The sequence below is a fragment of the Pseudoalteromonas sp. SG45-3 genome, from assembly GCF_014164075.1.
Classification (GTDB): domain Bacteria; phylum Pseudomonadota; class Gammaproteobacteria; order Enterobacterales; family Alteromonadaceae; genus Pseudoalteromonas; species Pseudoalteromonas distincta.
Genome location: NZ_JACJEN010000004.1, coordinates 173,015 through 288,357, shown reverse-complemented (window position 1 = coordinate 288,357; position 115,343 = coordinate 173,015). Strand labels below are relative to the sequence as shown.

Genomic DNA, 115,343 nt, shown 5'->3' with positions numbered 1-115,343 from the left:
TCGCCTTGGTTAACGGTTAATTTAGGACCCAAAAATGGGTGTTCAATTAATCGTTGTGCTAAGTCTTTATCTAATTCAACAACCGTTAAATGGCCGCTTAAGTCGGCTACTGGCTCAGTAATTGCGCCAAGGCCGGGGCCAATTTCTACTAAGTTGTCTTCTGGTTTAGGATCAATCGCAGAGACTATTTTATCGATGATAGATTCATCAAATAAAAAGTTTTGCCCAAAACGCTTACGAGCGCGGTGTCCTAAATGTACTTTATCGGTCATTGATTTTGTGCTTTTTCTTGGGCGAGCTTAATTGCTTCGCGGATCGCTAATTCAAAACTGCCAACGTCAGCTGTACCAGTCCCTGCTAAATCGAGAGCAGTACCGTGGTCAACTGAGGTGCGGATAAATGGTAAGCCAAGGGTAATATTTACCGATTTACCAAATCCTTTGTATTTTAGCACAGGTAATCCCTGATCGTGATACATAGCAAGTACTGCATCTGCTTCAGATAGGTATTTATGTTGAAATAAGGTATCGGCCGGTAGTGGGCCAATTAAATTCATCCCTTCGCTTCTAAGTATTTCAAGCGTTGGGGTGATTGTTTCTATTTCTTCACGGCCTAAATGGCCATCTTCACCTGCATGTGGGTTTAAGCCACACACTAAAATACGTGGTTTTTCTATCCCAAACTTAGTTTGTAAATCGTGATTTAAAATACCCGCTACTTTAGTTAAGCGCTCAGGAGTAATGGCACGCGACACATACGCAAGTGGAATATGCGTGGTTACAAGTGCAACGCGTAAACCTTCAGTTGCAAGCATCATAACCACATCTGCAGTATTTGATTGCTGCGCAAAATACTCAGTGTGTCCGCTAAATGAAATGCCCGCTTTGTTAATAATGCCTTTGTGAACAGGGCCCGTAACAACCGCATCGAACGTGCCATCCATGTTTTTTTCGCTTGCTATACGCAAGGTATCTAACACGTATTGGCCGTTACCGTCGTTTAGTACGCCAAGCTCTACATCCGCACCTAAATCAACCTGATGAATATACAAACTGCCCGCAGGTGCTGCTATGGCGGGGGCATTATCATCAAATTCAATTAAATTTATTGTTAAGCCTAAATGCTTTGCACGCTTTTTTAATAGTTTGCCATCAGCAATCGCTATAAGTTGAGCGTCCCACGCTTGCTGAGCAAGCGTGAGTAGCAGATCTGGGCCAATACCGGCTGGTTCACCCGGTGTAATAGCAATTCTTAGAGTCATATTTATTGGTCTATAGGGAAAATTTCAACGTGAGCTTGCTCGCGCATTTCTTGCTGCCAGTTAAAACTTTCTTCCTTAAATTTACGGTTAAACAACATGCCATGAGCACGGTTACGTTTAGCTAGTTCAGTTTTATCAGCTACACGTTTGCCAAGTAACTGCACAATATGCCAACCAAACTGTGTTCTAAACGGTTCGCTTATTTCATTTTCTTTAAGAGAAAGTAATGTATCTTTAAACGCAGGTACGTAGGTAGTTGGATCTGTCCAATCGTACTCGCCACCTTTAAGTGCAGAGCCAGGATCTTCTGAGTACTCTTTAGCAAGTTCACCAAAGTCGGCTGTTCCTGCGCGTAAGTCTTTTGCAAAGCCTGCAAGCATTGAGCGTGCTTTTTCTTCACTTAAAATAATTGAAGGTTTAATAAGTATATGGCGTGAACGTACTTCAGTTGTTTCTACAACTTGTAGACCACGAACGTCTTGTACTTTAATGATATGAAAACCAGCACCAGAGCGAAGTGGGCCAACAATAGCGCCTTTCTTTTGGCCTTTTACTGCTTCAGCAAAAAGCGATGGCATTTCGTTAATGCCCATGTAACCAAGTTGCCCACCTTCAAGTGCTTTTGAGCCGCTTGATGATGAAATAGCAATACGCTTAAATTCTTGGCCATCGTTTAATAGCTCAATAACTTTATCTGCACGTGTTTTTGCATCAGCAATTTCGTCAGCTGTCGCATCGTTAGGGATATCTATTAAAATATGACCAATGTCGTACTCTTCAGCACTTTGACCTTGGGTTTCCATAATTTTTAGAAGGTTATCAACTTCTTGTTCGCTAATATAAATACGACGATCAACGCTTGCACGTGTTACTTGCTGCGTTGTGATTTCTTTACGAATTTCTTCACGGTAAGCTTGAAAGCTTTCGCCCGAACCTTCAATAGTGCGGCGTAAGTCGGCGATTGTTCCGCCTTGCTCTTTTGCCATGTTAGCGAGAGTTTGATCGAGTTGGCTGTCTGAGATTTGTAACCCCATACGCTCAGCCATTTGCATCATAAGCGCTTGATTAACTAAACGCTCTACAGCTTGTACACGAAGTGTTTCATCTTTTGGTAATTGCTGGCCTTGTTCTTGTGCTTGCTTTTTAACACGATCAATTATGGTGTCTACTTCGCTTTTTAAAATTACGCCTTGGTTTACAACGCCAATAACTTTATCTATTTCTACTGGTGCAGCCATTACACTTTGACAAAGGCTGGCACTTAAAACTGCTGATGTTAATAATTTTTTTAAATTCATATTCTTTTTACTACTCTTGCTGATAGTACTCTAGTTACTAAGAAAATACGGTCTACGATAGCCAAAAATACCTTGTTGTAATAATTTTTGTGCATCATAACGGCTTTTACTGCCAAGTCCTTTTAATACAAAATTCAAACTAATACCTGAATCAAAAGTTGCTTGTTCTTGTCCTATTGACTGATTTAAATCAGTTTCAATTTGGCGATGGCCAGTAATTTGGATAGCCCAACAGCATGATTCATACTGTAATCCGCTCAATACTTCGATACTTCTGTTGTTTTCAAGATCTCGATGATAGCTCGCAATAAATTGCCATTCGTCGCTAATAGGAATACTTGTAAATACACCTGCTTGCTCGATTGTATTTCCTGAGACATCATTTGCATAGCGATGGTTCAATTGTACTAGCTGATTATTATCACCTTTATAATCAAGCGTTACATTTGACTGTACCATTTGCTTGCCATCTGTATCATATTGAATACCTCCAGCGAGGTACCAACGGCGGTGCCAATGTAACATGGTTTGAGCTGCAAATAGTGCATTATAATTAGTGTCTGAGTTTAAGCCTTGCTCTGTTGGCTTAGCATCGTCACTTAAATAAAATATTTGGCCCGCACTAAAGTTAAACACTTCTTCTTGTTTTTTATCAAATAAGCGCGTTGTAGCACCTAAAGTAAACTGATTAGCAGCTGCTATACGGTCAACACCCGAAAAGCGCACGTCTCTAAATAAACCATAATAATCATCTTGCAGTTTGGTTGTATCAAACAAGCCAATATCTGACTGATCTTTATTAGGTGTATATAAATACTGAATTTGCGGTTCTAGTGTTTGTATACCATCTTCAAAAAAGTAAGATGCGTCACGCTCAAAATTAAGCTGAGAGTACAAACGTACTTTTGGGATAGTACGCGATACAGTATCGCTGTATTGCGTGCCGGTTAAGTTTCCGCTTTGCTTATAATTAGTTTGTAATAAGCTTACTTCAGACAAAAATGACCACGCATGCGTAGCGTAGTTGTAGCGTGCTTTTGGCTCTACGTGTACACGAGTTGCGCTGTCTATGGCCACTTCTGATGAATCATTAGTAAAATGACTAATCTCGCCCGACACACTAAAGTCAAAATTATCAAAACGCCAAGGGGCTGTTTGCGTAAAATTAACTTGTGGTATTGCAGTGTATGACTCTAAGTGATCGCCGAGTACTTCAAAGTTTTGCACTTTAATATCGGTGCGCCATGTATCACCTAAATGGGTAAGTGAACCAGTACGATACAATTGAGTATCGGTTTTACTTGCGTAGTTTGAAGTTAAGTCGGTGATGTAGTTATCATCGCTCACATTGGTTACATCAACGTTTGCGCGCCAGTTTTCACCTAGGTAGCTTTGCTGTTGCCAATGAAACATGTAGCGTTCATTCAAATCAGGCTCAGAATCATCACTATCTAAGTATTCAATCCCTACTAAGCCTTCGTGTTGCTCTGTTAGGTATCTAAACTCTGTCTGTAATTGCAGCCCTTTGTTAGACATATAACGAGGCGTAATTGTGGCATCAAAATTAGGTGCAATATTTAAATAATAAGGCGTAATTGTTTCAAGGCCGTATTTGTCAGAACTTGAAATAGTCGGAGTAAGTAAGCCCGATTTACGGCGTTCATCTAGCGGGAATGTAAAATAAGGTAAATATAGAACCGGTGTATCTAAAATACGCAATACGGCGTTATATGTTTCGCCCCAGCCTTCTTCGCGTGAAAGGTTTATTTCGTCAGCTTCAATTTCCCATGCAGGGGTGTCACTTGGGCAAGTAGTAAAGCTTGCATTCATGAGTAATAGGCCAGACTGATTAACAGTGAGCTTTTCAGCGCCGCCTTTACCTTGTTGTTCGGTTAGGCTGTAGTCGGCGCCTAACAAACTGACTTCTGAATTATTTAAATCGGCATTTAATCCGGTGCTGTTTACTTTACTTACGTAGTCTTGATAAGTAATTGGCCCCGTTGCATTTAATAAACCACGCTGTTTGTCTATCAACGCAGTTTGTGCGGACAAACTCATCTTAAGGGTGTTAATATCAACATTGCCGGTAAATTCAGCGCTTTGAGTGCCAAGTAGCTCAACATCATCAGCTTGGATATCAACTTCACCAAGGTTAAGGCCTTCAAGTGGTTGCCAAGCTCTGGTTTGCATTGAAATGCCACAAAGGTTGTGTGCCAGTTCAGTTTCGGCAAGCGATGGTGCGCTAACTACGCTTAGCATCAATATGCCCCAGGTTTTGCTCATTTATCGACCTTAATACTTTGTGTTTAATATAATATACACATAATAAAGGAAAATAATGGCAATTACAGTAATTGACCTATAAAAATAGATATCTAATAAAATGACACGCTTTGAGAATTTACAACAATTTATAAACACACACCTTAATGCCAAGTCGCATACTTTAAACGCGATCACGGGGGATGCTAGCTTTCGCCGTTATTATCGTTTAAATCACGATAATAAACATTTAATAGTGATGGACTCAGATCCAAAAAAAGTGAATAACGAACCTTACATTTTGCTAAACCAAGTGTTTGTTGAGCAAGGTTTTTTACTTCCCACTATTATTGCAAGCGATGAGAAACAGGGCTTTTTTATTCTCAGTGATTTAGGCAGTACGCACCTAGCTGACATGCTTGATGATGCAAACCGCACCGAGCATTATCAAGCATTAATTAATTTAAGTGCTCAGTGGGCAAAAACGCCCACAGCTTCTGCTATGCAAGCGTATAACGAAGATTTTATAAAGCTAGAGCTTGATATATTTAGCCAGTGGTTAGTAAGCGACTTTATTAATGAGCCACTCAGTGCAGAACAAAAAATAATGTGGCAAACAAGTTCAGAGCTATTAATAAAGGCGATGCTTGAGCAACCTACGGTTACCGTTCATCGTGATTACCATAGCCGTAACATTATGAACAGTAACGGCCAGTGGGCCATTATAGATTATCAAGATGCTGTACGCGGGCCGCTTTGCTACGATTTAGTATCGCTACTGCGCGATTGCTACTTTAAATTGCCAGAGCAAGAATTAACAAGTTTACTTGATTTTGCTTATCAAGAATTTACAGTTCAAAATTTACTGACTAACACTTCATTCGATGAGTTTAAATATTGGTTTGATTTAACCGGATTACAGCGCCACTTAAAAGCTGCGGGTATATTTTGTCGATTGTATTTACGCGATGGTAAAACAGGTTATTTAGATAATATTTTACCGACGCTTGATTACATTATTGAAGTAGCAGCAAATTACCCAGAGCTTAAAGCATTGAGTGAGTGGACAAAAAATACCATAGTGCCAAAAGTGACTGAAAAGTTAGCAAAGGAGCACTCATGAAAGCGATGATTTTAGCTGCAGGGCGCGGGCAAAGAATGATGCCGCTTACGCAAAATATGCCAAAGCCAATGTTAAAAGTGGCAGAAAAACCACTTATTGAGCATCATATAAATAACCTTAAAGCAGCCGGCATTACCGATATTGTAATAAACCTTGCGTGGCAGGGTGATAAAATAAAAGACTACTTTAAAGATGGCAGTCAATTTGGCGTAAATATACTTTATAGCCAAGAAGTTGAAGGTGGCCTTGAAACAGCCGGCGGTATTATTGAAGCGTTACCGTTGTTGGGCGACTCGTTCATTGTAATAAATGGCGATGTATACACCGACTATGATGTAAGTGCGCTAATGCAACTTCATTTGCAACCCGGTGAGGCGCACATAGTGCTTATAGAAAACCCGCCACACAACCCAGATGGCGACTTTGCATTGAGCTATTTGTCGGCCGAGAGTCAAAAATATACCTTTTCGGGGATTGGCCGCTATCAGGCTGATTTTTTTAAAGGATTAACGCAAGGTATTCGCCCTTTAGGGCCTATTTTACGTGAAAAGCTAAATGAACATTTAGTCTCTACTGAGCTCTATATAGGGCAATGGGATGACATTGGTACACCAGAGCGTTTAAACCAATTAAACACGCGCCTTGAGGCGTAACAACTCAATTTTTAAGAAGGCAGTATTATAGATGTGGGGAAAAATTCTCGGTTTTTGTTTTGGCTTTATGTTTGGCAAAATATTTGGTGCTATTTTAGGTTTATACCTAGGTCATTTATTTGATAAAAGCTTAAAAAATAACTTTGATAAAGCAGGCGGTTTTTCTAGCTTATTTAGTGGTGACGATGTTCACGAGCGCCAAGCTTTATTCTTTTCAAGTTGCTTTGCTGTCATGGGGCACATTGCAAAATCGAATGGCCGAGTGAGCGAAATACACATAAAAGCGGCTAACTTGTTCATGGACGAAATGGGCTTAAAGGGCGAAGAACGCCGCGAAGCACAACATGCATTTCAGTCAGGTAAAGAGGGCGACTTTTCACTTAAAGAAACCGTACACGATTTTAAAGAACGCTTTGCTAAACGAAACGATCTAATACAGTTGTTTTTAGAAATACAAATACAAATGGCGTTTTCTGACGGGGTATTAGCCGAACAAGAAAAGCAATTATTAGCAGAAGTAAGTAAACAGCTAGGCATTTCTAAAACACACTTTGCATTTGTATTAAAACGTTATCAAGCTGAGTTTAACTTTAGAAAGCAACAACAGCGCTTTAATCAGCAGCAACAAAGCCAAGGTCAAAGCAGTAGTTACCGTGAGGGTTCTGGCCACCATGTACCGCCAAATAATAATATGAACCGTGCGCAAGCATTGGCGTTATTAGGCTTAAATAGCGATGCAACGCAACGTGACATAAAAGTAGCGTACCGTAAACTTATGTCGCAACATCATCCAGATAAATTAGTATCGCAAGGTTTACCAAAGCACATGATGGAATTGGCTGTTAAAAAGAGCCAAGATATTCAAGCCGCTTATGAGTATTTAAAAAAGTCGGCGTAAAAAACCGTCTATTTCTTTTGTTAGGCGTGCGTGTTGACCAGGTTGATCGCGCAGGCCAAACAATTGGCGTTGGCGGTAATCAAATTTTGCATTTCGCTCAACCCAGCGCTGACGATTTTTAAGGCTCATTAAAATGTCTGTGCTGTCATTTGCATAGTAAATATCAAGCAAGGCGGGTGTAACAAGTGACGCTGTTTGGCTCAAATTTTCGTTACGTTTAGTATTAGGTAAGTAACTGCTTAAACTTATAAACGCATCTAGTCTCTCATCTGGAAAATCTGCATAGTACTCCAACAACACACCCGCACTTGTGCCTTGTGCAATAACCACTATATTACTCGAATCTTCCATAGCGGTTTGATACAGCGCATTAAACCGAGAAATGAGATTTATTTTATAGTCATCAAGTATGTCGTCAGTTACTTTTTCAATTGCATTAACGTAATGAGGCTCATCTTTGATTTTTGCAGGCTGTGATTGTGCGTTTGTTGCTGTGTCGGGCGATGCAGGCTCATCGGCTTTACTAGGCGCTGTTTCTGCTTCATTAGGCGTAGCTTTGGCCATTTTACTTGCTTGCCAATCAATGTCGGGCACTGTCATTGCGTAGGTGCTGTAACCTAAATTATTAAGCTCTTTGCGCAAGTAGTCCACACCTGAGTTATTGGTAGGTGAAGAATGCCAGTCGGGTATAAGTATTACGATACCTCTAAAATTACTACTCATATATTCGCTGTAAAGGCTTAAAAATTCCGTTTCACCCGCTAATATTGGCTTTATTTCATCACTTGGAAGTAGTCGCTCAATATCGCTATTTTCAATACTTGATAGACTAGGTGGGGCAATATGTTCAGCCGCGCTGATGAGGTTAGCTAAAAGTAGCGCACAGCTGAGCTGTATATAAAAAGCTGCCTTTAAAGACCGTGAAAATAGCATAACGCACCTAACTAATGACAATTAGTTAGGTATCGGCAAGGTTATCTAAAAGTTTAATAATTTACGAAGTATTTGCGCCGGTTAAAATTCTGGCTCAGCTTCAAAAGTAAGTACTTGCTCAGTTTTAGGGTGCTTTAATTGCAGCATTTGAGCATGTAACTGTAAGCGAGGAGCTGCAGCAAGTGCCTCTTTGTGGGCGTAAAGCCTGTCACCTAAAATAGGATGACCCAGGCTTAACATATGCACACGTAACTGATGCGAGCGACCAGTGATGGGGGTTAGCTCTACACGGGTTGCATTTTCTTTACGCTCAAGTATTTTAAAATGCGTAAGTGAAGGTTTACCTCTGTCGTGATCAACCATTTGTTTAGGGCGATTAGGCCAATCACAAATAAGGGGTAAATCTACTGATCCTGTTTCAGCTTCAAGTTGTCCGTATACACGTGCTATGTAACGTTTAGCTGTTTCGCGCTCTTGAAACTGCATACTTAAATGTCTGTGCGCTGCTTTATTCATGGCAAGGCACAGTATGCCAGAAGTCGCCATATCTAAGCGGTGCACTATTCTTGCTGTTGGAAAAACACGATTAACACGATTAATTAAGCTGTCGGCATGTTTAGGATCTTTACCTGGGACAGTTAATAACTCACTTGGTTTATTAACTATCAGTAAATCGTCATCCTGAAAAAGTATCGTTAAATACGGACTCATGGGGGGATTGTAGTTAACTAACACGGCCGACCTTAGTAATTTTGAAGGGCGCTATTTTAGTAGAGCAAGCCAACAGGCTCAAGTAAAAGTTTGGCTATATTGTTTTAGTTAGGGCGTGTTGAACGTTGGTGGTTGAATTTGCAGTAGTATGTTTGGTTTTTAGGCAAGGCAGAGCCTATGTAGTGTGGTTATTCCCCATAATTAGGCGATAACGCAGCATAAATGCCAAACATGCTCTGCCCTTTGGGTTCTTTCTAGGGGCGATTAACTCTTTGTTGCTCGATTTTTACTTAGCCCACTAGGTTACAAACCTCGCGCCGCGATTAAATCGCCCCTAGATTGAACAAATTTCAATCCACAAAGCTCAACACGCCCTAGTATATCCAAACTTAGGCTCCTTTAAAGCGCTTTTATAACTTAATTTCTTCGGGTGTTAATAATCGATATTCACCACTGGCCAAGTTTTCATCTAGGGTAATCCCCGCAATCTGCTCGCGATGTAACTCAACCACTTTGTTATCTACCGCGTAAAGCATACGCTTAACTTGATGATACTTTCCTTCACTTATTGATAAACGCAGTCCGTAATTAGCAAGTCGTTCGGCAATAGCTGGGCGGGTTAAATCTTTTTCGTTATGCAGCATGACGCCTGTACGTAATTGCTCAAGTGCTTCATCGGTAATAGGCTCTTGAGTTTCTACTAGGTAGGTTTTAAATTTATTGCTTTTAGGCGACGTAATTTTATGTGACCAATCGCCATCATTAGTAATAATAACTAACCCGGTGGTATCTATATCAAGGCGACCTGCTACGTGAAAGTCGCTCATATTTGGCTCATCAAGTAAGTCAAAAACAGTTTCATGAAGCTCGTCACTGTTGGCACATACATAGCCAACAGGTTTATTTAGCATGTAATAGCGCTTACCTAAAAATACCAAAGGCGTACCTTGGTGCAGTACTTCATCTTGCTGGGCTAGCTGAAAATTATGTGATGTGATTATTTCGCCATTCACGCTTACTTCTTTTCGCTTAATACTAGCACGAGCTTGGGTGCGCGGTATTTCAGCTAAGTGGCTAATAAATTTATCTAAGCGGCAAGGGAATTTCATTTTGGTTCACATTTTTAGTCGGCTACAATGGGCGCGATTATAGCCGATAGTGAAATACCATGACAGTGCACAGCACACAAATTTTAAGCCTTTACCAAGCAAAAATAGACACGGGTGAACTGTGTTTTGATGCAGCGCAGCAAAATGCAGTGGAAGCTTTAAATACGCTAAGCGAGCAACTTCAAGCTCACACATCATGGTGGCAAAAAGCGCCCTTAATAAAAGGCATTTATTTATATGGACCCGTAGGGCGCGGTAAATCCATGTTAATGGATTTATTTTATAAAAACCTACCTACTGAGCAAAAGCAGCGGCTGCATTTTCATCATTTTATAGCGCAAGTGCATGCCCAACTTACGCAGCTACAAGGTCAAAAAAATCCATTAACTCTGATTGCAAAACAGTGGGCTAAAAATATTCGAGTACTGTGTTTTGACGAGTTTTTTGTGAGCGACATTGGCGATGCTATGATCATGGCGAGATTGTTCAATGCGTTGTTTGAACAAGGTGTTGTGCTGGTGGCCACATCGAACGCAAAGCCAGAGCAGCTTTATTACAACGGCCTACAACGAGCGCGGTTTTTACCTACTATTGATTTAATTAATAACCATTGTCATATAATTAACGTGGCAGGGGAGGACGATCACCGCTTTAGATATGGTAAAAACAGCCGTCACTATTTTATTAATTTATCAAATCACGATTATAAAAATGAGTTTTTAGCTTCGTATCCAGTAGTAACATGCAACAATACAATTACTGTGCATGGGCGCAATTTACCTTATTTATTAAGAGCCGATAATGCCTTGATGATTGATTTTATGGCGCTATGTTCAGGCCCACGCAGTGCTAACGACTATATGTTTTTAGCAACGCAATTTGATGTGTTATATGTATCGAACGTGCCGCAAATGGGAGCTAAAGCAACGGGTAAAGTTATTGTTCACGGTATAGAAGATAGTTACCAACGCGAAAAACAAACACTTGATGAGCACACATTTGACGACGAAGCACGGCGCTTCATTGCCTTAGTCGATGAATTTTACGATTGCCATAAATTGCTGGTAATAAATGCGCAAACCGACATTGAACATTTGTACAAAGGTAAAAAGTTGAGCTTTGAATATGCACGCACGCAATCACGCATAGTCGAAATGCAAAATTGGTAACGCTTTAATATATATTGTAAACGAGCTTGCTCACGCGAAAAGCGCAGCGCCTTCTCAACCTCTTTGTGAATAAATCACTTAAGATCTTATTGCACAAAGAGAAGCAAAAGAGGAGTAAATGAGAAGACATAAAACAATAGTAATTATGTATTTTTACTTCTCTAAAGCGCAGCGCCTTCTCAACCTCTTTGTGAATAAATCACTTAAGATCTTATTGCACAAAGAGAAGTAAAAGAGGAGTAAATGAGAAGACATTAAAACATAGTAATTATGTATTTTTACTTCTCTAAAGCGCAGCGCCTTCTCAACCTCTTTGTGAATAAATCACTTAAGATCTTATTGCACAAAGAGAAGTAAAAGAGGAGTAAATGAGAAGACATAAAACAATAGTAATTATGTATTTTTACTTCTCTAAAGCGAAGCGCCCTCTAAACCTCTTTGTGAATAAATTATCTAAAAACTTATCGCACAAAGAGAAGTAAAAGAGGAGTAAATGAGAAGACATAAAACAATAGTAATTATGTATTTTTACTTCTCTAAAGCGCAGCGCCCTCTAAACCTCTTTGTGAATAAATTACTTAAAACCTTATTGCACAAAGAGGGGTAAATGAGAAAACATCAAAGCATAGAAATTACGAGCTTTGCTCGTCACAGCCAGCAAGCTGTGCTTATACAAGTAAATTTAACCACGGTGTTAAACTTACCCTTCTTGGCGCACTATATTCTCAAGGGCGCGAATATTAGTAATTAAGTCCTGGCGTTGTGGGTTGGCTTGTAATGCTTTTCTAAGATGCTTTAGCGCACTCGGGTAGTCTTTAGAATCAATCGCTATTTGCGATAATCCAAGCCACGCCGATAGTTGGTAATCAGGCAGAGCTTGTGCACGAACATACATAAGTTTAGCTTGGGTGAGTTGGCCTTTACTACGATATATACTTGCTAAACTAAGTAGGGCATCACCTAAATTCGGGTTTATTTTAAGTGCATTATTTAAGCTTTTAAGAGCACGTTTAGTATTACCTTGTTGCATAGCAATTTGTGCGCTGTATACAGAAAACTGCGCTTGTTCATCACGGGGTAGCTGCTTAGTTAATCTTTTTGCGCTGCCTATTAGCTCTTTAGCTAAATCCCATTTTTGTTGAGATACAAGCCAGCCTAAAGTTTGCATCGTGGTATTAATAACCTCAACTTGCTGCTGTTTAGTGGCGTGTTTTAAACCTTGCTTTAATAAACTCACAGCGCGTTCAGTGCTGCCTTCACTTAAATGCAGTTGGGCTGCTAAAAGCTGGTTACTGGTATCTTTAGGGTTGAGTTTTAAGGCCACTTCAATAGCAGCAAGCGCTTGCTTTTTTTGATCAAGCTGTAATGCTATTTGTGCACGTTGCAGCCAAAGTTCAGCTTTATCAGGGCTTTTATTAAGTAATTCTTTTAGTAATGCACTTGCCTGACTTAAATCACCCGATTCAATTAACGCAAACAATAGACCTTGTTGATATTGGCTTGTTTCTGGCGCTAGCATAAGCGCTTGGCGGTAGGCCGCTACTGCGCTCCAAGGTTGGTTGTGCTGTACGTGTATATAAGCAAGTTGCGCATAACTTTGTGCATCAGCTTGGCCAAGTTCAATACTGTGAACTAGATGTGTTTGCGCTTTATCATACTTTGCTTGTTGCATGTATAAAAGGCTCAAACCTTGGTGAGCTTTTACTAAATCAGGTGATGCTTTTAAACATGCTAAATAAGCGGCTTCTGCTTTATCAAAATCTTTTGTTGAAAGCAGTACTTGTGCACGTAATAAGTTTAAAGCAGTGCTATCTTGGCTTATATCTCGGCCTTTAAATAGCGCCGCAACTTCACTGTAATTACCTGCTTGTAAAAGTGGTTGCACTTGGCGAGCAAAACCGCGCTCGGTCGGTTCAATAAGGACCTCTGTAGGGCCTAGTAATTTATTATTTATAGCCAACTGCCATGTTGGATCGCTAGGCGATAACGTTACTTTTAGTGGCGCACTTTTTAATGGCGTACTAGCAGCGCTTGCATGCACGCTACTTACACCTAATAAAGGGAGTGAGCACATTAAAGTAGTGATAACTGCGCGAGTTAATGGTTTTAGCGTTTTAAATATATTCATATTTTTCATTTTAATAGGCTTAAGGTTTAAATTCGATTGGCCAAATAAAGCGAGCGCGTACGGTTTCACCTTCTTTTTTAGGTGCACTAAAGCGGCTTTGTTTAATAATTTTGTCGATAGCTGGTTTAAGTTCAGGGTATGGGTTTTGTACTACCTCAATTAAACTTAACTTGCCACTTTCATCAATAAATACATCGAGTTTTACAGTAAATACATCAACACCTCGGCGGGTTAAGCTTTTTGGTAAAACGGCCTTGACGGGAGTAAGTAAAGTGGGGAGACCATCGAGTTGATTTAAGCTAAATGCATCCCAATTTACACTCATTGATTGCCATTGTGGCGCGCTTACTTTTACGTTGGGTGTATCGGGTTTTACAATACTTAAATCACTCTTTATCTTAATTTTTACGGCTTGAATTGACGCGCCTGCACCTTCTACCGCTAAGCTTTGCATTGGCTCACTTGTTTGCTGTTGTGATATTGATGGAGGTGGCGGAGGTGGCAGTGCCACCATGGCAATCTCACGTACAACCACTTTGTCTTGTATATGGTGTTCAGCAAGTTGCCCAAGCCATAAAAGCAGTAATGCAGCACTAAGCACAATGAGGCTAAGGCCAAATGCAAACAGCGGATGGCGATTGTTTTTTGTTTTTTGAAGCGAGTTAATCGTGTGCATACTATTGCTTGGTCGCTAAGTTAACTTGCGCCGCGCCTGCCAGCTTTGCTTCGTCAATTACTTGAACAAGTAACTCAGTAGGTACTGTTTTATCAGCTTGAATAACCACAGGACGTTGTTGCTGTTTTAACATTTGCTCGACACTACTACGCACACCAGCAACACCAATTTGGCTGCCATCAAAAAATACTTGTTGGTTGTCGGTTATTGCTAAAAATATAACTTGCTGCTCAAGACGACTAGCCGATACGGCTTGTGGTTTATCAACCTCAACGCCGCTTTCGCGTACAAATACGGTTGTAACAATAAAAAATATTAGCAATATAAATACCACATCAAGTAGCGGCGACATATCGATATGTTGCCCCGCTTCTTGCTCTAGCTTGTGCTTTAAACGTGATTGCATAGTGTTACCCTAACTGCTTACTTAACGTATGTAATTTAGGATTACGCTGTGAATACGCTAAATACGCTTGCATTAACCACGCAGGAATAGCGCACACAAGACCCAATTGAGTTGTTAGTAATGCGTCACCAATGGCGTCACTCATTAACTCGTTATGGCCCAGCGCCATTACTTTAAATGTATCAAGCAAACCAACAATGGTGCCTAATAAACCAAGTAGCGGAAGCGCTGCAGTTAAAATAGAGCTAACTTCTTGCCAATAACCTTTGCGCTGCGCTTGGTATTGTTTAAGGTGCAGTAAGTCATGAAAAATCAGCTGGTATACAAATAAAGCGAGTAAAAGAATACACCAGCAAATAGGGTTACTAACGATTTTCTCAAACATTGGTTTCTCCTTTCTCTAGTTGACTTAGCTGTAATGCAAAGCCTTCTAGTTGGCTGTAGTACGCTTTTGCTTTACGCGATAACAGTGCATTTAAAACGAGTGCTGGTATAGCAACAACTAAACCTAACTCGGTTGTTATAAGTGCCTGTGCAATACCGCCCGATACAACTTCTGGGTCGCCTGAGCCAAACAAAGTCATCATTTTAAATGTTTCGATCATGCCGCTAACAGTGCCTAACAAGCCAAGTAGTGGGGCTACTGCAGCCGTAACGGCAATAGCGCCAATAAAGTTATCGAGTTTATGCTTATCATGAATTAACTGATTAAATAATTGATCGTCTCGTACTTGGCCTTTTTCGCTTTGCAGCGTTAAGTTAAATAGCTGCTGCTGCATACCTGAAAATTCACTGCTATTTTCAGCTTTAAAAAGTTGCTGTAATTGCATTTGAGAGTGCATTTTAATTTTACTTAAACGCAGTAGCTGTGCGGCTTTTAATAGCGCAATGGTAAGTGCAAAGCAGGCAAATAAAATAATAGGGATAGCCCATAAACCTCCTTTTTCTAGGTGTTCAAGCGGACTTTCTTGTTGGGCTTGGCTAGTTACTAAGTGCGTTAAACTAGGATCAAAAGTAAGTAATGTAGAGCCTACACCGTTTTGCTTTAAAGTATTATCGAGTGGGTTGTCGTCACTTGTTGATTGTACTAACGCTACTTTTAATGCATTAGATTCATCATCTAAATTTAATAAACCCATAAGTTTAGGTGTTTGCGTACTAAACCATGCAACAGGCCCGACTTGAAGGGTATTAGCTTGGCTTAATTCGCCATTACTTAGCACAACCGATTGTTTTTTAAACTGTGGATAAAGTGCCTGCTCTTGATTATTAATTAGCGATACAACACGGCTTAATAACTCGTTTTGGCTATTAGCCGACTCGTTACTGCTAGCACTATTGCTGGTGTTTTGGCGTACAAAACGGCTAAGTAAGTTTAATTGATATTGCTGCTGCTGTTGCCAAGTGTCTAATCGGGTTTGTAACTGATCAAGACTTAATGTGTTTTCGTCAGCTAGGCGGCGATTAACAGCGGCTTGTTCGCGTAATTTACTGAGCGATTGCTGCTTGGTAAAAATTTGCTTTGCAAGGGTCGCTTGCTCTTTTGAAATGCTATTTTGAGTTTTACTTAGAGTACGCTGCGCTGTTTTAATATCACTTAAAATACTTTGCTTAGCATCATCACTGCTAGCTGCAAAAGATATGTTTGCACTAAAAAGTAAAACCGTGGCGCTAAATACTTTAATTATGCTGTTAGTAGCCATTATTTAGCCCCTTGCTGGTTTTTATTTACATAACTTAATATTGGGAGTGTTACCCAATCAGCAGCGCGCTTTTTTTGCTGTACAGCAATACCCAGTGCAACTTGTTCTGCATTAATGCTTGAATCAAACTCCCACTGCCAACCTAAGTCACTTGGAAAACCAATACCTACGTAACTTAAGTCTTCACTTACAAACCATGCTTGAGCTGCACCTAAATAAAGCTGCTTAACCCATACTTCTTGCCCGTCAGGATGCTTAATAGCCATTTCGTGAATAGAAATACGTTGTTGAAAATCATTAAGTAGAGTCAGCATTTTTAGTGCTGTTTGTAATTTGTCAGTTGTACTGAGTTTTGAATCGCTTAAATCACCAGCGTTTTTCCAACTACTCAAAAGTGGCGGGGGGAGTTGCACTTGTAATGAAAGTAATTGCCCAGAAATACGTGCTAGTTGATCATTTAATTGCTGTTGATCATTTTCAAGTTCTGATTGCTGAGTTACAAGCTGTTCGCGTTTTTGGGCAAGCTCACTGGTGCTTTTTTTTCTACGCTGATTAAGCTCGCTAAGTTGCTGCTGCTCGGCATTAAGAAGCGTTAAGGTTTGCTCCATACTGCTTTTTTGTTCAAGCCAATGAGTATTTAATTCTGTGTTTTGATTTTCTATTTGTAGCCATTTATTAACGAGTTGTTCTAGCTCACTAACAGTGTCGGCTTTTACTGCCATAGTGCTACAAAGCGCGATAACTACGCTAATTGGTTTAATTAAGCTTCGCATTACTTAACAACAATCCTGAAAGTTACGACAAGCAATTACAAGGACGTAATTACTGTTAATTTTTAAGTGTGTATACAATATAGGAATTCACATAACAATGCAATTGATAACAGTTATCGTTTACATTACTTTGTTTGAGTGGTAGGATTTCGCCGAAATTAAATATGTACCTTAAATTAACAATAGTTAAGTGCTTAATAAAAACTACGGAGTAACCATGAGTAAGCCATCGAATAAAGGAAATGCGTACGTGAAGCCAATTGCAGCGGTTGTTACAGCTACGCTTTCAACTTGGGCAAGTGCACAGGATGTTCAAGAACTATCGGTAACCAAAGCAGAAACTAAAACTGAGTCTAGTTATGTTGTAGAAAAATCAACGTCGCATAAATACACTCAACCGCTACTCGATACAGCTAAAACGGTAACAGTAATCAACCAAGCGGTAATGAAAGACAGAAACGTAGATAGCCTACGTGATGCTTTGCGTAATGTTTCAGGTATTTCTTTAGCAGCAGGTGAGGGTGGCTCACCTACTGGCGATAGCATGTCGATTCGTGGTTTTAGTGCAACAAATGATATTTTTGTTGATGGTATTCGCGATGTTGCAGGTTACACACGTGATATTTACAACATTGAAGCCGTTGAAGTTGCAAAAGGCCCAGGCTCTGCAGTTTCTGGTCGTGGCGCAACAGGTGGTAGTGTTAATTTAGAAAGTAAAAAGGCGAAGTTAGACAACTTTAACGACGTTTCGCTACGTTTAGGTACAGAAAACGATTACCGTGGTCGTTTTGATACTAACATTCAAGTAAACGACACAAGCGCACTACGTATTAATCTTCTTACTGATAAAGGTGATGTTGCAGGTCGCGACCATGTTGAAAACGAAACAAATGCTGTTGCGTTTGCATTTGCAACAGGGCTTGGTACAAACAGCCGTTTTGATTTAAACCTAGAGTATCAACGCCAAGACAATTTACCAGATTATGGTATTCCTTGGGTTTACAGTGATACGCCAGTAGCTGAACTTGCAGATAGTGCACGCTCACCTTCTCCTGTCGACTTTGATAACTTTTACGGTAATATTTACCGTGATTACGAAGATATTGAAGCCTACTCAACAACAGCTCGTTATGAGTATGATTTTTCTCAAAATACTACGTTACGTGTGCAAGGTCGTTTAGGTAAAGTTAAGCGTGAATCAGTAACAACTGCACCGCGTTATTTCTCGGTTACAACAGACACTGACATTACCTTTGCAGATGAAAAAACACGTGATACTGAAAATTCACTTGCTGCACTTCAAGTTGATTTAATTGGTAACTATGAATTTGCTGGCTTTACTCACGACGTAGTAGTGGGTGTTGAACTTGCAAATGAAACGTTTACACGCCATAACTTTGTTGCAACTACGCCTGATAACCTGATTGAAGATGGAATACGCAATGACTTATACAACCCTGATGCAACAATTGCATTTACGGGTGTGTACGGCCGTGACGGTACAAGCATTGAAGCTAAAGCTAAAAACCAAGCTATTTATGCATTTGATACAGTGACGCTTAACAAGCAATGGGAAGTTACAGGTGGAATTCGCTTTGATAGCTTCACTACGGATTATCACAACGATTACAATGATCCAAGCGCTTTAATTTCTACAAGTGACGATTTATTTAGCTGGAATGCAGCTGTAGTTTATAAACCTACAGAAAATGGCAGTGTGTATTTAGGCGCAGGTAATTCATTTAACCCATCGGCGGAAAGCCTAACGGTATCTACGCGTTCAAATGCAGCTGATTTAGACGCAGAAGAAAGCCGCAGTTATGAATTAGGAACTAAATGGAGCCTAATGGATGGTCGCCTGCAAACTAATGCTGCACTTTTCCGTACTGAAAAAACCAATGCCCGTACTGATGACCCATTTGCAGATAGCTCAAGTGACGAAATACTCGGTGGTGAGCAGCGCGTTCAAGGTTTAGAGCTTTCAGCAACGGGCCTAATTACTAAAGAGTGGACTGTAATTGCTTCATACACTTACCAAGATAGCGAAGTAACTGAAGCATTAGGCGACGACGCAACTCAAGTTGGTAACGAGCTTGCGCGTACGCCTAAAAATAGCGCAAGTGTTTGGACTACGTACGATATGTCGGATAAGTTATCGTTTGGTTTAGGTGCGCAGTATGTAGGTGAGCGTTACAACGGCACTACGTCAACACGCTCTCGTGCGCCAGGTTATACTATTTTTGACCTGATGGTTGCGTATGACATATCAAAAGATTTGAGCCTGCAGCTTAATGGTGAAAACCTAGGTGATAAAGATTACGTTGATCAGTTAGGTGGTGGACACTTTGTACCAGGTGATGGTCGTAAGTTTAGTTTAACAGCGAGCTACTCTTTTTAATTTTAAAACAAATTAAAAAATAAAAGTAAGCATAAGGGCAGGCCTATTACCTGCCCTTAATTATTTGATGAAAATGTGAGAGGGCGCACATGATAGTTAAAATTCCAGAGCTATTAACGAAAGAAGAAGTGGCGTATTGCCATGAGGTTTTGCTTAAAGCACAGTGGGCCGATGGCAGTATTACCGCAGGCCATCAATCAACCAAAGCAAAAAATAACTTACAGCTACCTGAAAATAGTCCTGAATGCCAAGAGCTTGGCGATATTATTATGGCAGCACTTGCGCGTAGTAATTTGTTTATGTCGGCAGCGCTTCCTGCAAAAATTTTTCCTCCGTTATTTAATTGCTATCAAGGCGGGCAATCGTTTGGTGTGCATGTAGATAATGCAATTAGACAAGTGCCGGGTACGCCAGTAAAAATTCGTACAGATGTATCAATGACGTTATTTATTAATGACCCCGAAGACTATGAGGGCGGAGAACTTGTTATTGAAGACACTTATGGCTCACACAGTGTAAAGCTGCCCGCAGGCAGTATGGTGTTGTACCCTTCAACGAGTTTACATCGTGTAATGCCTGTAACGAGTGGGCGCAGATTAGCCTCATTTTTTTGGCTGCAAAGCATGGTAAACAGCGACGAAAAACGTGGTTTGTTATTTGATTTAGATATGTCGATTCAAAGTTTGCGCAGCAAAGTAGAAGATAGCCCAGAGATTATTCAATTAACAGGTGTGTACCATAACTTACTAAGACAGTGGGCACAGACATAACGAATATACTCGTTATTAAATATTGGATATAAGTATTTAAATATAAGTAATTAAAAGCTGCGCTTTTCGCGTGGTAAGCGCTACGCTTACAGCCAAAACTTAACGCTGTAGTTAAATTACCTGTAGACGCGCAGCTTGCTGGCGTGACGAGCGAAGCTCGTAATTTCTAGGTTTTGGTTTCTTCTCATTTATTCCTCTTTTACTTCTCTTTGTGCAATAAGGTTTTAAGTGATTTATTCACAAAGAGGCTAAGAGGTCGCTGCGCTTTAGAGAAGTAAAAATACATAATTACTATGTTTTATGTCTTCTCATTTACTCCTCTTTTGCTTCTCTTTGTGCAATAAGGTTTTAAGTGATTTATTCACAAAGAGGCTAAGAGGTCACTGCGCTTTAGAGAAGCAAAACTACATAATTACTATGTTTTCTCACTTGCCGTTTTTGCTTAACCCTTATAACCGTTAGGGTTATTTGACTGCCAGCGCCAGGTATCTTGCATCATTTCATCAATACCGCGCACTGCTTCCCAGCCAAGTTCATTAAGTGCTTTTTCTGGCGCTGCATAACACGCTGCAATATCACCAGGGCGGCGAGGTGAAACCTGATAGGGTACAGCCTGATCGCTTGCTTTAATAAATGCATTAACCATTTGTAGTACAGAGTAACCATTACCAGTACCTAGGTTATAAACTAATGCCCCTGTGCTGCTGGCAATTTTATCAAGCGCTTTTAAATGACCAATCGCTAAATCTACAACATGTATATAGTCGCGCACACCGGTGCCATCAACTGTGTCGTAGTCATCACCAAATACAGCGAGTTGCTTTAATTTACCTACCGCTACTTGTGCGATAAACGGTAAAAGGTTGTTTGGAATACCATTAGGATCTTCACCAATTAAGCCCGACTCATGTGCACCCACTGGGTTAAAGTAACGCAAAATAGCAAACGCAAAGCGCTCATCGGATTTAGCGATATCTTGTAGCATCATTTCAACCATTAACTTAGATGTGCCGTAAGGGTTGGTAGTACCGCCTACAGGAAAGTCTTCTTTGATTGGTAAGCTTGCTGGGTCGCCGTAAACCGTGGCTGACGAGCTAAATACTAATTTAAATACACCCGCATCGCGCATCGCATCAACAAGCGTAAGCGTACCTTGAACGTTGTTTTGATAGTACTCAACTGGCTTTGCAACCGACTCGCCTACTGATTTTAAACCCGCAAAATGTATAACACTATCAACCGTATGTTTTGCAAATACAGAATCTAAAAAGGGTTTATCGAGAATGTCGCCTTGGTAAAAAGTGGCTTCTTTACCTGTTATATTTTTTACGCGCGCAAGTGATTCTTGTGATGAGTTACTTAAATTATCAATAACAACAACATCGTTACCTTGCTGTAAAAGTTCTAAAACAGTGTGCGAGCCAATATAGCCTGCGCCACCGGTTACTAAAATAGTCATGAAAGCTCCGTGGGTACCTTTTATCAATTAAGTTAATTTCACCATAAATAGAGGTGATTTACATGTTTTATCTGTAATTTATATGATTTTAATCGTATTTTTTTGATATCAGCACATTAAATACTTTTGATTACATTTTGTGCAAAACAAGTAACACTTGATTCGTAAGATTAAGTTATAGTTAATAAACAAGTGCTAAAATAGCTTTAGTAATAGCTAATGCTAGGTTTACTCCAATCCACACTTTTGTGATTGGTTACCTCTTTGGAGAAAGATATGAATTTAGTTAAAAAAATAGCAACAACAATGTGTATCGCATTACCTGCGCTTGCCCATGCTGGTGAGTCTGTTGTTAAATGGAATGACTTTAATGATTATCGTGATGTGCGAGCGTCTAACCAAGCTAAGGGCTCGTATCACAAAAGTATTGCGGCAAGTTTTGAAAAACATATGTCTAAATTAGCTGAGCAACTACCAAAAGATTATAAGTTAAACGTAGAGTTTACTGATTTAGATTTAGCGGGAGATGTGCGTTATGGTGGTATGGAGGAAATTCGTGTAGTAAAACCAATATACTTTCCACGCATTAAGCTTAATTATTCGTTAACCGATAACGACGGTACAGTGCTTAGTAAAGATACTGATGTGGAGCTCAAAGATATGGGCTTTATGGATAAAATTAAAATGGGCCGCGAAGAATCATTATATTACGAAAAACGCTTATTAACAGAGTGGTTTGGTGAGCAAATATTACCAAGTTTAGATTAACTTAAAATAAAAATGCCGCTAAATAGCGGCATTTTTGCTTTTTAATCTTTACTTAAAAGTAGCTAACAGCGTGAGTATTTGTTGTAACTTAATAACGGTTGTTTTAAGTTTTTCTTCATCAAAACCATCGTTAGATAAGCTTTCAACGTCAGCGGCTACGTCAAGAACATACGGCTTAAAACGTTTAGCTTCAAAGCTAAAACCAGCATCTTGTGCAAATAAGGCTTTAAATTTGCCATGGCCTTGCTGTTGTAGTTCATCGAGTTTTTTGTCGGCATCAAGCGCCTGACGATAAACAATTTTTAAATTAGTATTGAGTTGTTCAATAATTGAATCCATGGTTTTCCTAAAGCTTTGTACTGCATGGCCGACATAATACTTGGATTACATTTAAAAGTCAGGTTTGTTATATGAATATATCAGGCACAAGTTTACCCGCTGTTTCTGGCTCAGGCCAAGGCAGTGAGCTTTATAGCGCTGCTTTATCTAAAAAGCAGCAACTAGCAGATGGCGCAGCAGCACTTGCACTTATTGAAGGTGCTGCACAATCGTCAAGTGCACAAACACCGGTTAAGTCGGTAACTGCATCATTGGGTAACAACGTAAATATATATGTTTAAACTAGGGCGTGTTGATCTTTGCGGATTGAAATTTGTTCAATCTAGGGGCGATTAAATCGCGGCGCGAGGTTTGTAACCTAGTGGGCTAAGTAAAAACCGAGTAACAAAGAGTTCATCGCCCCTAGGAAGAACCCGAAGGGCAGCGCATGTTTGGCATTTATGCTGCGTTATCGCCTATTTATGGGGAATAACCACACTACACAGGCTCAGCCTTGCCTAAAAGCCAAACATACTGCTGCAAATTCAACCATCAAAGGTTAACACTCCCTAACTTAAGATCGATAGGTGTTTTGCTTTTTTGACCACCTATTTCTCTCACTAATTTAGGCACTAAAAATCCAGGCAGGGCTTTTAATAGCTCTGCCATTATTTTTATAGCGTCTTCTTCGTTAATATCAAAGTGGCTGGCCCCTTCAACTTTATCGAGCAAATACAAATAATACGGCAATACGTCTGCGTCAAATAACGCTTCGCTTAAATTTATTTGCGCATCGAGCGTATCATTCACATCTTTTAAAATTACAGCTTGGTTTAAAAGCGTTACGTTTGCTTGTTTAAGCTTTTGCATGGCTGCTTTAAAGTCAGCGTCTATTTCGTTGGCGTGGTTTATGTGATTAATAAAAATAATTTTTAATGGCGATTTTGCTAATCGCTCACATAGCTCATCGGTTACTCGCGCCGGTATAACTACTGGTAAACGACTATGAATTCGCATTCGTTTAATTTGTGGTAATTGCTCAAGCTCATCTAAAAACCAACTTATTGCATCGTCTTTGGCCATCAGCGGATCGCCACCACTTAAAATCACTTCGTTTATATTGGCATCAGATTTTATGTAGCTTAGTGTTTCAAGCAGGCTTTTTTTATTAAGTTGGTTTTCTTGATACGGAAAGTGCCTTCTAAAGCAGTAACGACAATTGACTGCACAGCCGGTTTTAAACATTACTAAAACACGCGATTTATACTTATGTAAAAGGCCGGGTTGTTCGTTATCTTGCTCAAGTAGGGGATCTTTATTAAAACCCGACTTAGTTAAAAATTCTTGATGGCGTGGCATGACTTGCAATAAAAGAGGATCGTTTGGATCGCCTTTGCGTATTTTTTTTATAAAAGGGATAGGCACGCGTACCGGAAATAAACTGCGGGCTTTTAGGTCGTTTTCATGGACTTGGCTCGATAAACCGACCATTTCAAGCAAGGTTTTTGGGCAGGTAACTACATTTGCTAATTCTTTTTGCCAGTTTTTATGCAAATTTGCTTCATTTCTTTGTATCATTGGCATGTAGATTACTCGAAAAAATATAAATAGAGGAAACGATGGCGAATTATAGCACCAACGAGTTCAAGGGCGGCCTAAAAATTATGATGGACGGCGAGCCTTGCAGTATCTTAGAAAATGAAATGGTAAAACCTGGTAAAGGCCAGGCGTTCAACCGTGTTCGTATCCGTAAACTTATCTCTGGTAAGGTGCTTGAAAAAACCTTTAAATCGGGTGAATCAGTTGAAGGTGCTGATGTAATGGATACAGATTTAGCGTATCTATACACAGACGGCGAATTTTGGCATTTCATGAACAACGAAACATTTGAGCAAATTGCCGCTGACGAAAAAGCACTAGGCGATGCAGTTAAATGGTTAGTTGAAAATGATTTATGTACAATTACATTATGGAACGGCAGCCCTATTGCTGTTACACCACCTAACTTTGTTGAGCTTGAGATCACTGAAACAGATCCTGGCCTTAAGGGTGATACAGCGGGTACTGGTGGTAAACCAGCAACGCTTAGCACAGGCGCTGTAGTACGAGTTCCATTATTTGTACAAATTGGCGAAGTAATTAAAGTAGACACTCGTAACGGTGAATACGTAAGCCGTGTTAAGTAAGCTTTAACATTGTTTATAAAATCCCAGCTTAAGCTGGGATTTTTTTTGGAGAAAATATGTCAGCAGATCTTTGGGCCCCAAGCGCAAGCATTGAAACACTAAAACAACGTGCAGCAATATTACGTAGCATTCGTGAGTTTTTTTATACGCGTAATGTAATGGAAGTAGAAACTCCTAGCTTAAGCAGTGCCAGTGTAACCGATGTGCATTTGGCCAGTTTTAACACCACATTTGTAGGTCCAGGGCACGCAGGTGGGCTTCCTCTTTTTTTACAAACATCTCCTGAGTTTGCTATGAAACGCTTGTTAGCAGCAGGCTCAGGCGCTATTTTTCAGCTTTGTAAAGCATTTAGAAATGAAGAAGCGGGTAGCCATCACAATCCCGAATTTACAATGCTTGAATGGTATCGCCCAGGCTTTGATGAGTTTGCACTTATGGATGAAATGGATGAACTAATGCGGCTTGTTTTAGATGTTGAGCCGGCAACAAGGCTTACTTATCAGCAAGCGTTTGAACAAGCACTTGGGCTCGATCCGCTAACAGCGAACATAGAGCAATTAAAGCAACTAGCGTGTGAGCATGGATTTGCTGATATAGCCCAAAATGAAACGCATAAAGATACCTTACTGCAATTATTATTTTGTATGAAAGTGGAGCCCACAATAGGACAAGATAAGCCATGTTTTGTGTATCACTTTCCAGCTTCTCAAGCGGCACTTGCACAAATTTGTGAACACGATACACGCGTAGCAGGGCGCTTTGAGCTTTATTATAAAAATATGGAATTGGCGAATGGCTTTAACGAACTCACAAATGCCAGCGAGCAAGTTAAACGTTTTAATGAAGATAACGCATACCGCGCTGAAAACGGTTTAAAGCAAGTGCCAATGGATACGCGTTTAATTAAAGCGCTGGAGCATGGATTACCTCAGTGCGCAGGGGTGGCTTTGGGGATTGATAGGCTTGTAATGCTCGCAACAAATAAAGAAAAAATTAAAGACGTAATCGCGTTTGATGTGCAAAGAGCGTGATGCTTGGCTTGTAGGCGTAGGTGGAAAACCTGTAGGTGCGAATTTACTTCGCGCTCGTGTAATTTAACTTTATAAAAAGCGAGGTATAAAACCTCACCTACAAATAAAAAACACCGCGTTTAAATTAAACGCGGTGTTTTTTATTGCTTGCTGTAGCTTTCATTTGAAAGCCAACGGCTATGCTTTACAGATTAAGTGTGAACGTAACACCTGCTACGCGAGGCTCACCTAATTGTGTATAGGTATGCGTTGCGTAACCATCTTGTGGGTCATTACCAAATTCAAAACCACGTGTAGGGACTGTTTCGTCAAATACATTACGAGCCCATGCGCGAACTGCCCACATGTCTGCTTCGTAGCCAAAGCTTAAATTAACTAAGTTGCTGCTTGGTGCTTGTGAATTGTGACTATCTGAGAAGTAGTAATCGTCCTTACCTTCAATACCAACCATGCCGTAAAATGCGTTAGTAAAGTTGTAACGTGCAGTAAACGCATACTGGTATTTAGGTGACTGAGCTTGTTCGCGACCGTCTTGATTTAAGCCTGATTGTGTTACAAAGTCGTCAATTTCAGTGTTTAAGTAACCAGCACTACCTGTTAAAAATAGATTATCAGTTAGTTGGTAACTACCTTCAACTTCAAGTCCGTAGTTGCTACCAGAACTTGCGTTATCAACATAACCGGTAAATTGCTGACCTTCTACTTGCCATGCTTTTAACTGAATATCGTCGCGGTGCATGTAAAATGCTGCTAAGCGAAGTGTAAATTTGTCATCAAGTGATGAACCTTTAACACCAAATTCGCCGCTCCATAAATATTCAGGGTCAAAACTGGTGTGTTGCTGGAAAAAATCAGCGCTTAGGTTTAAGCCTTCATCTTTTGCTTTAGCCAGTGCTTCTGAGTTAATACCACCGGCTTTGTAGCCACGGGTGATGCTGGTGTAGATCATAGTGCGATCAATTACTTGATATTCAAGTGCTATTTTACCGCCAACCATTACATCGTCAGTATCTTGTATAAAGCCATTGCTATCGGTGTAGTCGCCTTGGTATTGCTCTACACGTAAACCTGTAATTAATGTTGTTTTAGGGCCAATTGGAGTCGCTACTTGACCATATACTGCAACGTTACTCGTTTCGTAAGTTGAAGAGAACGGGCTTGCTAACCATGTGTACTGGCGCTCTAAATCAACATCACGGTTTTGGTAATAAATACCCGCAACCCAGTTACCTGTTTTAGAATTAAATTGTAAATCTACAGACTGATCGTCGCGATCGCGGCTGTATAAATCAGTTGAGCTGTATCCATCTGGATGTAAGCCAGCAGCACATAACTGTGGTTCACTTGTATCGTTACATACCCAATCTTCGTCAAAGCTGTAAAGTAATTCGGTATCAATAGCCGACAGGTTTAGGTTTACATCAAAAGCGTCAAAACCCGTGTAAGTATTATTAACACCTATTGCGTAGCTTTGTTGATTATCTTGCCCTGGTTCATCGGCAACACTATTGCGGCTGTTATCAAGCGTAAACGCATCGTAACCATTGTTTATGTCAATATAGTGAAGGTTTAACTCAGTATTTAAATGCTTTGTAAGCTGGCTGTTTAATTTAAAGCGGGCTACTTGTTCGTCTTGATTTTGTGTTTCGTCATTTAAGTACAAGTTATCTACGTAACCGTCTGACTTTCTACGAAAGTAGCTAACGCGTGCGCTAGTGTCATCTGTTAAGCCTGTGCTTGCTGCAATGCCTGCTTCGCGGGTGTTGTATGTGCCAGCACCTACTTGTAATTTTAAGCTTGGATCGCTTGTGGCTTTAGCTGAACCCATTTGGATCATACCGGCCATACCGTCTGCGCCAAAGCGTGTACCTTGTGGGCCACGATAAATTTCTACTTGGTCTATATCAAATAATAATGAACTGCCACCAAGGCCAGAATAGTTAATACCATCAATAACTAAGCCTACAGATGGATTAATAGGGTCTACAAATTGTGAACGAAGTCCCACGCCACGAATTTGAATATAACGACCGCGCGACGCACCAGATGCAAAATTTACATTGGCGGTACTGCCTAACATTTCGTCTAAGTAACTTGCACCACGTTGATTAATTTCATCTTCGCTGAATAAGCTCGCACTCGCACTTAAAGTTTGAATGCTTTCGCGCTGAAAATCGCCAGTTACAACAATTCTTTCTAGGTCGCTATCATCAGCGTTAGCTGCAATTGGTGCACCAAGCAGCGGTAAAAGTGCGGCAGTAATTAAAGACAAACGTAAGTTCATTGGGTTACTTAACTCCATTTTAGGGACTCGTATGGTAGCAATTATTTAAACACATGTGCTATAAACGCGGCAATTATACGTTAAATAATCAGGATTACTAATATGACCTTTAAAGTTGACTTCAAGGTACGTGATTACGAATGTGACTTACAAGGTATTGTAAACAACAGCGTCTATTTTAATTATTTAGAGCATGCTCGACATGAGTTCTTGTACGCACACGGTATTGATTTTGCTCAGTTAGCAAAAGATAAAATTAACCTAGTCGTGATGCGCAGCGAAATGGACTATAAACATTCACTATTACCAGGTGATGAATTTTATGTGGCTGTAGAGCCGCAGCGTATTAGTCGTTTAAAATTTGCCTTTAAGCAAACGGTTATACGTATAAGCGATGAAAAAGTAATGCTCAATGCACTGGTTATAGGAACGTCTGTTAATGAAAAAGGTAGGCCATTTTTACCAGAGCAAATAGATAACGTATTTAAAACTACAACTTAGTACTTAATCGCATAACTTTTGAACTATCATAGAACAAAAATTTACATTTAAAACATGCATTTTTAACGGATAAAGGGCATAAATATTGTTACAATTACATTAATTAGACAATTAGTTAGTAGTAGCATGAAATTAGCAGCAATACCGATGCTTATAGTCGGTTTATGTGTTGGTTGCGCATCAACAGGGACGGTTACCAGTGAGCAGCTTAAATACACCCAATGGCAATTATCACGTGTTGATGGTTTAGCAATTCCACCTTCGTTTAATGCATCAATGAGCTTTATTGAAGCACTGCAAGTAAACGGTTTTGCTGGCTGTAACAAATTTTTTGGTGAAGGCTCGCTTGAAGAAAGTAACCTTACCGTAAGTAAATTAGGAATGACGCGCAAGTCATGCGGCGAAGACCTTGATGAGTTTGAGCAGCAGTTATTACAAGCCTTAAAGCAAGGTGCAGAGCTTAAAATGCAAGACCAGCAATTAGTCATGCAAGGCGAGCAAACATTTGTGTTTATCCCTAAATAATTTTAAGTTTTTGAAAAACAGCCCCTTGCGGGCAGTTTTTAACTGACGTACACTCAGCGCAGATTTGTTGAATAATATCTTCGAATCGACGAACAAATTTATATATCAATACTTGTCGGAGTGCCAAAGCTAAGTAATTAGTTTTTGGCTGAGATCGCGAAAGCGGGATCCGTGAACCTGATCAGGTTAATACCTGCGTAGGGAACAAGCTGCCTAAAATGGGACGCTTGTGCGTCTTTTTTTATGCGCACAATAAAGTGATTTTGTTTATTTTAGGCTGCAAAGTAGCATGTACGCTACTTTACGATCTTTCTCTATTCCTCGGAATATCTGACAAGACAACCCTTAAGCAATGAGGCAAGTCATGTCAAATACTACAAATAAAGCGTCACGCCGAGAAACTCGTGCTGCCGCGTCTGAATATATTTATAACTTAACGGGTCAACCGTTCCCAAATTCTCATAAAGTATACGTTGAAGGTACTCAACCAGGTGTGCGTGTTGGTATGCGTGAAATCACGTTAAGTGACACGTTTATTGGCGGCACAGATGAAAACCCTGTTTATGAGTCAAACGATCCGCTTCGTGTTTACGATACGTCGGGCCCGTATACCGATCCTAATTTTGAACTAGACGTGCGCAAAGGCTTACCAAAATTTCGTGAACAATGGATTGAAAGCCGTGGTGACACTGAGGTTTTAGAGTCAGTGACGTCGCAGTTTTCGCAGCAGCGCATGGCAGATGAAGGGCTGGATCATATTCGCTTTGATCACCTTCCAAAAATTCGCCGTGGTGTCGCTGGTAAAAACGTAACGCAAATGCACTACGCACGCCAAGGGATTATTACTCCTGAAATGGAATACGTAGCCGTTCGCGAAAATATGGGACGTGCAGAAATTCGTAAAGAATTACTAGCCGCGCAGCATAAAGGCGAGTCGTTTGGTGCGAGTATTCCTGAATTTATTACCCCAGAATTTGTACGCGACGAAATAGCCCGTGGTCGCGCTATTTTACCAAATAATATAAACCACCCAGAAACAGAGCCTATGATTGTAGGTCGTAACTTTTTAGTAAAAGTTAATGCCAACATTGGTAACTCATCGGTTAGCTCATCTATTGAAGAAGAAGTAGAAAAAATGGTGTGGTCTACCCGCTGGGGCGCAGACACCGTGATGGACTTATCAACGGGGCGTTACATTCACGAAACACGCGAATGGGTTGTACGTAACTCGCCTGTACCTATTGGCACAGTACCGATTTATCAAGCGCTTGAAAAAGTAAACGGTGTGGCTGAGGATTTAACGTGGGAGATTTTCCGCGATACGCTTATTGAACAAGCCGAGCAGGGTGTTGATTACTTTACTATTCATGCCGGTGTACTGCTTCGCTACGTACCAATGACGGCTAAACGTGTAACCGGTATTGTGTCGCGCGGTGGCTCAATTATGGCTAAGTGGTGTTTAGCGCATCACAAAGAAAACTTTTTATACACGCACTTTGAAGACATTTGCGAAATTTTAAAACAATACGATGTGTGTTTTTCATTAGGTGATGGCCTTCGCCCAGGTTCTATTGCTGATGCCAACGATGAAGCGCAGTTTAGTGAGCTGCGCACATTAGGTGAACTGACTAAAATTGCGTGGAAGCACGACGTACAAGTATTTATTGAAGGCCCAGGGCATGTGCCAATGCACATGATTAAAGCCAATATGGATGAGCAATTAAAGCATTGCGACGAAGCGCCATTTTACACTTTAGGCCCGTTAACGACCGATATTGCACCAGGGTACGATCATATCACCTCTGGTATTGGGGCGGCCCAAATAGCATGGTACGGCTGTGCAATGCTTTGTTATGTAACACCTAAAGAGCATTTAGGTCTGCCAAATAAAGAAGATGTTAAAGAAGGCTTAATTACCTACAAAATAGCTGCACATGCCGCCGATTTAGCAAAGGGGCACCCAGGCGCGCAAGAGCGCGATAATGCGCTATCAAAAGCACGTTTTGAGTTTAGATGGCATGATCAATTTAATATTGGTTTAGATCCAGAGCGTGCTCGTGAGTATCACGACGAAACCCTTCCGCAAGAATCAGGCAAAGTGGCTCACTTTTGCTCTATGTGTGGCCCTAAATTTTGCTCTATGAAAATTAGCCAAGAAGTACGCGATTACGCTAAAGATTTAGAAACACGCGGTATTGATTCAAATGACGCTGGCGAGGCTATTGAGATCAAAATGATTGATGTAGAAGCCGAGATGAAAGCTAAATCTGCCCAGTTTAAGCAAACAGGCTCAGAAATTTACCACAAAGCGGTATAGCAATAAGTTAGATGCAGATGTAGGTGAGGTTTTATACCTCGCTTCTTTAAACATTGAAGAAGTGCGAGTGAGTTCGCACCTACTAATAACTGCTTTTGGAGGTTTTATGTTTTATAACATTGCTGTGGTGGGTTTTGGTTTAGCAGGGCGCTTAGCTGCCCTTGAGCTAAGTAAGTTGCATCATGTAACGGTGTTTGAAGCTGACGATGAGCAAACCCCAAATAGCGCCGGTAAAGTGGCTGCAGCAATGCTTGCCCCGCTGGCTGAATCGGTATTGTGTGAGGCTGATTTAGCTTTAATGGGTCTTGATTCAATGAAGCGCTGGCCAGAAATAGTGAGTGAACTTGAGGGGGATGTGTTTTTTCAGCAGCAAGGCACATTGGTCGTTGCGCATCAGCAAGATAAGGGCGATCTACAAAGCTTTACCCAGAGAATAAAGCCCATAGCAGGGCAAAGCGCTCAGGTATTGAATGCTCAGCAAATAGCGCAGTTAGAGCCAGAGCTTGCTAATCGGTTTAACCAAGGTCTATTTTTACCCTGCGAGGGGCAAATAGATAACCAAGCCTTTTATAAAGCAAGTTTTACCATGCTCAACAAGCGCAAAGTTAAGTGTGTGTTTAACCAGCGCGTAACCATTAAAAACGGTGAAATAAATAATCGACCATTTGACTACATTATAGATTGTCGTGGGCTTGGTGCTAAAAGTGATAAACCGCTTAGAGGTGTGCGCGGTGAAGTCGCAAGGCTATATGCACCTGAAGTAAATTTAACGCGACCTGTGCGTTTAATGCATCCGCGTTACCCAATTTATATAGCGCCTAAACCGAATCATGAATATGTAATTGGTGCGACCGAAATAGAATCGCAAGATAGCGGCGCCGCAACAGTGCGATCAACTCTTGAGTTACTTTCAGCGGCTTATACCGTACACAGCGGATTTGCCGAAGCACGGCTACTTAATATTCAAACCGGATTACGCCCTGCATTTAGCGATAACCGCCCAGAAGTATCACAAGTTGGTAATGTAATTAGCATTAACGGCTTATATCGTCATGGTTATATGCTGGCACCGGCATTAGTGGCGCAAGTAGCTTCACGAATAGAGTGAGAATAAAATGAACATTACAATTAATGGCGAGCTACTTAGTGTTAATAGCAAAGCACTCGTTGAGGTACTTCAAAGTTTTGGTGCAGTTGCGCCTTTTGCTGTGGCTGTTAATGGCGAATTTATTCCACAAAGTCGGCACAGAAACTATGTACTTAATGAAGGTGACAGTGTTGAGTTGCTGTCACCCATTCAAGGCGGATAAAGCTCATGCAAACTAAAGACTGTTTAACTATTTATGGTGAGCAAGTAAATAGCCGTTTATTAATAGGCTCTGCGCTTTATCCGTCGCCTGATATTATGACCCAATCGATAGTCGCCTCTGGAGCTGAAATTGTTACCGTGTCGCTTAGGCGCCAACAAAGTGCAGCAGCCGGTGATGACTTTTGGCAGTTAATAAAAAATACAGGCTTAAAAATACTGCCTAATACCGCCGGGTGCCACAGTGTTAAAGAAGCCATAACGCTTGCAAAAATGTGCCGAGAGGTATTTGCCACCGACTGGATTAAGCTGGAGCTGATTGGCGATGATTACAATTTACAGCCTGACCCTTTTGCGTTACTTGAAGCCACAAAAATATTAATTAATGATGGCTTTAAAGTATTGCCTTATTGCACCGATGACTTAGTACTTTGCCAGCGCTTAAATGAGCTAGGGTGTGAGGTGCTTATGCCGTGGGGGGCGCCAATAGGCACCGGTAAAGGCTTGTTAAATAGCTATAATTTAAAAACTATTCGAGAGCGTTTACCCGATACCACATTAATAGTAGATGCAGGTTTAGGTTTGCCATCGCATGCCTGCCAAGCACTCGAAATGGGGTATGATGCGGTATTATTAAATTCAGCCATTGCAGGGGCGGGCTGCCCAATTACTATGAGCCGCGCATTTAAAGCCGCAGTTGAAGCAGGGCGCTTTGCATATCAAGCAAAAGCAATGCCTGAAAAAGACGTTGCAGCCCCATCAACCCCAACAATGGGTATGCCATTTTGGCATCAGCAGTGAAGGAAAAAATATGAATAACGTAGTGTGGACAATTGCCGGATCTGATTCGGGCGGCGGTGCAGGCATTCAAGCTGATATAAAAGCAATGCAAAGTTTTGGTGTACATGGCTGCACGGCAATTACGGCGCTTACTGCACAAAATAGTTTAGGCGTAGAAGCTATTAATGCGGTGTCTACCGATATTATTGAATCGCAGTTACTAGCGCTTGAAAAAGACATGAAAGCCAAAGTTATAAAAATTGGCATGTTAGCCAATGTGCAGCAAATTCAGCTGATCAGCGAACATATAAGTCATTATAAAGCTAAGTGGCCTGTGCCTCCCGTTATTGTATATGACCCTGTCGCTATTGCCTCAAGCGGTGACTTACTAACAGAAGAGGACACGATAAGTGCAATAAAAGAATGTTTACTGCCGCTGGTGGATGTAATAACCCCAAACACCCACGAAACACAGTTATTAACCGGTGTGTATTTAATTGGCCCAGCTGCAATAAAAGAAGCGGCTAATAAGCTATTAAGCTGGGGTGCAAAAGCCGTTGTTATTAAAGGCGGGCATTGGGATTACCCAAGTGGCTACTGCATTGATTATTGTATTGATAGTAATACACAAAATGGCGAAGAATATTGGTTAGGTAATCAAAAAATACAAACACCGCATAACCACGGCACCGGATGTAGCATGGCTTCGGTCATTGCTGCGTGTTTAGCTAAAGACTACCCATTAAAAGATGCCTTTATTTTAGCTAAAGCATATATAAACCAAGGGCTAAAACAGTCGGTACGCTATGGCGAAGGGATTGGACCGGTTGCTCATACATCGTTCCCCACTAATTTAGCTGACTACCCACAAGTGATTGAGCCGGGGAGCTGGCTGGGTGATGAGCTTGATTTTGATGTGCCGCTTGATTTTAATATGGCTGCTGATTTTGCACCTTGTGAAAGTAAGTCGCTTGGCTTATATGCGGTTGTAGATAGCACAGATTGGTTAGAAAAATGCTTACAACAAGGCATTAAAACAGCGCAGTTACGCGTTAAAAATAAAACGCAAGATGAGCTTGATGGGCTCATTAAGCAAGCTGTTGAGCTGGGCAAGCAATACAACGCACAGGTATTTATAAACGACTACTGGCAGTTAGCTATTAAGCACGGTGCATATGGCGTGCATTTAGGGCAAGAGGATTTAGACATTGCTAATTTAGCGGCAATTAAAGATGCTGGGTTAAGGCTTGGGCTTTCTACTCATGGTTTTTATGAAATGCTGCGTGCGCATAATTATCGCCCTAGTTATATGGCATTTGGTGCTATTTACCCAACCACAACAAAAGATATGACAGGCCAAATACAAGGTCTTGAAAAGCTCATTAAATTTGTACCTCTTATGCAAAGCTACCCAACAGTAGCAATAGGCGGCATTGATTTAAGCCGTGCTGAGCAGGTAGCTAAAACAGGCGTGGGCAGTGTTGCCGTAGTGCGTGCGATTACCGAAGCTGATAATTACGTAGAGGCTATAAGCGCTCTGCAAGTGGCCATAAGCAGTGCCAATTAAAACTAACAGGGGTAATACTAATAAGGCTGATAAACGTGAGTGAGCTAAGCGATAAAGAAACCCTGCGTTACAGCCGCCATTTATTGCTTAGAGAAGTTGGGCTTGAAGGGCAATTAGCACTTAAATCCTCAACGGTTGCAGTAGTGGGGGCTGGTGGTCTAGGTAGCCCAGCGCTTTTATATTTAGCCGCTGCAGGTATTGGAACGCTTATTTTAATTGACGATGATGAGGTTGAGCTTTCAAACTTACAGCGCCAAGTGCTTTATAAAATAAATCACTTAGGACAAAGCAAGGTCGCCGCAGCGGGTAAAGTATTAGCGAGTCTTAATAATCAAATAAACATAGTAACGCATTGTCAAAAGCTAGATGAGAGTAATGCAGCTAACATGCTCAAAGGTGCTGACATCGTACTTGATTGCTCTGATAATTTTAGTACTCGCTATAGTGTAAACCGTTATTGTATTAGCAATAAAACACCGTTAATTTCGGGTGCTGCACTCGCAACCAAAGGGCAATTAATGGGCTTTGATTTTAGGCAAAGTGATAGCCCATGTTATGGCTGTGTTTTTCCACAGGGCGAAGCTACACCGGTTATCAATTGCAGTAACGCTGGGGTTATTAGCCCGTTACTTGGTGTAATAGGCTCTATGCAGGCGCAACTTACGCTCAACTTATTGCTGGGGCATGCAGAGGGAGGTGTGTTTATAACCTTTGATGCGCTCACTTTAAAACAACAGCACTTTAAAGTGATTAAAGATTCAGAGTGTAAAGAGTGTGGTAAATAAGTTTTAGAGGGGCTTGTGCCTTTTATTAAATGTAGCGTTAAAGAATTAAAAGCTGCGCTTTTCGCGTGAGCAAGCTTCACGCCTACAATATATCAAACTTTTGCACCAAGCTTGTTGACGCACAGCTTGCTGGCGTGACGAGCAAAGCTCGTAATTTCTATGCTTTGGTGTCTTCTCATTTACTCCTATTTGTGCAATAAGATCTTAAGTGATTTATTCACAAAGAGGTTAAGAGGACGCTGCGCTTTAGAGAAGTAAAAATAAATAATTACTATGTTTTATGTCTTCTCATTTACTCCTCTTTTGCTTCTCTTTGTGCAATAAGGTTTTAAGTGATTTATTCACAAAGAGGCTAAGAGGGCGCTGCGCTTTTCGCGTGAGCAGGCTTTGCGCCTACAAAAATAAAAAACCGCGTTAATTAAACGCGGTTTTTTTAATTTTGAATTAACGATTGATTTTAATCGTTAATTTTTGCAAATGCAGTACCTAAGCGAGTAACCACTTCTGGTAGTTGGTCATCCAGTATTTCAGCTTTATCAGCACCCCATGCTAGTACCACAGTAGAGCCTAATTTAAATCGACCCATTTCTTCACCCTTTTTAAGCGTGATAGCGTTATCGCCAGTGGTTGGGTATTTCCAACTAAATACATCGCTACCTGCTGGTGGCGTGACAGTACCAGCCCAAATAGTTTCTATGCTGGCTACAATTGTTGCGCCAACAAGTACCATAGCAAGCGGACCAATCTCAGTTTCAAAAATTGCTACTACTCGTTCATTACGCGCAAACAAGTTAGGCACGTTTTGCGCTGTAAGTGGGTTTACTGAAAATAAATCACCTGGCACGTAAATCATTTTGCTTAGTGTGCCATCAATTGGCATATGAATACGGTGGTAATCTTTAGGTGCTAAATAGATCGTTGCAAACTTACCGCCTAAAAATGGTGTTGTATCATCTTGTGAGCCGCCTAGTAGCGCTTGTAAGCTGTAATCGTGACCTTTAGCTTGTATTAGCTGTCCGTCAACAATATCGCCTAGCTGGCTGATTGCGCCATCCACTGGATGAATGATGATATTGCTATCTTCTACCATTGGGCGCATGCCGTCTTTTAAAGGGCGAGTAAAAAATTCATTAAAGCTTTTATAATGAGCCGGATCTGGGTATTGGGCTTCGCTCATATCTACTTTATATTGCTTAATAAATAGTTTAATTAAAGTCGTTGTTAAAGCACCTGCTTTAGCTGCGGCTAATTTACCCACTACGCGTGAAATAAAGTGTTTTGGCATTGCGTACTGCATTGCGATTTTAAATTTGTCTAAACTCACAGTATTTATCCTAAATTATACGCGAGGCGCACGGGCGCCTGCACGGCCATCGGCCATTGTTTCTAAAATTCGGTGGTAGCTGTCAAAGCGCAATTGAGAAATTTTGCCATCTGCTACAGCTTCTTTAACTATACAGCCCGGATCGTTTAAATGTTTACAGTCTCTAAAGCGGCATCCGCCTATAAATTCTCTAAACTCTTTAAAGCACCAGGTTACACGCTCAACATCTAAATGCCATAAACCAAATTCGCGAATTCCTGGCGAGTCGATTAGGTTACCGCCACTTGGTAAATGGTGAAGGCGTGAAACAGTTGTTGTGTGCTGGCCTAGGCCGCTGTTTTCAGATACTTCTTTAGTTAATATTTCAGCGTTAGGTAATACAGTATTAACGAGGGTTGATTTACCCACACCACTTTGACCAACAAAAATGTTATTTTTACCAACAAGTACTTCTTTTAATTCATCAATACCATTACCCGATATATTACTAACAAGGAGTACTTGGTAATCAAGTTTACGATAGATATCGAGAACTTTTTGTATTTCGCTAAGACCTGCGTCATCAATTAAATCTATTTTATTGAGTACTAAAATTGGCTCAATACCCATATCTTCACAGGCTATTAAATAGCGGTCGATAATACTTGGGGTAAACTCAGGTAATACCGCCGATACCATGAGTATTTGATCAATGTTAGCCGCAATAACTTTTACGCCGTCGTAAAAGTCAGGGCGGGTAAGTTGCGAGCGACGCTCTTGCGTGGCTTCAATTACTCCGGCTAAATCACCTTCACTTACTTTGGCACGGCGAAACAATACCTCATCACCACACACTAAATTTGACACGGTACGTCGTATATTACAACGAAGTACATCGCCATTTTCAGTTTCGACATCGGCGTGTTGGCCAAAACGACTGATCACAATTGCGCTCTCGACCTGACCTAAATTATCGGTTTGCCACTCTTGCGCGCCTTTTTTAGCTGGTCTTGGGTCTGCGCTATTAATGCGCTTTTGGTGGTTGGCCTTGATCTGACGCGATTGGCCTTTACTTAATTTTTTCTGTTTTGCCACTGGAGGCCTATAACCTTAGTTAAATGTCGCTTTTCCTAAAAAAAGCTTTAGCTCGACGGTTGATGCTAATATGATATATCGAAATGCGTTGGATCTAAAGGAAAGCACCGCTTAGGTAATTATGACTATTAATAAATCAAATTTAATTTGGCTCGATCTTGAAATGACAGGACTCGAACCAGAGACCGATAAAATACTCGAAATTGCGACGGTTGTCACTGACGCAGACCTCAATATATTAGCTGAAGGGCCAACCATAGCTATTCATCAAAGTGATGAATTACTAAATGGTATGGACGAGTGGTGTACTACGCAGCATGGTAAGTCGGGTTTAACAGCGCGCTGTAAAGCAAGTACATTCGATGAAGAGTATGCCGTGGCACAAACGTTAGATTTTTTAAAACAGTGGGTGCCTGCAGGTGTATCACCAATGTGTGGTAATTCAATTGGGCAAGACCGCCGCTTTATGAATAAATACATGCGTGAACTTGAAGATTTTTTTCATTACCGCAATCTTGACGTGAGTACTATTAAAGAATTAGCACGTCGCTGGAAACCCGAAGTGCTTGCAAAAGTGAATAAAAAAGGCTCGCACCTTGCTTTGGATGACATTAAAGATTCGATTATGGAATTAAAAGTCTATAGAGAAAATTTCTTTAATTTGTAAAAAACACTTGCAAACACATCGGATTATTGTAGAATCCTGCCCCGCTCAAGACGATAACCCACGCGGGGTTAGTGTGTTTGAGTGATTGAATTACCATCAATAAATGCGGTATTAGCTCAGTTGCTAGAATGTTGAACGCGACCCGTCGCGCACCAACGTAAAATAACTGAAGAAATAAAAAATGCGGTACTAGCTCAGTTGCTAGAATGTTGAACGCGACCCGTCGCGCACCAACGTAAAATAACTGAAGAAATAAAAAATGCGGTACTAGCTCAGTTGGTAGAGCGCGACCTTGCCAAGGTCGAGGTCACGAGTTCGAGCCTCGTGTACCGCTCCAATTTCTAACCAAAAGAAATTGTAGTGTTGAGTGAAAATATAATGCGGTACTAGCTCAGTTGGTAGAGCGCGACCTTGCCAAGGTCGAGGTCACGAGTTCGAGCCTCGTGTACCGCTCCAATTTCTAACCAAAAGAAATTGTAGTGATTAAAAGAAGTAAAATGCGGTACTAGCTCAGTTGGTAGAGCGCGACCTTGCCAAGGTCGAGGTCACGAGTTCGAGCCTCGTGTACCGCTCCAATCTTTTTATATCCTTTCAAAATTCTCTGTATTAAAAATCATAAATAAAATTATAATTTAAAATCTCTCTTATCTACTTTATTCTATGTACAATATTCAGCATTAAAGTTTTGGTTGTTAGAAATTATTACTTCGCGCGCCTAAGATTTACGTCTATAGAGTGGCGTATTTTGAATCTATGAGGGTATGGCTGAAGAAAAACAGAGGTTAACATTTTAAACCGAGAAGCTTGAGTTAAAAAAGTTCCCCCTGAATAGTTGCTATAACTCGTCTAGAGCCACCAGAATCACGATGTTCACCTAAATAAATACCTTGCCATGTACCTAACGCTAAATAACCATTTGAAATAGGAATACTTAACTCGCAGCCTAACGTACTGGTTTTTATGTGTGCAGGCATGTCGTCGTCACCTTCATAATCGTGGCGATAATAAGGCTGACGCTCAGGAACGAATTTATTGAAATGGCTCTCCATGTCCATACGAACAGTGGGGTCTGCATTTTCGTTTATTGTAAGGCTCGCTGAGGTATGCTGAATAAATAAATGCAACAAACCAACTTTATAACTCGCCAGTTCAGGCAGCTGAGACAATATTTCATCATCAATTATATGAAAACCTCGCGGGCGAGGCTTTAATGTAATTTGCTTTTGCTGCCAACTCATAGTTTATCGAAACTAACTTCAATGTTTGCATTACCAGCATCACAGCTAAATGGCATGATGATTTTTTTACCTTGGCTTTTGTGAGTAATTGTATGACCCTTACCCGATACCACAATAGGCGTTGCCATATCAAAGTCGAAGCCTTTCTCGCCAAGTAAATTTTTAGCACCACCTGTTACCATGTTGGTTATTTCGCCAACCATATCAGTAACTTCTTCATCTATAGCATCAGGGCGTTCGCCAAGCATACGCTCCATGATGGTCAATGCTAATCCTTCATCAAATGTTATTGAAAATGATCCTCGCGTTTGCGGGCCAACCATCCCAATCAAACCTGATACATCACCACAGGCTATCTCATCAGTTTTAATGCGAGGTTTACCTGGCTTCAATTGAGTTTGAGCCATAGTGCTCAAAACATTAATTAAAGAAGATAAAAAAGGATTGATGAATTCTACATTCATAGTGGCTACTCTTAAATTTGTTCTGTGAAATGACTATATAGTTTGAGTATAGTCACTAAGGATAACTTTGAAGGATTATGATGCTCTGCAAGATTCACATTTACCATGTGCCTCTATTGTCTGCCCTGATACAACAAACCCACCTTCGGCAGCTAAATTATTTAGCTCATGCGAAATTACACTCGAGTGTAATTCTTTGACAAAACCACAGGTATCGCAAATTAACAATTGTACTGGGTGTATATGATCAAAATGATGACACAGCATAAATGCATTTGTGCTTTCAATTTTATGAATAAAACCTAGCTCAGCTAAAAAGTCTAATGCACGATAAATAGTTGCAGGTTTAGCACCCGTTTCAGTTATTTTTAATTGCTCAAGCAAATCGTATGCACCAACACCACCTTGTGCGCTGGCTAATAGGCGAAATACTTTCTCGCGGATAGGCGTAAAACGCGCACCACGGTTGTCACAAACTTGTTTTGCTTTACTTACGAGTGATTCTATATTCATCATTACTCTTATCCTTATGCTACCGTGATATACTAACATACTGTGTTGTAGTTGCAGCGTTTTTATTAAGCGCTTTTTACCTAGGAAACCCAGTAATGCACGAACTATTAGCTATATTTATTTTCTTTTTTGCGGTTATTGACCCCATTGGTACTGTACCTGTATTTATTGCAGTCACACGTGGTGATGATGAGAAATTTAAACGTAAAGTTATATATAAAGCGGTAGGCGTATCTGCATTAGTGCTCTTATTTTTTGTACTTGCAGGTGAGCAATTACTTAACGCAATTGAAATTCCGCTTTCGGCTTTTCAAATAGCCGGCGGTATCATATTACTTATTTTTGCGCTCTCAATGATATTTGGTGAAAGTAAACCAGAAGCCGAAATTAAAAGTGTACGCGACAGCACTGAAACCGCTATTTTTCCGCTTGCGATTCCCTCTATCGCGAGCCCTGGCGCTATGTTAGGCGCCGTATTAATGACTCGTAATGAAGAATATACTTGGGTTGAGCAGTTACTAACGTCTTCGATGATGCTTGCTGTATTGGCTGTTGTACTGGTTTTGTTACTGCTTGCAACGCATGTACATAAATTAATTGGTGACAGTGGTGCAAGTATAGTAAGTAGAATTATGGGGCTTATTTTAAGCTCGGTTGCGGTTACCAATATTTTAAATGGCATAGCCCATTATTTTGGCTTGCAGGTTTTCTCTTAACATTGATGCTCGCTAGACTTTTGTGTAAAATGCAGCGCCTTTTAAGCTGTGCTTAATAACTTTAATACCCTGAGGTTTGCTTTGAATAAATGTACTTTGGATAGACGCTTTTCTGTGGCCCCAATGCTTGATTGGACTGATCGCCATTGTCGTACTTTTCATCGCAAAATGACTAAACATACTGTGCTTTATACTGAAATGATAACCACAGGGGCTATTTTATTTGGTCGAGGCGACTACTTACATTTTAATAAACACGAAGGCCCAGTTGCGCTGCAACTTGGTGGCTCTGATCCTAAAGCGCTTGCGCAATGTGCAAAACTTGCAGGTGAGCGTGGTTATGACGAAATAAATTTAAATGTAGGTTGCCCGTCAGACAGAGTTCAAAATGGCCGATTTGGCGCATGTTTAATGGCTGAACCTCAATTAGTTGCTGAGTGCGTAGCAGCAATGAAAAACGAAGTAAGCATTCCTGTTACCGTTAAAACGCGTATTGGTATTGATGAGCAAGATTCGTATGAGTTTTTATGTGCGCTTATTGAAGCGTCTCATAAAGTAGGGTGTGATGATTTTATTATTCATGCTCGTAAAGCATGGCTTAATGGTTTAAGCCCGAAAGAAAATCGTGAAGTTCCACCGCTTGATTATCCACGTGTTTATCAACTTAAAAAAGATTATCCGCAGCTAGACTTAAGCCTAAATGGCGGTGTTAAAACAATTGAGCAGAGCCTAGAACATTTGCAACATATTGATGGTGTAATGATTGGGCGTGAGGCTTACAGCAACCCATTTATGCTCAATGACGTTGATGAGAAAATTTATGGTGATGCTGCAAACACGCAGTCACGCCACGACGTAGTGCGTTCAATGTATGACTACATTGAAGAAGAAATGCGTTTGGGTGCTAATTTTTGGCATATTGCACGTCACATGCTCGGTATTTTTCAGGGGCAGCCTGGTGCGCGAGGTTTTAGACGCCACCTTTCTGAAAGTGGTCACGGTAAGCAAGCTGATTTATCGGTAATGGATAAAGCATTAAGCTTTGTACCAGAATAAAAACTAAGCTTTAAAAATTCTAAATTTAAGCCACTTTCGAGTGGCTTTTTTAATCCTAAAAATTAGTCAAAATCATAATTTATTGGCCAATTCCACTCTATGTTGTTCAGCTTAAAGTCACTAAAATTTAGAGTGTTTGTTATTTACCATTATGATTTTAAATGCTTTATTTTCTTTTTGATGGACTTGGCACAACTCTTGGAATCTTCTTGTTGAAATTAATTAAAAATCAACAGGAGAATACCATGGGAATATTTAACCGCGTAAATGATGTAATTCAATCAAACATTGTCGCCATGCTTGATAAAGCAGAAGATCCAGAAAAACTTTTAAACCTAATGCTTACCGAGATGCAAGATACATTGAATGAGTGTCGTAGTACAGCAGCCGCTTTATTGTGTGAAGAGAAAGTAATTAATCGCCAAATTGATACTAAAAAAACAGAATTAGCAGCTTGGCAAATGAAAGCAGAACGTGCGGTTGAGAAGGGCAGTGATGACCTTGCTAAATCAGCTTTACTTGAGAAGCAACGCGTTAACGAAAGCATTGAAAATAAGCAAACTCAACTAGAAACATTGCAAGAGTCTATTGCAAAAATTAAGTCTGATTGTGAACGCTTGCAGCAAAAAATGGCTATGGCTAAAACTAAGCAAGCTCAGTTAATGCAACGCCATAATGTTGCTATTGCTAGAGGGCGAATCAGTACGCAACTACAAAGCGATAAAGTTGCCCATGCGTTGTCTCGTTTTGAACAAATAGAGCAGCGTGTTGAAGGTATTGAAGCTCAAGTAGAGGCTTATGAGCTGACTGATACAGCAAGTTCTACCAGTGCCCAAATTGAGTCGTTAGTTAAAAATGAAAAAATTGATGCTGAACTGGCTCGCTTAAAGGCGAACTTAAATACTAATTTAAAACACACTGCTTAGGAGATTGCTATGAACAGCTTTAATCGTCAACGAGGTTGGTATAAAGATACTCTGAATAAAAAAATATCGGGTGTTTGTAGTGGTTTAGCCCATAGATTGGACTTTCCGGTATGGGCAACACGCGTAGTTACTATTTTATTGTTTTTGAGTTTTCCGTTTGCAGTTGCACTTGGCTATTTTATAGCGCATTGCTGTCTTGAAAATAAAGAGTATTAATACCAACAGGCATAAATATTTGAACAATTTAACGAATTAAATCACCCTATAACGTTGTTAAAAATTTTAATTTAGAACAGCTAAGTATAAAAATTTTTGCCTAGTTATAGCGCAATTTTCTTATCGTTAAATAGACCTCATGTATAAGGAGAATTACTATGAAAGCTTTGGCAGTATGTGTAATTATCTATTTATTACTGTTTACTGATTTAATAACGTTTGTGCAGATTGATTCTTGGCAGTTGCCGTTATGGATTGCTGACATTAGTTGGGCTGGGCTCGAGCTTGTAGGTGCTTTGGCCGCAATTATTGCTGTAGTTGCGGTAGTGGCTTTAATTACTATGGGATTAGTTGGTGCCGGTGTAGTGGCATTAGCAGGGACTGTTTTAGCGCTTTTATTCGGATCTATAATGATTGCATGGCCGTTACTATTTGTTGCAGTGTTGTGTTGGCTTGTTGCCGATAACAAAAAAGTAGCCTCTTAATCCTTAATTTGACTGACTATTATAGGTTAACTATGTTAAATTTAGCCTGTAATTTAAAGTTTTCATAAGGATAATAATGATGACGAAACTATGTTTTTCGATGGCTTCTGCATTAATATTTAGTTTTTTTTCGTCATCGTTGGCGGCGCACTCAGGGCACGATCATGGTTCTGATGTGGCTGTGCTAGAAGTAACTAACGCGCAAGTTAGAGAGTTTTTACCTGGCAGTACTTCAACTGTAGGTTATTTAACCCTTATTAATCACAGTGGAGCCGCAGCAACTTTAACTAAGGCAACTATTGATGGCTTAGGGCGTGTTGAAATACACGAACATTCACATGTAGACGGCATGATGAAAATGCAACAAGTTGAATCGGTTGAAATTAAGGCGCACGAAAGTGTCAGCTTTCAGCCTGGCGGTTATCATTTAATGGCATTTGAACCACAAGAGCCATTAAAAGTAGGACAAGAACGTAAACTCACACTATATTTTAGTGACGGTAATCGCTTATTTACTAATGCTCAAGTCGTGTCGCTTGAAGCGCAAGCTAAGCAGTCAAAACCATCTACTCAACACGCTCATCATTAGGAGTACACATGTCGCAACATAAAGGAAAAATAGCAGGAATAATTGTTTTACTGCTTATCATTTTTTACGCAATTGCTGTTTATTGGAGCACAGAACCTTCACGTTTTGACGTTGTTGCAAACGCGAAAGAGCAAGCGCAGCTTCGTAATGAAAAAATAGTAACGGGTTATGTAACTACTTCTACATTAATTACGGTAGCCAATACCTTACTAGATAAACCGGGTGGCTACTTATCAAATGATGTAATACCACCAAGTATTATTATGGATGATATGCCAGCGTGGGAATATGGCGCACTAGAAATGGTACGTGATTTATCGCTTTCTATGCGAAAAGATTTTAGCCGTTCTCAATCACAATCAACGGAACATGAAGCCCTTAAAAAGGCGCAGCCGCAGTTTAATATAAGCTCTGAGGCATGGGCATGGCCAAGTGCCGAAGGTGAGTACCAAAAAGGTATTGACTACTTAATGGTATATCGTGGACAAATTGCTAATGAGCATGAGCGCGATAGCCAATTTTACGCACGAGCAGATAACTTACGTAGTTGGCTTAAAGAAGCTGAAAAACGTTTAGGTAGTTTAAGCCAACGTTTAAGTGCCAGTGTAGGCCAAGAAAAAGTGAACACCGATTTAGCGGGTAATTCATCTAATAAACAAGCAACTCTTGCGCCACTGCAGCAGCAAGTAAGAACACCATGGTTAGAAATCGACGATGTGTTTTACGAGTCGCGCGGTGCAACTTGGGCATTACTGCATTTTTTACAAGCGATAGAGTATGATTTTAATGACGTACTTGAAAAGAAAAATGCACGTGTAAGCTTACAACAAATCATACGTGAACTTGAGGCGACTCAAGAAACAGTATGGAGCCCACTTATTTTAAACGGCAATGGTTTTGGCTATGTGGCAAACCATTCTTTAGTTATGGCAAATTATATTTCTAGAGCCAATGCGGCTTTAATCGAACTCAGCGAACTACTAGCTCAAGGATAAAAAATGAAAAAGTATTGTTTAGCAGCAGCCCTTTCAATGGCATGTTTAGCACCAGCAGCGCAAGCTGACACTCTACTAGGTTTATACGTAGGTGTTGATGGGTGGAAGTCAGATAACGATGGTCAATTTTCTTATAAAGATAAAGCATCTCAAGGTTTTGATTTTGAGGATGAAACATTTGTTAGCTATTACGCAGCACTTGAGCACCCAGTGCCGCTAGTTCCAAACATTAAGCTAAAATATACAGAACTTGAACTTGATGGTGATGCGGTTATTGGTGATACGTTTAGCTTTAATGGCAGTACCTTCGATACAAACAGAAAAGTAAATACTGTTAGTGATTTATCGCACATTGATTATATTCTTTATTATGAAATCTTCGATAACGATTTAATCTCAATTGACTTAGGTTTAAATGTTAAGCAATTCGACGGTGAAATTACAGTAAGCTATGATCCTGAAGAAGAGCTTTCTCAAACTGAAACCAAAGACTTCTCTGGTTTTGTTCCTCTTGCATATGGCCGTGCCGAAGCAGGCTTACCATTTACTGGTTTAAGTGTATTTTTTGAAGGTAGCTTTTTGGCTATTGACGATAGCAAAGTACAAGATTACCAAGTAGGCGTAGCGTGGGAACTTATTGATAACCTAGCAGTAGATGTTGCTGTTAAAGCCGGTTACCGCTCTATGGTATTAGAACTTGATGATGTAGATGATATTACTACTGATATTGATGCATCTGGCCCATTTGCGGGTATTCAGGTTCACTTTTAATTAGTATTTTCTAATTAAACAAAGCGTGGCATATTATTTTATTGCGTGCCACGCTAAATCAAACTCTCCCTCCAGCGCATTATTAATTAACTGCTTATAAATTTTATTTACAGGAAAATTAATGAGTTTAGATAACTCATCACCTGTTTGCGTGAATTTATAATAGCTCAATACCAAATCACTACTTTTTGCTTTTAACGTTACTTTTTGCGATAAAAATGAAAGGGTAAGTTCTTGTCCCGCTTTAAGCACTGCAGATTCAATTTCTTTTCTATACAGTAAATTAAGATCCATAAGTGTTAAAATATCAGGAAAACTAATACCTGTTTTTCCTAAATTTAGAGACACTTTATTGCCTTTTCGTAGCAAATCAAACAATGACGGTTTTTTGTAAAAGCCGAGTAAAATAAAGTGGCTGTCGTCTTTTTCGTTATAGCCTGAGAGCGATACACATTTTTGCAAAGAGTCAGCTTCTCGCTGTGTCATATGCTTTAACGTTTGCAGGCTTTTAATTGAAAACGTACCAGGGTTGAGTGTTTCTCCCGTTAAAATTTTGGCCCATAAAGTTTGCATTGACGCATTTGAAGTATCTTCGCACAGTGCGATAAAATGCTCTACCCAGTCAGCATCAGGTTGTTTAGTACTTGCTACATCGGGGCAAAACCCCATAGCCATTGCTAAAATTGACTCTATATTTTGTTGTTGTTTTATTAGTAGTAAATCTTGGCGCTTTTGGGCACGAGCTAAAACAGAGTTTTCACTGTTGATATGATAAAGCGGCTTAACTTGGCCTTTAATATCGTAACTTTGTTCGGAGGTAGGCAGTATTCCGTTACTGCCTATTTTTGTTATAGGGTAACCAAGTAAGGATTCGATAATGTTAGCAAGGTTAATTCTCGCTTGTGCTGTCTTGACTGTCATGGCTGTGCATTGTCCTTTGTGAATGACTAAGCTGAGCAACAGTTTTAAGGTTATTTAACCCCATTGAAACTGTATTACGGAGCACATATTCGCTCAAAATTGCGGTGTAACCCGATATTAAAGGGGCGGTTGTTTGTCCGTTAATCTTACATATTAAAGTGACGATACCGTTTTGCTCACTAAAATTAAAAGTCCCCCTAATAATATGCTCAGCATTTAAAAGTATATTAAAGCTGACCTTATTTTGATTCACCGAAGTTATGATCATTTCACCATACCCCCATTTTCCTTTCCAAGACTGATGAGCCCCTAGGCCAGAGCTAGGTTCGCCCAAGGTAAAACGTATACTTGGGTCTACTTTTTCCCATGGAGACCATTTTTGCCATTGATTAAAGTCAGTAATAAGCGGTTTTACTGCGTCAATATTTGCATTGATTTCTATTGTTTTATTTACACTATAACTTTGAGGAAGTATTAGCCCTACCAGTACTAATACCAATAGCAATAACAGTACGCCTTTGATCAATATTTTTAATGGTTTAATAAGCACACCTTTTATTAGTTTTTTGAGTTGAAATACAACAACTTTTTATTAATCGACTATAGTATGAATTAGATTATAAACCAAAAATAATTTATAAATTGCTACCTAGGAGAGCGAATGTCGTCAGATCAAAACGATTTTTTATTTTTTGAACAAGACTATGAAGATGATGCAGTAATTGAGCCGACTAAGTTTTGGGATATTTTAATTGTTGATGACGAACCTGAGATCCACTCTGTAACAAAGTTAGCTTTGTCTGGGGTTGAGTTTTTGGGGGCAGGCTTGCGATTTCATGATGCCTATTCGGGAGCTGAAGCAATAGAGATTTTAGCTGAAAATAACGATATTTCAGTTATTTTTTTAGACGTTATTATGGAAACTGACGATGCTGGCTTGCAGGTTGTAAAAAGGGTGCGTGACGAATTAAATAATCAACATGTGAGAATTATTTTAAGAACAGGGCAAGCTGGTAATATACCAGAAGAAAAAGTAATACGTGAATACGATATAAATGATTATAAAACTAAAACAGAACTCACTCGCTCTAAATTAGTAACATCGCTCATAACCGCTATTCGCTCTTACGAGCAGGTATGCCAGCTTGAATATCAAAGTGATGCAATGAACACGATTGTTTCTGCATCAAAGTCTATTTTAGGGCTTACTGATATTAAGCAACTATGCAAAGAAATCATCAAGCACATGAGTATTATTTTAAAGTGTTCACCTCGAGGGCTTGTGTGCAGCAAATTAGACGGCGATGACTTTATTCAAGTATTAGGTGGTTGTGGGCATTACGAAGACTACTTTGGTGAAAAATTAATTAATGTTGATAGCAAAGTATTTAAACAAGTTGAGTTGTGTTTTGATTTATCAAAGCATCAACATACAGACTCAAGTGCAACATTTGTATTAAAAAGTAAGCATAGAAAAGCGGCTTTATATATAGAATGTGACCATGTTCCTTTGCAAGCACAATTGCAGTTTGCTGAAATCTTCTTAACAAATGTGAGTGTTGCCCTCGATAATATAAGGCTGTTTGTAAAGTTAAGAGATGCAGCTTATAAAGATGTGCTTACAGGTATTTCAAATCGTACCAATTTTATTGAACGGGTAGAGCGTTATCAAAAGCCGCACGTGAATGATTATGTATTTGTACTACTTGATATAGTTAATTTTGCAGATATTAATAATGGCTTAGGGCAAGAGGTCGGCAATAAAGTATTAATTGGCATTGTGCAAAGGTTAAAAGAAAACTACCCAACAGCTAAGTTACTATCTCGTATTGGTGCTGATGTTTTTGGTTTTATTATTCGCCGTGATGAACTCGACTTAAAAAAATTGAATGAGCAGTTAGGTGTTCCATTTTGCGCAGAAGAGCATACATTGCCTATCGATTTTAGATTGGGTTTATGCCAACAGCAAGACTTTCAAAGTAGCGGGATTGATACACTTAAAGTTGCTTATATTGCACTTGACCAAGCTAAAAAAGCAAAGCATAAAGAAGGCGTTTATTACAATATCGACATGCAAGATAAAATGGCTTGGCGCATAGGAATTATTAGACAATTACGCCATGATTTTGCTCGAAACAAGTTAGAGGTATGGTATCAACCTCAACTTTCATTAGGAGACTTGTCTTTAATTGGGTGTGAGGCATTACTTAGGTGGCCCACCGGTAATGGGTCGTATATATCGCCAGCGGTATTTGTTCCACTTGCAGAAGATGCGGGCTTGATTGTTGATATAGGGCAGTGGGTTTTAGAGCAAGCTTGCCAACAACAAAAGCGCCTAGAAAATATGGGTACCGAAATTTGTATTGCGGTTAATGTGTCTGTTCCGCAGTTTAAAGTAAAAGGTTATGCTCAAAACGTTAAAAATACATTATTAAAATATGGTGTTAAGCCAAAAAACATAGAGTTAGAAGTCACAGAAAGCGTAGTAATGGATGAACTCGAAACTGTTATTAATACACTTAGAGAGCTTCAAGAGTTAGGGATTGAGGTTGCTATTGATGACTTTGGGACTGGCTTTTCATCGCTTAGTTATATACAAAGTTTACCCTTGGATAGGTTGAAAATAGATCGTGCATTTATTAAGGATCTGCCAAATGATGACACTGGCGCTATTGCTGCCTTAGTTATTTCTCTTGGTGCTAAGTTGGGTTTAAAAACGATTGCTGAAGGCGTTGAAACACAAGAACAAGCTCAGTTCTTAAAAAACTTAGGCTGTGATGAGGTACAAGGTTTTATGTATGCTAAACCCATGCCTGAGCATGAATTGATAGAATTTATAAATAAACGCTAAAAAAGATTAACTTATTATTTAAGCTAATGAACGATTTAGAATTTAAAGCGCGATATGCTTTGACTACTTTGTATATATAAAGAATTTAGTAGGGTATAATTCGCGCCTTTTGTTATTCTACGGCCACAATTATGAGCACACTCAAAGCTAAGCGCGCCTTATTTTCATACCCGAAATACTGGGCTGAATGTTATGGCACCGCGCCATTTTTACCAACTACACGTGAAGAAATGGATGCACTTGGCTGGGATAGCTGCGACATAATAATAATTAGTGGCGATGCGTATGTTGACCATCCTAGTTTTGGTATGGCTGTAATTGGCCGTGTACTTGAAGCGCAAGGCTTTAGAGTGGGGATTATTGCCCAACCTGCATGGGACTCTAAAGATACATTTATGGAGCTCGGCAGACCGAATTTATTTTTTGGTGTAACAGCCGGCAACATGGATTCGATGATCAACCGCTATACAGCGGAAAAACGCATGCGCCACGATGATGCTTACACGCCTAATAACGTTGGCGGTAAGCGCCCAGATCGCGCCGTGATGATTTACTCGCAAAAATGCCGTGAAGCATACAAAGGTATCCCAATTGTTATTGGCGGTATTGAAGCCAGCCTTCGCCGTATTGCTCATTACGACTATTGGCAGGAAAAAGTACGTCGTAGTATTTTATTTGATGCAAAAGCCGATATTTTAATTTACGGTAACGCAGAGCGCCCGCTAGTTGAAGTTGCACACCGTATTGCGGCGGGTGAAACGATGGATACGATTCAGGATATTCGCGGCACGGCTGTTATTCGAAAAGAGCCTCTACCTGGTTGGCGTGGCAGTGATTCTACCGCTATTGATAAAATTGGTAAAATAGACCCTATTCCAAACCCATATGGCGCGGATGATGTTGGCTGTAGTAAATCTGAATTTAAACAAGCGGGTATTGATTTAAAAGCAGAAGCGGCAAAACCAATCATGGTTCAGCCTGCACGTCCTAAGCCGTGGGAAAAAACCTATGTTAAGTTACCTGCTTATGAGCAAGTAAGTGTTAACAAACCTTTATATGCCCATGCCTCGCGAATTTTACATCAAGAAACAAACCCTGGTTGTGCAAGAGCGCTTTACCAACGACATGGCGATCGCTCTATTTGGGTAAACCCGCCAGCATATCCATTAGAAACACATGAGATGGATGCTGTATTTGGTTTGCCGTATCAGCGTATTCCTCACCCAAGTTATGGTGATGCTAAAATACCTGCTTACGATATGATTAAAACGTCAGTTAATATTATGCGTGGCTGTTTTGGTGGTTGTTCGTTTTGCTCAATTACAGAGCATGAAGGGCGCATTATTCAAAGTCGTTCGCAAGAATCTATTATTGAAGAAATTGAACAAATTAGAGATAAAGTTCCCGGCTTTACTGGTGTTATTTCTGATTTAGGTGGCCCAACGGCGAATATGTATAAGCTGCGCTGTACGAGCAAAAAGGCCGAGAGTACCTGTAGACGCTTATCATGTGTGTATCCAGATATTTGTAAACACATGGATACAGATCATACGCCAACAATAGATTTGTATAAAAAAGCACGTGAAGTTAAGGGTATTAAAAAGGTATTGATTGCTTCAGGTGTACGTTACGATTTAGCTGTACGCGACCCGCGTTACGTTAAAGAATTAGTAACGCACCATGTAGGCGGTTACTTAAAAATAGCGCCAGAGCATACAGAGGATGGTCCATTATCAAAAATGATGAAACCAGGTATGGGAGCGTACGATCAATTTAAAGAACTATTTGATAAGTACTCTAAAGAAGCCGGTAAAAAGCAGTATTTAATTCCTTACTTTATATCTGCTCACCCAGGTACAAAAGATGAAGACATGGTAAACATGGCTTTATGGCTTAAATCAAACGACTTTAAGCTTGATCAGGTACAAAATTTTTACCCATCACCTATGGCTAATGCGACGACTATTTACCATACAGAGATGAACTCTTTACGTAATATAAAAAACAACTCAGAAGTTGTTCCAGTACCTAAAGGCGCACGCCAACGTAGATTACATAAAGCTATTTTACGCTACCACGATGCAGCTGGTTGGCCAATGATACGTGAAGCTCTACGTAAAATGGGTAAAGCTAATTTAATTGGTAAAGGGCCTAACTGTTTAGTGCCAGAAGAAGGGCGCGATGAAAAATCAGGTAAAGGTGGTAAAAAAGGTGGGCGTCCGGCACTAACGCGACATACTGGTTTTAGCCAATTTAAAAAGGCAAACACTAAGCCAAAAGTGGGCGGTAATCGTCAAAGCACACGTTAGTAATTTTATTTGCTAATAGATAAGGCTAATTGCGGTACGCGTTTTTTAGCTTTTGTATACGTAAATTAAGTCAGCTTTGCTCTTTATTATCTATATTATTGTAGGTGATAAAGAGTGAGGTTTTAGAGCCCCTCTCTTTAGATATCCTGTGCTAAGTTTAGCTTTTTTTAAAGCATTGATGATAACCACAAACGCAATTTAAGTGACCATAACGGCTGAATGCCGGTGAGTCCTTGCGTCATTTTATTATCTTTTAAGATTATATAAGATGGCGTGACTTGTCCCTGCCAATCGGAAAATATCTCCCCGTGTTGATCGTTAACAGTACTGAAGCTGTAGCCTTGCTCATTTAAATAATCATGCAGCTCTTGATCAGAGCCTGATTTTATCGCGATGCTCACGACGGGGTATTTATTCTCGTTTGCGAGTTCGTTTATGGCAGGGGAGGTAATACTACAAATAGGACACCAAGTTCCCCAAAAATACACAAGCGTGGGTTTATCTTGGCTCATTGCTGCTAAATTAATGTTTTGCCCTTCATAGTCGATTAATTGTAATTGAGGATTTGCTGGCATGACAGGTTGCCGCCACCAATTGACGGCGGTATAAATGACGAAAAATATAGAGCTATATACCAGTACACTTTTTAATATGGATACGCTTTTTTGTTTTAGCGTTTTTTTAGGTATGTCATTTTTATGTTTGGTATCCGTTGCCATAGCTACTGATTTACCCTAACTATTTTTGCTGTAGTTTTTTACATTTAAAGCGTTTAATTTATATCAGCAACCATGTAGCAGTACCTAAAAAGGCGAATATACCAACAATATCAGTCACTGTGGTTAGCACCACACTCCCTGCAAGAGCAGGGTCTATATTCATTCTTTTAAGAATTATTGGAATACTTGCACCAGCAACACCTGCCACCACTAAGTTCATAAACATAGCGAAGGCGAGTACGCCACCAAGCATAAAGTCCCACTGCCATAGCGCAATAACACCCGCAATTAATAGTGACCACAAAATACCGTTTAGCGCGCCAATGGCCAGTTCTTTCATCATCAAGAAACGTTGGTTTGTTTGGTTTATATGACCTACTGCAATACCACGGATAACAAGCGTTAATGATTGGCTACCAGCAACACCACCCATAGAAGGGACAATACCGTTAAGCACAGCCAAAATAGGGAGCACATCTAAAGTGCCTTCAAAAAAGCTAGCTACAAAAGCAGCTGCAAGTGCGGTTAGTAAGTTAACTCCTAGCCAAACTGAGCGTTTTTTAGAGCTTTTTAGTACTGGCGCGAATGTATCCTCTTCATCATCAAGACCGGCTAGGCTTAATAAGCTATGCTCGGCATCTTCTCGGATTACATCAACGATGTCATCGATAGTAACACGACCGAGGAGTTGGTCGTTATCGTCCACCACTGGGGCCGATATCCAATTATGACGCTCAAATAATTGCGCTACTTCACTTTCATCCATTGAGATTGGGATAGACTCACAATCTTCATCCATTAAATCGCGGACAATTTTTTCTGGCGGATTAGTTAATAATGTACTCAGCGATAAAGCGCCTATAAAGCAGTTATGTTTATCAACAACATATAAATCATCTGTACCCTCTGGTAACTCACCACGCAGTCTAATATAACGAAGTACAACATCGAGTGTTACATCAGGGCGAATGGTCACCGTATCGGTGTTCATTAGCGCACCTGCTGAACGCTCTTGATATGACAGTGCTTGCGTGGCACGTTCACGGTCTTGAATGTCCATCGCGCTAACAACGTCTTTATAGACGGTATCTGGCAGGCTACGTAATACTTCACCTAAGTCATCGTGGCCCATGTCTTCAGTTGCGGCGGCAATGTGCTTAGGTTCCATTTGGGCAATAATGCCTAAACGAACATCTTCAGATAATTCTTCAAGAACATCACCCTGCACATCAGGATCGACCAATTGCCAAAGCAGTCGGCGAATTTTATGCGGTGATGATTCTAATAATAATGCGGTATCACAAGGAGCCGTTTTTGCGAGCATGCGCCTAACTTGAACAAATTGACCACTATTGAGTGACTTCGTCACCTGCTTTAGTTGCTGTAGTGGATAATCTTGTTCAAAAGCTTCTGGCATTGGCGTCCTTTATAAATTGTTATATTACTTTATGGGGGGAGGTGAGTTAACTGGCGTTACTAACCTATTTATTTTATATATCTGTTTTAATTGAAGCACTAGTAATGCGAATATTGTTTTTATAAAACAGATTATTCTTGTTCATTAAAGCGTTGTGCTATTAATACTCCAACAGCGTGTAAAGCTTGCTCAGAATCAGGGCCTTTACAAACAACTTTAACTTCTTTTCCTTGGCTACTTTCAAGTAACATTAATGCAAGTACGCTATCGCCTGCTGCTTCTTTGTCATCTTGGAATAATGTGATTGTCGCATCAAATTGTACTGCTAATTGCGCAAGCACAGTAGCTGCTCTGGCGTGTAAGCCTAATTTGTTTTTTATTAAAAAGGTATCTTCACAATGCATAACTTACTCTACCTAAGCTGAACAGGTGATTATTCAGCTATATTATTTTTCTTGCTCGCGATGGCGAATTTTTACATTGGGATGTGTCATTGCAAAACTTTCACCGATAGTTTGCGCTAAATACACAGAGCGATGTTGCCCGCCTGTACACCCAATAGCAATGGTTAAATAACTGCGGTTATTTCTTTCTAAATGCGGTAACCACGTTTGTACAAATGTTTGAATTTGCCATGTGAATTTTTGCACTATGCTGTGATTAGCTAAATAGTCTTTAACCGGTTGATCTAACCCATTTAAAGGCTTCAACTCTGGTTCCCAGTGTGGATTTGGTAAAAAGCGTGCATCAAATACGTAGTCTGCTTCTTTTGGTATACCGTGTTTAAAACCAAATGATTCAAATGTGACAATCAGTTGCTTATCTTTTTTACCTAAAATCTTTTCACGAATAGATTCAGCGAGTTGATGAACACTTAAATCAGTCGTATCTATCATAAAGTCGGCGCGAGTGGTTAATACATCAAGTAATTCTTTTTCTTTTTTGATGGCTAAATCAAGCGGCAACGAGTCTATTGATAGTGGGTGTAATCTGCGTGTTTCTGAAAAGCGTTTGATCAATGTCTGATCGTCGCTATCTAAATAAAACAACGTAGGGTTTGCAAAGCCAGGTAAGTATTCAAGAATATCGTTAAATTCATCTTGTTCTTTAGGGATGTTGCGCACATCAATGCTAACAGCAATTTTATCGTAGCTATCAGACACACTGCGAACTAATGAAGGTAGTAGGTTTACTGGAATATTATCTACGCAATAATAACCTAAATCTTCTACAACGCGCAAAGCAACCGACTTTCCAGAACCAGAACGGCCGCTTATGATAATTAACTCCATTTAACACCCTTTATAAAACTATGATTGATCGACAATAACTTGGTAAAGCTCAGTATCAGATTTTGCACTGCGTAACTGTTTACAAAAATCTTTGTTGTTTAGTTTATCAGCAATGGTTGCTAGAGTCTTTAAGTGCTGCTGGTTATCGCCATCTGGTACGATGAGTGCGACAAAAATATCAACAGGGCGATTATCGATTGCATCAAAGTTTATTGGAGTTTCGCTAACGAGCACTAAAGCCAAAGGCTCTTCTGCACCGCTCATTCTTCCATGAGGAATAGCAATGCCACGCCCTATACCTGTACTACCTAATTTCTCTCTGCTCATTAAAGCATTAAGAATATCTTGTTGCGGTAAATACGGAAGTTTGTCGTGAGCAAGTTCGCTAATGAACTCTAAAATTCTTTTTTTGCTATTAAAAAGGACCGCAGCTTTGCTGCAGTCCTGGCATATAAGTGAACTTAATTTCATCATATTAGTGTCGAGCAAGCTTCTCTTTGTGTTTGATTACTTGGCGATCGAGCTTGTCGATCAACGAGTCAATAGCGGCATACATATCTTGATGTTCTGTAGAGGCAAATAGCTCAGCACCGCTTACGTGTATTGTGGCTTCTGCTTTTTGATTTAATTTTTCTACATCGAGAATGACATGAACATTATTAATATGATCAGAGTGTCTTTCAAGCTTCGCAAATTTAGTATTAATATAGTCTCTTAGTGAATCGGTTAATTCTACGTGACGACCAGTTAAGTTTAGTTGCATAAGCATTACCCTCTTAGTTTAGCGTCTTAAATCAGACTTTTACGCTGATTTGACGGTGGAATAGCAAGAGATTCGCGGTATTTTGCGATTGTACGTCTCGCTACTTTAATTCCTTGCTCAGCCAATATATCCGCTATTTTGCTATCACTCAATGGTTTTGCTGAGTTTTCTGCTGCGATTAATTTTCGGATAAGCGCACGTATTGCTGTAGATGAACATTCACCACCGTTTTCAGTACTTACATGGCTTGAGAAAAAATATTTAAGCTCAAATATACCACGGGGTGTATGCATGTACTTTTGAGTAGTAACACGCGAAATTGTCGATTCGTGCATTTCTACCATTTCAGCCACATCATTTAAAACCATTGGTTTCATGGCTTCAGGGCCATGTTCAAAAAAGCCTTGTTGTTGCTTAACAATACAATTAGTAACTTTTAATAGCGTGTCGTTTCTACTTTCTAAGCTTTTAATAAACCATTTAGCTTCTTGTAAATGTGAGCGAATAAACTGGCTGTCGCCACTTGATTTTACAGTGCGAGACATTGCTGCGTATTGGCTATTAACACGAATTTTAGGCATGCTATCTGGGTTTAATTCGACAACCCAGCGGCCTTTAATTTTTTTAACTGACACATCAGGAATAACATACTCAGATTCTTCCCTTACAATAGTATCTGCAGGTTTTGGGTTGAGAGTATGTATTAGTGTCATTACTTCTTTAAGCTCTTCTTCTTTGAGCTTAGTTTTTTTCATTAATGTACGATAGTCGCGAGCTGCTAATAGATCAATATGCTCGGTTAAAATCATTTTCGTTTCATTAATATAAGGTGTTTCTTTATCAAATTGATTAAGCTGAATACACAAACACTCTTGTAAACTACGTGCAGCAATACCAACAGGATCAAACAGTTGGATGCGTTTTAATACCGCTTCAATTTCATCAAGTTCGACTTCGTTATCATCTTCGTTTTCTTGATTAAAGCTTTCTAAAATCTCTTCGCAGCTTAGTGTTAAAATACCTGAATCATCGACAGCTTCTACAATAGCAATAGCAATAGCTTCGTCTGTAGGGCTAAATGGCGTTAGTTGTAATTGCCACATTAAATACTCATGGAGCGTTTCAGTAGAGGCGCCTTGGTATATTGATTCGTCTTCGGGCATTGGACCTGATGAGGCTGCAGGAGCGGCACTCATGTACTCATCCCAACTAACATCCATAGCCATGTCGTCACTTAGCGTGTCTTTTGCAAGTGCTTCACCAGTATCTTGTTCATATTCGCTCGGAGCATCATCAGCAGATGCGCTAACAGTTATGTCATCGGTATCAGCTTTTTGCTCGTTTTTACCAGCAGCGTCTTCGGAATAGTCTGCCTCTTCAACCTCTAATAGTGGATTACTGTCGAGAGCTTCTTGTATTTCTTGCTGGAGATCCAATGTACTGAGTTGCAACAAACGAATAGCTTGTTGCAACTGTGGAGTCATTGTAAGTTGCTGGCCCATGCGCAGCTGTAGTGATTGCCTCATGTATCTCTAACAATCCTTTTATGTTGTTATAATTAATACTAGCAGATGCTTAAAGACATGGCGTAAATGTTACAGCCTAAATTGCTCGCCTAAGTAAACATCGCGTACTGTTTTATCATTTAATACGTGTTCTGGAGTACCTGATGCAATCAGCTCCCCATGAGAAACAATGTAGGCTTTTTCACAAACATCAAGGGTCTCTCTTACGTTATGGTCGGTAATTAATACACCAATCCCACGATTTTTAAGATGTTCTATTATTTTCTTTATATCTAATACCGAAATAGGGTCAACACCGGCAAACGGTTCATCCAGTAATATAAATTTAGGATCTGCTGCCAGCGCTCGTGCTATTTCTACACGACGACGTTCTCCACCCGATAATGCCATACCTTGGCTATCACGAATGTGTTGTATGCTAAATTCATCTAATAAGTTATTGAGCGTGTCTTCTCTGGCTTGTTTATTTAGTTCTTTGCGTGTTTCTAAAATGGCCATTAAGTTTTGATAAACAGTCAGCTTTCTAAAAATCGATGACTCTTGTGGTAAGTAGCCTATGCCTAATCTAGCACGACTATGCATAGGTAAAAGAGTAATATCGTTATCATCAATAGATATTTTACCTTTGTCGCTAGGAACAAGCCCTACAATCATATAAAAAGTCGTTGTTTTACCAGCACCGTTAGGGCCAAGTAAGCCAACTATACTGCCAGCTTGTACTTCAAGGCCGACGTTTTTTACAACTTCACGACCTTTATAGCTTTTTGCCAATAGTTCTGCTTTTAATGTGCTCATGGTTGACCTTTATCGCCTTTTTTACTTTTTTTAGCTTCGATCGGTACTAAAATTGTGTGAACGCGGTCAGTTGAGTTTTCATCTTTTTCGGCACTGATGAGCTGCTGCTCTATGTCGTAGGTAATGCTTTTAGCATTTATTTTTTGTCCGGCTTGCGAAACTTGTGCATTACCAACAAGCGTTAAAAAACGCTTAGATACATCATAACGTACTTCGTCAGCACTGGCGCTCATAGTCGTGCCGTCTGATTGCTTTTCTTCAAAGTGCGCAGGGCTACCTGTGGCAATTAATAATTGTTTATTATCACCAAGTTCATCACGTTTGTGTACTTCTAGGCGATCGGCTGTAATGCGGCGATTACCGTGAATAATCTCAACGTTTTTCTCAAAAATACCCACATTAGCTTTCAATTGACCTTCTTGCTTGTCGGCACTTATTGAAATTTGATTGGCAGCAGGTTGCGTGTTTTGCTCTGCAGCACTACTATTAAACGCTAGTATAAGTGTAGGAATTATAAGTGATTTTAATATTTTATTGGTCATAATATATGGTTCGCGTATGGTTAATTAGTTTTATCACTTCGGTTTTCAAGTCGGCTTCTAGGCCTTTACCGGTGATTTTTAAATTGGGTCCAGTGATAATGACGGGTTGCTCCGAACGCATTGTTAATAACTTTATATCAACCTGAATATTATCAGCATTGATTTTGTCTATCATGGCGTTATCGGTTAAATTTTTGGCAACCACATTACCTTCTAAAATTAATTGTTTATCTTCATATAATGTTGCTTCGTCTGCATTTATTTGCCACGTTTGTTGCTCGTTATATAAAGTAAAAATGGGTTTTTCAAAAAACGTGAAACCTAATTGCTGGTATAGCTCCATTTTAGCCGCAGTGACTTTGTGGCTAATTTTACCTTGCTCATCATAGGCTGTCTGTTTGAGCTCAATAGCTATGTAATCAGGCTTAGCAACAACTTCAGGCTCAGCCTGAGGCACAATATTTGTTTGTGTAAAATAAGGGTACCAAAGCCAAACCATACAGCTAATGAATAAAACGCTTAATATTATGCGCGCTGCATTCATGAACTAGTGCCTTGTGTAGTCAATGCTTTACCATTTTCAAGCATGAGCAAATCGGTGAGTTCTCTCACAGCGCCAAAACCACCAGGCATTTGCGTTACATAATGTGACAAACGCTTAATAAGAGGGTGGGCATCATTTACTGCAACGGCAAAGCCTACTAACTCCATAACAGGCATGTCAGGACCGTCATCACCAATATAAGCAATTTGTTCATCGCTAAGGTTGAGTTTATCTTTTAATTCTTGATAGGCAATGAGCTTATTTTCTTGGCCTTGATAAATATGCTGTACGGTTAAGCTGCTCATACGTTGTTGTACTATCTGTGAATGACGACCAGTAATAACAGCTACTTCAAAGCCACTGTTTATAAGTGCTTTAATGCCAAAACCATCTTTTGTATTAAATGCTTTTAGCTCTTCACCTTGATTGCCAAGGTAAATACGGCCATCAGAAAATACACCATCAATATCGCATATAAGTAGTTTTACTTTTTTAGCGCGTGCTTTTGCATCATCGCTCAGCGGTTGATAGAGTTCTTCAAATTGCATTTATAACACTCCTGCTTTTAATAGGTCTTGCATATTTAATGCGCCAATAGGTTGGTTTTTCTCATTGACGACGATTAGGCCATTTATACGTTTACGTTCCATAATATTGAGCGCTTCAGCGGCTAAAATATCTTGTGTAGCTGTAGTGCATGACTTAGTCATAACAACATCTATTTGTGTTGTATGAATATCAATTCTTTGTTCTAAAATGCGACGTAAGTCACCATCGGTAAATAACCCTACGAGTTGCTGATTTTCATCAACAATGGCTGTCATACCTAATCCTTTAGCTGACATTTCTATTAGAGCATCTTTAACTGTTTGTGAAACATCAATAATAGGTGTATTTGCGCCGCTGTGCATAACATCTTTTAAAGTAAGTAATAAGCGCTTGCCTAAACTACCACCTGGGTGAGATAGCGCGAAGTCATCAGCTGTAAAGCCGCGAGCTTCTAATAATGCAACTGCCATGGCATCGCCCATCGCAAGCGTTGCAGTGGTACTTGATGTAGGGGCTAGACCCAATGAACAAGCTTCTTTTTCTACTTTAATGCACACATGTACATTAGCAAGGGTTGCCATGGTTGATTGTGTATTGCCAGTCATCGCTATCATTTTGGCACCAAGTCGTTTTAAAACCGGAATGATATTTAAAACTTCGCTGGTTTCCCCTGAATTAGAAATAAGCATAACCACGTCATTTTTAGTGATCATACCTAAATCACCATGACTTGCTTCACCAGGGTGAACAAAAAACGCTGGGCTGCCAGTACTTGCAAGGGTTGCCGCTATTTTATTGCCAATATGGCCTGATTTTCCCATGCCAATGACAATAATACGGCCTTCACAGTCGTACATTAATTTGCACGCGTTATGAAAATTTTCATCTACATATTGTGCAATATCACTAAGTGCTTGGCGCTCAACATCTAAAACGCGAAGGCCTTGTTCAATAAAGTTTAGCGTTGCCATCATTTACCCTACTTGACTAAAAATATACCCTTGGTAACCCAAAAACGCTATTAGCAATAAGCCGCCTTCTACCCTATTGATACGCTGGGTGCCTCTAAAGTTCAATGACATAATAATAAGAGCAAGTGTTGCACCAATCATAATTAATATATCTCGGCTTACTAACGATGGATCAATTGCTGAAGGATTAATAATACCTGCTAGAGGTAATACAGCTAAAATATTAAATATGTTTGAGCCAACAATATTACCTAGTGCTAAATCATCTTCATTTTTAAGTACACCTGCAACCGAGGCGGCAAGTTCAGGCAAGCTAGTACCAATGGCAATAATTGTTAAACCAATGACTAAGTCGCTTAAGCCGAAGTATTTAGCAATATCAACAGCTGAGCCGATTAAAAAATGAGAACTAACCGGCAGGAGTATCATGCCAACAATTAACCAAAATACCGCTTTTTTAGTAGGTACATCGTTTGGTACATCGTCGCAGGCTTCTGAGACAAATGGGTCATCTTGGTTTTTTGCACGCATAGATACAATGATTAACCCACCGATGAATACGATAAAGCCAACTAAAAGCGCAACACCTTCACTAAATGAAAAGTAGTTATCTGAGAACACATACCAAGTAGCTAAAGATACGAGCATCACTAATGGCATTTCACGTTTTAACGTACTAGATGAAACTGAAAGAGGGCGAAATAGAGCAGTGATACCTAACACAAGTAAAATGTTTGTAATATTAGAGCCAACAGCATTGCCAACGGCTGTGTCGGTTTTGTTAGCCAGAGCGGCAGAGGCTGAAACCATCATTTCAGGGGCTGAAGAGCCCATGGCTACAACGGTCAAACCAACAATAAGTGTAGGTACACCAAAGTTTTTAGCAAGAGCCGCAGCCCCATAAACAAACCTATCGGCACTCCAAACAAGAGCTGCAAAACCAAGAATTAAAATAACAAACGAGGTAACCATTGTGTTAAGCCAGTTATACAAAATACGGATGGCGCGAATAGTAACAAAAGCCAAGATGAAAGTATAAATAAAAGAGTAAGGTCAACTAGGTAACAATGTTGCTTTTAAACAGCTAATTTAAAAATTTAAGCCGGGGTTAAGCTGTTTTGAGCGAGTCTTATAATCCTTTTCATGGGTGTATTACAAAATCTTACGAATTGTTTTTTCCATCTTTGACAAAAAAGCTTTAAAATAGGGGCACTAGTGAACATTTTTATGGAGAGCGACTTGTCGCAATCAATAGTAGAAGTCAAGGATGTTAGCTTTTCGAGAGGCAATAGAACCATATATAAAAATATGAGTTTTAGCGTTCCTAAAGGTAAAATTACTGCGATTATGGGGCCAAGCGGAATTGGCAAAACCACTATGTTGCGTTTAATTGGTGGTCAGCTTAAACCAGATTCAGGTGATATTTTATTTGAAGGTGGCAGCATTCCTAAAATGTCTCGTAAAGAGTTATACGAAGCACGTACTAAAATGAGTATGCTTTTTCAAAGTGGTGCGTTGTTTACTGATATGTCGGTATTTGACAATATCGCGTTCCCTATAAGAGAGCACACAAAGCTAAGTGAAGACCTGATTCGATTAGTTGTGTTAATGAAACTGCAAGCGGTTGGACTACGTGGCGCTAAAGATTTAATGCCATCTGAGTTATCCGGCGGTATGGCAAGGCGTGCTGCACTTGCACGCGCTATAGCACTTGATCCAGAGCTAATCATGTACGATGAACCATTTGCAGGGCAAGATCCTATTTCGATGGGCGTATTGGTTAAGCTAATTAAGTCGCTCAACGAAGTATTAGGTTTATCGTCTTTAATCGTGACGCACGATGTAACAGAGGTAATGAGTATTGCCGAACACGTTATAATTATCGCCGATCAAGGGGTAATTGGTTCTGGTACTCCAGATGAAATGCGTAATCATGAATCTCCTTTAGTTCAACAGTTTTTAAAAGGCTTGTCGGATGGTCCTGTACCATTTCATTTTCCGGCTCAGGCTTATGCAGACGAACTACTTGGAGAAAAAGCATAATGTTGGATTTATTTCAAAAGCTAGGACATAAAACGCTAGGACGCTTTGCGGCCCTTGGTCGTTCTGCTTATATGCTGTTTAGTGCATTAGCGCATGTTCCTAATTTTAAAAAAGGCACACCGTTACTTGTTCGCCAGCTTTATATGGTTGGTTCGCAATCGTTACTCATTATTATGGTGTCGGGTTTGTTTATCGGTATGGTGTTGGCTTTACAAGGTTACACCGTATTGGTTGGTTATGGCGCTGAGGATAGTTTAGGGCCGTTAGTGGCACTGAGCTTATTGCGAGAACTAGGCCCGGTTGTTACTGCATTATTATTTGCAGGACGCGCAGGTAGCGCTTTGACAGCTGAAATTGGCTTAATGAAAGCAACAGAGCAACTTTCATCACTTGAGATGATGGCAATCGATCCGCTAAAACGTATTATTGCACCGCGCTTTTGGGCGGGTTTTATAAGCATGCCATTGCTTGCATTGATATTTTCAGCTGTAGCAATTATAGGCGCTCATTTAGTGGGGGTAGATTGGCTGGGGGTTGATACTGGTAGTTTTTGGTCAATCATGCAATCGCAAGTGTCGTTTCAGCAAGACATACTAAACGGTATTATTAAAAGCTTTGTATTTGCCATAGTGGTGACCTGGATTGCGCTTTATAAAGGATATGACTGTGTGCCGACCTCAGAAGGGATCAGCAAAGCAACCACCGAAACGGTTGTTCATTCGTCATTAGCAGTTTTAGGTTTTGACTTTATTTTGACAGCGGTAATGTTTACCAGCTAATAGGGTATAGATAATGAATTCACGGAAATTAGAAATTTTAGTTGGTTTTTTTGTAGCACTTGGCATTTTAGCTTTTGCGATGCTTGCACTTAAAGTTGCCAATTCAGGTATTAGTGGCTCTGGCGAAACATATACGCTTAATGCCAAGTTTGAAAACATCGGCTCGTTAAAAGCGCGTGCGCCAGTAAAAGTAGGTGGTGTTGTAATTGGCCGTGTTGAATCAATTTATGTTCACCCACAAGAGTTTTTACCAGTCGTTAATATGACCATTGACGCACAGTACTTATGTCGTTTTTCAGACACAAGCTCAATCTCTATTTTAACGTCGGGTATTTTAGGTGAGCAGTACTTAGGTATTCACCCTGTAATTTCTCCAGATTCTGCTAAGCAACGTTGTTTAGGCGAAACAGTGACAGAAAACAAGCAAGATGAAGCAATTGACGATTTATTTGGTGTGGAAAGTAAAGCACTAGGTGATGGCGATTCAATCACTGATACTAAGTCTGCCATTGTACTTGAAGAATTAATCGGGCAGTTTTTATTCAACCAAGGTAGTGAGTAATTATTATGTTGAAAAAGTTTTTAGCTATTGTAGCAATTGGCACAATGACGCTAACTCAAAGCGTAAGTGCAGCAGATGTGAAATTAGTCGATCCTAATAAAATGGTACGCCAAGTTGCCGATAATACATTTGCGCGCATTAAAAAAGATCAGCCATTAATTGTTAAAGATCAGGAATACCTTCGCGTAATAGTCGAAGAAGAATTAATGCCTTATATCGACTATAAATATGCAGCACTTCGTGTACTTGGCAGTGAAGTATCTAAAGTTCGTGCAATTACCGACGAGGCTGAAAAGGCCAAAGCAATTAAAGAAATTCAACGCTTTATTGGTGTATTTAGAGAGTACTTAGTTGCTACTTATGCAGGTGTATTTACTCAATACACAAATCAGAAAGTTGAGTTTGGTGCAGAGCAAGCGTTTAAAGGTAAAGACGTCGTTGTTGTTAAGACTAAAATTATTGAAGACGGTAAACCTGATATCAGAATCGATTTTAAAGTACGCGAAGACCGCGACGGTGAATGGCGCGCGTACGATATGATTGCCGAAGGTATTAGTTTACTGGATGCAAAGCAAAGCGAGCTGCAAGGTATTTTGCGTCAGCAAGGTATTGATAATGTAAGTAACCTTTTAGAGCAAAAGAGTCAGCTACCAGTTCAGTTTAGAGGCAGTAACTCGAATGACTAAATTGGCAATAAGCCAAGTTGATGGACAACATTTTGGAGTAAGCGGTGAGCTTACTCGAAATTCAATTGGCGATGAACAGCTTCTGAACAATAAGTTATTAACTAAGCATAAAATCATCTATTTCGACCTAAGTGGAGTATCAAGGGTTGACACAGCTGGCTTAGCTTGGTTAATTCACTCTTTTGCAGAATTAAAGCAGCAAGGCATTCGCCTTGAATTGCAAAACCTACCTGAGCAATTGCAAAATTTAATGCAATTGGGTCAGGTTACAACCCTATTTGAGTGAGAGTTATGGAAACTAGCCAAGTCGAAACATTATTACGCGAAGAACTTCAATTAGCTGAAGTACATGTAAAAGCCAATGGTAGTCATTATGAAGTTGTTGCAGTAGGCGAATGCTTTGACGGTTTAAGCCGAGTTAAAAAGCAGCAGCTAGTTTATGGTCCATTAATGAATACAATTTCAGATGGGACAATTCACGCAGTATCTATTCGTGCATTTACTCCTGTAGAGTGGAAGCGTGAACAAAAATTCATTTTACCGCAATAACTAGGGCCTCCTAATGGATCAATTTGTAATTCAAGGTGGCACTTCACTTGCTGGTGAAGTGACTATTTCGGGCGCTAAAAATGCCGCACTTCCTATCTTATTTGCTTCACTATTAGCTGATGGTAAAAGTATATTTACTAATGTACCGCGTCTTCGCGACATAGTGACCACTGAAGCCTTATTAAAAACTTTAGGTGCAGATGTTAATTGGCAGGGCGATACGCTAGTAATTGACGGTGCAACGGTTAATAAAACATTAGCGCCTTACGACTTAGTAAAGCAAATGCGCGCCTCTGTGCTTGCATTAGGCCCTCTAGTTGCACGTTTTGGTGAGGCTCAAGTGTCTTTACCTGGTGGGTGCGCTATTGGTGCTCGCCCTGTTGATATCCATATTCAAGGTTTGGAGCGCATGGGCGCACAAATAAACGTTGAAAATGGTTATATTAATGCCAAGGTTAATGGTCGCTTAAAAGGCGCTGAAATTTTTATGGAAATGGTAAGTGTAGGCGCTACCGAAAACCTATTAATGGCAGCGGCCCTCGCTGATGGTAAAACCATACTTGATAATGCGGCACGCGAGCCTGAAATAATTGATTTAGCTAACTGCCTAATTGCTATGGGCGCTAAAATCACAGGTGCAGGTACTAGCCGCATTGAAGTTGAAGGCGTTGAGCGTTTAGCTGGCTGTGAACACAGTATTTTACCTGACCGAATTGAAACTGGGACGTTTTTAGTCGCAGCAGCAATGGCTGGCGGTGAAGTACTTTGTAAAAATACAGACTTTCATTCTCTTGAGCCTGTGATTGAAAAGCTACGTGCTACGAATGCGCACCTAGAAGTACATAACGATAGTATTTATCTTGATATGCGCGGCCGAGAACTTAAAGCCGTGAATATTAAAACAGCTCCACACCCAGGTTTTCCTACGGATATGCAAGCTCAGTTTACAGCATTGAATGTAGTAGCAAATGGTAGTGCAACGATCACAGAAACGATTTTTGAAAACCGTTTTATGCATGTACCAGAGTTGCAGCGTATGGGCGCTAATATTCGTTTAGAAGGGCATACCGCAATTTGTGGTGAGACTGAAAGCTTAACGGGTGCGCAAGTGATGGCAACCGATTTACGCGCTTCAGCTAGCTTAATTTTAACGGGTATAGTGGCACAGGGTGAAACGGTTGTTGACCGTATTTATCACGTTGATAGAGGCTATCAGCGCATTGAAGATAAGCTAAGTGCGTTGGGTGCAAACATTAAACGTAGAAGTAGCTAAGTAGATAACTAGTTAAGCTATTTAAAAAAGGTCGGATACGCAAATTGCTATCCGACCTTTTTATTGACGATTGGTATTACTCTTTTTTAAAGCTTTGTTTCAAGCTCAGCTACCACCACCATGATTTTTTCTATTTTGCCATCTCTGTATAGCTCAAATTCTATTTCTTTACCGGGCTCCGTATTACCTATTTTTTCAAGCACTTTTTGTGGGTTTGCTACCGAAAGCCCTGCAATTTTAATGACGATATCTTGCTCTTCAATGCCTGCTTGCCATGCTGGCCCCAAAGGGTCTAAATTAGTAATACGCATGCCGGTAACCGGCGTTAGGCTGTCGTTTACTTCTTTACCCGTACTATCTACTGCTGTGCCTTCAAAGCCTAAATAGCCGCGCACAACCCGACCGTGACGAATGAGTTTACCCATCACTTTTTTAGCAAGTGAGTAAGGAACCGCGAAAAATATTCCTTGAATATTCAAGTTCTCACGCGTTTTAAATTGTGCAGAAGTAATGCCGACTAAATCACCATTGGAGTTAACTAATGCGCCGCCGGAGTTGCCCACGTTAATAGCTGCATCCATTTGCAATAAGTTATTGTAAGGGCTATCTGTAATTTTTTGCTTACCCGTTGCACTAATAATGCCTTGAGTGATTGTTTGCCCTAAGTTAAGCGGGTTGCCTATAGCAAGTACAACATCGCCTACATTTGATACATAGCTATCGTTTACGGGAATCACTGGGAGGTGATCTGCATTGATTTTAAGTAAGGCTAAATCAGTAATAGTATCAAAACCAATGAGTTGCACATCAAAAAAGCGTCGGCCATCGGTTAAGATAACCATAATTTGGTCTGCATTATTAACAACATGATAGTTAGTAAGAATATAACCGTCTTGCGACATAATGACGCCAGAGCCTAGCTCTTGTACCGTGTTTTTTCTTTTATAACGAGGTTCTTTGGAAATGCTTTCTGAAAAAATAGTAACTACAGAAGGAGCTGCTCGTTTAACTGCATCAGAAAAACTTAGGTGACTCGCACTCATCGCGCTTGGAAGGGGAACATTAGGAAGTAAGGCGGCTCGCATATTAGGGCTGAAAAAAACCACTAAAAAAGCAATACTTAGACCTGCAAATAAAGGGGGAAGAATAAATTTTATTAATTTCAGCACAGTTTTCTTATTATGTAAGTGAGCAATCTCTTTATGATGACATAAAAAAAATAACAGCGGCAAGTGCCACTGTTATTTTTATTACATTAATAGTGCTATTTATTACTGAATTAAAATAAATATAGACTCACGACCACGTTGCACGCCAAGTACGATATTACCTTTAGTGTTTTCGATAATCTTATTCATATCACGGATAGTCTCTACTCTTTGGCGATTCACTTGCATAATAATATCACCTTCTTCAAGGCCAACACGGGCAGAAGGTGAGCGAGGGTCTACAGACGTAACCTCAACACCTTTATTACTATTTTTTTGCACGTTTTCAAGTGTCGCGCCTTGGAACGCAGGATGCAGCTCTTCGCCAGTCGCTGTAACACCTGATGCACCATCAAGAGTTACTTTTACCGTTTTAATTTTACCATCGCGGTAAATACCAAGTTTTATTTCGCGGCCTTCACCTAGCGTAGCAATTTTGCTGCGTAGTTCATGGAAACCACTAATATCACCGCCATTAATGCTAACAATTACGTCACCTGCTTTTATACCTGCTTTACTTGCAGCAGTGTCGTCCATTACTTGCATTACATAAGCACCTTGTTTAACGTCAAGTTGCTGCGCTTTAGCAAGGCCTGCATCAAGTGGGCGGCCAGAAATACCCAGCGAACCTCGGCGTACTTCACCGTGTTCAACAATTTGATCAACTAAGTTTTTCATCATGTTTGATGGAATGGCAAAACCAATACCCACGTTACCGCCAGAAGCACCTAAAATCGCAGTGTTAATACCAATCAATTCACCGTTTAAGTTAACTAATGCACCACCAGAGTTGCCTTGGTTAATAGCAGCATCGGTTTGAATGAAATCTTCGTAGCCCTCAATATTTAAACCACTACGACCAAGAGCACTAACAATACCAGATGTAACTGTGTGGCTAAGTCCAAATGGGTTACCAATAGCAACAGCAAAGTCGCCCACTCGTAAACTGTCTGAATTTGCGAGTTTTATTTCAGTTAAGTCATCAGCGTCTATTTGTAAAAGAGCGATGTCTGATTCTGTATCAGTACCAATTTTAGTTGCTTCAAATTCACGGCCATCTTCGAGGGTTACTACCATTTTTTCGGCATCTTGGATTACGTGATTATTAGTGACTACATAACCCTCATCAGCATCAATAATCACCCCAGAGCCTAATCCACTAAATTGACGCTTTTGACTGCGAGGCTGTTGCTGTCCAAAAAAGTATTCAAGCGGATCTGCACGGCGGCGTACTTCTTTTGAGCCTGAAACTTGGATACTTACAACACCTGGAGATATTTTCTCTAGCATGGGGGCAAGAGTTGGTAGTTGTTGACCATTTACTGCAATTGGCATTTTTGCATAAGACGCTACTGGGCTCATTAACAAGCTTGTAGATAAAATAGCTGCGCTGATAAGTGATAATTTCATTTTCATAGTCAGGGGTAACTCCACTTAAGATAAAGCAAAACAAAAAGGGCTACTTTACAGCAGCCCTTTTCGGTTTATTTAGATAAAACAACAAAGCTGTTATATCTAAAGACTATGGGGTCAAAAAAAAGTTCATCAAGATGCTTTAGAATGTTCTGAAACTTTATTTTGACCAGCAAATAAACCTGATTCACCTGATACATAATCAGCTGGTTGTGCTGCGGCTGTAGAACGATCGCATTGACGCTCTTTTAATGAAGCCTGCAGTTGTTCTGTTGTTTCTTTTGAAAAGAATGGTTCAGCTGGTGCTTTATTTCTATCTTCTAGAAGAAGCTGGTTTGTTTCTTCAACGTGACTAAGCAGTTGATCATAGTTTTCTTTCATTTTATTTACGAGCTTACCAGTATTCGCTAAATGATCAGCTACATCTTGGCGATACTGCTCTAACGCATTTTCAGCTTGCTCTGCTTGCTCTTTTAATTCATCTTGTTTGAACTGTTTTTTAGTAACAAATGCGCCAATAAAAAATGCTACAACAGCAACAATAACAATCAAACCTACCCACATAACTGTGCCCATAAAAACTACCCCTTTGGGAAAATAACTAACGAATGCCGATTCAATTATAAATCATACTAAGTGTAATATACCCCGAGTTATGATGCGTGTTAATATGCTTTGCAAATTAAACTGTGTTTTAACTGTAAATAGATATGACTCCTTGGCAAACATACCAACAAGACTTGAAGCGAGATGACTTTGTACACGACGCAGCACAAGAAAATGCTGTGCGCCATTTACAACGTCTATACGATGACCTAACTCAGACAAAGCCAAAACAAAAAGGCTTTTTTGCTAAGCTATTTAGTAAAGAAGAACCTGCGCCTGTAAAAGGTTTGTACTTTTGGGGGGGAGTAGGGCGTGGTAAAACTTATTTAGTTGACACTTTTTACGAATCATTACCGGGCACACGTAAAATGCGTGTGCACTTTCATCGATTTATGCACCGAGTGCATAACGAGCTTAAAAAGCTAAATAATACGGCTAATCCATTAGAAAAAATTGCTGACACTTTTAAAGCAGAAACAGACATTATTTGCTTTGATGAGTTTTTTGTACAAGACATTACTGATGCCATGCTATTAGGTGGCTTAATGGAAGCGCTATTTGCACGGGGCATAGTACTTGTAGCAACCTCTAATATAGTGCCAGATGAACTTTACAGAAATGGCTTACAGCGAGCGCGTTTTATGCCAGCTATTGAGCTTGTTAAAAAAAATACCGAGATAGTTAATGTAGATTCAGGTATCGATTATCGCTTACGTACTTTAGAGCAAGCTGAAATTTTTCATAGTCCGTTAGATGAAGATGCGGATAAAAACCTATTTGAGTACTTCGATAAGTTATCGCCAGAGCCAGGGCAATTAGATGAGCCGATAGAGATCGAAGGGCGAAAAATCAAAACGCGTAAAGTAGCTAAATGCGTTGTGATGTTTGAGTTTAGTGAATTGTGCGAAACAGCACGTAGCCAGGTCGATTACATGGAGATTAGCCGCTTATACAATACGGTGATTATTTCTAACGTAAAACAGCTAGGTCAAACTAATGATGATGCTGCTAGACGTTTTATTGCTTTAGTGGATGAATTTTACGAGCGCCATGTAACTTTAATTATATCGGCTGAAAAACCTATTACCGAACTTTATACCCAAGGTAATTTAAATTTTGAATTTAAGCGTTGTATTAGTCGTTTACAAGAAATGCAATCCTTAGAATATTTAGCTAGAGAGCATTTAGTTTAAATAAGTAAGTAAATGTGTAATAGGGCAACTATAAAAAAGAGGTACATATATAGTACTTCTTATTTCTGAAATTTCTTGTGGAAAAAACAACCGGCGAGTAGCAATGTGTTTTAAGTGCTGGTATACTCCCGCGTCTGCCACGTTGCGTTCTATGTCCTCATATAGTCTAGCCACTTGTGAGCGGCGCAAAAGTCTAAAACTCGAAGGGGTTATAGCAAACTTAGAGCAGTAGTTAATATTAACTACTTGTGGTTTTAATTGAAAAACATTGGATTTTTATAAATGAAAACGTTTGTTGCTAAACCAGAAACAGTAAAACGTGACTGGTACGTAGTTGACGCTGAAGGTAAAACTTTAGGTCGCATCGCTACTGAAATCGCTCACCGCCTACGCGGTAAGCATAAAGCTGAATACACTCCTCACGTAGATACTGGTGATTACATCATCGTTATCAACGCTGAAAAAGTTACTGTAACTGGTAACAAATTCAAAGATAAAGTGTACTACGCTCACTCTGGTTTTCCAGGTGGCCTTAAGTCTACTACTTTTGATAAACTTCAAGCTGCAAAGCCTGAAATGATCATCGAGAAAGCTGTAAAAGGCATGTTGCCACGTGGTCCTTTAGGCCGCGCTATGTACCGTAAACTTAAAGTTTACGCAGGTACTGAGCATAACCATGCTGCACAACAGCCTCAGGTTCTAGACATTTAAGGAGCACCATCATGGCAAATCAATACTACGGTACAGGTCGTCGTAAAAGTTCAAGTGCTCGCGTATTCTTACGCCCAGGCACTGGTAACATCGTAATCAACAAACGCTCTCTAGAAGAGTATTTTGGTCGCGAAACAGCACGCATGGTTGTTCATCAAGCTCTTGAGCTAGTTGATATGACTGAAAAATTTGACCTTTACATCACCGTTTCTGGTGGTGGTACAACTGGTCAAGCTGGTGCTATCCGTCACGGTATCACTCGTGCACTTATGGAGTTTGACGAGTCACTACGTCCACAACTTCGTAAAGCAGGTTTTGTTACACGTGATGCACGTAAAGTTGAACGTAAGAAAGTGGGTCTTAAGAAAGCGCGTAAGCGTCCACAGTTCTCAAAACGTTAATCTATACGTTATCAAGAATTCAAAAACCCAGCTTATGCTGGGTTTTTTGTTTTCAAATCAAAAAGTTTACATTTGCTACTTAATTTAAATTTGTTTATAGCGGTCGCCATACTTGGTATTGCTGTAATTAATGATGATCAAATTTATTAATAACTGCGTATTAATCGAACGAAAGTTAAAAAACACTCAGATAGCTGCAAAAAAGTTAAATAATTATCGTAATTAGTTTAAATCCATCAGTTAATTGGTGGAATTTTTTGCTACAATTGGCGTGGAAGTAAAATGAGTGAGTTTAACGACACTATGTACAGTTTTTACTGTTTCCTCTTAGTGGTGTTGATCTCGGTCAGTATATTGTTTTTACAGAAGCGTTATTATAGTCGTTCGGCTTTATTCTCGAGCTAGCTTAATCAAATTTTTGATCAAGTCAGGTTTATTCGAGCATGGGGCTTTGAATAACCTTGTTTTAATCAAGGGTTTTAATTATGATCGCTTCTATTTTAAAAATTTCGAATAATTAACCTGCTGTAACTGATGTTCTCAATATAGCAAGTGTTGAGAATCATAGTGGAGATAAGTGGATGAGCAATGCGCCTGTAGACAATGGCCGACGTCGCTTTTTAACCATAGCTACCTCTGTTGTAGGTGGTGTTGGTGCGGCTGGGGCTGCTGTTCCTTTTATTGCGTCTTGGAATCCAAGTGAGCGAGCTAAATCTGCGGGTGCGCCTGTAGAAGTAGATATCAGCAAACTTGAGCCTGGACAATTAATACGTGTCGAGTGGCGTGGTAAACCTGTATGGGTTGTATCACGTACCCCAAAAATGCTTGAGCAGATGAAAGAACATGAAGGTCAACTTCGTGATCCGCAATCGCAAGAGCCACAACAATTAGAATCATCAACAAATGATTACCGTTCATTACGTCCAGAAATATTTTTGGCTGTAGGTATTTGTACGCATTTAGGATGTTCACCAGGCTTTTTACAAGGTAATTTTGGTGAGAAAGTAGAAGGGACTGATGACGGTTTCTACTGCCCGTGCCACGGTTCTAAATTTGATATGGCTGGTCGAGTATTTCAATCGGTACCTGCACCATTAAACTTAGAAATACCACCTTATACTTTTCTAGATGACACCACTATTTTAGTGGGCGAAGAAAGAGGGGTAGCCTAATGTTTGGTAAGATTATTGGTTGGATAGACGACCGAATCCCAATGACACGTGTTTGGAACATGCACATTGCACAGTATCCAGCACCTAAAAACTTTAACTTCTGGTACTTTTTTGGCTCACTAGCCATGTTAGTACTAGTAAACCAAATCCTAACAGGTATTTGGTTAACGATGAACTTTGTTCCGTCTGCTGAAGGTGCTTTTGCCTCGGTAGAGTACATCATGCGTGATGTAGAATATGGCTGGTTACTACGTTACTTGCACTCAACAGGTGCATCAGCGTTTTTCATCGTTGTATATATGCATATGTTCCGTGGCATGATCTACGGTTCTTACCAAAAACCGCGTGAATTACTGTGGTTATTTGGTATGTTCATTTTCTTAGCGCTAATGGCTGAAGCATTCATGGGATACTTATTACCATGGGGCCAAATGTCGTTCTGGGGCGCACAAGTAATCATTTCATTATTCGGTGCTATTCCGGTTATTGGTGATGACTTAACACTTTGGATCCGTGGTGACTACGTAATATCAGGTGCAACGCTTAATCGCTTCTTTGCATTACATGTAATTGCACTACCACTGGTTATTGTAATCTTAGTTTTCTTACACATTGTTGCTCTACACGAAGTGGGTTCAAATAACCCTGAAGGTATTGAGATTAAACGTAAGAAAGGCTCAGTAGCTGAAGAAGATAAGCCTAAATTTAAATTCCACGAGTATTACACTAACAAAAAAGACATTGTTGATGCGATACCGTTCCACCCTTACTACACAGTTAAAGATATTGTGGGTGTGGTTGGTTTCTTAATACTGTTTTGTTGGGTTGTGTTCTTTATGCCGGCGATGAATGGCTTCTTTTTAGAAGGTCCAAACTTCGAGGCAGCTAACCCACTTAAAACACCTGAGCATATTTTCCCGGTTTGGTACTTTACGCCATTCTATGCAATCTTACGTGCAATCCCTGATAAGTTAATCGGTGTTGCGGCGATGGGTGCATCGATTGTAGTACTTGCATTACTACCTTGGATAGACCGTGGTAGAGTTAAATCGGTTCGTTACCGTTGTGGTTTCCATAAATGGAACATTGCAGGCTTTGTTGTAACTTTCGTTCTTCTTGGTTGGGTGGGTGCAACTCCACAAACTGATATGAAAACGATTATTTCTCAAATCTGTACTGTGACTTACTTTATGTTCTTCGTACTGTTGTTTGTATACAGTAAGAACGAAAAAACTAAGCCATTGCCAGAGAGGTTAACGAAATGATGAAGAAGCTTATTATTGGTTTATTTGCTTTATCAGTAAACTTGTTGCCTAACATGGTTATGGCAGCAGGTCCGTCGGTTCCTTTAATGGAAGCGAATAACGACCTTACTGATCAACCATCTTTACAACGCGGTGCAAAGTTGTTCATGAACTACTGTCTTGGTTGTCACCAAATGCAGTATCAACGTTATGAGCGTACTTTTCGTGATATCGGTATCCCAACAGAAGTTGGTTTAGAGCAGTTAATTTTTGACGGCTCTAAAGTAGGTGGCCATATCACCAACGCAATTACAAAAGACGATGCAGCAAAATGGTTTGGTGCGGCTCCGCCGGATTTAACTCTAATTGCACGTGTAAAATCACCAGATTATATTTACACGTACCTAAAATCGTTTTATAAAGATGAATCTCGCCCGTTTGGAGTTAACAATATTGTTTTTCCATCGGTAGGTATGCCTCATGTTCTTCAAGAACTACAAGGTTTACCAACGCCTATCACTAAAGAAGTAGAAGAACATGGCCACACTGTGACCAAAGTTATTGCTACTGAAACTGATGGTACGGGTGAATTAAGCGTAGATGAATACGACCAAGCGGCTCGTGATTTAACAAACTTCCTTGAGTACGTGGGTGAACCTTCACGTCTTGAATCGGAAGCGCTAGGTATTAAGGTAATAGGATTCTTAATAATTCTATTTATCTTGGCATTTATGCTTAAGAAAGAATACTGGAGAGATGTTCATTAAGTTGAACATTTTTAAAGGTAATTTTGCAATAGGGGCTTAAGCCCCTTTTGCTGTTTTAGTTATTTAATGGAGGTATAGGCATGGCCGTAGCTGCCAATAAGCGCCCTGTAATGACCCTTTTTTCTGGTGCTAACTGTATGTATAGCCACCAAGTACGTATTGTACTTGCGGAAAAAGGTGTAAGTGTAGATATTCATTTGGCTGAAAAAGATAACTTGCCAGAAGCACTTCACGAAATTAACCCTTACGGCACAGTGCCAACACTGATTGACCGTGAGCTTGGTTTATACCAGGCAAACATCATCATGGAATACCTTGATGAGCGTTTTCCTCATCCTCCACTAATGCCTGTTTACCCGGTAATGCGTGGTCGTAGTCGCTTAATGATGCATCGTATTGATACTGACTGGTACAGCCTAGCTGATAAAATCAGTAACAACACGTCAGATGCTGCTCAAGCTCGTAAAGAGCTAACAGAAGCATTACTTGCTGTAGCACCTATTTTTAGCGAAGCACCTTACTTTATGAGTGAAGAGTTTAGCTTAGTAGACTGTTATTTAGCTCCACTATTATGGCGTTTACCAGAGTTTGGTATTGAGCTTAATGGTGCAGGTTCTAAAGAGCTTAAAGAGTACATGATCCGTTTATTTGAACGTGAGTCATTCCAAGCCTCTTTAACTGAAGCTGAGCGTGAGATCCGTTTATAATGACGCCTAATCGTCCTTATTTATTACGTGCTTTTTTTGATTGGATAGTCGATAACGAGTGTACACCGCATTTAGTGGTAGACGCTGGGTTTGCAAATGTACAAGTGCCAACACAGTTTGTTCAAGATGGACAAATTGTTTTAAACATAAGTCCATCAGCGGTCACACAGTTTTCGTTAGACTTAACCCAACTTAGCTTCAATGCGCGCTTTGGTGGTCAGCCAATGCAAGTGTATGTGCCTCTAGGTGCTGTGCTTGCAATATACGCGCGTGAAAATGGCGAAGGAACAGTCTTTACTGCAGATGAGTTTTTAGAGGACGAAGACGATTTTGTGCCTGAGCTTGAAAGTGTTGATTCATCAGCTGAATTTATTGATGAAACACCACCAGAAAAGCCACAGAAGAAAAAAGGCTCTCATTTACGCGTTATTAAATAATAAGTAAATGCGAAAAAAAAACCGCTTAATAAGCGGTTTTTTTATGTCTGTATTTTGTGTTTACAAGTATTCAAATACTTTAATTACACGCTCTACGCCAGATACATTTCGGGCAATGTTTACAGCTTGAGTAGACTCAGAGTCAGATACTAAACCCATTAAAAATACTTCAGCGTTTTCAGTAACTACTTTAATGTTATTACTGCTAATGTCTTTTGCTGTTAGTAGCTGAGCTTTTACTTTAGAAGTTAACCAAGAGTCATGCGTTTGTGTAGTAATACCAATATTTGAGCCAATACGAATTTGGTTATGTATCTTACGAATACCTGAAACGCCCTCAATGGTACGCTGTGCTTCGTTTCTCATTTCTTCATTAGATACCTGGCCTACAAGTAAAACAATACCGTTAACGCTTACAGCGCTTATATTGGCAAATTTTTCAAGGCGTTCTACTTCGCTAAGTGCAATACTGGCTTTTATTTCAATATTGTTATCGTCAATCTGAGAGCCAATGGTACGGCGATCGTTCGCTGCAGTTACTGCACTGGCTGTACCTGCTACAACAGCAGCTGCGCAGCCTTGTAGTAATACAACAGTACCTAAAACAATAAGAGAGCGTTTAAACATAATTTTCATCCTGAGGGAAAAGCGTTAAATCAACCAGTTCGCTTAAACAATGTAAGTTAACTAAATGGGATTCGATAATGCGGCTAGGGCGTTTAGATGGAGATCTAATTTCAACATCGTTAGGGCCAAGTAGGCCAACCAACTCGCCACCATCATCACCAACCATAACTATGACCTTCATATCTTTAGTTAGTGCAGCTTCAACGGCAGAAATAACATGTTTTTCGTTACCGTTAATAGCCAGTACGAGCAATAAATCGCCTTGCTGAGCAAAAGCGCGGACTTGGCGAGCAAATGTATCGTGATCGTCTACCTGAGTACTTTGTCCAAGGTTAACGTTTTCTTGCGATAGAGCAATTGCCGGCAAACAAGGACGCTCGGTTTCATAGTGATTAACCAATACACCCGCCATGTGCTGGGCGAGCATGTGGCAATTAGCAGTACCGCAGCAAATGAGTTTATTTCCGTTGATCAGACTTTGTGCAATAGTAAATGCAGCTGACTCAAGCGCACTAGGTAGCACTTCACCAGCAGCGATTTGAACTTGAATGCTTTCTGTAAAAATTTCTTTAATTGTGTCTTGCATAGCCTACCAATAATTTATCTTTGTATTTGCGTTTAAAATACATTTTTAAGCCAATTAATATTAGGAGATGCTTCTCCTGTAATGGCTACATAATCAATTCTTAGTGCTTGGTTAGTTAAATTTTTAGCTGCTAAGTAATGATAAATACTACGTTTTAATCGAGCTTGTTTTTGTGGGCTAAGTGCATAGTTGGCACCGCCACGGGCATTATTTTTGCGAAACTTGACCTCAATGAATACAAGGGTATCGCCTTCTTTCATAATGACATCAAGCTCGCCAAAGGGGCAGTAATAATTACGTTCAATGGGTGTTAAGCCCTGAGTAACTAAGTATTTTTGCGCTTCAAGCTCATAATACAGGCCTTTTTCGCGACTATTGTGCCACAGCTCTTTAAACCACGACATGCCGCCCCCTTAACTTAATAAAGTTTAATTTATAGTTTGTATATCACCCGCTGATTGCATAAACAATGGTACCGGGCGTTGTGTTTCTAATTGCACAGGCTTAATGCGACGGTTTGTATATTGAGCCCAGTCGAGCATACGTTCTATATGGCCGCTGGTATTAACAGACAACTTACCACTTAAGCCACTATATTGATTGCCTGGCATTACGCTTAACTGTCTAATGTCATGTAATATTGATACTGCATCGTACGCCATTGCAAATAAGCGTTGGCTAATATCAATTTGCTCTGGCCATAGAGAGTTGTACTGCTGGCGTAAATTATGTTGTTTAATTTGTGAATCAAGCATCCACGGTAATTCAGTGAAGTATAGGCCGTCTAAGTCGCCTTTGTCTGTACTGTCAATTTGTTTACTATGACTTTTAGAGCTTGCATAAAGTGGAATGCGATCAGCAAATGTACTGACGTTTACATCAAGGTAAGGTTTAATTAAGCGAGTTTCTATTGCATCACCCAAAATATAAATAACGTCTATATCACTGCGTGAACGCGTTTCGTTTTCTACTTCTTGCTTAAATAATGCTTTAACTGTTTGTATGCGATCTTTTGACTTATCAACTTCTAATAAGCTGGTAATTGTGTTCGGCATATCTTTTTTATCGTTATAAAAACCGATTTGTGGCTTGGTTTCGCTGTAGCGTTGCCACTGTAGGTTAAAATAATCAACTAAACGTTGGCCATTTGCATTATTTGGCGCAAGCAGCATAGGCTTTTGATAGCCCTTAGTTAAAAAGTGTTCCAGAGCTTGTTGTACTTCGTGCTCAGGGTTTAATGCAAAGTAATAATGCTGAAGCGAAATGCGCTCACCATCAAAGGTGTTTAAATGCAGTACCGGAGTATCAATAAGAGTTTGTGCATTGGCTAGTTTATCAATATTTGCTTTAAGTAGAGGACCAATTACAAAATCAGGCTTTATTTCTTCAAGTTGCGCTGCGATTTCCTCAGTGCTTAGGTTTTCATCAATAAAAATAGTGTCGTTGATAGTTTGCGTATCAAGTGCAGCTAACACACCGGCTTTAAGCGCATCACCTAAGCGTTCGTTAGGGCCTGATTGTGGAAACAACACAACTAAACGCTCTATATTAATAGGGGCGAGCTCAGTAAGCATTTCGTCTTGTTCAGGTAATACAGAAAAAGCCGGATGCCCAATATAGCGCCTGCGCCAATTATTAATTGCTTGGTCTAGCTCCACGCCGCTACTTGCATATACTTGATAGTATAGACCAAGGTTTACCCAGCCTTGCTGGATAACCGAACCACGGTTAAAACGTTCAAGCGCATATGAAGAGAGCTGTTTTAAGTTATCCCACAAATTTTGATTGAGCTGAGGGATTTCTATATTGTTTTTTGTGGCTGTTTCAGAAGCTCTAAAGAAATAGGGGGCAGCTTTTTTAGGAAAGTTTTGCGATGCATAAATACTGGCTGTTAAAAACTGATGCCATGCAAAATGCTCAGGTTGAGTCAGTTGTCCGTCTAGCGATTGCAAAATCACCAAAGCTTGATCATTCTTATTCTGTTGTTTTTGTGCAAATGCAATATAAAGACGGTTTTGGATTTGATCAACACTTGCGGTTAATTCAAGCTCATTACCAATTTTCTCTAACAAAGGCCAGTTTTGCTCACTAATTGCAGCATCACGGGCGCTATACAATAACTGTATTTTATCGGCACCTTGGCGGTTTTGCGCCAATTGGTAGATAGATTGCGCACTGGTTGCCTGATTTTGCAGTGCATTAGTGCGGTTACTTACGTTATCGCTGTTTTTAGTTGGTTTTTCGGTTGTGCTACACGCCGATAACCCTGACAATATAATTAATAGACTAACTAGTTTAAGTCGCACAATGATTTCCCAATACGTTAACGCGATTTGCTTATATTACTGACTGACGCAGGAGACCTCAATGTTAAATGAGGAGAATTCACAGAAAATTGGCACTCTTTACATTGTTGCCACCCCAATTGGCAATTATGACGACTTAAGTCACCGTGCCATTGCGACATTATCGCAAGTTGACTTAATAGCTGCTGAAGACACTCGCCATACTGGCAAGCTACTTAGCCACTTTGGAATTAAGGCAAAAACGTTTGCATTACACGACCACAACGAAAAGCAAAAAGCACAACAAATTATTGATCAACTTAATCAAGGTTTAAATATTGCTTTAGTATCTGACGCTGGTACGCCACTAATTAGTGATCCAGGCTACGCTGTGGTAAATCTATGTCGCGAACAAGGTGCTCATGTTACACCTGTTCCAGGTGCATGTGCTGCAATTACAGCCGTATGTTGTTCAGGCTTACCAACCGACCGTTTTCAGTTTATTGGTTTTACGCCAGCTAAAAGCAAAGCTCGCCAAGACTTTTTTACCGAAGCTGTTAACTCAGGTATCACCAGTATAATGTACGAAAGTACGCACCGTATTATGGCAAGCCTTGATGATTTAGCACTAGCCCTTGGTGATGAGCAGCAAGTTGTATTTGCTAAAGAGCTAACCAAAACCTTTGAAACATTTTTTAATGGTAGTGTAAGTGAGCTTAAACAGTTTTTAACTGATGATCCTACCAAGCAGCGCGGCGAAATAGTGCTTATGCTTGCGGGTAAACCAAAGCAAATAGACGATGTTCCGCCAGAAGCGCGCAAAATGCTGGCACTTCTTGAGAGTGAAATGCCAATGAAAAAAGCCTGTGGCGTTGTAGCCGAATACTTTGGTATGAAGAAAAACGCTTTATATAAAACAATTATTGAAGAAAAAGAGTAAATTTTACTGCGCTTGTTATTAGCCTCATGTATACTGCGCGCCGAGTCAGCCAAGATGATCGCTGCCTGTGACGAAAATGATCAGGGGGAGGAAAGTCCGGGCTCCATAGGGCAGAGTGCCAGCTAACGGCTGGGGGGCGTGAGCCCACGACAAGTGCAGCAGAGAGGAGACCGCCAATCTCGATTGGTAAGGGTGAAAGGGTGCGGTAAGAGCGCACCGGGCCGCTAGTAATAGTCGGTTGCAAGGTAAACTCCACTCGGAGCAAGACCAAATAGGGTTCTATCATTTTAAATAATGAACGCGTGGCCCACGTGAGAACCGGGTAGGTTGCTTGAGCCATAGAGCGATTTATGGCCTAGACGAATGATTATCACTTTCTTCGGAAAGGACAAAACCCGGCTTACCGGCTGACTCACTCATTCAATTAAAAAGCCCGCAGTTAACGCTGCGGGCTTTTTTGTGCTTGTAAATTAAGGCAAGTAATTAGTTTTTGGCTATCTGTTTGCAGTACTCGTTAGAATTTCAACAAAGAGTGATAACCGGGCAGTGAGAAATTATGATGTATGAAGTCAAGATTTGGCCCCGTTGGCTTTTGCACATTGGCTTTTGTTAAATTTCACATAACACTAACAGCTTTACTTGTTAATAAAAAACCGCCATTTGGCGGTTTTTTTGTATAATTTCATTTTAGGAAGGTTTTGCTAATGCTATCGCTTCACCCGCAAGTGCGAAAATATTTTTAAGCATTAATTGTAAAATATGTCTAATCGAAGCGTAAGTAAAAGAAATTACCTTAAATGGATAGCCACAGAATGTTAGTATGTGCCCTAAAATCCCTTTTATATCTTTGGTACAGTTTTTAGAGAAGTCAATGCTATCAGCTAATGCTTTAGCTATCTGATCGTACACTGTGAGAGCGTTCGATAAATGATTTTGTATCGCATATAGCTTACCAGTATCACGTAAATGAGTTATTAAAGCTGCACCAATTTTCCTAGCCCATTTAGACGTGCGGCTACATTCGAGCCGTCTATCATAATCAAGCCTTACCTCTTCTTGAATTCGTTTTTCCATTCCTTTGTTGATAGCAGAGTAACTTTTGAAGTTGCTTGCTGTATGTAAATATCCTGGCGTCTCATTAGTCATACTATGTGCTTTTGGAGTAATAGTGGCAGCACCGTGTAAAATATATTCTTGTTCAGTATGCATAAATGGCCACACAGGCACTAAAGGAACTGGATCTGCGGCATGTACGCAACGATAGATGTTGTTATCTGTTGCGGACTCTGTTTTTACAGCAAAGCTATTATAACCAACGCGCGGCGCACCAAAAGTATATAATTTTACATTGGCACCGAAACGTTGCTTTAGCCAGTTAGCAGCTAAGTTTGCTAAAGCCCCACCTAAACTATGACCTACAACATGAATGTTTAACTTTTTCTTAGTGCTTTTTTTAAAGTATAGTTCTAACTGATTTTTGAAAGAGTTAAATGTATGGTTAAAGCCTGCATGTACAGGTTGATTATTACTACAAGTACTTAAACCACAATGTAAATCAGTGACAACATCACGAACTTTAGCCGTGCCTCGTAAAGCTAAAACATAATCATCTTCATATGCTCCTTTCTTACCCTTTGCAATGCAGCCAAAATTGGTCGAGTGGTTAAAAACTCGTTCGAGAATAGAACCACTTACACCTTTTATAGATTCTGATTCGAATGAAAATAAAGAGCTAATTCTTTCAAAATATGGATTAGCTCTCAAGCCTCTTTTGTCAAGGCTTTCGTATGAGATAGCTGCAAAATTAGCAGCTATTGCAGGGCTTAAAACATTCATTAATATTTCCTTATAATTTAGTTTTTGATTTATTAATTATTATCCGTTTCAATTTCTGAAAGGTCAAAATAAGCATTTTGTTCCACTACTTCAAAATCATCAGACCAACGACAAATACTTAAAGCCTCAAATTTATAGCCTTCAGTTTTCTTATTCTGAAATTTAAAAAGAACCTTTCCATTAGAGATGTCGGCTATTAATTGCCTTAACTTTCTTGCATATTCCTCTCGATATTTAACGCCTGATAATCTAGAACCCCAAAGGCAATATTCTTCATTATTGTAGGATAGATAAATAGCTTGAGAAGTGAAAATCTCAGCAAGTGGGACTGCTGGTTGATTAGAACGGATATTAATTTCAGGTAATGAGAAGCCCCCATTATTATCTGTGTAAGTGAAATCTTCAACACTTTTACCATCAGAAAAATTCAATACTCTCTCTATTTTTACATTCGATAAAGGTTTGCCTTTTTCACTAGCTTGGCCTTTTACCTCAGGGCACAAGTGCACTTTGTAAGCACCAATATGATTACCAAACTTTTTAAGTGTTGTTAAAAATGACATAAACAAGAAGCCTTAAAAATAGGCTGTGAATTTGTTGTGGGGAGGCTACATGATTCCCTTGCAAACTTTAATATTCACATGCCTTTGTAAATAGATCTCATATGATAAACAAGCTTATATAAAATACAATAGTTAAAACTTAAGATGTATAGATAAAGCGAAAGATGAAGCTGGGCGCGAAGAAAATGACTTTGAGCTAAGGTCATTAATATAAAGGTAGGAGGGTATTAACTGCTTTTTAGCGATTCGGCAGGGTCAAATCTTACCTTCATACATCAATGATCTAGATTTATAGTTTATTGCTCATTGAGTTTATTATTATGGCTAGACCACTACGAATAGAGTATGAAAATGTGTTTTATCATGTGATGAATCGCGGAAGAGGGCGTGAAAACACCTTTTTGAGTGATGACGATTCTAAGCATTTTTTATACTGCATTGAGGAAGCCAGTTTTCGTTTTAATATTGAAGTGCATTCGTATTATTTAATGACCGATCATTACCACCTACTAATAAAAATCCCTGATGCAAACATGGGCAGAGCCATGAAACATATTAATGGTCTCTATACGCAATATTCTAATAGAACACGTAATACAGATGGTGAACTGTTTAGAGGTCGATACAAGGCGGTGTTGGTGGATTGTAGTAGTAACTAGACCAGACTAGCTGTGGGCATCTGACCAATGAAGTAAATTTAAATCCAGAGAAAAAAGAAGCAATGCGGGCGGCATAAAATTTTATTTGATGCGACAACTAACTTGAAAAACTCCGCAAACAAAGGGCAAAAGTCGATTAATATCCTATAAAGCCTTTTGCCTTTTCATAAGATACTTCCTAACCAGCGTTAATATATATTAGCGTTGATTACTTATTTTGCTTATTGGGTCGAGAGTATTAATATTGAGCTAAATACTAATATATACAACTTCAGCATTATTAAATAATATTTTTACCTTGTTCTGGGTCTCTTGATTGCTCTGCTTGTTCACGTATTTCGTCGGTATCACTGCTCACATCATCAAGTGTTTTAGTTTGATCAACTGTTTCACTTTTTTCGCTTTGCACTTGCGATGGTTGTTTTTCCTCTAAATTAGAAACATTTTCACTAGGGTCGGTGAGTATAATTCTTTCTCGTGCATCATCAGGCATGCTGATGTTTTGTTTTGTGAACTCATTGACTAATTCGCGCATAAGCTGGGAAGCTACTTTTAATGGACTGTGTTGCTCGCTATTAACCCAAAAATACAAAACGAAGTTAATAGTAGATGAGCCTAAGTTTTTTATTAAAACCTGCGCAGGTGGATCGCTAAGCACCGCATTTTGTTGATTGGCAATAGCTAGGGCAAGAGTTTGTGCGCTGCGTATATCGTTATCATAGCCAATACCAATTTCTACTTTTCCGCGCATTTTTGGATTGGCAGTCAGGTTTTTAATAGTATTTTTATATACCGTCGCATTGGGTATTTGAATATGATTGCCATCGTAATCAACAAGTGTGGTTGCTCTTGCGGTTACTTTTTTAACAACGCCTAAACGATTGTCTACTTCAATTACATCGTCGATTTTAAAAGGCCTTTGTATGCTCAGTAATAAACTAGCGATAAAGTTCTCAGCTATGTCTCTAAAGGCAAAACCTAATATAAGTCCTATTAGTCCCGTGCCACTCATAATGGCAACAGCAAACTCGGTAAGCCCTGCTAAACGCAGGAATAAGTAAACGCCAAATAAAATAATCAAAGTGCTTATACTACGCCTTACAACTAGATGAACTAGTTTACTGTCAGTCATGTAGTCAATAGGCTTTATAAGCAATCGAGAAAGTGGCCCTGCAATTAAATAGCTTAATGCTAAAAGTATTATACCGAGTAATAGTGTGGGTAATATTTGCGCTGTTGCATGAAGTAATTGCACAGCTTGTTCATGAAAAAACTGCCACGTAAACACATCGCCTTGAAAACTTTGCGTGCTGGGAGGCGTATTGTTTAAAGCTATAATGTTTGATTGGCTACTAGGCATGGCTTATCGTCCGTGTTTGGTTTTTATAATCGCTAATATTAGGTAACAGCAAGTTTAGTAGCAAATACTTTATTTAACTTGGCAAACATTTTGCTGTAGTAATGTAATACAAATATTGAGGTTTAGAATGAAAGAAGCTAAACGAGGACAGCAAGCTGAGCAGCCTGGTCATATCCCTTTTATAGGTTGGTGGGATATTGTTAAGCGCATTTTTAAGCAAATGAGTGAAGATAACTTATCTATAGTGGCAGCGGGTGTGGCATTTTATGCGTTACTTGCTATTTTTCCGGCCATTGCGGCGATGGTATCTGTGTATGCGTACTTTTCATCCCCCGCAGATATTAGTGATCATTTAAGTAAAATAGTTACTTTGCTCCCACCAAGTACCAGTGAACTAATTTTATCTCAGGTTTCTAGCCTTGCAAAAACATCAAGTGCAAGCTTGAGCTTAAGTGCAATCGGTACGCTTATACTTACTATTTGGAGTAGTTCTAAGGGCAGCCAAGCACTTATTACTGCGTGTAATATTAGTTATCGTGAATATGAAAAGCGTTCATTTTTTAAAGCTCAATTAGTACGCTTTTTATTTTCGGTAGGGGCGATTGTTGTCGCAATTTTTGCGTTATTAATTATTGGTATTTTACCTATTGTACTTAATTTAGTGGGACTAAAAGAAAGTATAGATTTATTAATTAAACTCATCTCTTGGCCATTATTAGCTTTTACCTTTAATTTTGCATTGGTACTTTTATATCGTTATGCCCCACATCGTAAACCGGCCAAATGGCGTTGGATCACGATGGGTTCGTCTATTGCTACTGTACTTTGGATTTTGGCATCTATAGGTTTTTCTTTTTATGTGTCGCGTTTTTCTAGTTACAACGAAACTTACGGCTCACTAGGTGGTGTAGTGATCATGTTGATGTGGTTGTATATCAGCGCTTATATAATCACATTAGGTGCTGTTATTAATGCAGCTACTGAGCAGCAAACAGGTAAAGACAGTACTATAGGCCCAGCTAAAGAGCGTGGGCAGCGAGGCGCCTATGTGGCAGATCACCTCGATGTAAAAAACGAATAGCTATTAGCTAAAGTTAGTGAGAGCTATAAGCTGCTCTTTAAACTCTTGTGCTGCAGGACCAAGCCTGTCGTTGTCGTTGCACATTAAATATAAATTAAGGGTACGGGTTGTACCTTGGTCTAAATTAAGTGGGATGAGCGTTTTATCTTCAATTAAATGTGCTATTTGTGTTTTTGGCAGCCAAGCGTAACCCAAATTTTGACTAACCATATCAATAGAGTTGCGTAAATGGCTGACTGTCCAGCGCATATCAGCACCTAACCAGCCATCATTGTGACTGGTGTGGGTTGCTGAGTCGCGAACTACTATTTGCCGGTGTAGCTTTAAATCGCGAAAGTTGAGTTGTTCAGTTTGTTGGTGTAATACATGGTCTTTATGCGCAACGGCTATAAACTCTATATCGCATAACGTACTGCAACTAATTCCATAGATAGGAATTGATGAAATGGCTAAATCAACCACTGAGTTATGTAGTAATTCGTTTGCACCGGTTAGCACGCTTTCTACTAAATCAATCTTTAAAAGCGGGTAAAGTTCACTCGTTTTAGCAAGTCCCTGGTATAAAATGGTGTGTGGTAAAACTTCATCAACAGCTATTTTTAATGTGCTTTCTACGCCTTCGCTTAGTGTGCTCGCTACCGATTCTATTTTAGTTGCTTCTTCAATTAAAAATTCAGCTCTGCGTAAAATTAGTTTACCGCTATCGGTTAAAAATGCTTTACGACCTTTTACTTCAAGCAACTTAATTTGCAAGGCGGCTTCAAGTTTTTGAACAGCATGGTGTACGGTTGACTGACTTTTATGTACAGCCGCACTTGCGCCTGCAAATCCGCCGTGATCCACAACCGCTTTAAACATTCGCCATTGCTCTAATGTTGCTTTTGCCATTTTTAAATCCTGTTACTACTTATATCTGATTGCTTAACTTGACCGCGCAGACGCATTATTTATTGCGTAACAGTAATTTTTTGTTTATTTATTTTAATAAAGCGACTTTTTTATCAGCTAGAAGTGCCATAAAACTGCTTTTATTTAAAGGTCTTGAAAATAAATAACCTTGTCCGTAATCACATCCGGCTTCAAGTAATAGCTGCATTTGTAATTTAGTTTCAATTCCTTCGGCGATTACTTTTAAGCCCAGTTGATGCGCCATAACAATTATTGCTTCACACAGTGCAAGTTCTTGACTGCCTACTTGGATATTATCAACAAAACGTTTATCTATTTTTAAATAGTCGGTATCCATTTCTTGTAAGTAAGCGAGTGACGAATATCCTGTACCAAAATCATCAAGGGCAAGCTGCATACCTGATTTTACTATTTCTTTTAAGCGACGTTGCGTTAATGCTTCGGGGTTAATCATTAGGCCTTCAGTTATTTCTGCCACAATTGAGGATGCAGGTAATTTTGCAGCTTTTAGCATATCGTACCATTCATCTATACCACTCTCTGGCGTGGATAACTGCACTGGCGACACGTTTACACTTATTTGAAAAGTGTCATCGGTTAGGGTTTTTATATCGTTAAGCGTTTGCAAGGTTTGAGCAAATACAAATTGGCCAATTGCATTTATTTGCCTAGTTTCTTCAGCAAGAGGAATAAATGCGACAGGGCTAATTAGGCCTTTTTCGGGATGTTGCCAACGAATAAGTGCTTCAGCTTTATGAATATGTAAATCATTCAAAGCAACAATGGGCTGATAAAACAACTCAAACTGTTCAAGTTCAATGGCACTTCGTAAGTCTTTTAATAGCACCATGCGCGCGTGTGCATATTCGCGCATGTCAGCAGAGAAAAATTCAAAACAGTTACGACCATTACTTTTTGCTTTATACATAGCCTGATCGGCTGCCTTTAAAAGTTGTTCAGTATTTTCACCATCATTAGGGGCGCATGCTATGCCCATGCTGGCGCTAATAAATAACTCTTCGTTTTCAAGATGCAAAGCCGACGATAGGCTAAGCAAAATATTACTGGCAATTTGATTAATATGACGCGTACTTTTTATACGATTAAACACAATAACAAACTCATCACCACCAATACGTGCCACAAACTCAGCATTTTTTGCCGACTGGACTATACGCTGAGATACGAGTTTTAATAAGTTATCACCATAGTGATGGCCTAATGTGTCATTAATATCTTTAAAGTGATCTATATCTAAAAGCATGACAACCAATTGATTGTCGGGAGTAACAATGTTTGAAAATCGTTGATTTAATCGCTCCTTTAACTCTAAACGATTTGGTAAGTCAGTTAGGTGATCATAGTGAGCTTGTCGCCAAATTGTTTCATCGGCTTGTTTTTTCTCAGTGAGGTCTGTAAATATCGCGATTCGACGAATAGGTGCGTTGTTTGTATCATAAACCGTATCGATTGTGAGCCACTCAGAGTATAGCTGCCCGTTCTTTTTACGGTTAATAACCTCGCCTTGCCAGCGGCCTGTTTGCTGTAATTCAGACCACATTTTATTGTAAAAATTCTTATCATGTTTTCCTGATGAAAGAATTGAAGAGGAGCGCCCAATAACTTCTTCTTTACTATATAAAGTCGTTTTGCAAAACGCAGGGTTTACATCAAATATTATACCCGCTGGATCGGTGATTGCCATGCCTTCACTACTGTTGTTATACACTAGCGAGGCAAGGTGGAGTGCTTCTTCATTTATTTTTCGTTGTGTTATATCTCTTAGCACAACAACGTATTCATTTTTACTTTGCATTGCACTAATACGTGCTTCAAAGCTGCGTTTAGGATCTGATTTTTCGAGTGTGAATTCTAAATTGCTCGAAACATCAAGTTTAGATAACTGCGATAACAAAAGCTGCACATTGTTGTGAGAAAGTATTGATGATAAATGAGGTACTACAGTGCTGTTAGGATTTACTTGAGGCTTAAACTGCCCTGTTATGTTGAGAATATCGCCATGGATGTTAATTCTAACGTAGCTATCGGGCAGAGTATTAAGCAAGCTAGTAAGCTCATCGTGCTTGTTTTTTAAATTAGCCTCGGCGGTTAACCTAGTTTGCGCCATTGATTTAAAACGCTGATAGAGAGTATTGAGCTCTGGATTATTTGGCTGTATTTTTTGTGACGGCATTTCGCCCTTGGCCAATACGTTTGTTGCATTTGTTAGATTATTAATTGGGTCGATAATGCTGGTTTTAAGCAGCTTACGTGCAATTAAACATAGCACTAGCAGTGATAAAATAAACACACCAATCGCTATAAAAAAATTATTATTTATTTGCTTTAAAGCATGCGTAATAGGAAGTGCAATATGTATATTTAAGCTGTTATTACTCGGATCTTTATAAATAATAGAGTGATGAAGCATTCGATCTTCACCCTCAATAGATTTTATTTTTGTTGATGACTCATTATCAATCGAAGAATCAGTTGCTAATAAAGTCTTTGCAATATTATCGCCAAGGGCTGCAGTTGTTGGTGGGTAACGCGCTAAAATTTTTCCATTAGAATCAGCGATTGCAGCAATAGAGCCAGTCGGCAGTTCAATATTATTAAAAGCATTGTTCCACCAGTCAAGCGCAACAACGATAACTACAACGCCCTGAATTACATTTTTTTTATTAATGATAGGCAACGCAAAGTTAAGGGTGTTTTTTTGCAAGTTTCTATCGTGCTGAAAATAACCTACCGACAATTGGTTACTTTTTAAGGCATTTTGAAAATACGCACGATCTGCAATACTTATTGTTTTGGTTAATCCGCTTGTTGTACACATAACAATGCCATTTGGATCTATAATCCCGATATTGGCAACATGGGCATAAATAGCTCTAAATTGATTAAAATAATTAGGGCAGGACGTTGCTATATTTTCTTTCTTACTTTCCTCTTTAGCCAAATAACGCGCTAAACGGTCAATATCATCGACTAAGTGCTTTTGCTGTAAAATTAACTGCTTAGCAATGTTTTCTACTTTTTTTTCACTTTGCTCAATAGAGTGGTGGCGTTCAAGCAGCAGAGTAAAAATAATTACAGCGGTGCCCGGAATACTTAGCAATATAAGCAAACGATAAAGCTGATGTTTGAGAGAATAAGTAAAAATAACCATTCCTTAGTTTCGTATTTTGCAATAACAATTGTAGCCAAATTCACTCCAAATAACCATAGTAATTATAAGGTTGAAAATGTAACCAATGAATCAATGTCGTTCTATTTTTTAGAACCTTAAGCTCGATTTAAAGACATAGTTGTTTTGTTTAATGAATGATTTAATAGCCTCATAAACTTATTCTTTAGAGTGAATTAAAAAATGAAAATATCAAAAATACTTACAGCTTATGCAACTCAAGATGGCGATGGCGTGAGCATTAGCCGCATACCTGGGTTTGATGGTAAATATTTAGATCCGTTTTTGATGATTGATGAACTTAAGTCAGACGACAAAAAAGATTATATGGGAGGCTTTCCAGAGCATCCGCACCGAGGAATTGAAACGTTTACTTATATTCTAAAAGGTGGCTTTGAGCATCGTGACCAAATGGGTAACAAAGAAGCAATTAAAGCAGGCGATGTGCAATGGATGAGCACAGGGCGCGGCGTCATGCACAGTGAAATGCCACTCGCTGATGCTATAGATGGTCTGCATGGCTTTCAAATTTGGATAAACATGCCAAGCGCAGAAAAAATGCGTGATTCACGTTATCAAGATACGACTAAAAACCCAGCTCCTAGTTTTACAAATACGCAAGGCGTGACGTTAAAAGCACTTGCGGGATCGTGGCAGTTCGAAAGTGAAACGCTTGCAAGCGAGCTGCAAAGTTTAGCTGCTAATGCGGCGCTCGCTGATATTACATTACCTGCTGGTAAAAGCATTTATTTAGAGCCTCTTAGCCAACAAAAAGTAATGCTTTATATTCATAGCGGCTCACTAATAATGAGCGACAATCAAATAATACCAGCGGGTAAGTTACTTATTTTAGAACCAGGCAGTGATATTAATATTAGCTCTGAACAAGGCGCTGGCGTTTTGGTTTTAGCAGGCGATCCACTTAATCAGCCAATTGCTCATATGGGTCCGTTTGTAATGACGACGCAAGCTGAAGTACAGCAAGCAGTGCGTGATTATCAAAGCGGCGAGTTTGGCAAAATATAACGGTATTTTTAGGAGAGTTTTATGGGATTATTAGTTAACGGCCAATGGCAAGATAAATGGTACGACACAGATTCAAGTAACGGTAAGTTTGAACGCGAAACGGCGCAGTTACGTCACTGGGTAACTGTTGATGGTAGCGCTGGAATAACGGGCGAGGCTGGTTTTAAAGCACAAGCGAACAGGTATCATTTATATGTATCACTTGCGTGTCCTTGGGCGCATCGAACGCTTATATTTAGAGCTTTAAAAGGGTTGCAAGATTTAATTACGGTGTCGGTTGTTAGCCCTGATATGCTTGATAGTGGTTGGGCTTTTGATACGCAAAACCACAGTACTGGTGATGCTTTATTTAATAGTAACTACTTACATCAAGTGTATACAAAAAATAATCCTAAGTATTCCGGGCGAGTTACAGTACCCGTATTGTGGGATAAAAAGCTAAATAAAATTGTCAGTAATGAGTCTGCCGATATTATACGTATGTTCAATAGTGCGTTTAATGAGTTAACAGGTAATAACGATGACTACTACCCAGAGGCACTACGACCAAAAATTGATGAATTAAATGCGTTGATTTATCCAAATATAAATAATGGTGTTTATCGTACGGGATTCGCAACAACTCAAGATGCATACGAAGAGGCGTTTAACGATTTATTCAAAGCACTCGATGAAGTAGAAGGGATACTGAGCAAGCAGCGTTATTTAACAGATAATAGGCTCACCGAGGCAGATTGGCGATTATTCACTACACTCATTCGGTTTGATAGTGTGTACGTTGGCCATTTTAAATGTAATTTACGCACAATTGAAAGCTATCCTGCATTAAGTGGATACCTTAGGGAGCTATATCAAGTTAAAGGAGTGGCTGAAACAGTTGATTTTTATCATATTAAGCGACACTACTATTTTAGTCACACAATGATCAACCCAACACAAGTTGTGCCAAGTGGTCCAAGTATTGATTACTTATCTGATCACGGTAGAAATGTTTAGCGCTTAAACTATCAAGTTCACTAGCCAGCCGTATTTTCTTACGAAGCTGGTTTCGCTTTTACCCGCTTGTACTGCTGCACCTGCGATAAAGGCACTTGAAAGCCCAACTTTGGTTACGGCAAAACGCTTTAGTCTATATTGGAACGCTGCATGATGTTGGCGTTTCAATTCACTGCGCGTATCCATTTGCTTACTTAGAGCATTAACGTTTTCATTAGGTGCTTTAATTAAGTAGTTAACTAACATACTAATTTCCTTGTAAGTTAAATAGCTGCTTTAAACTTTTAAGCGTTTTACTAAAGCCAATTTTATTGCTTAAGTAAACTGTATTTTTCCAAAGCCATATTAAACAAGCAACTTGTAGTAAAGTAGCTGTTGCAATACTTAGCCATACCGACCCAAAAACATCGTATACACCGTATCCAACAGCACCTAGAAATCCTGCCCACAACAAAACCAAACCACTGGCAAAGCATCCTAAAAATATAGTGATCAATGCAAGCGATCTAAGCGATAACCTCCATTCAGCTTTAGCAAGCTGGTGGGTGATCTTTCCTTGAGTTTGGTAATCATCCTTGAGCTGCTTAGAGTACTCTAAAAGCATTGCAACATGATCTTGCCAATCGTCCTTTTGGCTATGTTGCTCAGTAGTTTGGTCTTGTACATTACCATCCTTGGTTGCTGTTGTTTGTGGGTTATTCATCACTAATTACTTACGACGAAGTAGTGATGTGATTAACATACCCGCAGCAAAAGCAATACCCGCCGTTGCTAATGGGTTTTCAGAAGCAAAAGCACGAGTTTTTGCAGTACATTCACTTAATTTTTCACGTGCAATAAGTTGTTTTTCGCTTAATGCATCTGCTGAGCTAGAAGCTCCTTTACGCACACTGCTTTCAGCTGTTGCAGCTTTACTAGAAAGTGCATCTACAGCATCGTGCGCCGCTGATGTTGCTTTCTCTGTAAGAGGAGACTCAGTATTTGTTAGTTTAACGTCAGGCTTAACATCTGAAGTTGTATTTGGTTTCGTATTCGTTGCAGTAGCCATAATCAATCCTTAATAAGTTAAAAATTTAAATAGTGATTTAGATGATGCAATGATTAAACCAAACTTGTTATTCATTTTAACTACCTGAATTTGATAGGTTTTGTTTGTATTTTTTAATTTTTGATAATGAGTATTTTAAAATAAACAGTAACTATTACTACACGGCTAGGTAAATTTTACAAAGAGGATAAAAACGCCTTAAAAATTGTAAATATTCATTGGTTATTCAGTAAGCAATGCATGTAAACAGAAAGTTATAAAAGCAAAGCTGATATTTTTCTTTACCTCAATCCCACTTTTTCCCACGTAATTCAAATGCTTCGCTTGAGCCCTTATTTTTTCTAGCTTTGAGACTCACTAAAGCTGGTCAGCTTACTTGACAAAATGGCTTGTCAAGCCCTAAACTGGAGCACTGTGGTAAAAAGTGGTTTTTAGTGGATCTCATTGGATAAAATAAACAAAAAATTGAATAAAACAATTTCAAAGTAGGTTTTTTATGTTTCGTGGCGCGAGTTCACTGAGTTTGGATGATAAGGGGCGTTTTGCGGTACCGACAAAGTACCGAGAATCTCTGTTGTCTGAAGATCAGGGGACAGTTATTTGTACCGTCGCATTAAATGAACCGTGTTTATGGTTATATCCATTGGCTGAGTGGCTCGAAATAGAAAGCCGTTTAGCGAAAATATCTAATATGAATCCACGAGCTCGACGAATGCAACGTATGTTGCTAGGTAACGCTACAGAGTATCAACTTGATAAAAATGGTCGAATTTTGCTTGCGCCGTCATTACGTGCCCATGCATCTCTTGGCAAAAAAATCATGCTGGTTGGTTTGATGAATAAGTTTGAAATTTGGGACGAGGCGCGTTGGCACGAGCAAATGCAGCAAGATACTGAGCTTGAAAGGCTTGGTGATTTTGAACCTAACCAAGATTTAGATAATTTTACACTCTAACGGCACAAAAAAAGGCACACAATAGCTAATGACAGCGCAATTTGAACACGTATCCGTATTAATGGATGAGACCATCGATGCCCTTGCAATTAAGCCAGACGGTATATACATGGATGGTACATTTGGACGTGGTGGCCACTCTGGGCAAATTTTAGCACGCCTTGGTGATGAAGGTCGCCTGCAAGCAATTGACCAAGATCCACAAGCAATACAATCAGCTGAAAAATTTGCTGATGACCCACGTTTTGCAATTGCACATACTCGCTTTTCAAACCTATACGAAGTAGCACAGCAAAACGATCTAATTGGTAAAGTCGATGGCATTTTATTAGACATTGGTGTTTCGTCACCACAATTAGATGACGCTGAGCGTGGCTTTAGTTTTATGAAAGACGGCCCACTCGATATGCGTATGGACCCTACAACAGGTCGCAGTGCAGCACAGTGGTTAGCAGAGGCTGAGTTGGATGATATTACCCACGTAATTAAAAAATTGGGCGAAGAAAAGTTTGGTAAACGCATTGCACACAGAGTACTTGAAGTTCGTGAGCACACGCCAATCACAACTACCAAGCAGCTTGCTGACCTTGTTGATGAAGCTGTACCGGTAAAAGATAAGTTTAAACACCCAGCTACCCGTACTTTTCAGGCTATTCGTATTTACATTAATAGTGAGCTTGAAGAGATTCAAACTGCGCTACAGTCTGCAGTTAAAGTGCTAAAGCCAGGCGGACGTTTAGTAGTGATTTCGTTTCATTCTTTAGAAGACCGTATTGTAAAACAGTTTATTAGAAAACAGAGTAAGGGAGAAGCATTACCCAGAGGTTTGCCTTTAACTGATGCACAAATAAATAAAAATCTGACGTTAAAAGCAGTGGGTAAAGCTATTAAGCCAAGTGCTGCAGAAGTAGAGCGTAATCCACGTTCTCGTAGTTCTGTACTTAGGATTGCACAGAGGTTGGGATGAGTAAAAAAGCGAGCTATCGGCAACCTAATTTATTCTTTGAAATATTAAAAGGCCTAGGAGCTAATAAGCTAACCTCGGCCTTGTTGGTTGTGATATTCGCTTCTAGTTTAGCTGTTGTGCAAACAACCCACTTAGCTCGTGGCCAACTTATACAGCAAGATCAATTATTACAAGAACGCGATGAGCTCGATTTAGAGTGGCGCTACTTACTTGTTGAAGAAGAATTTTATTCGCAACATGCACGCATTGAAGAAGTAGCTACATCACAATTGAAAATGAAAAGACCTACGAGTCAAGATGAGCAGGTAATAATAGTACAATGAGAAATAGAGGCAAAAAACCAGTCACTAATTTAATCACATGGCGCTTTATGCTGGTGTGTGCAGTTGTGTTTATGGTGTTTGTAACACTCGTATCTCGCGCTGCTTATTTACAAGTAATAGAACCTGATAAAGCACGTTCAGAAAGTGACAAACGTACCGTGCGCGTTGAAAAACTACATGTGCAACGCGGGATGATTTTTGACCGTAATGGTAAAGAGTTAGCGGTAAGTGTGCCTGTTGTAAGTGTATATGCTGATCCTAAAGCATTGCACAAGTCGCTAGTCTCTAAAGTAATTAAACAAGCACGTAAAAGCGGCGAAGATCATTTATCTTTAGCTGAAAATACCGCTGAGCTTGATAAGCGTACTGCACTTTATTATAAAAACGATTTACGCTGGCGTGAGCTTGCTGATGTATTGCGCATTGATCCTAAGAAGATTAACTCTCGACTATTAAACGATCCCTCGCGTCGCTTTGTTTATTTAAAGCGCCAAGTTACTCCTGCTGTAGCAAATTATATTGGCGATTTACGCCTACCAGGTATTCATTTACTAGATGAATCTAAACGCTATTACCCCGCCGGTGAGGTTACCGCGCATGTTATTGGTTTTACTAATATAGACGGTAAAGGCATTGAAGGTATTGAAAAGCTATACGAAAACGCTTTAACGGGCGAGGAAGGCCGCCGCACTATACGTAAAGACGCACAAGGGCGTGAAGTAGAAGTGCTTGACGAGCGTGAGCGCGTAGAGCCAGAAAGTATAGAACTAAGTATTGACCAACGAATTCAAGCTATTGCCTACAAAGCTGTAAAATCAGCTGTACTGACTTACAAAGCCACATCGGGCTCAGCTATGGTAGTTGATGTTAAAACCGGTGAAGTGCTGGCAATGGTAAATAGTCCTTCATTTAATCCAAATAACTTAAGCGATGCTGCACCTCATAAGCGTCGTAATCGCGCAATTACAGATTTGTTTGAACCAGGCTCAACTGTTAAGCCTCTAGCCATTTTAGCTGGGCTAGACTACGGCGCCATTCAGGCAGATGACACGATTGATACCTACCCAGGTTGGATGCGTTTAGGTGGTAGTTTAGTTAGAGATACTCGTAATCACGGCGAACTAACACTGCGCGAAATACTAAAGTACTCCTCAAATATGGGGGTTGCGAAGGTTACTCAGTTAGTGCCTAAAGATTACCTTGTTGGCTTATATCAAAAAGTAGGCTTTGGCAGTGACACCGGTACTGGAATGGTAGGTGAAAGCAGCGGTTTGTTTTATCCAAATCGTCGTTGGTCTGACTTTGAAATTGCCACTTTATCATTTGGTTATGCAATTTCGGTAAGTACTGCGCAAATGGCGCGCTTTTATACCATGTTAGGCGCTGGTGGAGTTAATCGACCACTGACTATTTTAAAGCAAGATAATATACCTGAAGGCGAACGTATTTTTAAACAAAAAGACGTAGAAGCCGTAGTCCACATGATGGAAAGTGTATTTGAAAAAGACGGTACTGCTCGCAACATAAAAGTTGATGGGTATCGTGCTGCCGGTAAAACAGGTACATCTAAAAAAGCCGTAGCAGGTGGTTATGGTGATGAATATGTAGGTTACTTTGCAGGTGTAGCACCGGCAAGTAATCCTCGTTTAGCCGTGGTAGTTATGATTAATGAACCAGGTGGTGATGTGTACTATGGAGGTGCCACCGCTGGCCCTGCATTTGCAGAAATCATCTCTAACGCATTAAGAATATTAAACGTAGCGCCTGACAAGGAAGAGGTTGCGTACGTACAAGGTAAAGATAACGATGCGTGATTTAAAGGATATTTTAAAATACATCGAAATAGATGCGCCCTCGCAACTGGTAAAGCATTTACGCCTTGATAGCCGTGAAGTAACGCCAGGTGATGTATTTGTTGCTATTAAAGGCCATACACTTGATGGCGGACAATTTATTGCTAAAGCAATTGAAAATGGCGCAATAGCTATCATTGCTGACAGATTATGTGAATTTGAAAGCAGTTTTGAGCCACTGTATTTAGTCTCAGAGCTTGATAAAAAGCTTCCAGAATTAGCTAGTCGCTTTTATAGCCAACCAAGTCAGACTCTTGATTTAATTGGTGTAACAGGTACAAATGGTAAATCGACTACCACAGCAATGATTGCCCACTTAGCGCAATTTTGTAGTACTGATTCGGCTATTATAGGCACTTTAGGTTATGGCCATCCTGATAACTTAATTCCACTGATAAACACAACGCCTTCAACAGCTGATTTACAGCATATTTTGAGCGATTTAAATTCGCAGCATAAAAAGCTGATAGCCATGGAAGTATCATCTCATGGGTTAGTGCAACAACGCGTTGCTAAATGTCAGTTTAAAGCGGCTGTGTTTACTAATCTTTCGCGCGATCACTTAGATTACCATGGTGATATGGCAAGTTACGGTGATGCGAAATTAATGCTTTTCCGTGATTTTGAGCCGCAAGTTGTAGTGCTCAATCAAGATGACTTTCAAGCTGAGCAATGGCTTGAAAAGTATGATTTTAATAACCTAATTTGTTATGGCCGCAAAAACTTAGCTCCTAAGAATGCCCGATACGTTTATTTTTCTGATGTTGAATATTCAAGTGAAGGTATTTCGGCGCAGTTGTCGACAAGTTGGGGTGATATTTCTATTAAATCGCCTCTGTTTGGCGAATTCAACTTATATAACTTAACGGCAGCGCTCGCTACATTACTAGGGCTAGGTTATCCGCTTGAGCAATTAGTTGCTGGTTGTGCGCAGTTACAGCCAGTCGCTGGTCGAATGCAAGCTTTTAGCCAAGCTGGCATGCCAACGTGTGTTGTTGATTACGCCCATACACCCGATGCACTTGCACTTGCATTACAAGCATTGCAGTTGCATGTGCCAGGTGGTGTAAGTTGTGTATTTGGTTGCGGTGGCGACAGAGATAAAGGTAAGCGCGCATTAATGGCGCAAGCTGCAGAGCAAAACGCTAATAAAGTGATTATTACCAGCGATAACCCTCGAACAGAAAATCCTGATGACATTATTGCAGATGTAGCAGGCGGTCTAACCCATCCTCAAAATGCACATCTAGAGACTGATAGAGCAACTGCAATTCGTTTTGCTATAGAAAATGCTACAGCTGATGATGTTATTTTGATTGCAGGTAAAGGCCACGAAGATTATCAAATTATAGGCGATAAGCGCATCGACTTTTGCGATCGCCGCTATGTACAAGAACAACTAAAAAAAGCAGTAAGAGGGATAACACAATGATCCCAATGGATTTTGATTGGTTAGCTAATGTGCTAACAACTGATTATCAAGGTGATAATCAACACGTGCTAAATATAAATACTGATACTCGCACAGTGTGCGATGGCGAAGTGTTTTTAGCACTTAAAGGGCCAAATTTTGATGGCCATAAATTTATAGCTGAGGCTAAACAAAAAGGCGCTATAGGCGTTATTGTTCAGCACAAAGTTGATGTAGATATTCCACAATTTATAGTAAGCGATACACGTATTGCACTAGGTACAATTGGCACCGCTGTTATGGCCCAAGTGGCGCCTAAAACAATTGCAATTACAGGGAGTGTAGGCAAAACCACCGTAAAAGAAATGTGTGCAGCAATTTTGTCGGTTCACGGTGATGTATTAGCTACTAAAGGTAATTTTAACAACGATATTGGCGTCCCTCTTACGTTATTGCGCTTAGAGCCTCAACATCGTTTTGCTGTTATTGAGCTAGGTGCAAATCACTTAGGTGAAATTGCTTACACAACGGCAATGACAAAACCAGATGTGGCCGTTGTATGTAATGTTGCAGCAGCTCACTTGGAAGGTTTTGGTAGCTTAATGGGCGTTGCAAAAGCTAAAGGTGAGATTTTTGATGGCCTTAAAGATGACGGCGTTGCCATTGTTAATTGCGATAGTGAATTTAGCCAGTATTGGTTAGATAAACTTGAAGGGCGTAATGTTAAACGCTTTTCTACAACCGAAAAACTCGATATTTGGGCAGAGAACATCACGCTTGATGCCAATGCACGTGCAAGCTTTACGCTTTGCACTAAAAACAAGCAAGTACCTGTTACTTTGGCACTACCTGGTAAGCATAATATTAGTAATGCACTTATTGCAGCAGCACTGACCAGTGAATTTGATGTAACCCTTGAAGAAATAGCCAATGCACTTGCCACAATGGGTGATGTAAAAGGGCGCGTTAATTTAATTGAAGTGTCTGATTTACTTACCGTGGTTGATGACACCTATAATGCCAATGTTAAGTCGGTAAAGGCTGCAATTGACTTGTTAAGTGATATGCAAGGTCACCGCATTTTAGCACTCGGAGATATGGGTGAGCTTGGTGAAGATGCACGTAAGTACCATCAAGAAGTTGGCGAGTATGCACTTGAACAAGGGATTGATGAGTTATTTACATTAGGCGTGTTAAGTAAATACGCAAGTGATGTGTTTGAACTCCCTAATCGTCACTTTTCGAGCCGCGAACAGATGCAGCAAAAAATTCAAGAAAGCATTAATAAAGTGAATAAAAAAACAACAATAGTAGTGAAAGGATCGCGCAGTTCTCGCATGGAATTATTAGTAACCGATTTAGTTAATGGCCAGCAACAAGCCATCAATGGAGTATCATAATGTTAGTTTGGCTGGCAGAGTATTTAACACAGTATTTTAGTGGTTTTCATGTTTTTTCGTATTTAACGCTACGTGCCATTTTAGGTATTTTAACTGCGCTAATTATGTCTCTTTATTTGGGGCCTAAATTAATTCGTGGTTTGCAACGTATGCAAATAGGTCAAACAGTTCGCGACGATGGTCCGCAATCGCATTTGTCTAAGTCGGGTACACCGACAATGGGTGGCTTACTTATTTTAGCGGCTATTTTTACCAGCACGCTACTTTGGGCCGATTTATCAAATAAATATGTGTGGGCAACACTGTTTGTAATTGGCTCATTAGGTATTGTTGGCTTTGTTGATGATTACCGTAAAGTTATTCGTAAAGACCCAAAAGGTTTAATTGCTAAGTGGAAGTACTTTTGGCAATCGGTCATTGCATTAGTTGTAGCTACTGCTTTGTACTTTACCAGTGCACAAGCATCTGAGACATCTCTTGTTGTTCCATTTTTTAAAGACGTATTACCGCAATTAGGTTTGTTTTATATTGTGCTTACGTACTTTGCGATAGTCGGTACATCAAACGCAGTAAACCTGACCGATGGTTTAGATGGCTTGGCGATTGTGCCAATTATTTTGGTGGCTGCAGCATTGGCAATTATTGCTTACTTAACAGGTAATATTAACTTTTCGGCTTACTTACATATTCCACATTTACCTCTAGCGAGTGAGCTTGTGGTTGTGTGTACTGCCATTGTGGGCGCAGGGCTTGGCTTTTTATGGTTTAACACTTACCCAGCACAAGTATTTATGGGCGATGTTGGCTCATTAGCACTTGGTGGCGCATTAGGTATTATTGCTGTTTTAGTACGCCAAGAGTTACTACTTATTATTATGGGCGGTGTATTTGTAATGGAAGCACTATCGGTAATATTACAAGTGGGGTCGTATAAATTACGCGGTCAACGCATTTTTAGAATGGCGCCGATTCATCATCATTATGAATTAAAAGGTTGGCCAGAGCCTCGCGTTATTGTGCGCTTTTGGATTATTTCTGTTGTGCTAGTGCTTGCTGGCTTAGCTACTTTAAAGATTCGATAAATGCAGTATTTAAACGAGATAAAAAACAAACAAATAACAGTGCTCGGACTCGGTGTAACCGGTCTGGGCATTGTGCGTTTTCTATTATCTCATGGCCTCGCCCCCAAGGTCGTTGATAGCCGAGCAACCCCGCCGGGGATTGATTGGTTAAAAGAGCATGCGCCAAATCTAGATACCCACTTTGGTAATTTAGATGACGCTGAGCTTTGTTCAAGCAATATGATTATTATAAGCCCTGGGCTTAGCTTAAAAATACCAGCTGTTGCAAATGCAATTAACGCAGGTGTTGAAGTGATTGGCGACGTTGAGTTATTTGCACGTATTAATACAAAACCGGTTGTTGCTGTTACGGGCTCTAACGGTAAATCAACCGTGGTTACCCTCGCTTATGAAGTATTAAAAGAAGCCGGCTATAAAGTTGCTTTGGGTGGGAATATTGGCACAGCGGTGCTTGATTTACTCAACGATGATTTTGATGTGTATGTACTTGAGTTATCTAGTTTTCAGCTAGATACCACAACGAGTTTAAAACCTGTGAGTGCAACGGTATTAAATGTGTCAGAAGATCACCTTGACCGATACGACAGTTACCAAGCTTATATAGACTCAAAGCTAAGTATTTATGACGGTGCAGAGCTTATTGTTGTCAATGCCGACGATATTCAAACACATCCAGTTGAGCGTGGTACAGCCCCCCTAATCAGCTTTGGTGCTCAACAAGGTGATTACCATTTAGCGCAGCATAATGGCGAAACTCATTTTATGCTTAAAGGCGATGCCTTTTTACCTGTTGATACGCTTGCGGTAGTGGGTAAACACAATTATTTAAATACGCTTGCAGTAATGGCGCTTTTAAGTCCGTTTGAAGTAAGTAAAGATCAATATAAGAACGCGTTAGGTCAATTTAATGGGTTGGCTCATCGCTGCCAATTTGTAGCTGAGCTTAACGGTGTAAAGTATTTTAACGATTCAAAGGCAACGAATGTTGGAGCGACCATTTCTGCAATAGATAGTTTAGCTAGTGACGGTGAAAACCTGATTGTTATTGCAGGTGGCGATGCAAAAGGCGCTGATTTAAACGCACTTAAACCCTACATAGAACAGCATGTAAAAGCATTAATTTGTTTTGGTAAAGATGCAAGTGACTTAGCTGCGATTACCAATAAGAGCTATTTAACTAACAACATGGAAGAAGCCGTTGCTTTGGCCAACGTACTTAGTAGTACAGGCAATATTGTTTTGTTAGCACCTGCATGTGCCAGCATTGATATGTATAACAACTATATGCAACGTGGTGATGACTTTATTCAATGTGTTATGGCAGGGCAACTATGATTGCTTTTGCCGATATAAGAGATGCATTAACACCAAAACCTTCAGGTCAGTTGTATGATGTACCGCTGTTGTACTGCGTAATTATGTTAATTGGTGTTGGTTTTATCATGGTAACCAGCGCTTCAATGCCGACCGCTGAGCGGTTATTTGATGACCCATACCATATTACTATTCGCCACAGCATGTTTTTGGCAATGTCTTTTGTGCTTTTTTGGATAAGTGTTTGTGTGCCAATGGATTGGTGGAAACGATCCAACCCTTATTTATTAATACTAGGTATGGTGCTGTTAATAGCGGTATTAATTGTTGGGCGTGAAGTGAATGGTGCTAAACGATGGATACCTATTGGTCCTGTTGGTTTTCAGGTTGCTGAGGCCGCTAAATTATACTTTTTTAGTTATATTGCGGGTTATTTGGTAAGAAAACGCGAAGAAGTACAAGAAAATATTAAAGGCTTTGCAAAGCCAATAGCTGTATTTGCAGTGTATGCGCTACTTATTTTGCTGCAACCTGATTTAGGCACAGTGGTTGTTATGTTTGTAACAACGGTTGGTTTACTGTTTTTAGCTGGCGCTAAATTATGGCAGTTCTTTGTGCTTATTCTAACTGGCGTCGGTTTAGTTGTATTACTGATTATTGTTGAACCATATCGAATGGCGCGTGTTGTCGGCTTTTTGGACCCTTGGGATGATCCTTTTGGTAAAGGTTATCAGTTAGTTCAATCGCTAATGGCTTATAGCCAAGGTGGTTGGTTTGGCCAAGGCTTAGGTAACAGTGTACAAAAACTGCAATATTTACCTGAAGCGCATAACGATTTTATTTTTGCTGTAATAGGTGAAGAACTTGGTTTAATAGGCGTTGTAAGTATTTTAATGGTATTAGCTACTTTAGTATTTAGAGCGTTATTAATAGGCCAACAAGCGCTTAAATGTGGCAAAGAATACGAAGGCTATTTTTCGTTTGCCATTGGTATTTGGTTTGCATTTCAAACCATGGTGAATGTGGGTGCGAGCGCGGGTATTTTGCCAACTAAGGGTTTAACCCTGCCATTTATTTCTTATGGTGGTTCAAGCTTGTTAATTATGACCATTGCCACAGGCATTTTATTGCGCGTAGATTTTGAAACCAAAATGGCAACCAAACAAGCCACCTCTCGTGGAGGCAAGCGATGAGTAAAAAATTAGTAGTAGTGGCTGGTGGAACTGGCGGACACATTTTTCCTGGTATTGCAGTGGCTGATTATTTAAAACAGCAGGGCTGGCAAGTTAGCTGGATTGGCACACCAGATCGAATGGAAGCAAGCGTTGTACCTAAGCATAATATAGATATTGATTTTATTAATGTAAAAGGTGTTCGTGGTAACGGATTAAAACGTCTTATTAAAGCCCCATTCATGGTAGTTAATGCAGTATTGCAAGCGCGTAAGGTATTGAAAGAACAGCGTCCTGATGTAGTACTCGCAATGGGCGGTTATGTTACGGGACCCACGGGAATTGCCGCAAAGAGTTTAGGTATTCCGTTAGTTATTCACGAGCAAAACGCTGTAGCGGGTATGAGCAATAAACTGCTAGCTAAGGTGGCTACACGTGTATTAGCAGCATTTCCAAGTGCTTTTGCACAGGGTCAAGCCGAGCTAGTAGGTAACCCAGTTCGCCAAAGCGTTATGAATATAGCCAAACGCGATGTATCAAGCCCTATTAATATTTTAGTAGTGGGCGGCTCGCTTGGTGCACAAGTGCTTAATCAAACATTACCAGAAGCATTTAAAGTACTAAATAACACAGCTCCTATAAGCGTATGGCATCAAACAGGTAAAGGTCATTTATCTACTGTAGAAACAGCTTATAAAATGCATGGCTTTGCGGATGGTAGTACAAAAATAGCTGAATTTATTGATGATATGGACGCGGCGTATAGCTGGGCTGATATTGTTGTTTGCCGTGCTGGTGCGTTAACTGTTAGCGAAATTGCAGCAGCAGGTAAAATGGCTGTTTTTGTCCCTTTTCCACATGCTGTGGACGACCATCAAACAGCAAACGCACAATATTTAGTGATGGCTAATGGCGCATTATTAATGTCACAAGGGCAGTTTAATAAACAATCAATTGTTGAACTATTAAGCCCATATTTAGCCCAACCTTTATTAATTACTGAAATGGCTACAAATGCAAAAAAACAAGCCATTTTAGATGCCACAGCAAGCGTAGCAACGCACTGTGAGCAAGTAACAAATAAGAGAAAATAAGTGAAAGAAACGTCAGTACAAGAAAAACACACGCGCCCAGCAATGCGCCGAATAGAAACCATTCACTTTATTGGTATTGGTGGAGCCGGTATGGGCGGTATTGCTGAAGTACTCGCTTTTGAAGGCTACCGTATTACAGGTTCTGACATTGCTCATAGCGCTATGACAGATCGCTTAATTAAAGCCGGTGCTGAGGTATTTATTGGCCATCATGAAAATAACGTGAAAGATGCCAATGTAGTGGTTGTTTCAAGCGCGATTGATGAAACAAATCCTGAAATTATTGCAGCTAAAGCCGCAAGAATCCCTGTTGTGCGCCGCGCAGAAATGCTCGCAGAGCTAATGCGTTTTCGCCACGGTATAGCGATTGCGGGAACGCATGGTAAAACAACGACAACAAGCCTAATTGCAAGTATTTATGGACAAGCAGGGCTCGATCCAACTTTTATTATTGGTGGCTTGTTAAATAGCGCAGGTAGTAACGCAAAAGTAGGTAAAAGTGATTTTTTAATAGCAGAAGCTGATGAAAGCGATGCGTCGTTTTTACACTTGCAGCCAATGGTCTCGGTGATCACAAATATTGAAGAAGATCACATGGATACTTATGGCGGCAGTCTTGAAAAAATGAAAGACACGTATGTCGATTTCATTCATAACTTGCCGTTTTATGGTTTAGCTGTTGTATGTATTGACTCTGAAGTTGCAGCTGAGCTTATCCCGCGCTTTGGTCGCCCAGTTATTACGTATGGCGAATCGAAGGATGCTGATTATCGCATGAGCGACTTTAGCCAATCAGCTAATACGTGCACATTTACAGTAACTAACAAGCAAGGTGAGTGTTTAACTGCCACGTTGAATATGCCAGGTAGACACAACGCACTTAATGCAACCGCTGCGATTGCTGTGGCAAAAGATCAAAACATTGCGAATCATGCAATTTTAGAAGCGCTGCAGAAGTTTGAAGGCATTGGCCGTCGTTTTCAGCACTATGGTGAATTTGAAAACGAGCGGGGCAATGTGATGTTAGTTGATGACTACGGGCATCACCCTTCAGAGGTTGCAGCAACAATTGCAGCAGTACGTGAAGGTTGGCCTGATAAGCGTTTAGTAATGGTATATCAACCTCATAGATTTTCTCGTACACGCGACTTATACGAAGATTTTGTAAAAGTACTTGCTGATGTAGATCAGTTGCTATTGCTTGATGTGTATAGCGCTGGTGAAGATCCTATTGTAGGGGCCGACAGCAAAAGCTTATGTCGTAGCCTTCGTCAACGTGGCAAAGAGCCGCTACACGTAGCAACAAATGCTGAGCTTGCAGGTGTTTTGGCCGCAAATTTACAAAACAATGATTTAGTATTAACCCAAGGCGCTGGTAATATAGGTCAGTTAGTTAAAACATTAGCTGCAACGGGTATGTCGATAGAAAAACTTAAGCAAGGTGAAGTATGACTCAGGTAAACACACAATTTGGTAAAGTAGCGGTACTGCTAGGTGGTAACTCAGCAGAGCGTGAAGTGTCTTTACGATCGGGTCAGGCTGTTTTAAATGCGCTGCAAAATAGTGGTATTGAAGCAATTGCATTTGACCCACAAAGTCGTTCTTTGTGGGAGTTAAAAGAATTAAATGTAGATCGCGTTTTTATCGCTTTGCATGGCCGTGGTGGCGAAGACGGCACAGTGCAGGGAGCACTTGAATTTATGGACTTGCCTTACACGGGCAGTAATGTACTAGGTTCAGCACTTGCTATGGATAAAGTACGTTGTAAGCACTTATTTAAATCAGCGGGTTTAAGCACTGCACCTTATACCGTAGTTGATGCTAAAAAAGGCTTTGATGCTGCAGCCATTATGGATGAATTTAAAAAGGTCATGGTTAAGCCATCGCATGAAGGTTCAAGCATAGGTATGGCGCAAGCAAGTACAACACAAGAGCTTGAAGATGCACTAGCTAATGCATTTAAGTTTGATAACCAAGTACTTGTAGAGCAGTGGATCACTGGTCGTGAATTTACAATCACGGTGCTTGGCGACGATGTACAACCAGTCATTGAGATGACGACACCTAATGGCTTTTACGATTACCAAGCTAAGTATCAATCAAATACAACCCAGTATCATTGCCCTGCAGATTTATCAGAGCAAGATACTAAGTACTTACAAGCCATATCGCTAGATGCGTTTGATTTAGTGGGTGCAAGTGGTTGGGGTCGTGTTGATGCTATGCAAGACGAGCAAGGGAATTTTTACCTGCTTGAAGTAAATACAGTACCAGGCATGACTGAAAAGTCACTAGTACCGATGGCTGCAAAAGCGAACGGGGCAACTTTTGAGCAATTAGTTGTTCGCATTTTAGAGCAAACGCTTTAATATGCATCCCCTTTTAGAAAAAGCTCAACAACTAAAACAGCAACTTAACTTTAATTGGTCGCTGATTTTTGGAGTGAGTTTTTTTCTGGTTGTGGTTATAGGCTTAGTACAAATAACCACAGGTGTATCTGATTGGTTAGTTGAAAATAAAGATGCTCAAATTAAGCACCTTACAGTGCAAGGGCATCCCAAATACACAGATGAAACGGCAATTATAAAAGCAATTAAAAAAGCCGATTTAAGTAGTTTTTTTGAACTTGATGTTAAGCACGTGCAGCAGCTAGTTCAAGACTTGCCTTGGGTTGCTACCGCTTCGGTACGTAAACAATGGCCTGATACTATACAGGTGTATGTAGTTGAACATGAAGTAGTTGCTCACTGGAATAGCGACTTGTTGCTCAACCAAAGTGGCCAAGCATTTCAAGCCAGCAGCGATAAGTTAGATGATAACTTACCGCAGTTATATGGCCCAGAAGGTAGCGAAGAAGAGGCGTGGGTTGCTTTTAAGCAATTTGATGAAATGCTCAGAGTTAATGGTTTAACATTAACAAGTTTGGCATTATCGGAGCGTTTTTCGTGGCAACTTTGGCTAGATAACGGGATTCGCTTAAATTTAGGGCGTAAAGATAAAGCCAAGCGTGTACAACGTTTTATAGACGTTTATCCACGAATGGAACAACGTGCAGATGCACAAGTAGATACAATCGATTTACGGTATGATACCGGCCTTGCAGTAAGCTTTAAGCCAATGCAAGAAGAACAATTACAAAATAAGAGTAAGGCATGACTAAGTCAGCAGAAAGAAACCTAGTAATAGGATTAGACGTTGGCACCTCGAAAGTGGTTGCCACGGTAGGTGAAATCACCGCAGATAACAAGCTCAGCATTGTTGGTGTGGGCAGCCAAGTATCTCATGGTATGGATAAAGGCGGCGTTAACGATTTAAACTTAGTGTCTGAGTCTATTCGACGAGCAATAGACGAGGCCGAGTTAATGGCTGATTGTCGTATAAGCTCTGTGTATTTGGGTATTTCTGGCAAACATATACAGTGTCAAAACGAAAGTGGTGTGGTGGCAATTAATAACACCGAAGTCACTGACGAAGACATTGAAAACGTAATACATATTGCGCGTTCTGTGCCTATTTCAGCAGAGCGTAAAATGCTACATGCATTGCCACAAGAATACAGCATTGATATGCAAGAGGGCATTAAAAACCCACTAGGCATGAGCGGCGTTCGTATGGAAGCGCGTGCACATATCATTACGTGCTCAAACGACATGGCAAAAAATATCGAAAAATGTGTAGAACGCTGTGGTCTTGAAGTCGATCAACTTATCTTTACTGCCCTTGCGTCTTGCTATTCTGTACTAACAGATGACGAAAAAGAGCTAGGTGTTGCAGTACTTGATATTGGTGGCGGTACTATGGATATCACCATTTATATTAATGGCGCACTTCGTCACTCTGCCGTTATACCTGTAGCGGGTAACCAAGTTACTGGTGATATTGCAAAAATATTTCGCACACCTATATCACATGCAGAGTCACTCAAAGTACAATACGCATGTGCTAGTAGCCAAATGGCAAGTAGCGAAGACACAATTGAAGTACCAAGTGTAGGCGGGCGACCAGCAAGGTTGATGTCGCGCCATACATTATCTGAGGTGGTAGAGCCTCGTTTTAGAGAATTATTTGAGCTTGCGATGGAAGAAATTCGTCGTTCAGGCTTAGAAGACCAAATTGCGGCAGGTCTCGTTATAACAGGCGGAACTGCTAAAATGACTGGCGCTATGGAAGTGGCAGAAGACATCTTCCAAATGCCAGTAAGAATAGGCAAACCAATCGGGATGGTTGGTTTGACAGACTATGTAGATGATCCTTCGTACGCAACCGCTGTTGGTTTGTTACAATACGGGCGTACCATGCAATCGATGAATGCACAAAAGTCGAAAGCAGAGGATAACAATAATTGGTGGAACCGCATTACTAAATGGTTCCAAGGCGAGTTTTAAGACTCAAGTCGGAGAGTAAACATGTTTGATATAATGGAACAACACAGCGAAGAAGCTGTAATAAAAGTAATCGGCGTGGGCGGTGGTGGCGGTAACGCTGTTGAGCACATGGTAAAACAACAAATAGAAGGCGTGCGTTTTATAGCCGCTAATACGGATGCGCAAGCATTACGTAACTCTGCTGCCGATATTACAGTTCAACTAGGCACGCAAATAACCTCTGGGTTAGGTGCGGGCGCAAACCCTGAAGTAGGCCGTAAGTCGGCTGAAGAAGATGCAGATACAATTCGTGCCAGCCTTGAAGGCGCCGATATGGTATTTATTGCAGCCGGTATGGGCGGTGGTACAGGTACTGGTGCAGCACCGGTAGTTGCTAAAATTGCTAAAGAACTCGGTATTTTAACCGTTGCAGTTGTAACACGTCCTTTTGATTTTGAAGGTAAAAAACGTGCAGCAGCCGCTGAACAAGGCATTAATGAATTGTCAGAAATTGTAGATTCACTTATTACAATTCCTAACAATAAATTGCTTAAAGTTTTAGGGAAAGGGACTACACTTCTAGATGCCTTCGCTAAAGCTAATGACGTATTATTTGGTGCGGTACAAGGTATAGCAGAGCTAATTACACGTTCTGGTTTAATTAACGTGGATTTCGCCGATGTTAGAACAGTAATGTCTGCAATGGGTACTGCAATGATGGGAACGGCGTCTGCGTCAGGTCCTGATCGTGCACAAGAAGCTGCAGAAGCCGCTATCTCAAGCCCACTACTAGAAGACGTTGATTTAACAGGTGCTAAAGGTATCTTAGTTAATATTACCGCTGGTATGGACATTGCGATTGAAGAATTTGAAATTGTTGGTAATCACGTTAAAGCACTTGCGTCAGAAAACGCAACGGTTGTTGTTGGTGCGGTAATCGACCCAGAGATGACTGATGAGCTACGTGTAACGGTTGTTGCAACTGGTTTAGGCGGCGATCGCCGTCCACAGTTTGGTATTGTTGATAACGGCTTTAAAAAAGCATCAGGTTCTGATGTTGCAAGCACATCAAACCAAACGAGCAGTATGTACGTACCAAGCTTTGCAAGCCAAGATACAAACGCTGAAGAAAATACGACTAAAGAGCAAGCGCAAAGTAAAGAAAAAGCGCCTTCAACGAGTTCAAGTAGTTCAAGTTCTTCAGCGCAAAATAGTAAAAAAGCAGATAAATCAGAAGGTGGTGATTATTTTGATATTCCCGCTTTTTTACGTAAGCAGGCAGATTAACATTTAATAATACTTTTGTTTGAAATATGTACAAATATTGAAAGGCAAAAGGATTTATGTTAAACTCCGCCGTCTAACTGTAACTGATTTAAAAGTGAGCATACCTATGATTAAACAGCGTACGATTGCACAAGTAGTCAAAGCCATAGGAATTGGACTTCATAAAGGTGAGAAGGTCACAATAACTCTCCGACCTGCGAGCGCAAATACTGGGATTGTATTTCGTCGTGTCGACCTTGATCCGGTTGTTGATTTTGAAACAACACCTGAAGCCGTTGGTGATACGCAGTTGTGTACCTGTTTAATTAACAAAGATGGTGTTCGCTTATCAACTACTGAGCATCTTATTGCAGCTGTTGCTGCAATGGGCATTGATAATCTAATTGTAGAATTAGACAGCTCAGAGGTGCCGATTATGGATGGTAGTGCATTACCATTCATATATCTGTTACAAAAAGGCGGAATTGAAGAACAAAACGTTGCTAAACGCTTTATCCGTATTAAAGAAAAAGTACGCATTGAAGAAGATGGTAAGTGGGCTGAAGTTGAACCATATGATGGTTTTCATATCGATTTTGAGATTGCATTTAACCACCCAGCTATCAATGAAAGTCGCCAACGCATTGGGTTGGATATAACAACGCAAAGCTTTATTGAAGAAATTAGCCGTGCGCGTACTTTTGGATTTATGAAAGATATTGAATACATGCATGCAAACAACCTAGCGCTAGGTGGTAGCATGGATAGTGCTGTGGTACTTGATGAATTCAAAGTTTTAAATCCTAATGGCTTACGTTATAGCGATGAGTTTGTTAAGCACAAGATATTAGACTGTGTTGGTGACATGTTTATGACAGGTCATAACCTTTTGGGTAAAGTAACTGCATTTAAATCGGGTCATGATTTAAATAATAAATTACTACGTAAAATTATGGCTACAGAGTCAGCATGGGAGTGGGCAACATTTGAAACGCCTGTGACGATGCCTGCACCCGGTCTTGAGTTAGCTCCAGCCTAAAAGCAGTAAAAGAACAGCTCACAAACAGTTATAAAAAATGACGCTAATTAGCGTCATTTTTTTTGCGTAAAATTTACTCTATTATAACTCTAAAAGAGCTTGTAACTGATTTAAATGAGTTACTGTATAGGTTGGTTTTATTCCATCGGCTAATTGCTCACCAGGGTGTTGTAACCAGCAAGTATCAATACCTGCATTGTTGCCGCCAAGTATGTCACTTGCAGCAGTATCACCCACCATAAGTATCTCGCTTTTATCTGGGTTACCCATTAGCTCAAATGTGTGCTCAAAAATCGCTTTATTTGGTTTTGCTATACCCACAAGTTCAGATATTACTAACCATTCAAACATATCTTTTAAGCCAGTATGCTCAAGGCGTACGGTTTGTAAGCGGGCAAATCCGTTAGTAATAATACCTAATCGAGCATTTGGCTTAAGTTTATTTAAAAGCTCAATAGCACCAGGTAATGGCTCGCAAATTTGCGCCATAGCATCTAAAAAAGCATCGTTTAGCTCTTTTGCGGGCACATTGAGTTTTGAAGCCCATTCATTAAAGCGTGTTACTTGTAAGTAATCTGCGCTAATAGTGCCATTTTGATAATCAACCCACAGCTGCTTATTGGTTTTTTGATAATGAATATAGTCGTCTTGGCTAAAATCTACGTTGTAAGCTTTAAACATGCGAGTCATGCCCGCTAAAATATCAAACCTAAATAAGGTTTCGTCTGCATCAAACAATACATAGTTGTATTTCATTAAACTTCCTAAATTAATTTGTTTGGCTGTAGAGATCTACGTGTAGAAAGGGCGCCATAGCTAAAGTGAGTGCTTGTGTATAGGTGCTTTCGCGCGTGGCGTGATTGTTTGTAAGTAACCCAATAGCGCCCCCTTTTTGTTTAACGTTGGTGGTATTAAATGCTTTGTCCATTACATCGCCAAGCTCTTCGCCGTTAAGTAATGCGTTATAAAGCACTTGAGGCAAGGGGAGGTTGCTGCTGCGCCCTACAACCTGATTTAAGGCATTATCAATAACTACGTAAGCAAAGGTTGCTGCACCATAGCTAAATTGCTTTGCACCGCCTTCCATTGCCACGTAGTAGTGAGCTTGGTAATGCTCTTTGCAATAATTAACACGGTTTTGTGCGCCAACACGTGTTTCTTCTTCGCCAATAGGTTGATCTGGCACATTGGATAGGGCATCAACACCTTGGCAATCAATTTCATGTTCAGGGAAATACATTGCAAAAATATGTTTAGCCGCGTTAATTTTTACAGGGTTTTTAGAACCCACAATAATTTTTAATGAGTACAACACAATGTCCCTTATTGTTACTAAAATCAGCAGTGTACGTGAGAGAGCTCAATCTTAGAAGAGGAGTTAAATAGGTATATCCAAAGGTGCTAAGTTTTCCAGTGCACGCTTTTTCAAAATAATATCTTTAATAAGTGGAGTAAGAACCAGCTCCATAGCTAAGCCCATTTTGCCCCCTGGTACTACAAGCGTATTAATACGAGACATAAAACTGCCTTCGATCATCCGTAAATAATAAGGAAAATCAACATCATCAATCCCCCTAAAGCGAATAACTACAAAGCTTTCATCAAGAGATGGAATATCTTTGGCGCTAAATGGGTTTGATGTATCAACGGTCGGCACGCGTTGAAAATTAATATGGGTACGAGAAAACTGCGGGGTAATATGATTTATATAGTCATCCATACTGCGCACAATAGAGCCCATAACCGCTTCGCGAGAATGGCCTCGTTCGGATGTATCGCGTATTAATTTTTGAATCCATTCAAGGTTAATAATTGGAACCATGCCTATTAATAAATCGACATGCTTTGCAACGTCTACATCTTGATCAACTACACCACCGTGTAACCCTTCATAAAACAAAATGTCAGTATTATG

At 40.0% G+C, this 115,343-nt stretch carries 120 protein-coding genes, 3 tRNA genes, 1 other RNA gene and 1 riboswitch (2 of these 125 running past the window's edge); of the genes, 69 read left to right on the top strand and 55 right to left on the bottom strand.

From position 1 onward, the window contains the following. The 4 genes in view from rsmA to lptD are tightly spaced (at most 30 nt apart) and all read right to left on the bottom strand, a layout consistent with a single transcriptional unit that may run on beyond the window. Positions 1–272, bottom strand: the 5' portion of a protein-coding gene (rsmA, locus tag H5126_RS07485) for a 16S rRNA (adenine(1518)-N(6)/adenine(1519)-N(6))-dimethyltransferase RsmA (RefSeq protein WP_002960838.1). It extends 535 nt beyond the left edge of the window; the window shows 272 of its 807 coding nt (coding positions 1–272); its start codon is at positions 270–272; its stop codon lies beyond the left edge, outside the window. Beyond that, positions 269–1,261 carry a 4-hydroxythreonine-4-phosphate dehydrogenase PdxA gene (pdxA, locus tag H5126_RS07480; protein ID WP_182719917.1) on the bottom strand — a complete coding sequence of 331 codons (993 nt, stop codon included), beginning with the start codon at positions 1,259–1,261 and terminating at the stop codon, positions 269–271. The genes rsmA and pdxA overlap by 4 nt, the downstream gene beginning before the upstream one ends. Before the next feature lie 2 nt (positions 1,262–1,263). Further along, on the bottom strand, positions 1,264–2,559 hold the full coding sequence (surA, locus tag H5126_RS07475; RefSeq protein ID WP_002960833.1) for a peptidylprolyl isomerase SurA: 1,296 nt from the start codon (positions 2,557–2,559) through the stop codon (positions 1,264–1,266). Between the two features lie 30 nt (positions 2,560–2,589). After that, complete coding sequence (gene lptD / locus H5126_RS07470) at positions 2,590–4,842, bottom strand: LPS assembly protein LptD (protein WP_039485527.1); 2,253 nt, start codon at positions 4,840–4,842, stop codon at positions 2,590–2,592. A 100-nt stretch (positions 4,843–4,942) separates the two neighbouring features. On the opposite strand from lptD, the gene H5126_RS07465 reads away from it, so the two are divergent. The 3 genes from H5126_RS07465 to djlA are packed head-to-tail and all read left to right on the top strand — an operon-like array spanning position 4,943 to position 7,495. Further along, the gene (locus H5126_RS07465; RefSeq protein ID WP_182719916.1) at positions 4,943–5,944 is read left to right on the top strand and encodes an aminoglycoside phosphotransferase family protein; all 1,002 of its coding nucleotides are present in this window, start codon (positions 4,943–4,945) and stop codon (positions 5,942–5,944) included. After that, entirely contained in the window at positions 5,941–6,597 is a 657-nt protein-coding gene (gene murU, locus H5126_RS07460; protein WP_182719915.1) for an N-acetylmuramate alpha-1-phosphate uridylyltransferase MurU, read from the top strand. The genes H5126_RS07465 and murU overlap by 4 nt, the downstream gene beginning before the upstream one ends. 31 nt (positions 6,598–6,628) lie before the next feature. Continuing rightward, the gene (djlA, locus tag H5126_RS07455; protein ID WP_165724335.1) at positions 6,629–7,495 is read left to right on the top strand and encodes a co-chaperone DjlA; all 867 of its coding nucleotides are present in this window, start codon (positions 6,629–6,631) and stop codon (positions 7,493–7,495) included. On the opposite strand, the gene H5126_RS07450 is transcribed toward djlA, so the two are convergent. The 3 genes from H5126_RS07450 to rsuA form a co-directional block, all read right to left on the bottom strand. Further along, the gene (locus tag H5126_RS07450) at positions 7,478–8,428 is read right to left on the bottom strand and encodes a DUF3530 family protein (protein WP_182719914.1); all 951 of its coding nucleotides are present in this window, start codon (positions 8,426–8,428) and stop codon (positions 7,478–7,480) included. The genes djlA and H5126_RS07450 overlap by 18 nt on opposite strands. Positions 8,429–8,509: 81 nt before the next feature. Next, positions 8,510–9,163 carry a bifunctional tRNA pseudouridine(32) synthase/23S rRNA pseudouridine(746) synthase RluA gene (gene rluA / locus H5126_RS07445; protein WP_182719913.1) on the bottom strand — a complete coding sequence of 218 codons (654 nt, stop codon included), beginning with the start codon at positions 9,161–9,163 and terminating at the stop codon, positions 8,510–8,512. A gap of 386 nt (positions 9,164–9,549) precedes the next feature. Then, on the bottom strand, positions 9,550–10,248 hold the full coding sequence (rsuA, locus tag H5126_RS07440) for a 16S rRNA pseudouridine(516) synthase RsuA (RefSeq protein WP_182719912.1): 699 nt from the start codon (positions 10,246–10,248) through the stop codon (positions 9,550–9,552). A 59-nt stretch (positions 10,249–10,307) separates the two neighbouring features. Here rsuA and zapE (H5126_RS07435) point away from each other — a divergent pair, with 59 nt between their 5' ends. After that, positions 10,308–11,417 (top strand): cell division protein ZapE, encoded by a 1,110-nt coding sequence (zapE, locus tag H5126_RS07435; protein WP_182719911.1) that lies wholly within the window; start codon positions 10,308–10,310, stop codon positions 11,415–11,417. 700 nt (positions 11,418–12,117) lie between these two features. Here zapE (H5126_RS07435) and H5126_RS07430 read toward each other — a convergent pair. From H5126_RS07430 to H5126_RS07405, 6 genes are read right to left on the bottom strand one after another with little or no spacing between them, the layout of a single operon-like run. Next, a complete protein-coding gene (locus H5126_RS07430; protein WP_182719910.1) occupies positions 12,118–13,545 on the bottom strand; it encodes a tetratricopeptide repeat protein in 1,428 nt (475 codons plus the stop codon). A 19-nt stretch (positions 13,546–13,564) separates the two neighbouring features. After that, positions 13,565–14,221, bottom strand: coding sequence for an energy transducer TonB (locus tag H5126_RS07425; protein ID WP_154904278.1), 657 nt, complete (start codon positions 14,219–14,221; stop codon positions 13,565–13,567). Between the two features lies 1 nt (position 14,222). Beyond that, a complete protein-coding gene (locus H5126_RS07420; protein ID WP_036981164.1) occupies positions 14,223–14,627 on the bottom strand; it encodes a biopolymer transporter ExbD in 405 nt (134 codons plus the stop codon). Between the two features lie 4 nt (positions 14,628–14,631). Continuing rightward, positions 14,632–15,012: a MotA/TolQ/ExbB proton channel family protein gene (locus tag H5126_RS07415; protein WP_002960812.1), complete on the bottom strand. Its 381-nt coding sequence runs from the start codon at positions 15,010–15,012 to the stop codon at positions 14,632–14,634. Next, a complete protein-coding gene (locus tag H5126_RS07410; RefSeq protein ID WP_182719909.1) occupies positions 15,005–16,330 on the bottom strand; it encodes a MotA/TolQ/ExbB proton channel family protein in 1,326 nt (441 codons plus the stop codon). The genes H5126_RS07415 and H5126_RS07410 overlap by 8 nt, the downstream gene beginning before the upstream one ends. Beyond that, a complete protein-coding gene (locus H5126_RS07405; protein WP_024596704.1) occupies positions 16,330–17,103 on the bottom strand; it encodes a DUF3450 family protein in 774 nt (257 codons plus the stop codon). The genes H5126_RS07410 and H5126_RS07405 overlap by 1 nt, the downstream gene beginning before the upstream one ends. Before the next feature lie 217 nt (positions 17,104–17,320). Here H5126_RS07405 and H5126_RS07400 point away from each other — a divergent pair, with 217 nt between their 5' ends. Both H5126_RS07400 and H5126_RS07395 read left to right on the top strand, forming a co-directional pair. After that, positions 17,321–19,501 (top strand): TonB-dependent siderophore receptor, encoded by a 2,181-nt coding sequence (locus tag H5126_RS07400; RefSeq protein WP_154904275.1) that lies wholly within the window; start codon positions 17,321–17,323, stop codon positions 19,499–19,501. 89 nt (positions 19,502–19,590) lie between these two features. After that, positions 19,591–20,271, top strand: a complete 681-nt coding sequence (locus H5126_RS07395) for a Fe2+-dependent dioxygenase (RefSeq protein WP_002960803.1) — start codon at positions 19,591–19,593, stop codon at positions 20,269–20,271. Positions 20,272–20,713: 442 nt separating this feature from the next. On the opposite strand, the gene galE is transcribed toward H5126_RS07395, so the two are convergent. Then, on the bottom strand, positions 20,714–21,730 hold the full coding sequence (galE, locus tag H5126_RS07390; protein WP_002960801.1) for a UDP-glucose 4-epimerase GalE: 1,017 nt from the start codon (positions 21,728–21,730) through the stop codon (positions 20,714–20,716). Positions 21,731–22,006: 276 nt separating this feature from the next. On the opposite strand from galE, the gene H5126_RS07385 reads away from it, so the two are divergent. Then, entirely contained in the window at positions 22,007–22,498 is a 492-nt protein-coding gene (locus H5126_RS07385) for a DUF3016 domain-containing protein (protein ID WP_138488524.1), read from the top strand. Positions 22,499–22,546: 48 nt separating this feature from the next. On the opposite strand, the gene H5126_RS07380 is transcribed toward H5126_RS07385, so the two are convergent. Continuing rightward, positions 22,547–22,837: a hypothetical protein gene (locus tag H5126_RS07380; protein ID WP_002960798.1), complete on the bottom strand. Its 291-nt coding sequence runs from the start codon at positions 22,835–22,837 to the stop codon at positions 22,547–22,549. A 71-nt stretch (positions 22,838–22,908) separates the two neighbouring features. Here H5126_RS07380 and H5126_RS07375 point away from each other — a divergent pair, with 71 nt between their 5' ends. After that, positions 22,909–23,118, top strand: a complete 210-nt coding sequence (locus H5126_RS07375) for a hypothetical protein (protein ID WP_182719907.1) — start codon at positions 22,909–22,911, stop codon at positions 23,116–23,118. A 250-nt stretch (positions 23,119–23,368) separates the two neighbouring features. On the opposite strand, the gene epmB is transcribed toward H5126_RS07375, so the two are convergent. Further along, positions 23,369–24,394, bottom strand: coding sequence for an EF-P beta-lysylation protein EpmB (gene epmB, locus H5126_RS07370; protein WP_182719927.1), 1,026 nt, complete (start codon positions 24,392–24,394; stop codon positions 23,369–23,371). 41 nt (positions 24,395–24,435) lie between these two features. Here epmB and efp point away from each other — a divergent pair, with 41 nt between their 5' ends. Then, positions 24,436–25,002, top strand: coding sequence for an elongation factor P (gene efp / locus H5126_RS07365; protein WP_024596699.1), 567 nt, complete (start codon positions 24,436–24,438; stop codon positions 25,000–25,002). Positions 25,003–25,058: 56 nt separating this feature from the next. Then, complete coding sequence (gene epmA, locus H5126_RS07360) at positions 25,059–26,033, top strand: elongation factor P--(R)-beta-lysine ligase (protein ID WP_182719906.1); 975 nt, start codon at positions 25,059–25,061, stop codon at positions 26,031–26,033. A gap of 184 nt (positions 26,034–26,217) precedes the next feature. On the opposite strand, the gene H5126_RS07355 is transcribed toward epmA, so the two are convergent. Further along, positions 26,218–28,335 (bottom strand): TonB-dependent receptor, encoded by a 2,118-nt coding sequence (locus H5126_RS07355; RefSeq protein ID WP_182693954.1) that lies wholly within the window; start codon positions 28,333–28,335, stop codon positions 26,218–26,220. Between the two features lie 84 nt (positions 28,336–28,419). On the opposite strand from H5126_RS07355, the gene H5126_RS07350 reads away from it, so the two are divergent. The 8 genes from H5126_RS07350 to H5126_RS07315 all read left to right on the top strand — a co-directional run bounded on the left by H5126_RS07350 (position 28,420) and on the right by H5126_RS07315 (position 36,098). Continuing rightward, positions 28,420–28,818, top strand: coding sequence for a thioesterase family protein (locus H5126_RS07350; RefSeq protein ID WP_182719905.1), 399 nt, complete (start codon positions 28,420–28,422; stop codon positions 28,816–28,818). Positions 28,819–28,944: 126 nt separating this feature from the next. Next, positions 28,945–29,343, top strand: a complete 399-nt coding sequence (locus H5126_RS07345) for an META domain-containing protein (protein WP_010555269.1) — start codon at positions 28,945–28,947, stop codon at positions 29,341–29,343. Positions 29,344–29,449: 106 nt separating this feature from the next. Continuing rightward, a riboswitch (TPP riboswitch) is annotated at positions 29,450–29,564 on the top strand. Positions 29,565–29,707: 143 nt separating this feature from the next. Further along, positions 29,708–31,660 carry a phosphomethylpyrimidine synthase ThiC gene (gene thiC, locus H5126_RS07340; protein ID WP_220491438.1) on the top strand — a complete coding sequence of 651 codons (1,953 nt, stop codon included), beginning with the start codon at positions 29,708–29,710 and terminating at the stop codon, positions 31,658–31,660. A 106-nt stretch (positions 31,661–31,766) separates the two neighbouring features. Further along, on the top strand, positions 31,767–32,768 hold the full coding sequence (locus H5126_RS07335; RefSeq protein ID WP_182694739.1) for an FAD-dependent oxidoreductase: 1,002 nt from the start codon (positions 31,767–31,769) through the stop codon (positions 32,766–32,768). A 7-nt stretch (positions 32,769–32,775) separates the two neighbouring features. Further along, positions 32,776–32,970, top strand: coding sequence for a sulfur carrier protein ThiS (gene thiS, locus H5126_RS07330; RefSeq protein ID WP_182694738.1), 195 nt, complete (start codon positions 32,776–32,778; stop codon positions 32,968–32,970). Between the two features lie 5 nt (positions 32,971–32,975). Further along, the gene (locus H5126_RS07325; RefSeq protein ID WP_138488527.1) at positions 32,976–33,767 is read left to right on the top strand and encodes a thiazole synthase; all 792 of its coding nucleotides are present in this window, start codon (positions 32,976–32,978) and stop codon (positions 33,765–33,767) included. Positions 33,768–33,777: 10 nt separating this feature from the next. Continuing rightward, a complete protein-coding gene (thiE, locus tag H5126_RS07320) occupies positions 33,778–35,313 on the top strand; it encodes a thiamine phosphate synthase (RefSeq protein WP_182719904.1) in 1,536 nt (511 codons plus the stop codon). 35 nt (positions 35,314–35,348) lie between these two features. After that, positions 35,349–36,098: a HesA/MoeB/ThiF family protein gene (locus H5126_RS07315; RefSeq protein ID WP_182719903.1), complete on the top strand. Its 750-nt coding sequence runs from the start codon at positions 35,349–35,351 to the stop codon at positions 36,096–36,098. A gap of 457 nt (positions 36,099–36,555) precedes the next feature. Here H5126_RS07315 and asd read toward each other — a convergent pair whose 3' ends face one another. Beyond that, a complete protein-coding gene (gene asd, locus H5126_RS07310) occupies positions 36,556–37,422 on the bottom strand; it encodes an archaetidylserine decarboxylase (protein ID WP_004336058.1) in 867 nt (288 codons plus the stop codon). 15 nt (positions 37,423–37,437) lie between these two features. After that, a complete protein-coding gene (rsgA, locus tag H5126_RS07305) occupies positions 37,438–38,496 on the bottom strand; it encodes a small ribosomal subunit biogenesis GTPase RsgA (RefSeq protein ID WP_182719902.1) in 1,059 nt (352 codons plus the stop codon). A 121-nt stretch (positions 38,497–38,617) separates the two neighbouring features. Here rsgA and orn point away from each other — a divergent pair, with 121 nt between their 5' ends. From orn to H5126_RS07285, 4 genes are all read left to right on the top strand, one after another. Continuing rightward, complete coding sequence (orn, locus tag H5126_RS07300) at positions 38,618–39,163, top strand: oligoribonuclease (protein ID WP_004336052.1); 546 nt, start codon at positions 38,618–38,620, stop codon at positions 39,161–39,163. Positions 39,164–39,424: 261 nt separating this feature from the next. Next, positions 39,425–39,500: transfer RNA gene (locus H5126_RS07295), tRNA-Gly, on the top strand. A gap of 43 nt (positions 39,501–39,543) precedes the next feature. Further along, positions 39,544–39,619, top strand: a tRNA-Gly gene (locus tag H5126_RS07290). Between the two features lie 43 nt (positions 39,620–39,662). Then, a tRNA-Gly gene (locus H5126_RS07285) sits at positions 39,663–39,738 on the top strand. Between the two features lie 234 nt (positions 39,739–39,972). Here H5126_RS07285 and H5126_RS07280 read toward each other — a convergent pair. The 3 genes from H5126_RS07280 to H5126_RS07270 all read right to left on the bottom strand — a co-directional run bounded on the left by H5126_RS07280 (position 39,973) and on the right by H5126_RS07270 (position 41,378). After that, positions 39,973–40,401, bottom strand: coding sequence for a secondary thiamine-phosphate synthase enzyme YjbQ (locus H5126_RS07280; RefSeq protein WP_024595808.1), 429 nt, complete (start codon positions 40,399–40,401; stop codon positions 39,973–39,975). Continuing rightward, a complete protein-coding gene (locus H5126_RS07275) occupies positions 40,398–40,865 on the bottom strand; it encodes a chemotaxis protein CheX (protein ID WP_182719901.1) in 468 nt (155 codons plus the stop codon). Before H5126_RS07275 ends, H5126_RS07280 begins: the two co-directional genes overlap by 4 nt. Before the next feature lie 75 nt (positions 40,866–40,940). After that, on the bottom strand, positions 40,941–41,378 hold the full coding sequence (locus H5126_RS07270) for a transcriptional repressor (RefSeq protein ID WP_002957918.1): 438 nt from the start codon (positions 41,376–41,378) through the stop codon (positions 40,941–40,943). A 95-nt stretch (positions 41,379–41,473) separates the two neighbouring features. Here H5126_RS07270 and H5126_RS07265 point away from each other — a divergent pair, with 95 nt between their 5' ends. The 8 genes from H5126_RS07265 (at position 41,474) to H5126_RS07230 (ending at position 47,132) form a co-directional block, all read left to right on the top strand. Continuing rightward, positions 41,474–42,094: a MarC family protein gene (locus H5126_RS07265; protein WP_149602124.1), complete on the top strand. Its 621-nt coding sequence runs from the start codon at positions 41,474–41,476 to the stop codon at positions 42,092–42,094. Positions 42,095–42,217: 123 nt separating this feature from the next. After that, the gene (gene dusA / locus H5126_RS07260) at positions 42,218–43,150 is read left to right on the top strand and encodes a tRNA dihydrouridine(20/20a) synthase DusA (protein WP_039485439.1); all 933 of its coding nucleotides are present in this window, start codon (positions 42,218–42,220) and stop codon (positions 43,148–43,150) included. A 245-nt stretch (positions 43,151–43,395) separates the two neighbouring features. Continuing rightward, on the top strand, positions 43,396–44,076 hold the full coding sequence (locus tag H5126_RS07255) for a PspA/IM30 family protein (RefSeq protein WP_182719900.1): 681 nt from the start codon (positions 43,396–43,398) through the stop codon (positions 44,074–44,076). 9 nt (positions 44,077–44,085) lie between these two features. After that, on the top strand, positions 44,086–44,292 hold the full coding sequence (locus tag H5126_RS07250) for a PspC domain-containing protein (RefSeq protein ID WP_101163631.1): 207 nt from the start codon (positions 44,086–44,088) through the stop codon (positions 44,290–44,292). 158 nt (positions 44,293–44,450) lie between these two features. Continuing rightward, positions 44,451–44,777, top strand: coding sequence for a hypothetical protein (locus H5126_RS07245; protein WP_002957925.1), 327 nt, complete (start codon positions 44,451–44,453; stop codon positions 44,775–44,777). 79 nt (positions 44,778–44,856) lie between these two features. Beyond that, a complete protein-coding gene (locus H5126_RS07240) occupies positions 44,857–45,366 on the top strand; it encodes a copper chaperone PCu(A)C (protein WP_024595803.1) in 510 nt (169 codons plus the stop codon). Between the two features lie 8 nt (positions 45,367–45,374). Beyond that, entirely contained in the window at positions 45,375–46,361 is a 987-nt protein-coding gene (locus H5126_RS07235; RefSeq protein ID WP_024603343.1) for a DUF2333 family protein, read from the top strand. A 3-nt stretch (positions 46,362–46,364) separates the two neighbouring features. Beyond that, positions 46,365–47,132, top strand: a complete 768-nt coding sequence (locus H5126_RS07230) for a TIGR04219 family outer membrane beta-barrel protein (RefSeq protein WP_182719899.1) — start codon at positions 46,365–46,367, stop codon at positions 47,130–47,132. A gap of 33 nt (positions 47,133–47,165) precedes the next feature. Here H5126_RS07230 and H5126_RS07225 read toward each other — a convergent pair whose 3' ends face one another. Both H5126_RS07225 and H5126_RS07220 read right to left on the bottom strand, forming a co-directional pair. Then, complete coding sequence (locus H5126_RS07225; protein ID WP_182719898.1) at positions 47,166–48,053, bottom strand: TIGR03899 family protein; 888 nt, start codon at positions 48,051–48,053, stop codon at positions 47,166–47,168. Beyond that, positions 48,022–48,603: an SRPBCC family protein gene (locus tag H5126_RS07220; protein ID WP_024606362.1), complete on the bottom strand. Its 582-nt coding sequence runs from the start codon at positions 48,601–48,603 to the stop codon at positions 48,022–48,024. Before H5126_RS07220 ends, H5126_RS07225 begins: the two co-directional genes overlap by 32 nt. Before the next feature lie 111 nt (positions 48,604–48,714). Between H5126_RS07220 and H5126_RS07215 the strand changes: the two genes are divergently transcribed. Both H5126_RS07215 and H5126_RS07210 read left to right on the top strand, forming a co-directional pair. Next, positions 48,715–50,904 carry an EAL domain-containing protein gene (locus H5126_RS07215; RefSeq protein ID WP_182719897.1) on the top strand — a complete coding sequence of 730 codons (2,190 nt, stop codon included), beginning with the start codon at positions 48,715–48,717 and terminating at the stop codon, positions 50,902–50,904. 131 nt (positions 50,905–51,035) lie between these two features. Continuing rightward, the gene (locus H5126_RS07210; RefSeq protein WP_182719896.1) at positions 51,036–53,213 is read left to right on the top strand and encodes a YgiQ family radical SAM protein; all 2,178 of its coding nucleotides are present in this window, start codon (positions 51,036–51,038) and stop codon (positions 53,211–53,213) included. A gap of 167 nt (positions 53,214–53,380) precedes the next feature. Here the strand turns inward: H5126_RS07210 and H5126_RS07205 are convergent, their stop codons facing one another. The 13 genes from H5126_RS07205 to H5126_RS07145 all read right to left on the bottom strand — a co-directional run bounded on the left by H5126_RS07205 (position 53,381) and on the right by H5126_RS07145 (position 63,303). After that, positions 53,381–53,788 (bottom strand): protein disulfide oxidoreductase, encoded by a 408-nt coding sequence (locus H5126_RS07205; RefSeq protein ID WP_259395015.1) that lies wholly within the window; start codon positions 53,786–53,788, stop codon positions 53,381–53,383. Between the two features lie 202 nt (positions 53,789–53,990). Continuing rightward, the gene (mgtE, locus tag H5126_RS07200) at positions 53,991–55,349 is read right to left on the bottom strand and encodes a magnesium transporter (protein WP_002957935.1); all 1,359 of its coding nucleotides are present in this window, start codon (positions 55,347–55,349) and stop codon (positions 53,991–53,993) included. A gap of 131 nt (positions 55,350–55,480) precedes the next feature. Further along, positions 55,481–55,753 (bottom strand): HPr family phosphocarrier protein, encoded by a 273-nt coding sequence (locus H5126_RS07195; protein ID WP_182719894.1) that lies wholly within the window; start codon positions 55,751–55,753, stop codon positions 55,481–55,483. Positions 55,754–55,795: 42 nt separating this feature from the next. Further along, on the bottom strand, positions 55,796–56,641 hold the full coding sequence (gene rapZ, locus H5126_RS07190; protein WP_002957938.1) for an RNase adapter RapZ: 846 nt from the start codon (positions 56,639–56,641) through the stop codon (positions 55,796–55,798). Positions 56,642–56,659: 18 nt separating this feature from the next. Beyond that, the gene (ptsN, locus tag H5126_RS07185) at positions 56,660–57,112 is read right to left on the bottom strand and encodes a PTS IIA-like nitrogen regulatory protein PtsN (RefSeq protein WP_024595797.1); all 453 of its coding nucleotides are present in this window, start codon (positions 57,110–57,112) and stop codon (positions 56,660–56,662) included. 4 nt (positions 57,113–57,116) lie between these two features. Further along, complete coding sequence (hpf, locus tag H5126_RS07180) at positions 57,117–57,404, bottom strand: ribosome hibernation promoting factor (protein ID WP_007580301.1); 288 nt, start codon at positions 57,402–57,404, stop codon at positions 57,117–57,119. Positions 57,405–57,430: 26 nt separating this feature from the next. Continuing rightward, complete coding sequence (locus H5126_RS07175; protein ID WP_002957941.1) at positions 57,431–58,930, bottom strand: RNA polymerase factor sigma-54; 1,500 nt, start codon at positions 58,928–58,930, stop codon at positions 57,431–57,433. A gap of 69 nt (positions 58,931–58,999) precedes the next feature. Beyond that, positions 59,000–59,725 (bottom strand): LPS export ABC transporter ATP-binding protein, encoded by a 726-nt coding sequence (gene lptB, locus H5126_RS07170; protein ID WP_002957942.1) that lies wholly within the window; start codon positions 59,723–59,725, stop codon positions 59,000–59,002. Beyond that, positions 59,722–60,267: a lipopolysaccharide transport periplasmic protein LptA gene (lptA, locus tag H5126_RS07165; RefSeq protein WP_182715713.1), complete on the bottom strand. Its 546-nt coding sequence runs from the start codon at positions 60,265–60,267 to the stop codon at positions 59,722–59,724. Before lptA ends, lptB begins: the two co-directional genes overlap by 4 nt. Continuing rightward, positions 60,257–60,811: an LPS export ABC transporter periplasmic protein LptC gene (gene lptC / locus H5126_RS07160; protein ID WP_002957944.1), complete on the bottom strand. Its 555-nt coding sequence runs from the start codon at positions 60,809–60,811 to the stop codon at positions 60,257–60,259. The genes lptA and lptC overlap by 11 nt, the downstream gene beginning before the upstream one ends. Continuing rightward, positions 60,808–61,359 (bottom strand): 3-deoxy-manno-octulosonate-8-phosphatase KdsC, encoded by a 552-nt coding sequence (kdsC, locus tag H5126_RS07155; protein ID WP_007580311.1) that lies wholly within the window; start codon positions 61,357–61,359, stop codon positions 60,808–60,810. Before kdsC ends, lptC begins: the two co-directional genes overlap by 4 nt. Continuing rightward, positions 61,360–62,331 carry a KpsF/GutQ family sugar-phosphate isomerase gene (locus tag H5126_RS07150; protein WP_182719925.1) on the bottom strand — a complete coding sequence of 324 codons (972 nt, stop codon included), beginning with the start codon at positions 62,329–62,331 and terminating at the stop codon, positions 61,360–61,362. Positions 62,332–62,334: 3 nt separating this feature from the next. After that, on the bottom strand, positions 62,335–63,303 hold the full coding sequence (locus H5126_RS07145) for a calcium/sodium antiporter (protein WP_002957947.1): 969 nt from the start codon (positions 63,301–63,303) through the stop codon (positions 62,335–62,337). Positions 63,304–63,558: 255 nt separating this feature from the next. Here H5126_RS07145 and H5126_RS07140 point away from each other — a divergent pair, with 255 nt between their 5' ends. From H5126_RS07140 to murA, 7 genes are read left to right on the top strand one after another with little or no spacing between them, the layout of a single operon-like run. Beyond that, positions 63,559–64,374, top strand: coding sequence for an ATP-binding cassette domain-containing protein (locus H5126_RS07140; protein ID WP_080945050.1), 816 nt, complete (start codon positions 63,559–63,561; stop codon positions 64,372–64,374). Then, entirely contained in the window at positions 64,374–65,153 is a 780-nt protein-coding gene (mlaE, locus tag H5126_RS07135) for a lipid asymmetry maintenance ABC transporter permease subunit MlaE (protein WP_002957949.1), read from the top strand. The genes H5126_RS07140 and mlaE overlap by 1 nt, the downstream gene beginning before the upstream one ends. A gap of 13 nt (positions 65,154–65,166) precedes the next feature. Beyond that, positions 65,167–65,715 (top strand): outer membrane lipid asymmetry maintenance protein MlaD, encoded by a 549-nt coding sequence (mlaD, locus tag H5126_RS07130; RefSeq protein ID WP_002957950.1) that lies wholly within the window; start codon positions 65,167–65,169, stop codon positions 65,713–65,715. A 5-nt stretch (positions 65,716–65,720) separates the two neighbouring features. Then, positions 65,721–66,401: a phospholipid-binding protein MlaC gene (locus H5126_RS07125; RefSeq protein WP_039485391.1), complete on the top strand. Its 681-nt coding sequence runs from the start codon at positions 65,721–65,723 to the stop codon at positions 66,399–66,401. Continuing rightward, positions 66,394–66,687, top strand: a complete 294-nt coding sequence (locus H5126_RS07120; RefSeq protein WP_002957952.1) for a lipid asymmetry maintenance protein MlaB — start codon at positions 66,394–66,396, stop codon at positions 66,685–66,687. The genes H5126_RS07125 and H5126_RS07120 overlap by 8 nt, the downstream gene beginning before the upstream one ends. Positions 66,688–66,692: 5 nt before the next feature. Beyond that, on the top strand, positions 66,693–66,950 hold the full coding sequence (locus H5126_RS07115; protein ID WP_002957953.1) for a BolA family protein: 258 nt from the start codon (positions 66,693–66,695) through the stop codon (positions 66,948–66,950). A gap of 13 nt (positions 66,951–66,963) precedes the next feature. Further along, positions 66,964–68,223 (top strand): UDP-N-acetylglucosamine 1-carboxyvinyltransferase, encoded by a 1,260-nt coding sequence (gene murA, locus H5126_RS07110; RefSeq protein ID WP_002957954.1) that lies wholly within the window; start codon positions 66,964–66,966, stop codon positions 68,221–68,223. Between the two features lie 86 nt (positions 68,224–68,309). On the opposite strand, the gene H5126_RS07105 is transcribed toward murA, so the two are convergent. The 3 genes from H5126_RS07105 to H5126_RS07095 all read right to left on the bottom strand — a co-directional run bounded on the left by H5126_RS07105 (position 68,310) and on the right by H5126_RS07095 (position 71,420). Next, a complete protein-coding gene (locus tag H5126_RS07105; RefSeq protein ID WP_024595792.1) occupies positions 68,310–69,392 on the bottom strand; it encodes a trypsin-like peptidase domain-containing protein in 1,083 nt (360 codons plus the stop codon). Between the two features lie 102 nt (positions 69,393–69,494). Continuing rightward, on the bottom strand, positions 69,495–70,847 hold the full coding sequence (locus tag H5126_RS07100; protein WP_024606350.1) for a Do family serine endopeptidase: 1,353 nt from the start codon (positions 70,845–70,847) through the stop codon (positions 69,495–69,497). 129 nt (positions 70,848–70,976) lie between these two features. After that, positions 70,977–71,420 (bottom strand): YhcB family protein, encoded by a 444-nt coding sequence (locus H5126_RS07095; protein WP_002957957.1) that lies wholly within the window; start codon positions 71,418–71,420, stop codon positions 70,977–70,979. A 134-nt stretch (positions 71,421–71,554) separates the two neighbouring features. Here H5126_RS07095 and zapE (H5126_RS07090) point away from each other — a divergent pair, with 134 nt between their 5' ends. The 8 genes from zapE (H5126_RS07090) (at position 71,555) to H5126_RS07055 (ending at position 78,082) form a co-directional block, all read left to right on the top strand. Further along, positions 71,555–72,643 (top strand): cell division protein ZapE, encoded by a 1,089-nt coding sequence (gene zapE, locus H5126_RS07090; RefSeq protein WP_002957958.1) that lies wholly within the window; start codon positions 71,555–71,557, stop codon positions 72,641–72,643. Positions 72,644–72,925: 282 nt separating this feature from the next. Continuing rightward, a complete protein-coding gene (rplM, locus tag H5126_RS07085; RefSeq protein WP_002957960.1) occupies positions 72,926–73,354 on the top strand; it encodes a 50S ribosomal protein L13 in 429 nt (142 codons plus the stop codon). Positions 73,355–73,362: 8 nt separating this feature from the next. Beyond that, a complete protein-coding gene (gene rpsI / locus H5126_RS07080) occupies positions 73,363–73,755 on the top strand; it encodes a 30S ribosomal protein S9 (RefSeq protein WP_024595789.1) in 393 nt (130 codons plus the stop codon). Between the two features lie 581 nt (positions 73,756–74,336). Next, positions 74,337–74,927, top strand: coding sequence for a ubiquinol-cytochrome c reductase iron-sulfur subunit (gene petA / locus H5126_RS07075; RefSeq protein WP_002957962.1), 591 nt, complete (start codon positions 74,337–74,339; stop codon positions 74,925–74,927). Then, entirely contained in the window at positions 74,927–76,192 is a 1,266-nt protein-coding gene (locus tag H5126_RS07070; protein WP_002957963.1) for a cytochrome b N-terminal domain-containing protein, read from the top strand. Before petA ends, H5126_RS07070 begins: the two co-directional genes overlap by 1 nt. Beyond that, entirely contained in the window at positions 76,189–76,938 is a 750-nt protein-coding gene (locus tag H5126_RS07065; RefSeq protein ID WP_182719893.1) for a cytochrome c1, read from the top strand. The genes H5126_RS07070 and H5126_RS07065 overlap by 4 nt, the downstream gene beginning before the upstream one ends. 80 nt (positions 76,939–77,018) lie before the next feature. Continuing rightward, positions 77,019–77,645, top strand: coding sequence for a stringent starvation protein SspA (gene sspA / locus H5126_RS07060; RefSeq protein ID WP_002957965.1), 627 nt, complete (start codon positions 77,019–77,021; stop codon positions 77,643–77,645). After that, on the top strand, positions 77,645–78,082 hold the full coding sequence (locus tag H5126_RS07055) for a ClpXP protease specificity-enhancing factor (RefSeq protein ID WP_002957966.1): 438 nt from the start codon (positions 77,645–77,647) through the stop codon (positions 78,080–78,082). The genes sspA and H5126_RS07055 overlap by 1 nt, the downstream gene beginning before the upstream one ends. Before the next feature lie 60 nt (positions 78,083–78,142). Here the strand turns inward: H5126_RS07055 and dolP are convergent, their stop codons facing one another. The 4 genes from dolP to H5126_RS07035 are packed head-to-tail and all read right to left on the bottom strand — an operon-like array spanning position 78,143 to position 81,601. Beyond that, complete coding sequence (gene dolP, locus H5126_RS07050; RefSeq protein WP_002957967.1) at positions 78,143–78,709, bottom strand: division/outer membrane stress-associated lipid-binding lipoprotein; 567 nt, start codon at positions 78,707–78,709, stop codon at positions 78,143–78,145. Next, on the bottom strand, positions 78,702–79,295 hold the full coding sequence (locus tag H5126_RS07045) for an SIS domain-containing protein (RefSeq protein WP_002957968.1): 594 nt from the start codon (positions 79,293–79,295) through the stop codon (positions 78,702–78,704). The genes dolP and H5126_RS07045 overlap by 8 nt, the downstream gene beginning before the upstream one ends. 32 nt (positions 79,296–79,327) lie before the next feature. Beyond that, positions 79,328–79,699: a YraN family protein gene (locus tag H5126_RS07040; RefSeq protein WP_149602130.1), complete on the bottom strand. Its 372-nt coding sequence runs from the start codon at positions 79,697–79,699 to the stop codon at positions 79,328–79,330. A 24-nt stretch (positions 79,700–79,723) separates the two neighbouring features. After that, a complete protein-coding gene (locus H5126_RS07035) occupies positions 79,724–81,601 on the bottom strand; it encodes a penicillin-binding protein activator (protein WP_002957971.1) in 1,878 nt (625 codons plus the stop codon). Between the two features lie 61 nt (positions 81,602–81,662). On the opposite strand from H5126_RS07035, the gene rsmI reads away from it, so the two are divergent. Continuing rightward, a complete protein-coding gene (gene rsmI, locus H5126_RS07030) occupies positions 81,663–82,520 on the top strand; it encodes a 16S rRNA (cytidine(1402)-2'-O)-methyltransferase (RefSeq protein ID WP_024595588.1) in 858 nt (285 codons plus the stop codon). 41 nt (positions 82,521–82,561) lie between these two features. Further along, positions 82,562–82,939, top strand: an RNA gene (rnpB, locus tag H5126_RS07025) — RNase P RNA component class A. 268 nt (positions 82,940–83,207) lie between these two features. Here rnpB and H5126_RS07020 read toward each other — a convergent pair. Both H5126_RS07020 and H5126_RS07015 read right to left on the bottom strand, forming a co-directional pair. Then, complete coding sequence (locus H5126_RS07020) at positions 83,208–84,356, bottom strand: lipase family protein (protein WP_154903852.1); 1,149 nt, start codon at positions 84,354–84,356, stop codon at positions 83,208–83,210. Between the two features lie 32 nt (positions 84,357–84,388). Next, positions 84,389–84,919: a DUF6795 domain-containing protein gene (locus H5126_RS07015; RefSeq protein ID WP_154903853.1), complete on the bottom strand. Its 531-nt coding sequence runs from the start codon at positions 84,917–84,919 to the stop codon at positions 84,389–84,391. Between the two features lie 320 nt (positions 84,920–85,239). On the opposite strand from H5126_RS07015, the gene H5126_RS07010 reads away from it, so the two are divergent. Continuing rightward, the gene (locus H5126_RS07010; protein WP_259412804.1) at positions 85,240–85,578 is read left to right on the top strand and encodes a transposase; all 339 of its coding nucleotides are present in this window, start codon (positions 85,240–85,242) and stop codon (positions 85,576–85,578) included. A gap of 280 nt (positions 85,579–85,858) precedes the next feature. On the opposite strand, the gene H5126_RS07005 is transcribed toward H5126_RS07010, so the two are convergent. Continuing rightward, a complete protein-coding gene (locus tag H5126_RS07005; RefSeq protein ID WP_182719892.1) occupies positions 85,859–86,938 on the bottom strand; it encodes a mechanosensitive ion channel family protein in 1,080 nt (359 codons plus the stop codon). A gap of 127 nt (positions 86,939–87,065) precedes the next feature. Here H5126_RS07005 and H5126_RS07000 point away from each other — a divergent pair, with 127 nt between their 5' ends. Continuing rightward, positions 87,066–88,019: a YihY/virulence factor BrkB family protein gene (locus tag H5126_RS07000; RefSeq protein ID WP_182670939.1), complete on the top strand. Its 954-nt coding sequence runs from the start codon at positions 87,066–87,068 to the stop codon at positions 88,017–88,019. Positions 88,020–88,022: 3 nt separating this feature from the next. Here H5126_RS07000 and H5126_RS06995 read toward each other — a convergent pair whose 3' ends face one another. Together H5126_RS06995 and H5126_RS06990 are read right to left on the bottom strand one after the other, a co-directional pair. Next, positions 88,023–88,907, bottom strand: a complete 885-nt coding sequence (locus H5126_RS06995) for a LysR family transcriptional regulator (protein ID WP_182719891.1) — start codon at positions 88,905–88,907, stop codon at positions 88,023–88,025. Positions 88,908–88,995: 88 nt separating this feature from the next. Further along, on the bottom strand, positions 88,996–92,100 hold the full coding sequence (locus tag H5126_RS06990; RefSeq protein ID WP_182719890.1) for an EAL domain-containing protein: 3,105 nt from the start codon (positions 92,098–92,100) through the stop codon (positions 88,996–88,998). Between the two features lie 201 nt (positions 92,101–92,301). On the opposite strand from H5126_RS06990, the gene H5126_RS06985 reads away from it, so the two are divergent. Together H5126_RS06985 and H5126_RS06980 are read left to right on the top strand one after the other, a co-directional pair. Continuing rightward, positions 92,302–93,144, top strand: coding sequence for a pirin family protein (locus H5126_RS06985; protein ID WP_182719889.1), 843 nt, complete (start codon positions 92,302–92,304; stop codon positions 93,142–93,144). A 21-nt stretch (positions 93,145–93,165) separates the two neighbouring features. Next, the gene (locus tag H5126_RS06980) at positions 93,166–94,140 is read left to right on the top strand and encodes a glutathione S-transferase family protein (RefSeq protein WP_182719888.1); all 975 of its coding nucleotides are present in this window, start codon (positions 93,166–93,168) and stop codon (positions 94,138–94,140) included. Positions 94,141–94,143: 3 nt separating this feature from the next. On the opposite strand, the gene H5126_RS06975 is transcribed toward H5126_RS06980, so the two are convergent. The 3 genes from H5126_RS06975 to H5126_RS06965 are packed head-to-tail and all read right to left on the bottom strand — an operon-like array spanning position 94,144 to position 95,188. After that, positions 94,144–94,386, bottom strand: coding sequence for a hypothetical protein (locus tag H5126_RS06975; protein ID WP_182719887.1), 243 nt, complete (start codon positions 94,384–94,386; stop codon positions 94,144–94,146). Position 94,387: 1 nt separating this feature from the next. Next, positions 94,388–94,843: a hypothetical protein gene (locus H5126_RS06970; RefSeq protein WP_182719886.1), complete on the bottom strand. Its 456-nt coding sequence runs from the start codon at positions 94,841–94,843 to the stop codon at positions 94,388–94,390. A gap of 6 nt (positions 94,844–94,849) precedes the next feature. After that, entirely contained in the window at positions 94,850–95,188 is a 339-nt protein-coding gene (locus H5126_RS06965; RefSeq protein ID WP_002957982.1) for a hypothetical protein, read from the bottom strand. Between the two features lie 496 nt (positions 95,189–95,684). Between H5126_RS06965 and mraZ the strand changes: the two genes are divergently transcribed. From mraZ to lpxC, 16 genes are all read left to right on the top strand, one after another. Next, a complete protein-coding gene (gene mraZ, locus H5126_RS06960; RefSeq protein WP_007582904.1) occupies positions 95,685–96,143 on the top strand; it encodes a division/cell wall cluster transcriptional repressor MraZ in 459 nt (152 codons plus the stop codon). 28 nt (positions 96,144–96,171) lie between these two features. Beyond that, entirely contained in the window at positions 96,172–97,110 is a 939-nt protein-coding gene (gene rsmH / locus H5126_RS06955; protein ID WP_182719885.1) for a 16S rRNA (cytosine(1402)-N(4))-methyltransferase RsmH, read from the top strand. After that, positions 97,107–97,433 carry a cell division protein FtsL gene (ftsL, locus tag H5126_RS06950; protein WP_002957986.1) on the top strand — a complete coding sequence of 109 codons (327 nt, stop codon included), beginning with the start codon at positions 97,107–97,109 and terminating at the stop codon, positions 97,431–97,433. The genes rsmH and ftsL overlap by 4 nt, the downstream gene beginning before the upstream one ends. Then, entirely contained in the window at positions 97,430–99,247 is a 1,818-nt protein-coding gene (locus H5126_RS06945; RefSeq protein WP_002957987.1) for a peptidoglycan glycosyltransferase FtsI, read from the top strand. Before ftsL ends, H5126_RS06945 begins: the two co-directional genes overlap by 4 nt. Further along, on the top strand, positions 99,240–100,718 hold the full coding sequence (gene murE, locus H5126_RS06940) for a UDP-N-acetylmuramoyl-L-alanyl-D-glutamate--2,6-diaminopimelate ligase (protein ID WP_182719884.1): 1,479 nt from the start codon (positions 99,240–99,242) through the stop codon (positions 100,716–100,718). The genes H5126_RS06945 and murE overlap by 8 nt, the downstream gene beginning before the upstream one ends. Next, on the top strand, positions 100,715–102,097 hold the full coding sequence (gene murF, locus H5126_RS06935; protein WP_165743106.1) for a UDP-N-acetylmuramoyl-tripeptide--D-alanyl-D-alanine ligase: 1,383 nt from the start codon (positions 100,715–100,717) through the stop codon (positions 102,095–102,097). The genes murE and murF overlap by 4 nt, the downstream gene beginning before the upstream one ends. Continuing rightward, complete coding sequence (gene mraY, locus H5126_RS06930) at positions 102,097–103,179, top strand: phospho-N-acetylmuramoyl-pentapeptide-transferase (protein WP_002957990.1); 1,083 nt, start codon at positions 102,097–102,099, stop codon at positions 103,177–103,179. The genes murF and mraY overlap by 1 nt, the downstream gene beginning before the upstream one ends. Then, a complete protein-coding gene (murD, locus tag H5126_RS06925; RefSeq protein ID WP_182719883.1) occupies positions 103,180–104,514 on the top strand; it encodes a UDP-N-acetylmuramoyl-L-alanine--D-glutamate ligase in 1,335 nt (444 codons plus the stop codon). Then, on the top strand, positions 104,511–105,686 hold the full coding sequence (gene ftsW, locus H5126_RS06920; protein WP_024606332.1) for a cell division protein FtsW: 1,176 nt from the start codon (positions 104,511–104,513) through the stop codon (positions 105,684–105,686). The genes murD and ftsW overlap by 4 nt, the downstream gene beginning before the upstream one ends. Beyond that, complete coding sequence (gene murG / locus H5126_RS06915; RefSeq protein WP_182719882.1) at positions 105,683–106,759, top strand: undecaprenyldiphospho-muramoylpentapeptide beta-N-acetylglucosaminyltransferase; 1,077 nt, start codon at positions 105,683–105,685, stop codon at positions 106,757–106,759. The genes ftsW and murG overlap by 4 nt, the downstream gene beginning before the upstream one ends. After that, a complete protein-coding gene (gene murC / locus H5126_RS06910) occupies positions 106,760–108,211 on the top strand; it encodes a UDP-N-acetylmuramate--L-alanine ligase (RefSeq protein ID WP_039485322.1) in 1,452 nt (483 codons plus the stop codon). Further along, positions 108,208–109,128, top strand: a complete 921-nt coding sequence (locus H5126_RS06905) for a D-alanine--D-alanine ligase (RefSeq protein WP_182719881.1) — start codon at positions 108,208–108,210, stop codon at positions 109,126–109,128. The genes murC and H5126_RS06905 overlap by 4 nt, the downstream gene beginning before the upstream one ends. A 1-nt stretch (position 109,129) precedes the next feature. Beyond that, positions 109,130–109,915 carry a cell division protein FtsQ/DivIB gene (locus tag H5126_RS06900; protein WP_002957996.1) on the top strand — a complete coding sequence of 262 codons (786 nt, stop codon included), beginning with the start codon at positions 109,130–109,132 and terminating at the stop codon, positions 109,913–109,915. Continuing rightward, entirely contained in the window at positions 109,912–111,144 is a 1,233-nt protein-coding gene (gene ftsA, locus H5126_RS06895) for a cell division protein FtsA (RefSeq protein ID WP_007582937.1), read from the top strand. The genes H5126_RS06900 and ftsA overlap by 4 nt, the downstream gene beginning before the upstream one ends. Positions 111,145–111,165: 21 nt before the next feature. Continuing rightward, on the top strand, positions 111,166–112,410 hold the full coding sequence (gene ftsZ, locus H5126_RS06890; protein ID WP_058154155.1) for a cell division protein FtsZ: 1,245 nt from the start codon (positions 111,166–111,168) through the stop codon (positions 112,408–112,410). A 106-nt stretch (positions 112,411–112,516) separates the two neighbouring features. Next, the gene (gene lpxC / locus H5126_RS06885) at positions 112,517–113,428 is read left to right on the top strand and encodes a UDP-3-O-acyl-N-acetylglucosamine deacetylase (protein WP_002957999.1); all 912 of its coding nucleotides are present in this window, start codon (positions 112,517–112,519) and stop codon (positions 113,426–113,428) included. Positions 113,429–113,509: 81 nt separating this feature from the next. On the opposite strand, the gene yjjG is transcribed toward lpxC, so the two are convergent. From yjjG to H5126_RS06870, 3 genes are all read right to left on the bottom strand, one after another. After that, positions 113,510–114,184, bottom strand: coding sequence for a pyrimidine 5'-nucleotidase (yjjG, locus tag H5126_RS06880; protein ID WP_182711439.1), 675 nt, complete (start codon positions 114,182–114,184; stop codon positions 113,510–113,512). Between the two features lie 13 nt (positions 114,185–114,197). Beyond that, entirely contained in the window at positions 114,198–114,743 is a 546-nt protein-coding gene (gene yjjX / locus H5126_RS06875; protein WP_182719880.1) for an inosine/xanthosine triphosphatase, read from the bottom strand. A 63-nt stretch (positions 114,744–114,806) separates the two neighbouring features. Next, positions 114,807–115,343 carry the 3' portion of a phosphoribulokinase gene (locus H5126_RS06870; protein WP_002958002.1) on the bottom strand. 363 nt of this gene lie beyond the right edge of the window, so the window shows 537 of its 900 coding nt (coding positions 364–900); the start codon falls outside the window, past its right edge — the gene reads right to left on this strand; it ends in the stop codon at positions 114,807–114,809.

Coding starts and splice junctions, on each gene's coding strand:
- pdxA (WP_182719917.1), bottom strand. CDS start 1,261: ATGACTCTAAGAATTGCTATTACACCGGGTGAACCAGCCGGTATTGGC.
- surA (WP_002960833.1), bottom strand. CDS start 2,559: ATGAATTTAAAAAAATTATTAACATCAGCAGTTTTAAGTGCCAGCCTT.
- lptD (WP_039485527.1), bottom strand. CDS start 4,842: ATGAGCAAAACCTGGGGCATATTGATGCTAAGCGTAGTTAGCGCACCA.
- H5126_RS07465 (WP_182719916.1), top strand. CDS start 4,943: ATGACACGCTTTGAGAATTTACAACAATTTATAAACACACACCTTAAT.
- murU (WP_182719915.1), top strand. CDS start 5,941: ATGAAAGCGATGATTTTAGCTGCAGGGCGCGGGCAAAGAATGATGCCG.
- djlA (WP_165724335.1), top strand. CDS start 6,629: ATGTGGGGAAAAATTCTCGGTTTTTGTTTTGGCTTTATGTTTGGCAAA.
- H5126_RS07450 (WP_182719914.1), bottom strand. CDS start 8,428: ATGCTATTTTCACGGTCTTTAAAGGCAGCTTTTTATATACAGCTCAGC.
- rsuA (WP_182719912.1), bottom strand. CDS start 10,248: ATGAAATTCCCTTGCCGCTTAGATAAATTTATTAGCCACTTAGCTGAA.
- zapE (WP_182719911.1), top strand. CDS start 10,308: ATGACAGTGCACAGCACACAAATTTTAAGCCTTTACCAAGCAAAAATA.
- H5126_RS07430 (WP_182719910.1), bottom strand. CDS start 13,545: ATGAATATATTTAAAACGCTAAAACCATTAACTCGCGCAGTTATCACT.
- H5126_RS07425 (WP_154904278.1), bottom strand. CDS start 14,221: ATGCACACGATTAACTCGCTTCAAAAAACAAAAAACAATCGCCATCCG.
- H5126_RS07420 (WP_036981164.1), bottom strand. CDS start 14,627: ATGCAATCACGTTTAAAGCACAAGCTAGAGCAAGAAGCGGGGCAACAT.
- H5126_RS07415 (WP_002960812.1), bottom strand. CDS start 15,012: ATGTTTGAGAAAATCGTTAGTAACCCTATTTGCTGGTGTATTCTTTTA.
- H5126_RS07410 (WP_182719909.1), bottom strand. CDS start 16,330: ATGGCTACTAACAGCATAATTAAAGTATTTAGCGCCACGGTTTTACTT.
- H5126_RS07405 (WP_024596704.1), bottom strand. CDS start 17,103: ATGCGAAGCTTAATTAAACCAATTAGCGTAGTTATCGCGCTTTGTAGC.
- H5126_RS07400 (WP_154904275.1), top strand. CDS start 17,321: ATGAGTAAGCCATCGAATAAAGGAAATGCGTACGTGAAGCCAATTGCA.
- H5126_RS07395 (WP_002960803.1), top strand. CDS start 19,591: ATGATAGTTAAAATTCCAGAGCTATTAACGAAAGAAGAAGTGGCGTAT.
- galE (WP_002960801.1), bottom strand. CDS start 21,730: ATGACTATTTTAGTAACCGGTGGCGCAGGCTATATTGGCTCGCACACT.
- H5126_RS07385 (WP_138488524.1), top strand. CDS start 22,007: ATGAATTTAGTTAAAAAAATAGCAACAACAATGTGTATCGCATTACCT.
- H5126_RS07380 (WP_002960798.1), bottom strand. CDS start 22,837: ATGGATTCAATTATTGAACAACTCAATACTAATTTAAAAATTGTTTAT.
- H5126_RS07375 (WP_182719907.1), top strand. CDS start 22,909: ATGAATATATCAGGCACAAGTTTACCCGCTGTTTCTGGCTCAGGCCAA.
- epmB (WP_182719927.1), bottom strand. CDS start 24,394: ATGATACAAAGAAATGAAGCAAATTTGCATAAAAACTGGCAAAAAGAA.
- efp (WP_024596699.1), top strand. CDS start 24,436: ATGGCGAATTATAGCACCAACGAGTTCAAGGGCGGCCTAAAAATTATG.
- epmA (WP_182719906.1), top strand. CDS start 25,059: ATGTCAGCAGATCTTTGGGCCCCAAGCGCAAGCATTGAAACACTAAAA.
- H5126_RS07355 (WP_182693954.1), bottom strand. CDS start 28,335: ATGGAGTTAAGTAACCCAATGAACTTACGTTTGTCTTTAATTACTGCC.
- H5126_RS07350 (WP_182719905.1), top strand. CDS start 28,420: ATGACCTTTAAAGTTGACTTCAAGGTACGTGATTACGAATGTGACTTA.
- H5126_RS07345 (WP_010555269.1), top strand. CDS start 28,945: ATGAAATTAGCAGCAATACCGATGCTTATAGTCGGTTTATGTGTTGGT.
- thiC (WP_220491438.1), top strand. CDS start 29,708: ATGTCAAATACTACAAATAAAGCGTCACGCCGAGAAACTCGTGCTGCC.
- H5126_RS07335 (WP_182694739.1), top strand. CDS start 31,767: ATGTTTTATAACATTGCTGTGGTGGGTTTTGGTTTAGCAGGGCGCTTA.
- thiS (WP_182694738.1), top strand. CDS start 32,776: ATGAACATTACAATTAATGGCGAGCTACTTAGTGTTAATAGCAAAGCA.
- H5126_RS07325 (WP_138488527.1), top strand. CDS start 32,976: ATGCAAACTAAAGACTGTTTAACTATTTATGGTGAGCAAGTAAATAGC.
- thiE (WP_182719904.1), top strand. CDS start 33,778: ATGAATAACGTAGTGTGGACAATTGCCGGATCTGATTCGGGCGGCGGT.
- orn (WP_004336052.1), top strand. CDS start 38,618: ATGACTATTAATAAATCAAATTTAATTTGGCTCGATCTTGAAATGACA.
- H5126_RS07280 (WP_024595808.1), bottom strand. CDS start 40,401: ATGAGTTGGCAGCAAAAGCAAATTACATTAAAGCCTCGCCCGCGAGGT.
- H5126_RS07275 (WP_182719901.1), bottom strand. CDS start 40,865: ATGAATGTAGAATTCATCAATCCTTTTTTATCTTCTTTAATTAATGTT.
- H5126_RS07270 (WP_002957918.1), bottom strand. CDS start 41,378: ATGAATATAGAATCACTCGTAAGTAAAGCAAAACAAGTTTGTGACAAC.
- H5126_RS07265 (WP_149602124.1), top strand. CDS start 41,474: ATGCACGAACTATTAGCTATATTTATTTTCTTTTTTGCGGTTATTGAC.
- dusA (WP_039485439.1), top strand. CDS start 42,218: ATGCTTGATTGGACTGATCGCCATTGTCGTACTTTTCATCGCAAAATG.
- H5126_RS07255 (WP_182719900.1), top strand. CDS start 43,396: ATGGGAATATTTAACCGCGTAAATGATGTAATTCAATCAAACATTGTC.
- H5126_RS07250 (WP_101163631.1), top strand. CDS start 44,086: ATGAACAGCTTTAATCGTCAACGAGGTTGGTATAAAGATACTCTGAAT.
- H5126_RS07245 (WP_002957925.1), top strand. CDS start 44,451: ATGAAAGCTTTGGCAGTATGTGTAATTATCTATTTATTACTGTTTACT.
- H5126_RS07240 (WP_024595803.1), top strand. CDS start 44,857: ATGACGAAACTATGTTTTTCGATGGCTTCTGCATTAATATTTAGTTTT.
- H5126_RS07235 (WP_024603343.1), top strand. CDS start 45,375: ATGTCGCAACATAAAGGAAAAATAGCAGGAATAATTGTTTTACTGCTT.
- H5126_RS07230 (WP_182719899.1), top strand. CDS start 46,365: ATGAAAAAGTATTGTTTAGCAGCAGCCCTTTCAATGGCATGTTTAGCA.
- H5126_RS07225 (WP_182719898.1), bottom strand. CDS start 48,053: ATGACAGTCAAGACAGCACAAGCGAGAATTAACCTTGCTAACATTATC.
- H5126_RS07215 (WP_182719897.1), top strand. CDS start 48,715: ATGTCGTCAGATCAAAACGATTTTTTATTTTTTGAACAAGACTATGAA.
- H5126_RS07210 (WP_182719896.1), top strand. CDS start 51,036: ATGAGCACACTCAAAGCTAAGCGCGCCTTATTTTCATACCCGAAATAC.
- H5126_RS07205 (WP_259395015.1), bottom strand. CDS start 53,788: ATGCCAGCAAATCCTCAATTACAATTAATCGACTATGAAGGGCAAAAC.
- mgtE (WP_002957935.1), bottom strand. CDS start 55,349: ATGCCAGAAGCTTTTGAACAAGATTATCCACTACAGCAACTAAAGCAG.
- H5126_RS07195 (WP_182719894.1), bottom strand. CDS start 55,753: ATGCATTGTGAAGATACCTTTTTAATAAAAAACAAATTAGGCTTACAC.
- rapZ (WP_002957938.1), bottom strand. CDS start 56,641: ATGGAGTTAATTATCATAAGCGGCCGTTCTGGTTCTGGAAAGTCGGTT.
- ptsN (WP_024595797.1), bottom strand. CDS start 57,112: ATGAAATTAAGTTCACTTATATGCCAGGACTGCAGCAAAGCTGCGGTC.
- hpf (WP_007580301.1), bottom strand. CDS start 57,404: ATGCAACTAAACTTAACTGGTCGTCACGTAGAATTAACCGATTCACTA.
- H5126_RS07175 (WP_002957941.1), bottom strand. CDS start 58,930: ATGAGGCAATCACTACAGCTGCGCATGGGCCAGCAACTTACAATGACT.
- lptB (WP_002957942.1), bottom strand. CDS start 59,725: ATGAGCACATTAAAAGCAGAACTATTGGCAAAAAGCTATAAAGGTCGT.
- lptA (WP_182715713.1), bottom strand. CDS start 60,267: ATGACCAATAAAATATTAAAATCACTTATAATTCCTACACTTATACTA.
- lptC (WP_002957944.1), bottom strand. CDS start 60,811: ATGAATGCAGCGCGCATAATATTAAGCGTTTTATTCATTAGCTGTATG.
- kdsC (WP_007580311.1), bottom strand. CDS start 61,359: ATGCAATTTGAAGAACTCTATCAACCGCTGAGCGATGATGCAAAAGCA.
- H5126_RS07150 (WP_182719925.1), bottom strand. CDS start 62,331: ATGGCAACGCTAAACTTTATTGAACAAGGCCTTCGCGTTTTAGATGTT.
- H5126_RS07145 (WP_002957947.1), bottom strand. CDS start 63,303: ATGGTTACCTCGTTTGTTATTTTAATTCTTGGTTTTGCAGCTCTTGTT.
- H5126_RS07140 (WP_080945050.1), top strand. CDS start 63,559: ATGGAGAGCGACTTGTCGCAATCAATAGTAGAAGTCAAGGATGTTAGC.
- mlaE (WP_002957949.1), top strand. CDS start 64,374: ATGTTGGATTTATTTCAAAAGCTAGGACATAAAACGCTAGGACGCTTT.
- mlaD (WP_002957950.1), top strand. CDS start 65,167: ATGAATTCACGGAAATTAGAAATTTTAGTTGGTTTTTTTGTAGCACTT.
- H5126_RS07125 (WP_039485391.1), top strand. CDS start 65,721: ATGTTGAAAAAGTTTTTAGCTATTGTAGCAATTGGCACAATGACGCTA.
- H5126_RS07120 (WP_002957952.1), top strand. CDS start 66,394: ATGACTAAATTGGCAATAAGCCAAGTTGATGGACAACATTTTGGAGTA.
- H5126_RS07115 (WP_002957953.1), top strand. CDS start 66,693: ATGGAAACTAGCCAAGTCGAAACATTATTACGCGAAGAACTTCAATTA.
- murA (WP_002957954.1), top strand. CDS start 66,964: ATGGATCAATTTGTAATTCAAGGTGGCACTTCACTTGCTGGTGAAGTG.
- H5126_RS07100 (WP_024606350.1), bottom strand. CDS start 70,847: ATGAAAATGAAATTATCACTTATCAGCGCAGCTATTTTATCTACAAGC.
- H5126_RS07095 (WP_002957957.1), bottom strand. CDS start 71,420: ATGGGCACAGTTATGTGGGTAGGTTTGATTGTTATTGTTGCTGTTGTA.
- zapE (WP_002957958.1), top strand. CDS start 71,555: ATGACTCCTTGGCAAACATACCAACAAGACTTGAAGCGAGATGACTTT.
- rplM (WP_002957960.1), top strand. CDS start 72,926: ATGAAAACGTTTGTTGCTAAACCAGAAACAGTAAAACGTGACTGGTAC.
- petA (WP_002957962.1), top strand. CDS start 74,337: ATGAGCAATGCGCCTGTAGACAATGGCCGACGTCGCTTTTTAACCATA.
- H5126_RS07070 (WP_002957963.1), top strand. CDS start 74,927: ATGTTTGGTAAGATTATTGGTTGGATAGACGACCGAATCCCAATGACA.
- H5126_RS07065 (WP_182719893.1), top strand. CDS start 76,189: ATGATGAAGAAGCTTATTATTGGTTTATTTGCTTTATCAGTAAACTTG.
- sspA (WP_002957965.1), top strand. CDS start 77,019: ATGGCCGTAGCTGCCAATAAGCGCCCTGTAATGACCCTTTTTTCTGGT.
- H5126_RS07055 (WP_002957966.1), top strand. CDS start 77,645: ATGACGCCTAATCGTCCTTATTTATTACGTGCTTTTTTTGATTGGATA.
- dolP (WP_002957967.1), bottom strand. CDS start 78,709: ATGTTTAAACGCTCTCTTATTGTTTTAGGTACTGTTGTATTACTACAA.
- H5126_RS07045 (WP_002957968.1), bottom strand. CDS start 79,295: ATGCAAGACACAATTAAAGAAATTTTTACAGAAAGCATTCAAGTTCAA.
- H5126_RS07040 (WP_149602130.1), bottom strand. CDS start 79,699: ATGTCGTGGTTTAAAGAGCTGTGGCACAATAGTCGCGAAAAAGGCCTG.
- rsmI (WP_024595588.1), top strand. CDS start 81,663: ATGTTAAATGAGGAGAATTCACAGAAAATTGGCACTCTTTACATTGTT.
- H5126_RS07020 (WP_154903852.1), bottom strand. CDS start 84,356: ATGAATGTTTTAAGCCCTGCAATAGCTGCTAATTTTGCAGCTATCTCA.
- H5126_RS07015 (WP_154903853.1), bottom strand. CDS start 84,919: ATGTCATTTTTAACAACACTTAAAAAGTTTGGTAATCATATTGGTGCT.
- H5126_RS07010 (WP_259412804.1), top strand. CDS start 85,240: ATGGCTAGACCACTACGAATAGAGTATGAAAATGTGTTTTATCATGTG.
- H5126_RS07005 (WP_182719892.1), bottom strand. CDS start 86,938: ATGCCTAGTAGCCAATCAAACATTATAGCTTTAAACAATACGCCTCCC.
- H5126_RS07000 (WP_182670939.1), top strand. CDS start 87,066: ATGAAAGAAGCTAAACGAGGACAGCAAGCTGAGCAGCCTGGTCATATC.
- H5126_RS06995 (WP_182719891.1), bottom strand. CDS start 88,907: ATGGCAAAAGCAACATTAGAGCAATGGCGAATGTTTAAAGCGGTTGTG.
- H5126_RS06990 (WP_182719890.1), bottom strand. CDS start 92,100: ATGGTTATTTTTACTTATTCTCTCAAACATCAGCTTTATCGTTTGCTT.
- H5126_RS06985 (WP_182719889.1), top strand. CDS start 92,302: ATGAAAATATCAAAAATACTTACAGCTTATGCAACTCAAGATGGCGAT.
- H5126_RS06980 (WP_182719888.1), top strand. CDS start 93,166: ATGGGATTATTAGTTAACGGCCAATGGCAAGATAAATGGTACGACACA.
- H5126_RS06975 (WP_182719887.1), bottom strand. CDS start 94,386: ATGTTAGTTAACTACTTAATTAAAGCACCTAATGAAAACGTTAATGCT.
- H5126_RS06970 (WP_182719886.1), bottom strand. CDS start 94,843: ATGAATAACCCACAAACAACAGCAACCAAGGATGGTAATGTACAAGAC.
- H5126_RS06965 (WP_002957982.1), bottom strand. CDS start 95,188: ATGGCTACTGCAACGAATACGAAACCAAATACAACTTCAGATGTTAAG.
- mraZ (WP_007582904.1), top strand. CDS start 95,685: ATGTTTCGTGGCGCGAGTTCACTGAGTTTGGATGATAAGGGGCGTTTT.
- rsmH (WP_182719885.1), top strand. CDS start 96,172: ATGACAGCGCAATTTGAACACGTATCCGTATTAATGGATGAGACCATC.
- ftsL (WP_002957986.1), top strand. CDS start 97,107: ATGAGTAAAAAAGCGAGCTATCGGCAACCTAATTTATTCTTTGAAATA.
- H5126_RS06945 (WP_002957987.1), top strand. CDS start 97,430: ATGAGAAATAGAGGCAAAAAACCAGTCACTAATTTAATCACATGGCGC.
- murE (WP_182719884.1), top strand. CDS start 99,240: ATGCGTGATTTAAAGGATATTTTAAAATACATCGAAATAGATGCGCCC.
- murF (WP_165743106.1), top strand. CDS start 100,715: ATGATCCCAATGGATTTTGATTGGTTAGCTAATGTGCTAACAACTGAT.
- mraY (WP_002957990.1), top strand. CDS start 102,097: ATGTTAGTTTGGCTGGCAGAGTATTTAACACAGTATTTTAGTGGTTTT.
- murD (WP_182719883.1), top strand. CDS start 103,180: ATGCAGTATTTAAACGAGATAAAAAACAAACAAATAACAGTGCTCGGA.
- ftsW (WP_024606332.1), top strand. CDS start 104,511: ATGATTGCTTTTGCCGATATAAGAGATGCATTAACACCAAAACCTTCA.
- murG (WP_182719882.1), top strand. CDS start 105,683: ATGAGTAAAAAATTAGTAGTAGTGGCTGGTGGAACTGGCGGACACATT.
- H5126_RS06905 (WP_182719881.1), top strand. CDS start 108,208: ATGACTCAGGTAAACACACAATTTGGTAAAGTAGCGGTACTGCTAGGT.
- H5126_RS06900 (WP_002957996.1), top strand. CDS start 109,130: ATGCATCCCCTTTTAGAAAAAGCTCAACAACTAAAACAGCAACTTAAC.
- ftsA (WP_007582937.1), top strand. CDS start 109,912: ATGACTAAGTCAGCAGAAAGAAACCTAGTAATAGGATTAGACGTTGGC.
- ftsZ (WP_058154155.1), top strand. CDS start 111,166: ATGTTTGATATAATGGAACAACACAGCGAAGAAGCTGTAATAAAAGTA.
- lpxC (WP_002957999.1), top strand. CDS start 112,517: ATGATTAAACAGCGTACGATTGCACAAGTAGTCAAAGCCATAGGAATT.
- yjjG (WP_182711439.1), bottom strand. CDS start 114,184: ATGAAATACAACTATGTATTGTTTGATGCAGACGAAACCTTATTTAGG.